We start from the raw sequence: 115,343 nt of genomic DNA, 5'->3' as shown, positions 1-115,343 counted from the left end.
CTGTTGATTCATCTTCATCCGCCGATTGAGGCTGACTTAAGCGATGTAATTCATCCAACAGAGATTGGTCGGCAGAAGTCAAAGGCTCACGGTCTTGTACTGCTTGGAACTGTTCATTAACAGTGTCTAACGCTGTCAACATGGTATCCATGAGACTTGCAGATACCTGGCGCTGTCCATTGCGCAAAATATCGAACACGTTCTCCGCACCGTGACAAGTATCTACCAATTCGGTTAATGAGAGGAAACCAGCCCCGCCTTTGACAGTGTGGAAACCACGAAAGATTGCATTTAAAAGGTCTTTGTCATCAGGGTTATTTTCCAACTCTACCAACTGCTCTGAAAGAAGCTCTAAGATTTCTCCGGCTTCGACCAAAAAGTCCTGTAGAATGTCTTCGTCTAGTTCATAGCTCATAAGTTACCTCTAAAACCCAAGACTCGAGAGTAAGTCGTCGACTTCGTCTTGTGATGAAACCGCATCTTCCCTTTCATGAGGGTTGAGAATCGGTCCCTCTGGGTCTATCGATGAATTGTTCTTATTGTTTGCAGCATCTTCTAGCTGGCTAGCACCAAATGCTGTCAGTATTTCTACCAAACGGCCTTCAACTTCATTAACTAAAGTAATCACTCTGCTAATAATTTGACCCGTCAAGTCTTGGAAATCCTGAGCCATTAGAATCTCGGTCAGTTGACCTCTAAGTTCAGAGCTATCGCCCTCAACCTCACCTAGTAAGGCGTCAATACGGTGGCAAAGCGCTTTAAATTCATTGAGTTCTATACGCCCATGCATGAGCTCATTCCACTGAGGTCGAACCTGAAGTAGGCCCTCATGGAGGTTATCGGCTATTGGCATGCAACGGTCGACAGCATCCATAGTTTTGTTCGCTGCTGTTTCTGTTTTGTCAATCACATACTGAAGCCTATCCCGAGCATCTGGGATTTCGTCATTGGCAATCTGACTCATACGTTCATCAAGGCTAAATTGCTTGATAGACTCATGGAGATCACGAGTCAGCTCGCCTATTTCTTGCAGCATAGGGTTTGCTGAACCTTCATGTATATTTTTAACAAGTTTGTCAGCTTCTTCCTGCTGGTCGTTCTCTAACAACTCTACGAGGTGCTTTGCCTGTTCTAATGAAATCATTCTGAATTGGCCTTTCGCGTTATCGTCAATTCCTTGACTTATAAACGCTCAAAGATTTTATCTAATTTTTCTTTTAATGTTGCTGCAGTAAATGGCTTAACAATGTAACCATTAACACCTGCTTGCGCAGCTTCGATGATCTGTTCACGCTTCGCTTCTGCCGTGATCATCAGAACAGGTAGGTGTTTAAGTTCATCGTCGGCACGAATATGCTTCAAAAGGTCAATGCCTTGCATTCCTGGCATATTCCAGTCTGTCACAACAAAGTCGAACTCACCCTTCTTTAGCATTGGTAACGCCGTTAAGCCGTCATCCGCTTCTTGAGTATTATTGAAACCTAAGTCACGAAGTAAGTTCTTAACGATACGGCGCATTGTTGAAAAATCGTCAACAATAAGGATCTTCATGTTTTTATTCAAAATTGCCTCCACTGAGTTCGATATCAGTGATTTCTAGTCATTATTTGTCCAAACACTCAATTTAGTGCGTAGACGCTGCATTGATTGGCTTAGTATCTGGCTAACGCGCGACTCGCTAACACCAATAACTTCGCCGATTTCCTTCAAGTTTAACTCTTCATCATAATAAAGCGAAAGTACTAGAGCTTCTCTTTCAGGAAGTGATTTAATGGATTCTATAAGTGCCGTACGAAAATATTCATCTGCGACACCCTGAAACGGGATATTTTCTCCGTCTGCATCTTCATGCGAAATCGCATCTTCTGACACACCTAAATCGTCAATACCGATCAATCGAGAGCAGTTAATGTCAGTTAATGCACTGTGGTACTGCGTCAGGCTTATATCAAGGTGCTTAGCCACTTCAGCATCAGTAGGGTCTCGATTCAGTTCCCCTTCCAATTGAGCTATGGCCTGACTGATCTCTCGACTGTTTTTATGAACAGAGCGAGGGACCCAATCCCCGCGGCGTATATCATCAAGCATAGCACCACGGATGCGAATACCAGCATAGGTTTCAAAGCTGGCTCCTTTACTGCCATCGTAGTTTTTTTGGGCTTCTAAAAGGCCGATCATCCCAGCCTGAATAAGGTCTTCGACCTGTACACTCGGCGGCAATCGTCCGAGTAAATGGTGAGCAATCCGCTTCACCAGCACCGAGTATTTCTCTAAAAATGCTCGCTGACTGTTTTGATTTGCGTATTGGTCATAGGTCAATGCCTTATTCACCAAATGGTTCCTCTAACATCTCTGTTCTATGAAGTAAGCGTTCTACAAAAAACTCCAGATGTCCACTCGGTGTCTTAGGAATTGGCCAAGTTAGAGCTTTATTTGCTAACGAACCCAAGGCTAATGACGCTGGCGAGCGAGGAAATGCATCCACGACAATCTTTTGTTTTTTCACAGCTTGTCGAACTTTATCATCCAATGGAATACATGCTACGAGCTCAATGCTAACATTCAAGAATCGCTCTGTGACCAAGGTCAACTTTGCAAACAATTCTCTCCCTTCACGATAGCTTCTGACCATATTAGCAACAATTTTAAATCGTTGAACTTGGTGTTCTTTACTCAAAAGTTTGATCAGAGCATATGCATCAGTGATAGAAGTTGGTTCATCACAGACCACAACTACCACATCCTGAGCCGCACGTGAAAAGCTCACTACCATATCTGAGATCCCAGCAGCAGTATCAATGAGTAGCACGTCCATCTCATCTTCTAAGCTGCCAAAAGCGCGAATTAAACCGACATGTTGTGCGTGGGACAGCTCCGTCATGGACTGCGTCCCTGACGTCGCAGGAATAATTCTAATTCCGTACGGTCCTTCAACAATAGCATCTTGTAGGTCACATTCGCCTGCTAATACATGGCCAAGGTTTTTCTTCGCCCGTATACCCAGCATTACATCAACATTTGCCAAACCAAGGTCAGCATCAAGTACCATGACCTTTTTGCCCTGACGAGCCATACAAATCGCGAGACCTAAAGTCACATTTGATTTGCCCACGCCCCCCTTACCGCCAGTCACTGCAATGACTTTGGTGAGTGAGGGTTGTGTTAAGCGGCGTAGTCCGCTTGCTTGGTCTTGTATCATATTCTTAGTCATAATCGTCCGCCGCCTAGAACCCGTCTGATTCACTATTCCAATAGTGAGGTTCGTCATCTGTCGACTTCTCTAACAATTCATTTGCCTTGGCAACTATATATTTCGGTTGCGCTATCACTATATCTTCCGGGACTCGCTGTCCGTTTGCGATATAAGCCACAGGTAACGAGTTTTGTACTACGACGCTCACAAACTCGCCCAGACTTAGCGATTCATCCAATTTAGTGAGGATACAACCCGACAGTGGGATCCTCTTGAAATGATCGATGGTCTCCTGCAGTACTTTTCGCTGTGCAGTCGCAGGTAGAACGAGATAGCTGTGTATCACTTCACCACTTTCGTGCATAAGCGTATCCAGTTGCTCTGACAGACGTACATCTCTCTGCCCCATACCTGCTGTATCAACCAGAATTAGGCGACGATTTCTCAATTGATATATTACATCGGCTAACTCTTTGGAATCTTTAGCAACTTTTACAGCGCATCCCATAATGCGTCCATAAATCGCTAATTGCTCATGGGCACCAATACGGTAAGTATCGGTTGTCACTAGAGCAACGTTATCTGGACCAAACTCCATGGCCGCTCTTGCGGCAAGCTTAGCCACCGTTGTGGTTTTGCCAACGCCAGTTGGTCCAAGAAGAGCAACCACGCCACCACGCTTAAGAATGTCTTGTTTAGAAATAGGAATCTGATCGGATACCAAACCTAGTAAGGCTTTCCATGCTTTTGTTGGAGGAGTATCTTCTGGAATATAGCAAGCTAGCTGATCAGCAAGCTCAGCCGACACTCCCATGCGCTCAAGACGCTTAATCAACATGGCTCGCAGCGGCTCTCGGCGCTCGACTTCTTGCCACATTAACCCTGAAACTTGATGTTCAAGCAAGCGACGAATTGACGTCATCTCCTCGCGCATATCTTCGAGATCTTCATTACGTACATTTTGCTCTTCTGCACGGCTACGCTCGTAACGAGAGGGATCGAGGCGTGGCGCTGGTCGCTCTGCATTTCGGTCTTCAGCGATCAGGCGAGCGAGTGGAGAGTCTTCTTTTAACTGAACTCCATTTTGCTCATGGCGCGCTGCTGATTGGCGTTTGAGCAATGCGGAGAGCGAGTCAGCACTTTCGGACTCTCTGCCATCAGCTTCACCTACACCATTGCTGTATTGTTTGAGCATATTGGCAAAACGCTTCGTCATTGAACGACCTGAATCTGCTTTAGTCTGCAGGCTTACGCGGTCTTCATCTAGTTGACGCTGCCTAGGTGTCGGTGCACTCTGCGTGTTTGCCGATGCTTGAGAATTGTTGTAGCGAGGTTGGGAGTTGTAGTTAGCGCTAGAGCGCGCTGCCGCCGTCTCATTGTCGACCGCAGCAACAATTTCTACACCACCTGCGACTTTTTTATTAGACATGATTACTGCATCATCGCCCAACTCCCCTTTTACTTGGAGTAGCGCGGTACGCATGTCTTTGGCAAAAAATCGTTTAATCTTCAAAGTAGATATCCGTCTATTAACGCATTAATGCTAGTTACCAACAGCTTGAACAATACGTATTTGTTTCTCGTCTGGGATTTCCTGATAAGAGAGTACGCGTAACGATGGAATTGTGTTCTTCACAAACTTAGCTAGTGTTGAACGCAATACGCCAGAGGTCAGAAGGACGGCGGGCTCCCCTTTTAGCTCTTGCTCTTGAGTCGCTTGAGTTAAAGAAGATTGTAGCCGCTCAGCCAAACCTGGTTCGATACCTGCAGATTCTCCCCCAGATGCTTGCATTGTCTGATGCAATATTTGTTCCAGCTCAGGAATCAATGTAATGACAGGCAACTCTGGCTCTATTCCATTGATTTCCTGAACAATTAGTCGTTTCAACGAGATTCGAACTGCTGCTGTTAGTATGTCAGGTTCTTGACTCTTACTTGAATATTCAGCCAAGGTTTGGACGATAGTTCGGATGTCTCGGATAGGTACCGCTTCATTAAGCAAGTTCTGTAATACTTTCACGACGATACCAAGTTGAAGCTGATCCGGCACAAAGTTCTCGACCAGTTTAGGCGCACTACGCCCAAGCATTTCCAACAAGTTCTGTACTTCTTCATGGCCAATTAAGTTTGAAGCATTATTGGTCAGTAATTGGCTAAGGTGAGTCGCAAGCACTGTTGAAGAATCGACCACGGTATAACCTAGCGCCTGCGCATGTTCACGCTGCTCATCTTTGATCCACACCGCCTCAAGGCCAAAGGCAGGATCAATCGTCGGTTCACCTTCCACCATGCCATACACCTGCCCTGGGTTAATGGCGAGCTCCATATCCGGACGAATTTCTGCCTCACCTACAGCCACCCCCATCAAAGTAATTCGGTAACTGTTTGGGGTCAGCTCAAGGTTGTCACGGATATGGACTGCGGGAATGAGAAAACCGAAGTCTTGAGAGAGCTTTTTACGCACCCCCTTCACTCGCTCTAGCAGTTCTCCCCCTTGATCTTTGTCGACGAGCGGGATCAAACGGTAACCGACTTCCAAGCCAATAACATCAACAGGTTGTACATCATCCCACGATAGCTCTTTTGGCGTGGGAGCATCCTGTTCGGTTGTTGCTGGTAATTTAGCCTTTTCAGCGTCTTTCTTCTGTTTACGATGAATCCAATACGCCCCGCCACCAGCCAGTATCGCCAGTAACAAGAAAGCAAAATGAGGCATGCCCGGCACAACCCCCATTACTCCTAATATACCAGCCGTGATCATCAGAGCTTTAGGGTTGTCAAACATTTGGAAGACAACTTGCTGGCCCATATCTTCGTCAGTGTTCTGACGAGTGACCATGATCGCCGCGCCAATCGAGAGTAATAGAGATGGAATTTGAGCAACTAGGCCATCACCGATGGTCAGCAAAGTATAGATTTGGATAGCCTCGCCAAACGCTAGTCCATACTGAGCCATACCAATCGACAAACCACCGATAATATTGATAAATAGAATCAAAATACCAGCAATAGCATCACCTTTAACAAATTTTGACGCACCGTCCATCGAACCATAAAAATCGGCTTCTTTAGTGACTTCTTGACGACGTGTTCTTGCCTGATCCTGATCGATTAGTCCCGCATTTAAGTCGGCATCGATCGCCATCTGCTTACCGGGTAAGGCATCTAAGGTAAAGCGAGCACTCACCTCAGAGATACGACCTGCACCTTTCGTCACAACCATAAAGTTGATGATCATCAAGATAAGAAATACGACTAAACCAACGGCATAGTTGCCACCAATCACGACACTACCAAAAGCTTCAATCACACTACCCGCTGCGCCCGTTCCCTCATGACCATAGAGCAGTACAACACGGGTCGATGCAACGTTTAATGCCAAACGTAACAAAGTTGCAATAAGCAGTACCGTCGGAAAAGCCGCAAAGTCTAAAGGCCTACGAGTATAGACCGTCACGAGAAGGACAACCATCGCCAATGCGATATTGAACGTAAAGAATAAGTCGAGCAGGAATGGAGGTATCGGTAATACCACCATCGCCAGCGTCGCCAATACCATAATAGGCGCACCTACCGCTGGCATTGCTCTCTGAGGAATGGGAGGTAACTTATCCGCGAACGGCAACGTAAACTTCATAGAGGTGAAATCTATAATTTAACCAAAAAATTAAAGGACTTAGGCCGATATGCAAGTTTCAGTCCATAAGTCCTGTCAATTTTATGGCTACATTAAGATATGGTTATAGAAGCACTAACTCATTGAATTGGCGAGCTTCCCAATTAATCGTGAGAACGCACTAAGGTTGGATATTGAAAAGCAGTTCACCACGTCGTTTTGCTAAGTCATAGTCCACGCACACGATACCTGAGGTAGGAAACATCGGAGGCACCATATCCGGAACCAACTCTGCAGTGAGATACCCAACAAGCGGTAAATGTGACACCAACAATATTGATGCTAGCTCCTCTACCTCGGCTGTCGCTACTACATAGTCCGCCACTTGGTTGGACTCACCGTACGGTGTAATGTCTTCGCATGTTTGGATCTGTTTCGCACTAAAACTGCGTGAGATCTCTTGCCAAGTTTGCTGAGCACGTAAGTAAGGGCTAACTAATACTTTATCGAATTGTGCATAACCTTGCTCTGCGCATGCTCGGGCTACTGCCGTAGAGGCACTGCGCCCTCTCTCTGTCAGCGCACGCTCTGCGTCAGTTGCTGCATAATGCTCAGCTTCCCCATGACGCATAATGAATATTTTCATGGCTTCTTCCTAAATCTGTGATCTTGTAATTATCATCATTGTTATTTTTATACGCTGATTTTTAGCACTTGTTTAAAAATAATTATATCAAGTACCTTGCTAAAGACTTCGACTTTCTTAACAATCTTAATGGACGGATTCATATTTTGTGTATGCTTATATTTCTCAAAGAGATAGTTGGCACTCATCCACATCGCGTACATACTAATACCTAAGCACCTTCAGCGGAGAAATACTTGTGCACATAAGCCCCAATGACACCAACCAATATCGCTACCTCACGTTGGAAAACGGGCTTAGAGTGTTAGCTATTCAAGATAAAGACGCGCAAAAATCAGCCGCAGCGTTAGCCGTCAATGTTGGGCACTTTGATGATCCAATGGATCGTCAAGGCCTTGCTCATTACTTGGAACATATGCTGTTTTTAGGGACAGAAAAATACCCTAAAGTTGGTGAATTTCAAAGTTACATTAACCAACATGGTGGCAGTAATAACGCATGGACTGGTACCGAACATACTTGCTTCTTTTTTGACGTCACACCTTCGGCTTTTGCCGATAGCCTCGACAGGTTTAGTCAATTTTTTACCGCCCCACTCTTTAATCCTGAGGCGCTCGACAAAGAACGCCAAGCGGTTGAATCTGAATACAAACTCAAACTAAACGACGACTCTCGAAGGCTGTATCAGGTCCACAAGGAGCTCGTCAATCCGAAGCATCCATTTGCCAAGTTCTCTGTGGGCAACCTAGAGACATTAGGTGACCGCGGCGGTCAATCTATTCGAGATGAAATCGTTGATTTCCATTATCAGCAATATTCCGCTGACTTAATGACATTGACTGTAATGGGCCCACAGCCGTTAGACGAATTAGAAAGTTGGGTCACCAAAAAGTTTTCAGCCATACCGACTCACAATCTCGCGGGTAAATCAATCGACGTCCCTTATACCGATGAAAACTCCACCCGTATCTTGGTCAATGTCGAACCGATTAAAGACATTCGCAAACTGATTTTGACTTTTCCCATGCCATGTATGGATGAACATTACCGTCAAAAGCCTCTGTCTTACTTTGCTCATCTTCTCGGCTACGAAGGTGACGGAAGCCTGATGCTCGAACTCAAAGAAGCCGGATGGATTACTTCCCTTTCAGCTGGTGGCGGAACCAGCGGAAGTAACTATCGAGAATTTACGGTTAGCTGCGCGTTAACCCCTGAGGGCATAGAGCATGTTGACGATATTGTTCAAGCTATATTCAGTTATTTATCGCTACTAAGCCGTGAAGGTTTTGACGAGTGGCGCTACCTCGAGAAGCAAGCCGTATTGGAATCTGCATTCCGCTTTCAAGAACCCACCAGGCCACTCGATCTTGTCAGCCATTTAGTAGTTAATATGCAGCATTATGCGCCAGAAGACACCGTCTATGGCGATTTTATGATGACTGAATATAATGAAACACTGCTCAGAGGCCTTCTGCAATACCTAACGCCGGAGAATTTGCGTGTCACGCTGATTGCTCAAGGCTTATACTATGATAAACAAGCTCAGTGGTACGCATCTCCTTATTCAGTGTTACCGTTTTCATCGGAACAGTTAGCCAAATATAAAACGCCAAGCGACTTGAACTTCGCGCTTCCACCTAAAAACCCTTTTATCTGTTATGACTTAGATCCTCAACCTGTTGAAGCCCTTTCTGACATACCAGAAGTGATAGAAGAGCTACCAGGGTTTAAGCTATGGCATTTACAAGATCATGAATTCAAGGTACCTAAAGGGGTTATATACGTCGCGATAGACAGTCCTCACGCCGTCGCTAACCCCAGAAATATTGTGAAAACTCGTTTGTGCGTGGAAATGTTCCTCGATTCTTTAGCCAAAGAAACTTATCAAGCTGAGATCGCAGGTATGGGTTACAACATGTATGCCCACCAAGGTGGAGTAACCCTAACACTTTCAGGCTTCAGTAAGAAACAACCAGAGTTAATGAAAATGATCTTGGAGCGCTTTGCCAAACGTGACTTCAGTTCAAAACGCTTTGATACCATTAAGAATCAATTGTTGAGGAATTGGCGGAACGCGGCACAGGATAAACCTATCTCGCAACTTTTCAACGCTATGACGGGCCTGTTACAACCAAACAACCCTCCTTACGCTGATTTGCTCGAAGCCTTGGAAACCATCCATGTGGAAGAATTGGCTGAATTTGTGCAGGCAATACTCGCTGAGTTACATGTCGAAATGTTTGTCTACGGAGACTGGACTCGCTCTGATGCTATCCATCTTGGGACAACACTGAAAGACGCACTTAGAGTACACAACCAACAGTACGAAGAAGCACTGCGCCCTCTAGTGATGCTTGGCAAAAATGGGACTTTCCAGCGTTCAGTGGAGTGTAACCAAGAAGATTCAGCAATTGTCGTTTATTACCAATGCGATGATATAGAGCCACGCAATATTGCTTTGTATTCGCTGGCTAACCACTTGATGTCCGCAACTTTTTTTCATGAAATAAGAACCAAGCAGCAGTTGGGCTATATGGTCGGTACTGGCAACTTACCACTCAATCGTCATCCAGGTATTGTGCTCTATGTACAATCACCCAATGCCGCACCTATCGATCTAATCAGTTCCATTGATGAATTCCTCAATGCTTTCTATATGGTGCTGCTTGAGCTGAATGAGTACCAATGGCACAGCAGTAAACGAGGGCTATGGAATCAGATCGCGACACCTGACACGACACTAAGAAGCCGAGCTCAACGCCTTTGGGTTGCGATAGGTAACAAAGACGATAACTTCAACCAGAAAGAAGTGGTATTAGAGGAACTGAAAACCTTAACTCGTGCAGATATGATCCGCTTTGTTGTCAATGAGCTCAAGCCACGGACAGCAAACCGACTCATCATGCACACCCAAGGAAATGCACATCACGAGTCAGCACCACTGGACTTAGGCCTAGAAATAGGCTCAATAGAAGAGTTTCAACTTAGACCGAAGGATATTGACTTAGGCTGATTGTTCAGACTCGACAATTGTTTTTAATGAATGGGGGTGAAGCTTAATACACACACCCTCATACTTAAACGCCACTGTGGGGTTATTGAGCCGCTCACCCTCACCTTTCGGGCTAGATAACTTGATCTTCACTCCCTGCTCACTTAACTGTTCCCATTGCTTCGCCATTTCTGGCTGTAGGCCCTTAATCTCCTGTAGATATTCATCTGCGGTTTGTGCCTGTGACGGGACAACAAACTCAACATGTTCCCAACTCTGTTGTGGGTAGCGTTTTCCCTCGGCTGGGTAAGGTAGCTCTAAGCATTCTATTGACCAATTTAACGCCTTCAATGGCTCAGTGAATTCAATCACGATGATCGGACGACCATTTATCACCGCATTTGATATTTCACAGCCTTCTTTTAACCACTCTTGATGAGCCAGTTTTGCCAATTCCAAGTCATTGATACGTAATGCAATATGATCCGCCTGAAAAGGACGTAAATTAATATGCAGTTTCTCGCTTAAAGCTTGAATTTTATGCATAAAATCTTCAATCTTGCCTTTCATTTGTGAAGGCATCAATTCAGCATCCAATAGTCTTTGAGACATTTTCATTTATCCAAAACGTTGATTTTTCCGCAATACTAGCAAGAACCTAAGGAAAAGTAGAAAATTTCCCAGTTCACTCCCTATAAGAGAGGCAATAAAGTTGGTATTATGTGCGCCAATTTATGAACTCTACAGAGATATGCATTTATTCCACTAGAGTGGATATTATTCAGCCATAGCCATTGACTAAACTGAATATTTATATGCATATCCAACCAATTCCCAGAATTGAAGGAAGCGCGTGTGAATATCCAAGCACTTATTAACGACAAAGTATCTCAGGCTCTAGAAGCCGCTGGCGCACCGGCAGGTAGCCCTGCTGCAGTTCGCCAATCAGCAAAGCCTCAGTTTGGTGATTACCAAGCAAACGGCGTCATGGGTGTTGCTAAGAAACTCGGTACCAACCCACGCGAATTTGCTCAAAAAGTACTGGATGTTCTGGACCTTGATGGCATCGCTAGCAAAACAGAAATTGCTGGCCCAGGTTTTATCAACATCTTCTTGAGCGAAGAATTCCTTGCTAAACAAGCTGAGTCCGCACTATCTGACTCTCGTCTTGGTGTCGCGCCTGAAACTCAAAAGACTATTGTCGCTGACTACTCTGCGCCAAACGTTGCTAAAGAAATGCACGTTGGCCACCTGCGTTCAACTATTATCGGTGACGCCGTTGTGCGCACACTTGAATTTTTAGGCCATAAAGTCATTCGTGCTAACCACATCGGTGATTGGGGTACTCAGTTTGGTATGCTGATTGCGAACCTTGAGCGAGTGCAAAAAGAGTCTGGCGAAATATCAATGGAACTCGCTGATCTAGAAGCTTTCTATCGTGAATCGAAAAAGCTGTACGATGAAGACGAAGAATTTGCGCTAAAAGCTCGTAATTACGTGGTGAAACTACAAAGTGGTGATGAATACTGCGCTGAGATGTGGAAGAAGCTGGTTGATATCACCATGATCCAAAACCAGCGCAACTACGATCGTCTTAATGTCTCTCTAACTCGTGAGAACGTAATGGGTGAGAGCATGTACAACGACATGCTTCCTGGCATTGTGGCAGACCTGAAAGAACAAGGTCTTGCACAAGAAGATGACGGTGCACAAGTTGTGTTCCTTGAAGAGTACAAAAACAAAGACGGCGAGCCTATGGGTGTGATCATCCAGAAGCGTGACGGCGGCTTCTTGTACACCACTACCGATATCGCTTGTGCTAAATACCGCTACGAAACGCTAGGTGCAGACCGCGTATTGTACTTTATTGACTCACGTCAGCATCAACATTTGATGCAAGCTTGGACTATAGTTCGTAAAGCGGGCTATGTGCCAGAAGAGGTAACTCTTGAGCACCACGCTTTCGGTATGATGCTAGGTAAGGATGGCCGTCCATTTAAGACGCGTGCAGGTGGCACAGTTCGTCTGGCGGATCTACTAGACGAAGCAGAAGAGCGTGCAATCAAACTTATCGAGTCTAAGAACCCAGACTTAGAAACAGCTGAAAAGCAAAACATCGCGAATACGGTAGCGATGGCTGCTGTTAAGTACGCAGACCTGTCTAAGCACCGTACGACTGACTACGTGTTTGACTGGGATAACATGCTGGCCTTTGAAGGCAACACTGCCCCATACATGCAGTATGCTTACACGCGCGTTGCATCTATTTTTGCTAAAGCGGGCATCTCAATGGATGAGTTAGAGGGCGACATTAAGATCACCGAAGAGAAAGAGAAATCTCTTATCGCCAAGCTACTTCAATTTGAAGAAGCCGTGCAGTCAGTTGCTCGTGAAGGTCAACCACACATCATGTGTAGTTACCTATTCGAACTTGCTGGCCAATTCTCCAGCTTCTATGAAGCATGCCCAATTCTGAACACAGAAGATGAGTCTGTTAAACAGAGTCGTCTGAAGCTGGCAGCACTGACGGCGAAGACCATCAAACAAGGTCTTTCTCTGCTAGGTATTGATACACTAGAACGTATGTAATCTAGGGCTTTAGCGATAGAAAATAAAGGTTGATGTGAAAGCATCAACCTTTTGTTTTTTCTGGCGTATACTGGCAAAAAATACTAATAGGAATGAATCATGAGTTTTGAACTCCATCCACAACTGACAAAGGATACTAGCGTCATCGGTCACTTTCCTTTGACTATTGCTCTGCTCCACAAGGACAACGCTGTTCCTTGGGTGATTCTTGTCCCTAAACGGGAAAGTCTTAAGGAGCTGCACCACCTGCCAATGCAAGATCAACAACAGTTCTTACTCGAATCACAAGCAGTAAGCCAAGCATTAGAAGCAACGTTTCGCCCAGATAAACTCAACTTAGGTGCGCTTGGAAATATGGTCCCACAGCTGCATATTCATCATATCGCTCGCTTCAAAGACGACATCGCTTGGCCCGGTCCCATTTGGGGTAACACCAACGGCGTGTTTCGTTCTGAGGAAGAACAACAAACCATGCTTTCTCGCATTCAAAACGTACTATCACTAAGTAGTCTGTTTCGAAAGGCATAAACAATGCCGCTGTTATCCAGCGGCATTGTTTACATTGTAACCGTGAGAGCAATCCCATCCGAACAATTCGCGGAGTAACGCACTCTCATCACCCTGTGAGCTTTATTCGTATCAACCAGTCTAGAGATCTGACCTTTCCTGACCCATACCGCCAGCATAGCATCGACACCATCCTCACTCAGCGCAAATTTCTTAGCAAGCTCTCTCTGACTTACACAGCCCTGCTGTTCGATATACTGTTTCAGCTCTCTCAGGATCATGCTGTTTGTGTCTCCACATAGAGTGTTTGTTTCTCACCTGCAGCTTTAAGAGCGCGGTACGTTACCAAGGAGGCAAGTAGGATGCCTGCAATCCACGCTGAGCTATAAACTGGATGATCAGCAAAATGCATGATTTGGTAATATAAGGCAGCACCACCATAAGCTAAGCCCATTGTCCACGCAGCAATGAAACGCGCATACTTTTGACCAAACTCTCGTACATAAGCTCCCATAGCTGCCACACAAGGGGTGTAAAGCAGGATGAAGATCAAATAAGCAAAAGCCGCATGACTCGATGCAAAGTGCTGATTCAAGTTGCCAAAAATCGAGGCATCCACTTCCTGTTCCTCAGCAACCGTAGAGCTATCCGTTAAGTCACCGACTTCGATACCCAGTGGATCTGAATAGCTTAACCCTGCTAGATTATCAGGAATCGACATCACTGCCTCTTCTAAACTCGCCATCAAGTTAAACTCGGCTTCTTCACCTTCACTAGGCGCATAGAGATTATTCAGCGTACCTACAACCGCCTCTTTTGCGAAAATACCAGTAATGATACCTACCGTTGCTGGCCAGTTATCTTCTTTGACACCAATAGGAGCAAATACAGGTGTCACAACCTGAGAAACTTTAGACAATACGGATGTTTCACTGTCTTCATTACCAAATGAACCATCTGTACCAACAGAATTAAGAAAGCTGAGAATGGTGACCACAACGACAATGGTTTTGCCAGCCCCTAAAACAAATCGCTTAAGTTTCTGCCATGTTTTGATCAGAACATTTTGTACTGTAGGTAGCTCGTAATCTGGCATTTCCATCACTAAGCTATCGCTTGAACCCGGGTAAAGTGTGTGCTTCAACACGAGCCCTGTAAAAACAGCGGCTACTATACCCAGCAAATACAATGCAAACACAATATTTTGACCACTTTCTGGGAAAAATGCGGCAGCAAACAAAGCATATACCGGCAGGCGAGCACCACAGGACATAAATGGTGCCATTGATGCCGCTAACTTACGTTCGCGCTCTTGATCTAGGGTACGTGTCGCCATGATTGCCGGTACATTACACCCAAAGCCAAGTACTAGTGGAACAAATGCTTTGCCCGGTAAACCAATTTTTTGCATCACTTTATCAAGTACAAACGCTGCACGTGACATGTAGCCCGAGCTCTCAAGAACGGCAAGGAAAAGATAGAGGCAGGCAATCACTGGAATAAAGGTTGCCACCGTCTGAATCCCCCCACCAACGCCATCAGCAACTAAGGTGACAAGCCAAACAGGAAGGTGTTCGTCGAGTAAATAGTGCCCTCCATCAACCAATAAGGCACCAACACCAATATCAAAGAAATCAATGAACGCACTTCCGATGTTAATTGAGAACATAAACATCAGATACATAACCACAAAGAAAAACGGCACTCCAACCCACTTATTCAGGATGACGTTGTCCACCTTTTCGGTAAAACTATGACTGAGCTTTCCTTCTGTTCGGCGCACTCTTTTACACTGTTCATGTAAGAAGGTGTACTTAGTGTCGGCAACTAATAAATCAATATCCAGCTCTATCGATTGCTGAACATTGGCAATCATACTTCTCTCCTCTGAAGAGAGGCTATTGAGGACAAGCAAGTCTTGCTCTAATGCGCGAATTGAAAGCGCTCTTGCAGATACTTCAGAGTGGTTTTCAAAAATAGGTTGGATCTGCTCGATTGCATATTCAAAATCTGATTGGTAATGGATATTCAGCTCATCCAGCGCTACACCTTGGACAACAGCTTTGTGTAAACGCTCTTTAAAGCGTTGAACCTGCCCATTATTATTCGCTGATAGCGCAAACACCGGACAACCCAACACTTTTTCTAGCGCTTTAATATCGATCGTCTGGCGTTCTCGTTTTAAGGCATCCATTTTATTTAGCACGACCATCATAGGTCTGCCTAATTCACGTAGTTGAAGCGTCATATACAAGCTGCGCTCTAAACAAGTCGCATCAACAACATTAATAATCAGGTCCGCTGGATGAGTTAATACGGCACGAGAAGCAATGGACTCATCGATACTGTTACCATCATTGCCACTATCAAGCGCATAAATACCGGGTAAGTCAGTCAGCATGAATTCATCACCTGAATGGCGATATCGACCTGTTTTCTTTTCGACCGTAACTCCAGCCCAGTTACCGACTTGCTGCTTTGCCCCAGTCAGACCGTTAAACAGCGTGGTTTTGCCACTGTTTGGATTACCAACGGTTAAAATGTGGTACTTCATTAGCTAGCCTCCACAAGAATAGCGTTCGCAATATTGGTTCTCACCGCTAAAGAAACGCCACGCACTTCAACTTGAAGCGGATCGCCCATTGGCGCTTTGCGGATAAGCGTAACTGGTGTTTGCGGCAATAACCCCATAACCATGAGTTTTTTTCGGACATCGCTTGAAAGCTCAGAGAAACCAGTAATGGTTGCTTTTTGTCCTTGTGTTAGATCTGACAGTTTCATAGACAGGCCAATTAAAGATAAAAATGAGAAATATTATTATTAAGAATTTAGATATTAGCCCGTGTGAAATTTTTAAATCTTGTCTGAAATCAAACATTACATTTATGGAACGTCACTTTCGTTAATTAAAGCCTCGTTAAATCCGTTAAAAGCCATAATTAATGTCACTTAATCAGCTAGTTTTATTGAGTTCCTTTCATTCAAAAACAAAATAAAAACAATAAATATCAAAAACTTAAACCAAGTGTCGTTTTTGTCATGTAACCTTGGCGTTAATTTTATAAGTAAAATAAGTCGATAGTTTTATAGTTAACCACGTCGACGAGGAAAGCTTCTTGAAGACATTGAATTCCAGAGGTGGTGCTACCGCACCACTCCGGCAGCAAGCGAAGGTGTCATTGACACCCGTGGTATAGTCCCCCCGGCTATACCACGATATTTTTTTCATCACGCATCACGCATCACGCATCACGCATCACGCATCACGCATCACGCAGAGTGTTCATTCAAACAACCTCAACACAACACTTTTTACTTAATGCAGAGAATCGCCTTAGATTACTGTTCTTGTTCTTCAATGAACTGAGAAGGGGAAACACCAAAACGATGTTTAAATCGCTGGCTGAAATAGGAAGGGTCATTAAACCCGCACTCGAATGCGACATCAGAGATCTTCTCTCCTGCAAGTAAACGTCGGCATGCATAGTCCAAACGCACTTCCGTGACATAGTCCATAAACGTACGTTGTGTGGCGGTCTTAAATCGACGTTGCAAACTGCGTTCTGATACAAACATCTGCTTAGCGGCCAGAGCCGTGCCAAATTCTGGGTCAGAATAGTGTTTTATAACCAGCGCTTCGAGTTTTTCAACCCATGGATCTTTCTCTTTAGATTGCTCTTCGAATAATCCTGTATCAGTCAGATGAACAATCGAATTTTCTTCAAACTCACTACCCACAGGCCACACGCACTCAAGCAAATTTCTCTCATTTGAACTATATCGATGGAAACAACCTCCACTTTCTTTGACGAGAGACTCGATCTCATTCCATAGTTCTTCAGCTGATACTGAATCTTCATCAAGCTTTTTACCTTGTTCAGTGATAGAAAAATGGACTTTTCTATCCTCGACGCGGCAAGCCATCAAAACGACTTGTCCGCGATACATACGTTTGATCAGGTTATCAATCAGAAGATTAAACACACTATCTAAGTTAAACACGTCGAGCGTGACGTAAATGTCTTTATCTTGATCCGAACTTATCTCAACAGATAGACCGGCTTTATTCAGTTCTTCTCGCCAACCATCCAACGCTGAGCGCAATACCAGAGACAAGTTGTACACTGGTAAGGCATCACCATTTGCCGCACGTACATTGAGGAGCAAATCTAATTCATGAATCAAAAAGCTCATGAGTTGTTGCTTCCCCTGCTCCGATTCTGAAATGACTTGAGCTGCACAGCTTTGCAATCTTTCACGCAACGATTGCACCGACTGGCGGTAAAGAATACGCCTTATTTGGAGCTGCTTTCTTAATTGATCGTTGTTAGTGAGTAAAATTCGGCTTTGATGACGCAACTGGTTCGTCTTCAATGCAATCTGTGATTTTAACTCTTTATTCGTTCTCGCCATTATTCGTGAACGCCAATAAATTACTATCGCTAACAAAACTAAAGTAAGGGCAATATATGACAAGATCGCATACCCGCGTAAATACCAAGGCTCTTCAACCGAGAACACGAACGGATCGATCGCGCTTTGAGCCATGCCATTACTGACCACTCGTGCTTCAAGTGCATAATGTCCTGGAAGAATATGCTCAATGGTTAGCTTCATTCCCTCAAGATCTTGCCACTCTTCCTGAGATCCGAGCCGGTATTGAAGCGCGACATGACTCACCTGAGGCAGCACTCCAAACTGAAAAGCAATTGGCTGCCCATACTTTACATGTGGGGCATTGAATAGGCTTCCACCAAGAGAAAATAGCTCTTGATTAGCAGTGACTTGGCTAATAATGGCCTGTACTTTCGGCGGATGACTCATACTCAGGCTTTGGGTATCAACCTTGACCAAGTTTCGCCTAGAACCAAGTAAGAGGTTTTGCTGACTTTCTGAGCCTAGACTGCATAAGCCTGATAGGAATTCGTTGTTTACTAAACCCAATGGCTCACCAAAATGTGCTGCAATTTCCCCATTGCTTGTATAACGAGTGAGCCCTGCAGAAGAAGTCATCCAAATACCTTTCCCATTGCTAAGCAGACACTTAGGGGTAATATGATTCTCTACCATACCTAGAGGTTCGAGTTGGAAACTGGCTAGATCTAACCGGTACAAACCGTAAGTACTCGCTACCCAAATTTCCCCTGTCTTACCTTCCTCTATGCTCACAACTCGCCCAAAGTGTTCCGAATCATCAATATAATGAATCTGACCATCAATCAGAACATAAGCGCCATGATCAGTACCAAGTACCAAACTGCCATCATCAGTAACGGACATCTGAGTAAGTTGTGCAGGTAAGTACTGATTCAGCATCCAATCTGAGCCATATTGCACCAGCTCACGATTGTTTGTATCGAAACGCCATAACTTATGGTCGCTGGCCCCCCAAACTCGACCTTGCTTATCCAGTTCTAGCAATTCAACCGATGAGGTCTTTAAAAAATTGGGCAAACTGTCTTTGAGCAATGCACCAGATACACTATCAATACAAATGATGCCATTGTCAGTGGCTAGCCACAGCGTACCGTTATGCTCAATGACATTATTCACTCTGCCTTTATATACCAGTTTTCTGGAAGGTCTGTTATTGAGTTTAAGGGTATACACGCCCACACTGGTCACCATCCAAAATCCGCCTCGACTGTGCATATTCTTTAGCTGAATCAGCTTTTCCGACGTAGAGCCATGGTTGATCATCAAATTTGGAAAGCGTTGAAAATGATGAGAAAACAAGGAAAAGTAATGAATTCCCCTCTCTGTAGCGATCCATATGCCGCCACGACGATCATTCAGCAATGAATAGACCTTTTCACCAGGCAAAGCATTGCTATACGTCAAGGTTCTCAAGGCATAGCGGCTCTCACTCGATCCGAAAGAATAAACCTGTAAGCCTGATTCGGTGCCCAGCCAGTATCCATCTTCTGTCTCAGCAATACTGAGAACATGACCTCCTGGTATGCGTTTGAGCGGTCCGTTAGGATGACTAATACTGAAAAGGATGGCTCCGCTTCGAGTCCCAACAACCAACTCTTGTCGCCTCTCAGAAAAATAGAGCGTTTCGATGTGATTCTTTCCAGAGCGAGGAGCATGCTCAAAATGATCCCCATCTGACAAGTACACACCTGAATTTGTTGCTAAAACCCATTTTGATTTAATGAGTTTGGCATCCGTTATACTGATTTCTGCCGACTGATTATACTGATACAACTCCATTAAGGAGTATGAAGAAAAATCTCCGCTTTCAATATGATAGGTGTAAAAATTGGCAGTATCGGATACCCAAACATAACGTCCGGAAACCCCTATCCGTAAAATTTCCGTACCAGGTGTAAGACTAAACATGAGTTCTCGTGACTTACCCGGAGTAGTACGATAAATCTCATTACCAGCAAAAGACCAAAATGCGTTATCGAGAAACGCAATATGTACTGGCTTAAACTCAAGTGCGGAGCCTGATTTAGGCAAGATGTTTTGACCGTCAAAAAATAGCACTTGATTCCTGACATCCTGAAACCAAATACCACCATTTTCGGCAAGAAAAAGCTCTTTTGCCGCAAATGCCTTCCCCTTAGCCTGTGTCGGTAAGGGATAAAAGACCGATAAAGGAAGATCCATAGCAACAGCTAAACGAGCTATAAAATATAGTGCCAGAAAGCAAACGGCTCTTTTCACTCACAATTCCCTGCATCCCCAGCCACAATACTCCAATAAGAGTGACAACATGGCTGCTTGATTGACAATATCCAGTTCTATGTAGACAACGTCATTAAATTATTTTGTGCCAATAATTATCTTGTATTTAGACGGATAAACAAGATGTTGCTTCAAAGAATCCAGCTTTTCTTCTTCAATTAAATCGAAAAAGGGAAGCATTGCGCTTCCCTAGGTTATTCATTAACCGATGTTTACTCGCCCAAACACTCCGTAAAGCTGTCGGTAATGGACTGAATGAAAGTAAAGTAGCTACCAGGCCCAACTGGAATCTCCGATCCGATAGGATCAAGAATACCTTGCTTTGCTTGGCTTCCTCGCGTCACCGAATTCACAACTGCTGGAGTAAATTGAGGCTCAGCAAAGACACATTTAGCATCTCCTTTCGCTAATGCTTTTTTTATTTTTATCAGAGTTTTAGCTCCCGGTTTTCTTTCGGGACTTACCGTGAATTCACCTAAATGATTCAACCCATAATGCTGTTCAAAGTAGCCATAGGCGTCATGGAAAACGTAGTAACCAACATCCTTAATAGGCTCAAGTGCCGCACGCCACTTCTTGTCATACTCATTTGAGTTGTTTAAGAACGCTTGATAGTTGGCCTGATATGTTTCTTTGTTTTTAGGATCTAACTCACCTAGCTTTTCACTTATCGCTTCTGCCACTTGTATACTTTGCTCATAACCAAGCCAAAAATGTGGGTCATGCGAACCATGGTTGTGCCCATCATGATCATGATGACTGCCATCAAATTCACGCAACGCTAAGCCCTCAATTTCACTGACCATCAGCACATTTTTCCGTCCTTCTAAAACCTTAGATAGAAATGGCTCTAAATCATGACCAAACCAAATGACTAAATCTGCTTTTCTGATCCTTTTCACATCGGAAGGTTTCAACGCATAGTCATGGGGAGAGGTATTTGAATCAAGCAATAATTCTGGCTCAGAAACACCTTGAGTGATCTCATAGGTAATCATTTGAATCGGCTTGATACTAGTCAGTATCTCGCTAGCATAAGCACTACCTATCGCAAAAATGGATAACAAAGGAATTAGATGTTTCATAAATCAATACCACTACTCTCTGGCGTTAAAGTTTGACAAATGTTACATTATAACAATAGTTATTTGCAAATGAGTTCCATTCATGTCGGCATTAGTCGAACTTCAACAAGTTTGCGTTCAGTTTGGTGAGCGTAAAGTTCTCGATAATATCAGCCTCAACATCAAACGAGGCGAGATAACCACTTTAATTGGCCCCAATGGCGCAGGAAAATCGACACTTGTAAAAGTGCTTTTAGGCCTTCAAAAAAAGTTCACAGGCTCCGTAAAACGATCCAAGGGCTTGAAAATTGGTTATGTCCCACAGAAGCTCAGGCTTAATGACTCACTCCCTCTAAACGTTAAACGCTTTATGAAGCTGGCAGGTAAATACAGCGAACAAGAATTACAAGATGCGCTAAAGCTTGTCGGCGCAGAGCACCTGATAAAGTCTAATATGCACTCGCTATCGGGAGGAGAGAATCAACGCATTCTACTGGCGAGGGCTTTGTTACAACGGCCTGATCTATTAGTACTGGACGAGCCAGCTCAAGGGGTCGATGTTCAAGGACAGATTGATTTGTACGATTTGATTGACACCATTCGCCATCGCTTTAGCTGTGCTGTATTCATGGTCTCGCACGACTTGCATCTAGTGATGGCAAAAACGGATGATGTGATCTGTTTGCATCATCATATTTGTTGTTCAGGAGCCCCTGCCGATATCACCAAACACCCAAGCTACATTGCTTTATTCGGTGAAGTGCGTAGTGAATCTCTCGCCTTCTACCATCACCAGCATCAACACCATCATCATGATCTCGCGGGTGATCCCGTTTCAGGTGAAGCGTCTACTTGTTCCCATCATTCACACGGTCATCACCATGATTGAGTTTTTGTTACCTTCTATTCTAGCCGGCCTTGGCATCGCAGCTATCGCTGGCCCGCTTGGTTCGTTTGTCGTCTGGCGCAAGATGGCCTACTTTGGCGATACCTTAGCACACGCATCACTGATGGGGCTTGCTCTTGGCTTCTTACTCGACGTCAATCTTTATTTTGCTTTGATCGTCTGCTGTCTTGCACTCGCTTTCATTTTGGTAGCGCTGCAAAGACAGCAATTAGTCGCCACTGACACCTTGTTAGGCATTTTAGCTCACAGTGCACTCTCTTTAGGCTTAGTGGCGGTTAGCTTCCTAGACAATGTTCGTATTGATTTAATGAGCTACCTATTCGGTGATTTACTCGCAGTGACTCCCACCGATCTTGTTTATATCTATGCGGGAGCCGCGCTTGTGTCCGTCATATTGTTTTGTTTTTGGCGTTCACTGTTGGCCACAACGGTCAACGAAGATTTAGCTGCCGTTGAAGGGCATAATGTTGACTTAATGAGACTTATTCTGATGATTATGGTTGGTTTAGTCATCGCAATTGGTATGAAGTTTGTGGGGGCGCTCATCATGACATCGCTTTTAATCATTCCCGCAGCCACAGCGCGACGTTTCTCCAAGACACCTGAACAAATGGCGTTCATGGCCTCTTGTATTGGCGCAATAGACGTTCTACTTGGATTAAGTTTGTCATGGCACTATGACACCCCAGCGGGCCCTTCCGTTGTCATCAGCGCAGCGGCCATGTTTATGTTGACCCAGTTATATCGTATCAGATACTAAAGATTGGAGATAAAAAGAAGGGCTGATGCATTGCATCAGCCCTTCTTTTTTATGTGTCGCTTGCATAACGAAGCTCCTTCTAAGCCCCTTCGTTATGCAACTCAAGATTAGCCAAGTCCTGTTGAATCTCTCGCTGGATCTTAGCATCGTCACTACGCAAAGACTGTAGGAAGTCCAGATACTGCTGGTCAATATCACCCGTTACGTATTCACCATTAAAAACCGACGTTTCAAATTTGGTGATGTCTGTATTGCCCATTCCAACAGCTTTCACTAGGTCATCCAGAGTTTGGAAAATCAACTCATCCGCACCAATTTGCTTACATATTGCATCGTTGTCACGCCCATGAGCGATGAGTTCATTCGCACTAGGCATATCAATGCCATACACATTAGGGAAGCGAATTTCAGGTGCGGCTGAAACCATAAAGACTTTCTTCGCGCCTGAATCACGTGCCATTTCAATGATTTGTTCTGATGTGGTGCCACGAACAATTGAATCATCAACAAGTAAAACATTTTTATCTTTAAATTCTGAACGAATTGCATTCAGCTTTCGACGTACCGACTTTTTACGTTGCTGTTGTCCCGGCATGATGAAGGTACGGCCAACGTAGCGGTTTTTCACAAACCCTTGACGGTAAGGTTTATCGATAGCTTGTGCGATCTGTAGTGCAATATCACATGAGGTCTCTGGAATCGGGATAACCACATCGATATCGAGATGACTGAAATCATCACGAATACGCTCACCTAACTTTTTACCCATCTCAACACGAGCACTGTAAACTGAAATCTTATCGATAAATGAGTCTGGACGTGAGAAATAGACAAACTCAAAAATACATGGATTCAAAGCTGGGTTATCAGCACACTGCTTGGTATGTAACTGGCCGTCAAAAGTCGCATAAATGGCTTCGCCCGGTGCTACGTCACGAATGAAATCAAAGCCAACAGCATCCAGTGCCACAGACTCCGATGCCACCATATATTCAGTCGTATCTCCAACTACACGCTTACCAAGGCAAAGAGGACGGATTCCATTTGGGTCACGGAAAGCTATCATGCCGTGACCAATGATCATCGCTGATACTGCATAAGCACCGCGAATCGTGCGATGTACGTTCGTCACTGCGCGAAAAACATCTTCTGCTGTGACATTTCCCTTTACAGTATCAATCTCGTGAGCAAGCACATTGAGTAAAACTTCAGAGTCAGAGGTCGTATTCACATGACGGCGATCTTTCTCAAACAGTTTCTCACGCACTTCCGCCGAGTTAGTTAAATTACCATTGTGAGCGAGCGTAATACCAAAAGGAGAGTTTACATAGAAAGGTTGAGCCTCTGAAGCACTTGAGCTACCTGCTGTTGGGTAGCGAACATGGCCAATTCCGACCGTTCCCTGAAGGCGTTGCATATGTTTAGCTTCAAACACATCCTTAACTAAACCATTCGCCTTCCTCAGACGAAAACGATTGCTTTCTATGGTACAAATACCCGCGGCATCTTGGCCACGATGCTGCAACACAGTCAGTGCGTCATAGATAGACTGGTTTACAGGCGTTGTACCCACGATTCCAACAATACCACACATGTCCTAATCCTCGATTTGCGACAATGGCTGGCGCGCTATAGCGCGCCAGATAAGAAACTCGATGTTGCTTGCAAGTGCTCGAAGAAAGGCGCAATGATACGGCTAAACTCTGGTACCAATTGCGAGCTTCTCCACCACTCTGAGTCTGGAAACGACGTAAACGCATCCATAAAAAATAATGCAGCAGAAACAATCAGGACACCACGTAAGCCGCCAAAGACGACACCAAGTACTCTGTCTGTTCCCGACAAACCTGTTTTCTGTACCAACTGAGCAATGACATAGTTGACTATAGCCCCTACTATCAAAGTTGAAACAAACAAGGCTGCAATCGCTGCTCCGTTACGAAACATGTCGTCTTGGATATTGGAAAAGTACACCGCCAATTTTGCGTAGTACTGACTGGCGATAAAAAACGCCCCAAACCAGATAACCAAAGACAATGCTTCTTTTGCAAAGCCACGAATTAAACTGATCAATGCCGACAGGCCGATCACACTTAAAATGATAATATCTAACGAATTCATCTGTTCTTACATCTTAAGTTGGCGCGCATTTTAACAGAAAAAACGCTGACGCAAACGTTTTCTTATGGATTTAATGGTTTAAATTTGAGCAATCGACCTTTTGAACCAGTAATTTTCTCCAGTTCCACAACTTGTCTCTCTAACTTACTCTTTGAGATGTCAGGGCCGATAATGACACGAGTGAAGCCATTTTCGAGTTTGGTGTGTGCTTGATAACCACGCTTTTGAAGATCCTTGACTACGTTCTTCGCATTTTCAGCATTCTTCAGTGCCATCAGCTGAATTATCCAAGCACTGTCCTGATATTCGTTGCGTTCAGGAACCTCTTTAACTGCGACTGGGAGTGGTTCGTCATTCACTTTTTCAGCGGAAGCTGGAGCCTCAACTTCTTGTGCAATAACTTCAACCGGCGTTTCAGGCAGGCTTGCTGAATCATCTATCGGTTCTAAAACTTCAAAGCTTTCTACATCGCTATCAAGCTCTGGTTTAATAGGAATGCTAGCAATCTCTTCTTTGTAATGTGTTTTCTTACCATCGAGGACATCCGGTAATACGATGACGCCGATTGCGACCAGAATAATGGTGCCAACCAAGCGGTTTTGAAATTTACTCGCCATTTACTCTCCTTGGCTCTGCCAGTACTCAAGGACTTCACCCACAGTATGGAATGAACCCAATACTAAGATGACATCTTTACTCTGTGAGTTTGTCATCGCGGCTTTAAAGGCGTCAACAGGGCTATCATAACGCTGATTATTTTCAGGTAAGAAGACACAAAGTTCATCGGCACTCGCCGCTCTTGGACCTTGTAATGAGGCAGGGTACCACTGGCTAGCAATAGGCGATAAAACTTCCAGAGTGGCTTTAATATCCTTGTCATGCAACATAGCGACAACAGCGTGGACCTTCTTGCCGGAGTATTGTTCCTGAATTTGACCGAATAAATACTCTGCCGAGTGAGGGTTATGCGCAACGTCAAGAATAATGGTTGGCTCTGTACTGACAATCTGCATTCTTCCAGGTAGCTGGGCTTCTCTTAACCCTTTGACTATATTGATATCGGAGATATCCAGATTTGCTGAAGCTAGCGCCATCAATGCGGTGGCTGCGTTCTGCAGTGGCAAGCTAGGGATAGGAAGTGCGTCAAGTTCATAGGGGCCATGACTCCAACGCCAAGTATTCTCATCCTCAATGTGGTAGTTGTATTGGATTCCAACCTGAAACAACTCCGCACCAATATCATCAGCATGCGCTGCCACAGTAGATGGCGCTTTAGGCTGACCACAGATTGCAGGCTTACCACTTCGGTAAATACCTGCTTTCTCATAGCCAATCACATTAATGTCATCACCGAGCCAGTCAACATGGTCTACTGCTAAGCTGGTAATCACGGAGACGTCGTGCTCAACAACATTCGTTGCGTCCAGTCTCCCGCCTAAACCAACTTCAAGTAAGACAATATCAACGTTTTCAGTTTGAAAGAGACGCAATGCTGCAAGTGTCCCATATTCGAAAAAGCTTAGGCTAATATCACCGCGCTGATTTTCTATAAAGGCGAAAGCCTCAGTGTGCTTTTCATCCTCTAGATCTTGACCATTAATACGAACACGCTCGTTATAACGAATAAGGTGTGGCGAGCTATAGACACCAACAGAATATCCAGCATCAAGCAAAATAGCTTCCATCAGTGCACAGGTCGAACCTTTGCCATTGGTACCGGCAACAGTAATAACTTTTGGGGCAGGCTTAACTAGTTTGGCTTTTTCAGCGACAGTTTGGACACGCTCTAAGCCAAGGTCGATTGCAGAAGTGTGTATGGTGGTTAAATAATCAAGCCACATCGCAAGAGAGGATGTGGCTTGAGGAATTTGGGTTTGACTCATCTAACTCTAAACCAAGTAATTGTGGTTGTTTGTTAGTATGTTACTTTACCCTTTTTCGTCCGCTTCTGGTACAGAATAAGCAGCTTCATTTTGTGAATCGTTCACAGAAACTACCAGAGGCGAGGGTTGATTGGTCATTTTAGCGATCAAGCTCCCCACACGCTGGCGCATTTCACGGCGATCGACAATCATGTCGATCGCGCCATGCTCAAGCAAGAATTCGCTACGCTGGAAACCTTCTGGTAGATCTTCACGTACTGTCTGCTCAATAACACGGCGACCAGCAAAACCAATCAATGCTTTTGGTTCACCAATATTTACATCACCGAGCATAGCTAGACTTGCCGACACACCACCCATGGTTGGGTCTGTCATTACTGAGATAAACGGTAAACCATTCTGAGAAAGACGCTCCAAAGCCGCACTCGTCTTCGCCATTTGCATCAGAGACATAAGTGCCTCTTGCATACGTGCACCGCCGCTTGCAGAAAAACAAACTAAACCACAGTTGTTCTCTATCGCTGCCTCGACCGCACGAACAAAACGAGCACCAACGACGGAGCCCATCGAACCACCCATGAACGAAAACTCAAATGCACAAGCGACGATAGGCAGACCTAACAGTTCACCTTTCATTACAACAAGCGCATCTTTCTCACCGCTACTCTTTTGTGCAGCAGAGATACGATCTTTGTATTTTTTCGAATCTTTGAACTTCAGCTTGTCTTGTGGCTCAAGTTCATCCGCTAATTCTACGCGGTTGTCTTCGTCCAGAAATGTTTCAAGGCGACGACGAGCCTTCATACGCATGTGATGATCACATTTTGGACATACTTCTAGGTTACGCTCTAGTTCAGCGTGATAAAGCACTTGTTCACAAGACGTACACTTAGTCCAAACACCTTCTGGGATGGACGCTTTACGTGAACTAACAATGTTGCTTTTTTCTAAAATCTTTTCAAGCCAACTCATGGAAGACCTTTTTCTCTACATCGCCTCCGCACGGTGCGAAGGACAAAAATTCTGAATTTACGCGAGAGGATTAAAGCATATAAAATGCCAAGTGTAGACAAAAAACTGGTTGTACCTATTTCTTACACTAATGTCTCACGCCCTAAAGAACTGATTAGTTGGACAATTTAACACGGTTTAGTTCAAATTGTCTGGCAAAAATAGTGGCCCAATAGGCACTCTCGGCAATCCAAACTCTTCAGGGTAATCCACATCTACCAAGTAGAGCCCCTCAGCCTTAGCGGTTGCACCTGCCAGTTTGCGATCTTTTACTTCCAACAGCCAGTTTAACCATTCAGGAGGTTGCTCGCCACGTCCAACACATATCAAACTGCCGGTAATATTGCGAACCATGTGGTGAACAAACGCATTGGCTTTGATATCGATGACAACGTACTGACCATGGCGAGTCACATTCAGATGCATCATATTTCGCCATGGACTTCTTGACTGACAATGCACGGCACGAAATGACGTAAAGTCATTTTCACCCAACAAGTACTGGCCCGCTTCGTGCATTTTTTCTGCATCGAGCTCACCATGATAATGACTCACTCCAGATGACAAAATACCAGGTCGCAGAGCACTATTGAATATGATATAGCGGTAACGACGAGCAGTCGCAGAAAACCGAGCATGGAACTCTTCAGGAACTTCTTTCGCCCATCGAACTGCAATATCGCTGGGTAGATTTGCGTTAGCTCCCATTGTCCAAGCCACTGTTTTTCTGCTAGCAGTGGTATCGAAATGAACAACTTGCCCGGTGCCATGCACTCCCGCATCTGTACGACCTGCACACTGAACTTCTACTGGGTGGTTTGCTACGATACTCAGTGCACGTTCCAGCTTTTCCTGAACACTTGTCACTTCTTTCTGACGCTGCCAGCCGAAGTACTGAGTGCCATTGTACTCAATACCTAATGCAATTCTCATCGGGGTGCTCTCTTAAAAAATTGGGCGGGAAGTATAAACATTTTTGCTCAAAAAGATAAAGGGGCTAACGCCCCCTTATTCGTGGAAAAGTTTACCTTCCGTTAATCGCATCAATCAGGTTTTTAGCCTCTCGACGAATTTCGTCACTACCATCAACAATTGCCTCTTCAAGCAGCTTGATTGCCCCTTGTGAATCGTTCATTTCAATGTAGATCTTCGCCAAATCAAGCTTACCTGCTGCTTCTGAGTTGTTATCGACATCAACATTACCTGTATCACCAATAACATCTGGGAAATCACTCAGCCCAACATCTAATTTCAGCTCTTCTTCCTGAAAGTCTTGCTGCTCTTCTTTCTCTACCTCAGCCATCAGCTCATCAATGGTTCGGAATTCTCCTTCCTGAGGATTGAAGTCCCCCAGCTCTTCTTGATCTTCCCAGTTTTCATCAAGAATCTGAGCTTGTTCTGGGCGGTTATTTTCATCCCATACGCCCTGCTCGTCTTCCGGGATATCATCGTTGATCTGAGCTTGCTGCTCAGGAGAAAGGCTGAAACCATTCCAATCTTCTCCTCCTACCTCCAACATAGCTTCGATATCCATACCAGCGCTATCAGAAGTCAGAGTATCAGGAGACTCAAAATCGAAGTTAGCCGCTTGATTTGGCTCTTCTTCTGCAAGGAGCTCATCGAAAGCATCTTCATTATATTCGTGATTAGCTAACTCTTGTACAGCCTCAGATGGAATCTCCCCCAAAGACGGAAGTTCCAAATCATCGAGTTTAAAATCGACTTCTTCTGAGCCAGAGTCGTCCGCTTCAGCCAACGCATCTTGCTCATCAAATTCTGGAAGGTCCTGATCGTCGATCTTCGAATCATGTCCTTCTCCTTCAGAAGCACTATCAGGAGCCGCAACATCCCCAAATTTAGGAATATCCAGATCATCCAAGCCCAAAGTCTCACCGGATACACTCGAAGCACTGGATTGGACTTCAAGGTCCGATTCTTCACCAACATCGGCGAGTACATCCTCTTCGCTGTACTCAGGAAGGTCTAAATCATCCAGCTCTAGCGATTCTTCGGCTTCCACTGGCGCTTCAGGYTCGGGCTCTTCCGCCACRTCCGCCAGTGCGTCCTCTTCGCTGTACTCAGGAAGGTCTAAATCATCCAGCTCTAGCGAYGCTTCGGCTTCCACTGGCGCTTCAGGCTCAGGCTCTTCCGCCACGTCCGCCACGTCCGCCAGTGCATCTTCTTCRCTGTACTCAGGAAGGTCTAAATCATCCAGCTCTAGCGACGCTTCGGCTTCCACTGGCGCTTCAGGCTCAGGCTCTTCCGCCACGTCCGCCAGTGCATCTTCTTCACTGTACTCAGGAAGGTCTAAATCATCCAGCTCTAGCGATTCTTCGGCTTCCACTGGCGCTTCAGGCTCGGACTCTTCCGCMACRTCCGCCAGTGCGTCCTCTTCGCTGTACTCAGGAAGGTCTAAATCATCCAGCTCTAGCGATGCTTCGGATTCCACTGGCGCTTCAGGTTCGGGCTCTTCCGCCACATCCGCCAGTGCATCTTCTTCGCTGTACTCAGGAAGGTCTAAATCATCCAGCTCTAGCGACGCTTCGGCTTCCACTGGCGCTTCAGGCTCAGACTCTTCCGCCACATCCGCCAGTGCATCTTCTTCGCTGTTCTCAAGAAGATCTGCATCATCACCAACTAACCAATCATCATCTTCCGGGATACCAAACTCATTTGGAATCGCTTCTGGCATTGAAGAGACAGGTTCATGTTCTGGCTGTTCAGAGATATCTGGAGTCTCTGGAGTGGAGTCTCTGGAGTCTCTGGAGTCTCTGGAGTCTCTGGAGTCTCTGGAGTCTCTGGAGTCTCTGGAGTCTCTGGAGTCTCTGGAGTCTCTGGAGTCTCTGGAGTCTCTGGAGTCTCTGGAGTCTCTGGAGTCTTTTCAGATGGTGTATTTACTTGCTCCTGCTGAGCAAGCAAATCTTCTTCTACAATTTCATTCTCTTCAGTCGTCGTGTTTGCGTTTTCTGTCAAGTCTGAGGAAGAAGTGATTGGAACATCGTCTTGATCACTCGGTGCAATATTTGGATTTTCTACCTCTTCAATTGCAGACGTTAACCAGTCATCTTCTTCATCTTGATTACCTGCAAGATCTGCCTCCTCTCGCTGAGGTGGCTGCTCCTGCTTCTCTTCAACATCAGATTCTGGCGCAACATCCAACGACTCTCCGGACTGAAGGTTTTCAACTTCATCGATCGCTGACGTTAGCCAATCGTCTTCTTCTGGCCCTGGCTCTGGCTCTGGCTCTGGCTCTGGCTCTGGCTCTGGCTCTGGCTCTGGCTCTGGCTCTGGCTCTGGCTCTGGCTCTGGCTCTGGCTCTGGCTCTGCAAGAGTTTTGTCGGTTTCTGGGGTTTGTTCAACACTCTCTAGTTTATTTTCTTCTGTTACTGGTTCATCAAGATCAAACTCATCCAGCAATGGGTCTCCTTCAGGAGCAACACTCAACATGTCGTCAATAAATTCTTCACTAGAAAATTTACTGTCACTTGCTAGCGCTTCTGGTTCGATCTCTTCCTCAGTAATAAGATCTTGGTTCGCCTCTACTGTTGAAGCTTCTTCAAGTGCTTCACTTTGCTTTTCAATTTCCAGCAACTCTTCGAATAAGTCAGTACCTTCATCTCCAAGCTCTTCGGAGGCCTGCGCCTCTATATCAGATTGAGGCTCAACCAACTCATCAAGCAGATCTGTACTCTCTTCCAGCGAGGGAACGTCGTCAATGTGATCATCTGACAGGAACTCATCCAGTGTTTCTGTAGAGTCATCATCCAAGTCACTGTTATCTTCAGTAATGAGCTCATCAAAAGTATTTTCATTGTCAGTACTTAAGTCGAGATCATCACTTAAAAAGTCATCTAGCGTTTCATCTGTGCCAAGCTCATCAGCCTCGCCCATCAATTCATCAAGTAGCTCTGTGCTATCTTCGCTGACCGCTGTTGTAGGCTCTTCCACCATTTCATCCAACAACGCAGTTTCATCAAGCGCTTCTGCTTCTAGCTTTTCAAGATCTGCCTGCGCTTCAACTTGGGCAAACAGATCATCAATTTCACTGTCTGAGGCAAGATTAGGCTCATTTGACTCAGCTGTATTTGCACCGCTATCGTCATCACTAAGATCGAAGCCATCACCGGCTTCATCCAATAGCGAATCGAAGTCCAATTCATCATCAGCCTCGTCAGAATCAGTCTCATTAAACAAATCGTCTAACAAAGATTGATCTAACTCGTCCATCTCTAAGTCTTCAGATTCACCATCTGAGGCCAGAAGCGAGTCCAAATCCCCTTGAGAAATATCCTCATCATCGTCTGATAGATCAAACTCTCCTTCAGGTGAATCATCCTCCTCAATAACAACTTCATCTAGAGCGCGCTCCATCTCTTCTAGACCGAGTGCTTTATCTTCACTGTTAACACTGATGCCGTTAGCGCTCATATCCATATCGGCAAGCGCTTCATCTAACTCGCCATCGTCACCGATACCTGCGAATGGGTCTTCTCCATCTTCTCCCTCAAGATTGAAATCGAGGTCGTTGTCTTCCAAGTCAGCAAAGATATCGTCTTCGTCTTTACCTTCCTCAGCTAAGCTCTCATCGGAAAATAACTCTTCTTCGTCAGTAGAGTCACCAAACAAATCATCATCAAGAAGAAGATCATCATCCACTTCTTCATTGAGAGAGTCTGGGGCAATAGGGGCAACGGGCGCGACTTGCTGTTCATTCACTTCTTGTGTGGGGGTCTCTTCTCTCTTACGGCGCCCCAGAAGCATCATGATCAGTAGGCCTATGAATAGACCTGGAATAATCGCGGCGGCAGCAACTAACCACGTGTTGGACAGCAGTTCATCCAAGGGTGACGGTTTCATCTTTTGCTCTTCAGCTAAACGTAAACGCTCAGCTTCTAGTAGCTTTTCGACCTCGTTACGAATTCGAGATTCATCACCCAATTCATCTTTAAGTACATCGACTTCAGACTGAACATCAGCCAGCATCAAGCGCAATTTATGGTTCTTTTCTTCAAGAGCCATTAGCTCGCTTTCTGAGCTTTCGAGTTGACGCTCAAGTGTCGATACCTGAGCTTTTTGTTCTTGCTTAGCAATTTTCGCGAGATCAGAAGTGGCCTCAACTGCTGGCTTAGTATCATCCGCTACCGGCTTCTCCATGTCAGTCGTCGCGGGCGTTTCATTAACAGGCGGCTTAGGTTGAGCAGGTTGTGGCGTGGCAGGAATATTTGTTAACCGAGCCTGATGCGCGGCCATTACATTAACCGCTTCTTGGGTTGTTACACTTTGTACTTGAGCTAGTGATGGAATACGCAACGTACTCCCAGGAATGAGCTCATGGATATTTTGATTGTCAAATGCTTGAGGGTTGAGCTGGTATACAGCAAGTAATGTTTGCTGAACACTCACATTGGTTGACGGGCGTAAACGGCTTGCAATAGCCCAAAGTGTTTCCTGAGAAGTGGTTGGCCCATAAAAGCGAGAGGGTTCGTTATTGTTACGCAGATCTTGGGGAACAAAATCAGAATACCGCGGCGATGAATGAATTTCGCCATCGGGTCCCTTAAGGCGAATACTTTCTGCACTAACAATCGATGTTTGAGTCACGGCTACTAATGCAACTGGCAGCAGCAGACGCTTAAAAATTCGAAGCATAGAAGGCTCAGCTATGTACTCAATAAGTTTTAATGTAATGATCTGTTAAATATATCGGATAAACACGCTAAAACTATAGGCGTATAGCTAAAAAATGTGTGGCTGCCGCCATATTCGCACTAATCTCACACTAAATTTCGCAATCTGATTAAAAAAGCCTCACACGATGGTGAGGCTTTGCTATAGGTGATAATAATAGACTCAGTAGTAGTCGCGAATCAGTACTTCTGCTATCTGAACCGCATTGGTAGCGGCCCCTTTACGAACGTTATCTGCTACAACCCACAAGTTGATACCACTATGGTGGCTAATATCGTTGCGAATACGACCAACCATCACATGGTCTTTACCACCTGCATCACGAACCTGTGTCGGGAAATCTTCACCATGGAACACTTCAACACCCTCGGTCTGCTCTAATAAGTTAGCCACTTCCTGAGCATCAATAGGTGCACGAGTTTCGATATGAAGTGCTTCCGCATGACCATAGAAAACAGGCACTCGCACACAAGTCGGGTTGACCGTGATTGACGAGTCATTAAATATTTTCTGCGTTTCCCACACCATTTTCATCTCTTCTTTGGTGTAGCCATTTTCCATAAACTGGTCAATTTGCGGCAGACAGTTAAATGCAATCTGCTGTGAGAACTGCTCATTTTCAGCTGGCATACCATTAAGCAGCTTTGCAGTTTGACCCGCCAACTCATCGATACCAGATTTACCAGCACCAGAAACGGATTGGTAAGTCGAAACATTAATACGATCGATGCCCACGGCATCATGAATCGGCTTAAGTGCTACCAACATTTGAATCGTCGAACAATTCGGATTAGCAATGATGTTGCGGTTACGGAACTCGGCAATCGCTTCAGGGTTAACCTCAGGCACAACCAAAGGAATGTCATACTCATAACGGAAGTTAGAGGTATTATCGATGACAATTACCCCTTCATCGGCAGCGATTGGCGCCCACTTAGCCGATAATTCTCCCCCTGCGGAAAACAGGCCAATGTGTACCTGAGACCAATCAAAGTTCTCTACGTTTTCGACTTTGATGCTTTTGCCGTTAAAACGGTAAGTCTTGCCTTCACTGCGTTCACTCGCTAGTAGAAAAAGGTCACCAACAGGAAACTTACGCTCCTGAAGTACTTCGAGAATTGTTTCACCGACTGCGCCGGTCGCACCTAAAATGGCAACGTTATATTGCTGGCTCATTGACTTACCTCAATTTGAAAACCTAATTTCGCTAGTGGTTGCAGGTTAGCCTCTGCACTTCCTCTCAGCGTGACTGCACTGTATTCACGGCGATCCCAGTAGTGTTTACGCATCAAATCAAACGCACCAGGTTGACTGATTTCACGACGGAACAATGCATCGTCTTTACGCACATCATAGACAAGTTGCGTCAAGTTGTGCAGCGTAGCTTCATCCCAAGCTCTGTCCAATACTAACTCCGGCACTGGTGCTGTAGGCAGAAGCTCACTGGCATGTGCACGTAAATCGTTATTGAGAAACTCGCAGAAACTATTAAAAATCATCGTGGTTCCACGAGCTTTCCCCTCTAAACCATAACCGGCGACATGAGGGGTTGCGAATGCTAGCAGAGGCAGAAGCTCCATATCAACCTCTGGTTCGAATTCGAACACATCCAATGCAGCAATAAAGCCATCTTGTTTTCTCAGGCGAGCTTTCAACGCAGTATTATCAACAACTGGCCCGCGTGCGGCATTAATCAAAATTTGGTCGCCACGTAACCTATTCAACACGGTTTCATTGATTAGATGATGAGTCGGAAAATCACCATCACGGGTGATTGGAGTATGAATCGTAATGATATCCGCTTGCTCAAGCAATACATCTAACGGGGTGAAATTACGCTCATCTCCCGCCGCTTGCTTAGGTGGATCATTGATGAGCACCTTAATACCGAGACCTTCCAAACACTGCTGAAGGTAGCTCCCCACCTGACCTGCGCCAATGATTCCAACGGTTTTATCAAATACTGAAAAACCTTGTTGCTGCGCAAGTACCATCATGACGCTAAACGCGTACTCTGCTACACCGACTTTGTTGCATCCGGGTGCCGCAGTGAAAAAGATGCCCTTCTCTTTGAGTAACGCTTGATCAACATGATCCATACCTGCCGTGGCCGTTCCGACAAACTTAAGCTTGTTCGCTTTGGCGATAAGATCAGCATTCACTTTTGTCACTGAACGAATCATCAGCGCATCTACATCAATTAAGTCTTCGGCGGTCAGCGTGCGCCCAGATTTTAAAACAACCTCGCCCAGCTGGCTAAAAAGCTGCTCAGCATAAGGCATATTTTCATCAATTAGGATTTTCATGGCTTAAGAGATCTGATTTGGGAATAGCAGAGATTGTGCAGAAAAGCGCAGTCGCTGTCGAGCACTAGCGATAGAAAGAAAAATGCCCGGCATTAGCCGGGCAAAGTTCCAGAACAAAAGGATCCCGACCCGCTCTCCATGGGTCAGAGTCTGCGTCTGTTCGACTACCCTTTTTTCAAAAGGTAGCCAAGCTCTGGAAATTGGTATGCTGGGGAAACCCCAGCGCTTTCGTTAGCCTTGGTATTTCTTGATAACCAATGTTGCGTTTGTACCACCAAAACCAAAGCTGTTTGACATGACTGTCGTCAGTTTCGCATCGCGCGTTTCTGTTACGATATCTAAACCCTGAGCCGCTTCGTCAAGGTTTTCAACATTCACACTCGGCGCGATAAAGTCGTTGTTTAGCATCAGTGTTGAGTAGATTGCTTCGTGAACACCAGCCGCGCCAAGAGCATGACCTGTCATCGCTTTTGTCGCAGAAATTGCTGGGCTGTTGTCACCAAACAATTCTTGAATAGCACCTAACTCTTTTACGTCACCCACTGGTGTTGATGTTCCGTGTGTGTTCACGTAGTCGATTGTCTCTACGCCTTGCATCGCCATCTTCATACAGCGCACTGCGCCTTCACCTGATGGCGCAACCATGTCATAACCATCAGATGTTGCGCCATAGCCAACGATCTCGCCATAGATTTTCGCACCGCGAGCTAGAGCGTGTTCAAGCTCTTCAATCACCAGCATGCCGCCACCACCAGAAATAACGAAACCGTCACGGTCTGCGTCGTATGTACGAGAAGCTTTATCTGGCGTTTCGTTGTACTTAGTAGATAGTGCGCCCATAGCGTCAAACATCATAGTTTGAGACCAATCCAGCTCTTCACCACCACCAGCAAACACGATGTCTTGCTTGCCAAGCTGGATAAGCTCCATTGCGTGGCCAACACAGTGTGCAGAAGTTGCACACGCTGAACTCATTGAGTAGTTAACGCCACGAATTTTAAATGGCGTCGCAAGACATGCAGAAACCGTAGAAGACATGGTACGAGGAACCATATAAGGGCCCACACGTTTCACGCCTTTCGCACGCATAGTATCTACCGCTAATGCTTGGTTCAGTGCCGAAGCACCCCCAGAACCCGCTACGATACCTGTTCGGTCATTAGAAACCTGTTCTTCAGTCAGGCCAGCATCTTCGATTGCCTGCTGCATTGATAGGTATGCATACGCAGCCGCATCACCCATAAAGCGCATCTGTTTACGGTCAATATGCTCTGATGGATTGATTTTAAGATCACCCCAAACCTGTGAACGTAGACCTTGTTCTTTAAACTGCTCAGAGGCAGTAATGCCAGATTTACCTGCTTTAAGAGACACTAAAACTTCTTCGACGTTGTTACCGATACTTGAAACAATACCCATACCGGTGATTACGACTCGTTTCATTATGACATTCCTATAATTCAAAAATCTGCTAGATGATAACTAAGTTACCCGTGAAAAGTGGTCAGCTTTCCCAGAAAACCGTACAATCGCCACAACTTTATCGTCTTCATCACAATAATTCAGACATTATGACCTCAATTACCAATGCTCAGCTGGGCTGGAACGATGTTGGAACACCTGTATCAGACCAGTTCGACGATGTTTACTTTTCTAACGTAAACGGACTTGAAGAAACCCGCTACGTCTTCCTCCATCAAAATCATCTGCCACAAAGATGGCAGGATTATGACCAGCGCCGCTTCGTCATTGGAGAAACCGGCTTTGGCACAGGTCTGAACTTCCTTGCTGTTTGGCAATGGTTTGAAGAATTTAGGCGTCAAAACCCAGATGCGCCACTCAGAGAACTGCATTTTGTGAGTTTTGAAAAGTATCCACTGAGTAAAGATGACCTAATTAAAGCGCACCAAGCATGGCCAGAACTTGCTGAATACGCAAGCAAATTACAACAACACTATCCAATAGCCGTTCCTGAATGTCATAGAATTATTCTGGAAGACGGGGCTATTACTCTCGATTTGTGGTTTGGCGACATTAAAGACTGCATGCCAAAGGTTCCCGTTGATGAGCGAGGCCTTATCGATGCTTGGTTTTTGGATGGCTTCGCTCCTAGCAAAAATCCCGATATGTGGAACCAAGAACTGTTCAATGGCATGGCGAGACTTGCCAAACAGGACTGTACCTGTGCGACGTTTACGGCAGCCGGTTTCGTTCGCCGCGGCCTAATCGAAGCCGGTTTCGATATGAAGAAAGTCAAAGGCTTCGGCACCAAACGGGACATGATCGCAGGTCATATGGCCAATCGCCAAACACACACAAACCATAAACCTTGGTTTGCCCGTAAAAATGCAGAACAAGCTCAGTCCATCGCGATTATTGGCGGTGGCATTGCCAGCGCAACATTAGCAAAAACACTCATCCGCCGAGGAAAACAAGTCACACTATACTGTCAAGACTCAGAAGCCGCACAAGGTGCATCTGGTAATCGTCAAGGTGCTGTTTACCCTCTACTTAATGGCACCCATACAGGCGTGTCTCGCGTATTTGCTCCAGCTTTCCTTTTTGCCAGACAATTTATCGAGCAAGCAGCAGAGCAGATCAAATTCGACCATGACTGGTGCGGCGTGACTCAACTCATGTGGGATGAGAAATCACAAGCCAAACTTAAGCGTATGCTGGGCGGCCACTTTGATAAAGCATTGATCCACCACCTTGATGCTGAGCAAACAAGCCAAACCATAGGTCTCCCTATCGATATGGAGAGCGTCCATTATCCACTTGGTGGATGGTTATGCCCCGCCCAGCTGACTCAAGGACTCATCGACCACTTATCAGAAAGCCCGCTTTTCAGAGTATGTTTCGATACTAAGATTGATGATATGCGCTGGAATGAAGAGCAGAAAAACTGGACGTTAAATAGTGGCCAAACTCAATTCAGCCATGACACCGTTGTAGTCGCGAATGGTCATCAGTTTGCCGATTTGCCACCGACCCAAGACATCCCTTTGGGACAGGTTAAAGGTCAAGTCAGCCACATTCCAACCACGAGTAAACTGAGCCAGCTTAAGACCGTCCTTTGTTACGATGGCTATATGACACCCGTAAACCCTAACAATAGGCATCACTGTATCGGAGCCAGTTACGATAGAGATAATTTGGACCAAGAGTTTGATCCGCACGCACAACAGAGCAATGGTGACAAACTGCGTCAGTGCGTGCCAAATCAAAATTGGCCTCTTGAAGTCGACACCTCGGGTAATCAATCGCGTCAGGGGATTCGCTGTGTGAGTCGCGATCATCTGCCATTTGTTGGCAACGTGGGCGATCTCGAAACAACGAAACAGGTTTACCGTAACCTGCAAACCACCCAATTAGAAGACGCAGAAAAAGCACCGCACTTCCCTAACCTATTTTGTATGCTTGGGTTAGGCTCTCGTGGTTTAAGTTCAGCACCACTCTTGGCTGAGACCTTAGCGTCACAAATTTGTGGTGACCCTTTACCGCTACCAGTGGATGTGCTGGAGGAACTCCATCCAAGCCGCATGTGGGTGAGAAAATTGAGAAAAGGCAAAGCCATCACGGTATTATAAAATGCATAAGGGCTTGCTCGAAAAACTCGATCAAGCCCTTAAGCAATATGCTATCTGTGAGGTTAAGCTTGGTTGACTAACTCTAACCATAGATCGTTAACAATGGTGCGGTCGGCAGGACTCAGCTCTGCACGTGCCTCATCCAAACTACTCTGAATACGTACTTTCAGCTCTTCTATATCATTGACGCCTTCTTCTTCACACGAAGCAGCAGATAGAGAAATATGTCCACGTAAGTAACCACCAGCAAATAACTCATCATCAGATGCGGTTTCAATACGCGCATCAATCATTTCTAGCAGCTTCTCTTCAAATTCAATAATCATAATGCTCTATTGCCTGGGTCAGTTTGATTCTCAAAAAGAGTGCAGAGCTTCTCACATTGAGAAAATTAACGCAAACCCTAGTTATATCAAGGCCTGACAGCATGGCACGCGCTGTGCACTTCCTCAACTATTCACAACGTTCAGCGAGGAAGAACTCATGAAAACACAACACAAGGCTTTGAAAAAGTCAGTCGTGGCGGGTGTTTTATTTCAAGCATCACTCGCCTTTGCTGAGACACCATTCACTTCGTGTCCAACTCAAGCATTTTTAATTCAGAATCCCTCAGGTACGCCCGTCGTCTATGGCGTCAGCATCGACGTAGGTAGCTATGTCACACTGGATTCCAATTTAGATACCGCGAAGCTAAATGGTGTCGGCTACAGCAAACATGACGACTTCATTTACGGCTGGGACTATGGCACAGCCTCACTATCTCGTATTGATTCCACCTTTACAAAAACCTTGCTTAATATCAGCAAGCCATCTGGCGCACCCGCGTCTATCTACGTTGGTGATGTCTCTCTTGATGAAAATGCCTGGTATGGCTACAGACCCAACTACGGACTCTACCGCATTGACCTTGATACACTGGTGATGGAGCTTTCATCACCGCCTAGCCAATTCGGCAATCCTGCAATATACGATTTGGCTTTTCACCCTGATAACAGCCTTGCTTATTCCATCGACTCCAACGGTTACTTGTGGGAGATAGATGTCTACGCGGGCACAGCGAACCGACTAAACCAACTGCTAGATAAAAATGCTCTCGGGTATCGCTTAACTTTTGGTGCGGTCTATTTCGATGTCGATGGCAACTTTTACACCAGCAACAACAGTAATGGGTATGTCTTCAAAGTAACTATCAATGGAAACAGCTCCAGCGCAGAATTTTTTGCTTATGGCCCTTCAAGCAACTCCAATGATGGTGCTCGCTGTGCTCTGGCACCGGTCGAACCCAGTGAATACACCGATTTCGGAGACGCCCCAGATAGTTACAAAACCACATTTGCATCCTCTGGTGCCCGTCATGGCTTGTCGGAACTCAAGCTAGGTTCTGTCATTGATGGAGAGACCGACGGTAGCCCGTATCCGCTCAGTGATGATACTTCAGATGGTTCGGACGATGATGACGGTATCCAGTTCCCCGTTCCAATTCAGGTGGGACAAACCAGCAAAATCATCGCAACGGCTGCAGGCACATCTGACAGTTCAGTGCTCAATGCTTGGGTTGATTTCGACCGAGATGGTGAGTTTGAGTCTAACGAAATCATCATCAGCGACCAATCGATGAGCGATAGCACTGGCGACATTTTCTTCACTGTTCCAACTTGGGCTGTCACCGGGGAGACTTGGGCTCGATTCAGAATTTCCAACACATCAGGCATAGGTCCAAGCGGCGGCGTTCCTGCTGGTGAAGTAGAAGACTATTTGGTCGACATTACAGAAAGCGGTGTCGTGACCGAACTATACCCCAGCGGCGGTGGCTACACATCTTTCGCCTATGAAGATCAGTATCCGAAAAGCGGCGACTATGACATGAACGATGTATTAATGAATGTTAAATACACTGAGTATCAGCTCAACGATCAAGTCATTCGTATGAAAATCGAGGGTAAAGTAGCCGCACTTGGCGGTGACTACCATTCAGGCTTTGCTATTCGATTGCCAGGTGTAGTGAAAGAGGACATCAAATCTGACTCTGTTCAACTTTACGTGAATAACGAGCTGCAAACCGCAACTGTACTTGAAACCGACACCATTGACGCTGTCTTCATTATCCACGAAGACTTATGGGAGATGACAGAACCGGGTGAAGCCGAAGCGTGCACTCTATTTCGCACTCAAGAAAGTTGCGGTACCGCTTATCGCCCTAGCTGGAGGCTGACCTTTTCGTTAGAAAATGCAGTCGATACTTCAACCATGCCACCATTCCCGTACGACCCCTTTATCTTTGCAGCTCCCGGCCACTATTACGGAGATATTGGTTATCAACTAACAGGTGGATTCCCAGGCCGAAGCTTAGAGATTCATCTTAAAAACCAGTCCCCTACCAGTAAGTTTGACTTACGTTACAAGTCTTATGGTGTCGATGCGTCAAGTGGCAATACTCACTATCACGATGACAAAGGTCTACCTTGGGGTATAGAGATCCCTACTACTTGGCAACATCCCTATGAACAAGTCAATATTTTAGAGGCCTACACCAAATTTGATGATTATGCCCAAGACGCCACTGGCCAGACTGAACCTACCTGGTACGAAGCATCTGTAGACGGCAAGATTTATATCGACTAAAGGAGAAATAATTATGTGGAATATCAAACTTATACACTTATGTACAATGATGATACTGGTTTCACTCTCCGGCTGTGGTGGTGGCGGAGGTGGTGAAGGAGGCTCTTCAGGTTCATCAACAGGTTCTTCAGCCACAGCAGTATCAACCGATGAAGATTCCAACAGTTTGGCAAATGTGCGTATCGATTACGACAACGACCTCACTTCAATTTATCAGGTCGATATCGATGTCAGTTTGCCGCACCTTTCCGCTTCTCAGGTTTACATCTCTGTCTGCGATAACACAGGGGGGAGCATCGACGTGGTTGACTACGACAAATGCCTCTTAAAAGCGGCATTACAAGCCGGAACAGGCAGTTACCAGCTACGGGTACCGAATCATTGCGAATCGCTAATCGCGATAGTTTCTGTCATGGAACCCAACACTGCACCATTGGTGTATACGCTCAATCACAACAATCAAGCCGAAACGACTTGGCTGATTCAGTGAATATAAATCCAGCCGTATATTGCGGCTGGCTTTATTCTACTTTAAACATAGAATAATCCAGAGCAGGCTGCTGATAAAAAGACCGTAATGCATCTGAAAGCATACGAACACGCAGTGGCAAACCTTGCTCAAATATCCTACCAACTTCCTTATGGACCTTATGCATAAAGGCTAATCGATCGGGTTCAAACTCACCATTTAAATTGTCACAGCTCACCGTAAACGGGAAACCTGCGCTAAGAGAAAGAATCCATTCATACGCTTGAGGTCGAATTTCTACTTTCTCAAACTCAGCCTGAACCGCTTCAGTGCGTCCATCCGGTTCGTACCAATAACCAAAGTCTTCTAATAGACGGCGCTTTGGCCCTGCGACACACCAATGCGCTACCTCATGCAGCGCCGACGCGTAAAAACCACGAGCAAAAATAATCCGGTGGTTAGGCTGATTATCGCCTGCTGGAAGGTAAATAGGTTCATCCCCTCCTAGCTCCAAACGTGTATTGTACTCGTCAAGAAAAGTGGCGTTAAAAATGTCGATCAAGTCCTGATAGTGGTGGCTCATGAGATAAAGTCGTGGTTTAAATAACAGCGCTCGGCATTCTCGCATTTTTGATCCCAATTGCAAATCTCTATACCAACTACTGACATTAGAAATAATTATGCGAAAGCCCCCTTCACATTCATAAAATCTCATTCGTCACAGATCACATTTCCCACTAAACTGCCTTTTATTGGTTACAGAATGGCAAATTTCCAATCCGCTAGTCACGTAGGGCAAAACAATGTTATTGAGCATTTTATATATCATTGGCATCACGGCTGAAGCCATGACCGGCGCACTCAGTGCAGGTCGAAGAAAAATGGATTGGTTTGGGGTTATGCTCGTTGCGAGTGCAACAGCGATTGGCGGTGGAACAGTGCGCGATATCCTCCTCGGCCACTACCCGCTCGGCTGGGTAGAGAATCCACAATTTCTCGCGATCACCTGTATTGCGGGCGTGCTAACCACGGGATTAGCCAAATGGATCATCAAGTTTAAAGGGTTGTTCATTCGCCTCGATGCGCTGGGCCTGATTGTGTTTAGCATAATCGGTACTAAAGTGGCGTTAGCAATGGGCCATCATGCAATGATCTGTATGGTAGCGGCACTGGTAACAGGCGTTTTTGGTGGGCTATTACGTGACTTAATCTGTCGTCAAACACCGCTTGTATTGCACGAAGAGTTATACGCGTCTGTCGCCCTGATTGCTTCAGGCCTTTACCTAGCGTTACTGGAGTTTGGTATCAATGATGTCACCGCGACCATCTCAACTCTAGTCGTTGGCTACATGCTGCGCATGGCTGCGGTTCGCTTTAAATGGCGTCTGCCTTCATTCCACCTAGAAACTGAAGGTTCTCTTCACTAATTCAAACGCCCCGGCCTCGGGGGCGTTTTATTCTCTAACGGCCACTTAGCTATGAATAATATTCGCTCGAATATTTACCGCTAGGGATCATTTGTGATCCAGTTTAGATTTACCACTCAAACCTACCATCGAAGCTCGCTTGTGCGATGAAAGTGCATTCAAGTATTCTGCAAATCTTTTCATTGGGTTAATCCCCCCCCCCTTAAGAGCGACGTACTTGCTCACCAATCGCTAACATATTGATGCCACTTTCAATCAAGCGTGCGCAGCGGGTTAATTATCCGTTAATTTGTCCTGTGACCTTTTGCACAAATACCATTGCCGACTTATTTTACTCTGGTCACCCACAAGGAAGAGTTCGGCTTCACTTTGATTAAGCTCTCCCAATTTTTCCTTGCTGTTAACCAAAACAGCTGAAAGGTCTGAAGATGAGAAACCAACACCGTATTACCCTATCGGCTATAACGCTAGCTATCATTTTGGCTGGTTGTAGCTCCGCGCCAAAAACCAACGAAGCTTCCGCCCAACTGACGGCACTACTCGACAGCTACCAACATGAATCGCAATCCCTAGATAACACTCACTTTGGTATCATCAATGATCAAATGGCTGCCGCTCGTCAGTCTTTGGATCGTATCTATCTCAACAAACTGCTTGAAATAGAAAGAAGCGCTTTAACCGATGAAGAAAAAGTCTATTTCGACACTTTCCGCTTTGACCGCATCATTGCGATTCGCGGCGCTAGTTTTGCTAACGCGCGATTTGGCAACTTCGATGTACCTATCACCCACTTTTACAACAACATCCAGTGGAATGCCGAAGAAGCAGGTGCTGCTATTGATACCGATTCCGACAGTGAACAAACGTACCAAGATCAACTAACCATACTCAAAGAGTACACCTCTTGGGTCAGGGGCTTACACAGCCAATACCAGCAAGCTACGCAGCAGGGTATTCAACTACCCTCCATTCTTGCTGAGCGCCTATATCAAAACAGCGTGGACACGATTAGCTACAATAATTTTTCCATGCTCAAGGTAGGATTAAACGACTTAAAAACTCAGTCAGGGTATACGCCAACTTTTATCAATCAATACACGCAGGAAGTTGAGAAAGCACAGCGGGCAACCCAAGAGCTGTTAGCGTATCTGCACAATCAGTACGTTAAAAACGCTCGCGGTGAAGGCCAACTCACCGACAAGAATATTGGCTGGGGTGATTTACCTAATGGACAGAGCTGGTATCAGTGGCACCTAGACCGTAACAGCACCACAGGTCAATCCGCAGCTGAACTGCATCAAATGGGTGAACGACTGGTCGAAGAAGCCAAAGCTGAGATGATTCGTGTGGCAAAAGTGGTGGTTGCCAAGCGCGGTTCTATCGTGGAAGCGGCGTATCGAGACCCATCAACAGGTGACGTTTCAACTCGAACATTTGAACTCGCCACGGACTCAGGTCAGATCAATCTCGGCGAGTTTTTTAAATACCTCAACAGCGAGCAGTTCTTTTATGGTCGAGATGGTCAGCAAACAACAACCAAGCAATACGCAGCGGTCTGCAGTAGCGCGTCCTCTCCTTCCGCCTGCGAAAACGCGCTGACGGACTACTATGTGTTTAAAAACAATGCCAACGATGTCGTTGCCAGCTATTTTAAACCTATCAAAACCGACTACACCATAGAGCCAACCCCTGCTGAAAGCGAGATGTATGATGGTGTGGCCTCCTACGACGACAATGTGTTCACTCTCAACACCAACCCAGATTACAGCCTGCAAAAATGGAATGTCTCCACCTTGCTGTTACATGAAGCGGCGCCTGGTCATCACTTCCAAAACGCATACGCGCAGGAATACCCACCTGCTAATCTGCCCGATTATATGCAGGATATCTGGTACACCGCCTATGGTGAAGGTTGGGCGCTCTATACCGAGTGGCTTGGTATCGAAATGGGCATTTATGGAGAGCTAAATGCGCAAAACCAACCGACCTTTGTTAACGGCAAGGGCATGTGTACGCCTGATACCGACTATAGCCAGTTCCAAGGCGGAATCTATACGGATGAGCAAGAGTGTAACGCCCTACAGTACTTTGGCAGTCTAAACGAAGCACAGTTGAGGAATATGCGATTGGCGGTCGATACTGGCATTCACGCTAACGGCTGGAGTATTCAGCAAGCACGCGATTATATGCACGCCAATTCCGCGCTCGGCGAAGGTGACATAGAATCAGAAAGTTTCCGTTACGCCGCCTATGTCGGTCAGGCGGTTTCTTATAAGTCCGGTTATCTGGTTATCCGAGAATTGCTTGAAAAGGCTCAACAAGAGCTAGGAGATAAATTTGAATACGCTGAATTCCACGACCAACTGCTACGCTACGGACAGCAACCTATGGAAGTGATGAAAAGCAACATCAACAACTGGATTTCTACAAAACAACAGGCCTAAATAAAAAACGGCTTCCTTGTGGAAGCCGTTTCTATTCACTAAATCTTCGGCGTTTCTGTCGTCACACCGTGATTCTGACCTCGGTGGCGAAGTAAGTGATCCATCACGACAATTGCCAGCATGGCTTCTGCAATAGGCACTGCGCGAATACCAACACATGGGTCATGACGACCTTTGGTGATCAGCTGAGTAGGTTCGCCTTCTCTGGTGATGGTTTCACCCGGAACAGTGATACTAGACGTCGGCTTCAGTGCAATGTTCGCAACAATATCCTGCCCCGTCGAGATACCACCTAAAATGCCACCAGCATGGTTACTACCGAAACCGTCTGGAGACAAAGTATCACGGTGCTCGCTGCCCTTTTGGCTAACCACATCAAATCCATCGCCGATTTCAACACCTTTGACCGCATTGATGCTCATCAGCGCGTGGGCAATATCAGCATCCAGACGGTCAAACACAGGTTCACCTAAACCGACAGGTACGTTGGTTGCGACAACCTGTAGCTTGGCACCAATCGAGTCGCCTTGCTTTTTAAGATCGCGAATTAACTGATCTAAGGCATCGACTTTGTCGACATCTGGGCAGAAAAACGCGTTATTTTCAATCTCATCCCAATCCACTTTCTCAATCGATACATCACCCATTTGAGACAGGTAGGCACGGATTTCGATACCAAACTCTTGCTTCAGGTATTTCTTAGCGATAGCACCCGCAGCCACACGCATAGCGGTTTCACGTGCGGAAGAGCGGCCTCCGCCTCGGTAATCACGCACACCGTATTTCTGGTGGTAGGTATAGTCAGCGTGACCTGGACGGAACTTATCTTTAATTTCCGAATAATCTTTTGAGCGTTGGTCCGTGTTTTCAATCAACAAACCAATCGAAGTACCCGTGGTTTTACCTTCGAATACGCCAGACAGAATCTTCACCTCATCTGGTTCGCGACGTTGAGTGGTATAACGAGAAGTACCCGGACGACGACGATCAAGATCCGTCTGAATATCCGCTTCAGTTACTTCCAGCCCTGGAGGGCACCCGTCGACGATACATCCTAGTGCGATACCGTGACTTTCTCCGAATGTCGTCACTCGGAAATGCTGTCCGATACTGTTTCCTGCCATTACTTCCTCAAATTTCTTCAGCTCTGTAAACAAAGCTGTACATTACAATTATTGGTAAATTCATAGTGGCGTTATTGCGATTTGATGTAAAGCCCTAAAGCCGATCTATTTTGCTTTCTTTGCCAATAAAAAACGCCGGACATGACTGTCCGGCGTTTTATCACATCAGGCGAACTGAATAATACTCAGTCTTTATAGATTGAGAACTCTTCTGCATGTTGTAGCATCTGTTCACGCGTTAACATGAATACACCATGGCCGCCATTTTCAAACTCAAGCCAAGTGAACGGGATATGCGGATATTGCTCCATCATATGAACCATAGAGTTACCCACCTCACAGATAAGAATACCGTTATCCGTTAGATAATCAGGAGCATTAGCCAGAATACGACGCACCAGTTTTAGACCATCCGTACCCGCAGCGAGGCCAAGCTCAGGTTCATGGGTAAACTCGTCAGGCAGACTGTTCATGTCTTCTTGATCCACATACGGCGGGTTAGACACAATCAAGTTGTACTTCTCTTTTGGCAGATCACGGAACAGATCCGAGCGAATCGGGAATACCTGCTGCTCCATACCATGGTCTTGAATATTCTGCTCTGCCACTTGAAGTGCATCGGTAGAAATATCAATCGCATCAACTTCTGCATCTGGGAAAGCATGTGCACAGGCGATCGCGATGCAGCCACTCCCGGTACACAAGTCCATGATGCGTGTTGGCTCTTCGACTAACCAAGGTTGGAACTCAGCCTGAATCAGCTCACCAATTGGAGAACGAGGCACCAGAACACGTTCATCGACAAAAAACTCTAAGCCACAGAACCAAGCACGGTTGGTCAGGTATGCGGTTGGAGTACGCTCATTGATTCGTTTCACAACACGTTCGACAATGCGCAGACGCTCACTGCTAGTCAAACGAGAATTTAATACATGTGGAGGCACATCAATGGGTAAGTACAACGTTGGCAGGATAAGCTGAACCGCTTCATCCCATGCGTTATCCGTACCGTGGCCATAGAACAGGTTTGCGGCATTGAAACGGCTCACAGTCCAACGAATCATATCCTGAAGCGTGTGTAACTCTGACACGGCTTCTTCTACAAAAATCTTATCCAAAATTGCCTCCGAAAAGCGCTACAATACTGCCAATAGCATTTTATTTATGTATCTATGACCCAATGAGCAAAAAAGACACCGAAATTGATGATGATTTCGCCCTTTTTAGGGATGCAGTACAAGGCGTAAAAAAGTTGCGACAGGATACCATAGTCCAGCAACCAAAAAAAAACACTAAGCAAAAAGAAATCAAGCGTAGCGCCCGTGAAGCCAGCGATACAGAGTTCTATTTTTCTGACGAGTTTGTTCCTCTTCTCAATGAGGATGGTCCTACTCGTTACGCGCGTGATGACGTCTCTCACTACGAGGTGAAACGCCTTCGCCGTGGGGTGTACATCCCAGATGTGTTTTTAGATATGCACGGCATGACACAAAATGAAGCCAAGCGCGAACTCGGCTCGATGATCGCATACTGCATCAAAAATGAGATTTCATGTGCGTGTGTCCAACACGGCATTGGTAAGCATATCCTCAAGCAAAAAACACCGCTTTGGTTGGCGCAACATCCTGATGTGATGGCATTTCATCAAGCGCCATTAGAATTTGGTGGTGACGGCGCTTTGCTGGTTCTGTTATCGATACCAGAGAAATAGGAAAACGGTGCTTTACTGCCTCAAGTCAGGGGGAATGGGAAGATCTGAGGCTTTAAAGTTTGGCCTCTGCCCTCCACGCTTGCGGAACTGCTTTAACTGGAAAACATATGCCAGAACCTGGGCTACTGCGGTAAACAGACCATCTGGGATTTCTTGTTCAAGCTCGGTGGAGTGATACAATGCACGTGCAAGCGGCGGCGCAGGAATAACATAAATGTCGTGCTCACGCGCGATTTCTCGTATTTTGAGCGCCATATGGTCAATCCCTTTGGCAACCACAATCGGCGCTTTATCGGTATCTTGTTTATAGCGCAGAGCCACAGAGAAATGCTCCGGGTTGGTGACAATTACATCAGCCTGTGGCACTTCTGACATCATACGGCGCTGAGCGGCCTCCCGCTGCAACATACGGATCCGCCCTTTAACTTCCGGCTTACCTTCCGTCTCCTTATACTCGTCTTTGACTTCCTGTTTGGTCATCTTCAACTGATCAGCGTGCTGCCAGATCTGGAAAGGAATATCGATCGCAACAACTATCAGCAGTGAACAACTGATCAACAACACGAAGTTCAGTAAGATATCTAACGCGTGGAAAATATTCTGCGGATAAACATCCATACTCAGTTGAAACAGATCTTCCTGAGCCGCATCGATCAGATAAAAGGCGACTCCAGAGACAAGTGCAACTTTCAGAATCGACTTGATCAACTCAACCCAACTTTGCAAGCCAACCATTCGCTTCAAGCCACTGAGTGGGTTCATCTTCGACCATTTCGGCATAGCGGCTTCCACTGAGAAGCTGACCCCGCCAATACCTGCAGCCCCCGCAAACGCAGCAATAAACAGCACCACAAGAATAAGCAATAGCGGTCCAAGCAAATTCCCCATCGACCCCAGCGCAATATCAAACAGCTTAGGGAGATCAAAAATTTCATCACGAGAGAGGTCAAATAGACGCCCCATGAGAGTGTATAAGGCGCGCGCAAGCGATTCGCCAAACCACATCAGGGCAATGGCTCCGATTATAAGAACAGAAACTGACGCTAATTCTTTTGACCTTGCAACCTGCCCCTTCTCTCGAGCCTGTTGCAAGCGTCTGGGCGTGGCGTCTTCGGTGCGTTCTTGACCATCTGATTCTGCCAATTCAGCCCCCTAACAATTCAAACGAATAAAGCTGCAAATTTGTTGCTCCCCTTGCAACCAGAATAGTTCATAGTGGCTAAACAAGCCGGCAATGATATACCAACAAATCAGCAAACCAACAATCAGGGCAAAGGCAAAACCCAACGAGAATATATTCAGCTGAGGGGCGGCACGAGTCATCACACCAAACGACAAGTTAATCGTTAACAACGCAATGATGCCAGATAAGGACATACTCAACGCGACTTTAAACATGATCCCTAACCAAAGTGCGAGCTCCCTAAAATCAACGGTATTCAGCGAGCCACTACCAATCGGCAATGACTTAAAGCTCATCACAACCAGCATGATCATTTTCAAATGACCATCGGTCGCGAGAAAAAACATCGTTGCGAGAAACATAAACAGCTGACCAAGTAGCGGCGTGTTCTGACCATTGGCAGGATCGACCATAGAAGCGAAACCCAAACTCGCCTGCATACCCAGAATCTGACCAAGAATAACGAAGGTCTGGATCATGAACTGGGTGATGGTTCCCATCGCAACACCTATGATGATCTGCTCTAAGAGGGTCATGAAGCCTTGGAAAGAGAGCAACTCTATGGTGTCAGGAACAGCAGGAATGACGGGCATCACAGCAAACGTAATTGCCAAGCCAAGGTAGAGCCTTACACGGGTAGAAACAAAGCGAGCCCCCGTCACCGACATCACCATCAGCATCGCAGCAATACGGGTGTAAGGCCAGAAGTAGTTGGCTATCCAGTCGAGTATAACGCTCGTTGGGAACTCCACATCACCCCCTTAATAGAGAACCTGAGGCAGACGTTCAACGATCGAGAAGAAGTATTCCATCATCATTTGCGTCATCCAGTGAGCAAACAACATCAACGCCAGTAAAGTCACCACCAGACGAGGTAAGAAACTTAACGTCTGTTCGTTAATCGACGTGGCGGCCTGAAAAATCGCGACAATCAAACCAATAAGTAGGCTGGGAATGATAATGGCACATACCATCAGCAATACCATCCACAATGCGCCTCTAAATAGCTCGACAAAGACTTCAGGCGTCATGCTTTCCTCCCGCTATAAAGCAAAGCTGCCAGCCAAGGTTGACAGGATTAAGTTCCAACCATCGACTAGAACAAAGAGCATCAGTTTAAAAGGCAAGGATACAATCATAGGTGATAGCATCATCATACCCATTGCCATCAGAACAGAAGCAACCACTAAGTCAATAATTAGGAATGGTAAGAAGAGCATAAAGCCTATCTGGAAGGCCGTCTTGAGTTCGGATGTAATGAATGCAGGGATCAACACGGCCATAGAGACATCTTCAGGCGCCGTGGCACTCGAACCAGAAATATTGACGAAGGTTTCAAGATCCTTTACTCGTGTTTGCTTGAGCATGAAGTCCTTCATGGGGACTTGTGCTAAATCAAAGGCTTCGCGTGCCGTTATCTGCTCATTGATGTATGGCTGAATTGCTTCGTCATTAATTTTACTCAGTACCGGAGACATAATAAAAAATGTCAGGAAAATCGCGATACCTATGATGACTTGATTCGATGGTGTCTGTTGCAGTCCCATCGCCTGACGGAGGATCGACATCACCACAACAATACGCGTGAATGACGTCATCAAAATGACCATGGCAGGAAGGAAGCCCAACATCGTCATCAGAGCAAGGATCTGCAGATTTATTGAGTAATCTTCACTGCCATCTGTGTTGGTCGTCATAGTAAAAGCGGGGATACCTCCACCGCCGCCAGTAAAACTACCCGTTGAAATTGTCCTCGCCGCACCCTGCTCTTTTTCCATTGCAGATACAGTGACTGATTCTGAGGGAGCAGCATTGGCAGGCACTGACGTGGCGAGCTGCTCTTCAGCATAGGAAAACGCCGAGAAGAGAGTTAAGCATAGTGTCAGTATCAGCGGGGCAATTCGGCTAGTGTTTATCATTCTTTTTCAACAGCTGAGTCAGTTGAGTGGCAAAAGGGCTTGCCGCTAAAGCAGACTTATTCAGCTCCTCCTGGGTCAAGGGGGTATCCAGTTTTGAAATCAGTTGTATTGATTGGGCGGTCACCCCAACCAGAAACTGTTCTTCGCCAGCCTGCACAATCATGATTCGCTCACGAGTACCGACTGGGATTTGACGAACAACACTCAAGCCACTCTGGTTAATCATTGCAGGTACACGCATGCGTTTCAGCAACCAAGCCAGAAACAGAATAAACGCAACAACGAACAAGAGCGACCCAAACGTGGTCGCCCAATCTAACTGATTACTGGTTACGGTTTCAGCCCAAGCATAAGGAGAGAGTAGAGTAAGGATACACAGAAAAACGCCTTTTAACTGTTCTCTCATAACCTACCTTAGCTTCTTAATTCGTTCAGTTTGGCTAATAACGTCGGTCAGACGAATACCAAACTTGTCGTTGACCACCACCACCTCACCATGGGCAATCAAGGTGCCATTAACCAAGACATCCAATGATTCACCTGCAAGGCGTTCCAGTTCAACTACCGAACCTTGGTTTAGCTGGAGTAAGTTACGAATGCTGATTTGTGAACGCCCCACCTCCATGGAAATGGTCACCGGAATATCGAGAATAGTATCGAGTTTACGGCGTTCATCTTCAGAAATAGGCGAGCCAGTGTCTTGCAATTCGTCGAGTTGAGCGGCCATAACCTCATCTACATCTACCTCTGGCGCATCAGGGTCTTCACCTAATGCCGCAGCCCATTCGTCCGCCAGTTTTTGATCGTCGCTCGGTTCCATACCTGTTACCTATTTACTCTATTAATCTTCAATTTCACCGTCATCTTCTTCTAATTCAGAAATGACGTCTTTGCCTAGAAATGCAATATCGGTTTTCACTACATCTGGGCGTTTAATTTTCTCTGATACCTGAACTGCAAGTTGTTCACCCGAACGGCCCATCTTCACTCGGAACGTAGGCAGCTCTTCAACAAACATTGTGGCATGCTCGGGCATAGAAATAGGGATGATGTCTCCGGGTTGAAGCTCCATCAAATCTCTTAGTGAAATATCTTGTTCTAGTAAATTCACGCGAAAGTTGACTGGAACATCCATAATTTCTTCACGAAGTGCGGTACTCCAACGAACGTCCGTTTCCATTTTATCGGACTGAACACCAGCATCGAGAAGTTCGCGAATCGGTTCCACCATTGAGTATGGCATGACCACATGGAAATCACCGCCACCGCCATCCACTTCAATATGGAAAGAACTGACAACAATCACTTCCGTTGGGCTAACAATGTTCGCCATACTTGGGTTTACTTCAGAATCAAGATATTCAAACTCGACCCCCATCACCGGAGACCAAGCTTCCTTGTAGTCTTCGAAGACAATTTTAAGTAGCAACTGAACGATGCGACGTTCCGTTGGCGTAAATTCACGACCTTCGATACGCGCATGGAAGCGACCATCCCCACCAAAGAAGTTCTCAACCAAAATGAAAACTAAGCGCGCTTCCATAGTGATCAGTGCGGTCCCTTTTAACGGTCTGAAACGCACCATATTCAAACTGGTCGGGACGTACAAGGTGTTTTGGTATTCACCAAACTTCATCATTTGTACGCCATTTATCGACACTTCGGCGGTTTTTCGCAGCATATTAAATAAGCTGATCCGCAAATGACGCGCAAAACGCTCATTGATCAACTCCAGCGTTGGCATTCGACCACGGACGATGCGGTCTTGAGAGGAGAAGTCGAATTCTACAGCACTAGCATCGCTCTCGGCGCCACCACCTTCATCTTCTGCCTCATCAACATCGTCAACACCATGGAGTAGCGCATCAATCTCGTCTTGGCTTAATAGATCGGTCACTCTTCACCTACTGTATTACAAAGTCAGTAAATAACACACGTTCAATCACTGGTTGCCCTACTGCACGATTTAAACTCGCTTTGATGTCTTCTGTAGCTCTGTCTCGCAGCTCCACACGTCCGTTAGCGCTGCGAAGTTGATCGACGGTCGCTGAGGCAAAAGTTCCGAGTAACGAACTTTCAATCAGAGGTGAGTGGTAACGTGCCAAGTTCTCATTATCAATACCGCGCACCATTAACTGTACTTTGATTTGCACAAGACGATCCTTTTTATCGCCAGTGACATTAAACAGGAATGGTTGCGCAATATTAACGTAAGAGACAGGTTCAGCAGCGACCGCCACGGCTTGCTGGGTCGTTTGCTCTACTTCTTCAGGTTCACTCGAGCCCATGAGAAAGAAAGCCGCACCTCCGCCACCAACCAGTAAAACAACAACAGCGATGATGATAATTAACAGCTTGCTTTTTCCCTTGGGTGCTTCTGCTTCTATTCCTTCGTCTGCCATATCCGATGTTTCTCTATTTTTCTTACTTTTCTACAGTTTAAGCGTAATAACTAATTCCATCACGCTTTGTTGCGACATTCAAATCAAGATTGACGTCTGGTTCAAGGTTTTCTTCACCGGTAAAGGCTTGATTGCTGCTACCTTGACCATTTCCAGCTCCACTTCCAGCCGCATAACGATTTTGTTGTTGACCCGCGGATTGCTGCTGAACTGACGAGTCACCCAATTGAACGCCTTGTTGAGCTAACATTTCACGTAAACGGGGCATAGATTGTTCAATGACATCCCGAGCCTGCTGATTCGCCACCGTAAAGTGAACTGTCGCTCCCTCTCCCGTCATATTCATACGGATCTGTAATCGACCTAGCTCTGGCGGATCCAAGCGAATATCGATGTTTTTTAGATTCTTCGACATCATCATTTGGACTCTTTCCGCTACCTGATCACCGGCCATTTCTCGATTAAGCTGCAATGGAGCTTGAGCAGCAGCTTGCTCAGTACGAATTGGGTTCTGTGCCGTCAAACCTTGTTGGCTTGCGGCCTGTGATAGTTGCTGAGCAAACCCTGTATCACCACTTTGACTCGCCCCCTGCTTCCCGTCTGTTGCAGCTAATTTGCCTACAGCACCCGCTGCTTTCGCTCCCATTACCGCTTTTAGCATAGCTTGTTCACTGGCTATCGGTGTAGAAGCGACTTGCTGAAGTTGACTCGCAGCCAGCTCATTGGGCAAAGGCACTGCCGCAGCCTGTTGCGTAGCTTGAAGATGGCTCTGAGCCGCCGTGACTTGAGCACTTGATGATGTATGTAATGCTTGCTGAACCGATTGTGCCACCGCAGCTTGCTGTGCTTTAGGTTTTGCATCCGGTTGAATCTGTAACTCATCAACTCCCACATCCGCCGCTGAGACCGCCCATGGGATTGCCGAAGAACCAGAAACTGCTGTGGCTGCAACCGTTGGTTCAATAGCACTTTCTGTTACAACTTCACTGCCAGCCAATTGTGATGGCGAAGCATTCGACTGTAGTTTTTTTTCAGCACTAGGCTTTGCTGGCTCTGTCCGATTGGTTTCATTACCTTGAACCATGGTAATTTGTGCCTGTGCTTCGGTTTTTGCCGCTTCAACAATCTGTTCGATCTCTTTATCAGACAAGCCTTGGGTTTTCAGTTCATGTTTTATCTGTTCAATTTCAGGACTGGTTAACTGAGCTTTATCGCTATTCCCCTCAGTCACTCCAGCCATAAGAGCCACCGCGCCTTCTGCAGTCACGGTCAGCTCACCATCACTAGGTTTATCGGAAGCTATCACAGCTTCCTGACCATCTTCAGATTCAATAAATCGCTTCGCACTTTCAGGAACCATCACTTGCTGCTCCACAGGTTGCTCAGCCATCAAGTGTTCTTGTGCTTTGATGCTTTTCTTATTCTCAGTGTCAGTAACATCCACATCCGTTTGTGTTTCACCTTGAGTCTGCCTTTGCACAGCAGAAGCGGCTGTGTTTAACGTTTCCGCCTGCTCTTCTTCGCTAACGTTGTGAGCCTTCTGTTGCTGTGAAGAGCTTACTTCTTGTGTCGCCAACTCAGGTTGTTGTGGCAACTCATTGCCGTCCTTAGGTTGAAGGGCCTTACTGGCTTTGTTTAAACGACCAAGCAATTCCCCATTTTCAGACACAATCTTCTCAGCATCACCTTCTGTTGAGTCATTAGACTGGCTTTTCGTTGATGCCTCAGTTTCTACTTTAACTTTAGAGGCTGGTTTATTCTGCTCTTGATCTATCGCTAACAATTCATCAGTTGAAGAGCCCTTGGTCCCCTTAGTGATCACTTCCCCAGACTCTAACACCTCGTCTTCATCGGCACTGACGCTCTTACCATCACCCGCCTCTTGTTCAGGCTCAATTGAAGCCGCCTCTTCCTCTCCGACTGCAGACTCAACTGTCATTGATTCTGCGTCTGAAACCTTTTCTCCACCGGATTCACCTTTAATAAAAGCGGCCAACTTAGAAAAAAAACCTTCAGACGGTTTCGCCTCTTCACCCGAACCAACGGACTGGGAGGATGTGGTCGACGTTTTCGGGGTGTCAGAAGCCGGAGTTAGGTTTATATTCATAAATAGATACTCGCGCGTAATTGAGGGAGCAGTCGCGGCCTGTTACTTAGAATGGTTTGAAGCGGCAACTCATCATTTAACGAAACAGAACTGCAAGAAGTACGCCAATCAAATAGATAATAAGAATAATTATGTGAAGTTAGTTCGAAGTCCGGCGGGAGTATTGCAGAGTAGAAAACTCGTCCATTTGTTTTTGCTCACGAACATTTTGTAAACGCTCTTTTTCTGCCTGTTTTTTATCTATCAGCCACTCATAAGAACGCCTTTGTTTACGACATTCCAACCAGTTTTGCTCACAACTTTCCACTTGGGACTTAAAGTGCTCTTCTGCTTGTTTCTGCTTGGCCAGAGTTTCATCTAAGGTCGTCAAAAAACGATTAAGATGAGAGTATTGACTAGCCGTTAACCCTTGTTTGCCTCGTTCTACCAATTGATTGCAGTAGTCCAATCGGTATTTTTCTATCTGCTCTAACTGCTGATAATAGCCATCCAGTTCAACCCGCGCCTGACCAAGCGCGAGTACCGCTTGGTTTTCTCGTTCCTGAGCCTGACTCAATAAAAAATCCAGCGCATTGTCCATGGATTACGAGTCTCCTTGTAGCAGGTTACGCAGCATGTTGACACACATATCGTACGGTACCGTCTCTTTCATCGCTTGCTGTAAGTAACCATCCAGTCGAGGTTTTAATGTGAATGCACTATCAATGGCTGGGTCAGATCCCGGCTTATAAGCACCAATCGATACCAAATCTTGATTTTTTCGACAAACTGACAGAACTTGACGCACCGCTTTGGACATCAGTATCTGCTCTTCTGAGGTAATTTGTGGCATGACACGACTGACTGACTTCTCAACATCAATAGCAGGATAATGACCAGCATCAGCCATTTCACGCGATAGCACGATATGACCATCTAGAATGGCTCGTGATGCATCGGCGATTGGGTCTTGAAGATCATCACCCTCCGTCAGAACGGTAAAGAATGCCGTGATGGAACCTTGCTCTTGACCACCATTACCCGCACGCTCAACCAAAGCAGGCAATTTTGCAAACACAGACGGTGGATAACCTTTAGTCGCAGGCGGCTCACCTACAGAGAGAGCAATTTCACGCTGAGCTTGAGCAAATCGAGTCAATGAGTCCATGAGGAGAAGCACATCTAAGCCTTGATCGCGAAAATACTCTGCAATCGTCAGGGCTGTCTGACAGCCTTTTAATCGCATCAGTGGCGACGAATCCGCTGGTGCCGCCACGACAACCGAACGCTGACGACCATCTACTCCAAGGATTTCTTCGATAAACTCTTTTACCTCACGACCACGCTCACCAATTAAGCCTACCACGACCACTTGAGCAGTGGTGCCTCGAGTCATCATCCCCAAAGTAACCGACTTACCCACACCTGAGCCGGCAAATAAACCGATACGCTGACCTTTACCAACCGTTAGCAAACCATTAATTGCCTTGATACCCACATCAAGTGGTTCTGAAATCGGCTTTCTCGCTAGAGGGTTAATGGGCTCCGCGTTAAATGCAGCCCGTTTCTCCGTATAAATAGGCCCAAGGCCATCAAGTGGATTCCCCACCCCGTCAATCACACGACCAAGCAGTTCCATCCCCACAGGTAAACCCACTTCGCTAGTTAAAGGGGTGACTTTCGCGCCCGGTAGGACACCTGTGATCTGTTCACTGGGCATTAGGTAGAGGTTATCTCCCGAAAAACCCACCACCTCAGCCTCCATCTCACCATGCATCGTTTCCACTTTGCACAGGCTACCGATAGGCGCTCGGCATCCAGTCGCTTCCAATGTTAGCCCAACGACTCGAACCAATTTTCCAGAGGCAACAGGCCGACAAGTTAGCCCTTGTGTTTGATATTGAGAAAGGCGTTCTGCCAGCGCCAACATTACTCACCACCTTGATGACGATTCACGCCACAAAAGCTCTGTAGCACACTGCGAATTCTGTCTTCAAGTCGATAATTGACGCTAGACTCACCTGCTTCAATCTGCACATCACCCCGATTGAGCGCAGGTTCAGCCATGAGTGTCCAATTACGAAATTCCAGCTCAGCTTCACCATATGAAGAGCGAATAATCTCCACATCTTCAGGATGAAGCTTCAAAGTGATCGAATGCCCTGAGATGGGTAGGGATTCAACCGACTGCTTGATGGTATCCAATACAACTTGAGGATTAGTCTGTACTTCAACATGCACAACTTCTTTAACCAGAGTCAGTACCATGTCGACCAGCTGTTTCTCAACCTGCGCATTCATCAGTTCCAAAGGCTGAGCAAACTGATTAGCTAGGTCAACGAAAGTTTGTACCTGTTGCTGAATCAGATCCTGACCCGCTTCAATGCCTTCCGCTTTTCCTGCTTCCAAGCCTTGCTGATGACCTTCTTCGTGACCTTGCTCTTTTCCTTTGTCATAACCTTGTTTGAAGCCTGCTTCTTGACCTTGGTGTAAACCGTCCTGATAAGCCTGCTGTTTGATCTGTTCAATGTCTTCTTCGGTCAGCTCTTTAGGTGCTTCATCCTCAGGTTCAGAAAAGGTAGGCATCCAGCTAGGGTCATAGTTCATTGCCGTTTCTTTCGCCTGTTTATGAGTTTCCGGCGTATAATCCGGCATTCCCCATTTCTCAGGCTTTTGGACTTGCTCGTCATTATCTAAGCGCAAAAAGCCGCGCTTTCTTTCCCCTGACATAGACCTATTACCTACTTCAAATTACAAGAATTCGTCTGCGCCGCCGCCCAGCATAATCTCACCAGAGTCTGCCATACGACGGGCCACAGCCAATACTTCTTTCTGTGCCGCTTCTACATCAGAGACTTTAATTGGTGGCATAGCTTCAAGATCATCACGCATCATCTCAGCGGCACGTTTAGACATGTTCTTAAAGATCTTCTCACGCAGAGCATCATCGGCACCTTTAAGTGCGCGCTGCAACGCATCTTGTGGAACATCACGCAGTAGTTTCTGAATACCTTGATCGTCGACTTCGATGAGGTTCTCGAATACGAACATAAGGTCTTGGATCTGCGTGGCCATGTCTTCATCTTGATCGCGAATTTGCTCCATCAGGATGCCTTCTACATTGTTGTCCATGTAGTTCATGATTTCCGCAGCAGCCTTCAGGCCACCAATCTTGGCAGCTTGAGCACCTGCTTGACCCGCAAACTGTTTCTCCATGATTTCATTCAATTCCGCCAAAGCCGAGGGTTGAACTTCTTCTAGATTGGCAATTCTCATCATCAGATCAAGACGGTCACGCTCAGCAAACTGAGACAAAATTTCCGCAGACTGATCCGGCTCTAGATAAGACAGTACGATAGTTTGAATCTGAGGGTGTTCGTTGATAATGATGCTGGCAACCTGACGCGGGTCCATCCACTTAAGTGAATCCAAGCCCTTCGAGCCTGTTCCAAGCAGTATTTGGTCAACAAGATTATTGGCTTTATCTTCACCAAGGGCAGCAACCAAGGCATTACGCATAAAGTCTTCACTGCCCATACCAATATTGGTGTATTTTTGAATGTCTTCCAAGAAAGCACGGTGTACCGCACCGACCTTATCTTGGCTTAGGTCAGCAGCGCGAGCCATAGCACTACCAACGCGTTGTACTTGTTTCGGTTCCAAGTGACGAATGATACCGGCAGCGTCTTCCTCATTTAAACTCAATAAGAGGATCGCCGCGCGCTCTTCGCCCGGTATACTTTCTATATCCACGGTGTTGTCTACAACTTCGCCACCGCCTTCTCCCTGTGGTACGACTTCGTTAGGCATCTTCCATCCAGTTCTTCACTACTTGTGCCGCCAGTTCTGGCTCGTTAGCAACCAGCGCACGAACTGCTTTCAACACATCTTCATCTTTATGGAGGTTAGGCAAGTCAATGCTAGAGCCGAACTCAAACAGCTCGCCACCATCCATATCTCCACCAATCAGGCTGGTTTCTCCATCAGCACCAATTGGCAACCCATCTGGTCCGTATAGTTGGTCATCATCGTCATCCGAAGCAGGGTTGAGCAATTTCTTCATGGCTGGGCGAACTAGAACCAACACAACGACTATGATAACCAACGCACTTGCAAACCAACGCACCCAATCGTTGAAGTTAGGGTGCTCCCAGAGAGGGACATCCGTTAGCACTTCAATTTCAGGTTCAGCAAACTGCATACTCAACACATTAAGTAAATCACCACGACTTTCATCAAAACCAACCGCACCAATCAGCACTTGGCGAATTGACTGTAACTCAGCATCCGACAGAGGTTGATAAGTCGTCTCACCACTCTCTGGATTAACAGATGCACGGTTTTTTATCGCGACAGCGACCGTTTGGCGATTAACAATCCCCGACTGACGACGTTCGTGACTGATTGTTGTATCCAGTTCAAAGTTACGTGTGGCTTCTTTATGCACAGAACCCTGGCCCATTAAAGAGCCATCTTTCATTTGAGCTACGTCTTGCGGAATGGACGCATCCGCCGGAGGTTGGTTACTCAGCGCACCCGGTACACCCGCCACCACGTTACCATTATTATAGTCTTCCAGTGTGTATTCACTTCGAGTCGAAGGGGTGTTCGGGTCGAAGCTCTTACGCGTTTGCTCTATCGCACTGAAATCCAGCTGAATATCTACTTGTGCGGTGTAGTTTCCAAACCCAAGAATCGGGATAAGGACAGAATCAATTTTATCGCGCAGTGCTTGTTCTTGCTTACGCTCGAGCTCATGCTCTTTACGGCGTGCAGCCGAAGCTGGGTCTTGCGAACCAGAGCTGAGCAATCGACCATGTTGGTCAGTGACGGTAATTCGAGTGGGTTTCATACCTGGAACAGCACTAGCCACCATATCAACCACAGAGTCGACCTCTTCCTGTTTAAGCGAGGTTCCAGTACGCAAGGTTAAAAATACCGACGCCGAAGCTTCTTGGTTGTGACGAACAAAGACACTTTGTTTTGGTAATGCCAGTAACACTCGTGCTTTGCGTACTTGTGTCATCTCTTCAATGGCTTTGGCTAACTGGCGCTCACGGCTTAACTTGAGCCGTTCTTGCTCTAGACGTTGGGAAACACCAAATCCCATATCTTGCATCAGTATTTCGTCGCCAGCTTGCTTTTCATTGTTTAAGCCGGCACGAACCATATTTAACTTGAGGGAGTTGTATTCACTGGATGGAACAGAGATGGTATTACCGTCCAGTTTATAGTTGACCTTCTGCTGGTCTAGATAATCGAGAACGGGAATCAGCTCTTCCGTCTCATAAGCACCAAGCGGACGCATTTCCGGCTCTCTTACCCAGAAAAACAACATCACAATCAAGGCAACACAGATTGAAATAGAAAGAACTAGGACAACCTGTCGAAGGAGATCGAGGTCCCCCACTGCCATATCAAATTTGGATGTACTTTGCTCGTCCAAATCTGGGTTCTGAACATCAGTATCCATCTCTGATGTTGCAACCATCGCGGTATCAGGACCACCATCCGATACTGCAAGATCCGTTGATTGATTTTGCTCTGCCACAGACTATACCTATCACTTAAACTGGCATGTTCATCAATTCTTTGTACGCTTCAACAAGCTTGTTACGTACCTGAATCGTTGCCTCAAAGGCCACACTGGATTTATTGCGGGCAATCATCACATCAGAAAGAGACACATCCTGATCACCACGATCAAATCGCATTTGTAAATTGCCTGACGTTTTTGACAATCCATTCACGTTATTGATGGCATTGTTGAGCAAGTCACCAAAATCCGCTCCCACTGTATGACCAGTTGCGGCAGGTTTAGTGTTCGCTGCTTCGAACATCATTGCTTGCATTTCGCCTTGAAAACCATCAACTCTCATTGAACACCTCGGACGTCAACTCTTTGACTACAATTATTGCTATAACTATGACGCTGCAATCTACATGCCATATCAATGTGAGCGCCGAAAATAACACGTTAGTTTGGAATATCAATCCCCGCATCACGCATTTTGGCTAACTTGTAGCGCAATGTACGTGGGCTAATACCTAGCTTTTCAGCCATTTCTTTTCGACGACCGTTACACTCAGCCAAAGTCTCGAGAATAATGGCATATTCTTGTTCTCGCAGTTCACCACCAAGGCCTGCACTAGAGGCAAACGCATTGTCAGGCTCAGCGATTGGCTTAATATTGGGCGCTGTGATTTCACCTGTTTCAACAACATGCTGTAAGCTACCCGCATCTTGCCAATCTAAGCCTTCAAGTAAAATATGGTCACTCCCTACGTTACCATTTTCACTAAGAATCAATGCACGCTGAACGACATTATCAAGCTCACGGACATTTCCTGGCCAAGAGTAAGCCAGTAACTTATTCATTGCACTCGCTGAAAGGGTTGGGACAGGTAGACCAAGCTTCTTGCAATGACGCTCTATAAGGTGATTAGCTAGAGGCTCAATATCACCTTTGCGTTCACAAAGCGCTGGCCACGCTAACGGGAACACATTCAGGCGATAGTATAAATCTTCTCGGAAGTTCCCTTCCTGAACATACAACTTTAGGTCTCGGTTACTGGTGGCCAAAACTCGAACATCAAGCTTGATACTCTTTCGGCTTCCTAAACGCTCAACTTCACGTTCTTGCAAAACACGCAATAACTTAGCTTGAAGGTTTAAATCCATCTCGCTGATTTCATCCAGCAAAATAGTGCCCCCCTGTGCTTGTTCAAACTTACCTGGGCACGCCTGAACAGCGCCTGTAAAAGCGCCTTTTTCATAACCGAAAAGAGTCGCTTCCAGCATATTGTCTGGAATGGCAGCGCAGTTAATCGCTACAAATGGGCCATCTTTACGGTTTGATGCGTTATGAATGTAGCGCGACATCACTTCTTTACCAGAGCCACTCGGCCCCAAGACCATTACACTAGCGTCTGTTTTCGCCACTTTGTCTGCCATTGCTAACAGCTTTAAACTTTTTTCATCGGCAACAACGGCATCGCCATTATCATCAGATTTGATCGGCGCATAACGACTTACCATGTTCAGTAACACTTCCGGCGCAAATGGCTTAGCCATATAGTCTATCGCGCCATCTTTCATAGCTGAGACCGCATCTTCAATGTTGGCGTACGCCGTCATCAGTAATACAGGTAAGTTTGGCCAATGCTGCTTGATATTGCGCAGCAGTGCCAGACCACCCATGCCCGCCATTTGCACATCAGAGACGACAATATCTACCTCATGCGCCTTAAGCTTGACTAAGGCATCTTCAGCGCTATCCGCTTCCAACCACTCATATCCAGCCAGTGCTAGGGTATCGACCAAGGCTTCGCGTAGACCTTCATCATCTTCTACGATTAGTACTTTGCTTTGTGCCATTATCCTTCTCCTGTCATTACATCGTGATCAGCTTGCGGAGTACGCTCTAAAGGAATACAGATGGTAAAACATGCACCATCACCTTCCTCAGAAATCAGTTCTAACCTTCCATCGTGAGCACGACATACCATTTGCACAACTGCCAAACCCAATCCTGTGCCTTGGGAGCGTGTGGTAAAGAAAGGCTCCATTATTTGATTATGTAGTTCCTTCGGTACACCTGGGCCACTGTCCTGTACCGAGATCTTCAATTCGTTGTTTACCGGACGGAAAAAAACATCAACTTGTGATTGTTTACCCGCAATTTGAATTGCGTTCATCACCAAGTTGCTCAGTGCAGATGCCACCGCATTCGCATTGCCAAACAATTGTGTCTCTTCTTTTTCCACTTCAAGATGATAATCAATCTGGCTATTTTTCAGTGCCGTTTCCACCATAGGAGAGAACTCTGAAACCAACTCTGAAATGGTAAAAGGCTTGACCACTTTGTTGTCGCCTCCTTTCGCAAACAACAACATATCGTTGACCTGTTTTTCAAGATCATGCAGACGATCCATCAGCTTACTTTGAAAACGATCTTTGGTTGCGAGAGGTAGATTTGGCGCCCCCAAATTTGAGGCGTACAACATCGCACTGGAAAGAGGTGTTCTGACCTGGTGCGCTAATGAAGCCACCATACGACCTAAGGAAGACAAACGCTGCAAATCACTGATTCGAGATTGTAATAGACGAGTTTCCGTCAAATCTGTAATCAGGATCAATTGCCCAGTAGTGGAAGCTGAGATCGCCAGCCTCACTTTACGACCGTTGCGAAGCGAGATCTCATGGCCATCATCTTCACGTGGTGCAAACGCTTGTTGGATAACTTCAAACCATTTCTGTCCAATTAGCGGCATTTCCAATAAACGCTGCGCTTCTGGGTTTGCCTCGTGAACAACACCTTGAGTATCAAGCAAAATCACACCAGCCGGCATCACATCTAATACCTGCTTATAACGTTCAACTTGTTCTTCAAGAGTTCCGAGCGGTTGCTGATTCATGATCGCTTGGGCTGAGTCCATGTCGTATTTCTGCCTTAAAAACTACAATAGCCTGAAATGCAAGAAGCACGCCAGGCTATTTTATATAATTTTCAGACACTTAATGTACAGTCGATATTTTGACAGCGCCGATATTATGCAACTTACCGCTGCACATTATACTTTCTCATCTTCTCCACTAGCGTGGTTCGACGCATACCAAGCATGTCAGCAGCACGAGCAACAACACCACCTTGAGCTTCCAAAGCTTGGTTGATCATATTGATCTCTAACTCTGCCAACATCTCTTTAAGGTTGACCCCTTCAGGAGGCAATTCCTGCGGCGTATTGGAGTTTTCGTGTAAACCATCAGCTTCATCAAGGCTGAAATCTTCAGAGAAAATGTCCTGCAATACATCACGTTCTTGCTCCTCAACTGAAGCAAACACGTTATATTCAGGCTGAAACTCAGGAATATCACTATAGCGATACTTGGTTGGCAAATGGTTAACATCAACCAAGCTATTTGGATAGAGAATAATCATTCTCTCAACAAGGTTGGCTAACTCTCGTACATTTCCCGGCCAGTCATGTTCCATTAATGAATTGATCGCTCGCGGTGTAAAGCAGATTGGCTGAGCGCCCTCGGCTTCCATACGCGTCATCAGCTCTTGTAACAACAATGGAGTATCTTCAATACGATCGCGTAGCGCAGGCATCTCGATTGGGAACACATTTAAGCGATAATAGAGATCCTCACGGAACGACTCATCATCAATCATGGTTTCTAAGTTGCGATGAGTGGCCGCGATGACACGCACATTGACTTTAATCGTAGTATTACCACCAACTCGCTCAAAACATCTTTCTTGAAGTACACGGAGCAACTTAACCTGCATCGGCATTGGCATATCGCCGATTTCATCAAGAAATAGTGTCCCACCTTCCGCAAGTTCGAAGCGCCCTTTACGAGACGTTATCGCTCCAGTAAAAGCACCTTTCTCATGGCCAAACAACTCACTTTCAAGAAGATCCGGTGGGATAGCTCCACAGTTAATTGGTACAAATGGCCCATTTCGACGAGCAGAGTGATAATGAATATTACGAGCAACGACTTCTTTGCCGGTACCGGAATCGCCTAAAATGAGCACATTTGCTTCAGTAGCGGAGACCTGTTCAATCAGGTGGCGAACTTCTTTAATGCCAATACTTTGTCCCACTAGACTGCGAAACAGAGTGTTCTTGCGCGAAGAAGAGACATTGACACCTTTACGGCCTAGAAAGTCCTTGCAATGTCGCAGCGCTTCACTTAGCTGGGGATAATTAAGAGGATATTCCAGTTCACCAACATAATTCGTCATTTCTTCAACTGGATAAGAATGCGTTCCCGCGATAAGTAAAGGAATATGATTTGCCTGAGAGAGCTGAGAACTCAATTGAGTTGAAAAGTGATTATTTTGCAGCGAACCGACAATACATCCAGCCCACACATCTGACCAGTCAACGTCGTTCAGCTGCGCGGAACTTATCGCCTCACATTGCTCTCCGACAAATTCTAATATATTACTCAGATTGATGCGCGCTTGAGCATCATCTTCAATTACGAGCAGCTTTGCTAAACCTTGCATAGGTGAGAATTATTGCCTTTATCTTGAAACGTTGTGGCTGTTATTTCTGTCTCTAACACTAATTTAACTATAGAACAGGATTAGTGATAAACAATTCATAAAATTCAGCAACAAAATAAGCCACTAGGCTACTAAGTGGCTTCTATTCTATTTGATAAAAAAATAAAGGCAACCAAGCAATTAGGTGATGTGACGTTTGCCCAAAAGCTTTTTATGCAAGATATTTCAATACAACCTTATAAGTTTAACTTATCGCTTAAATTCCAACATCGGTTGCGGTCAGGTTATGGTATTCAGGCGGAATCTGTTCCCAAGCGGATTTAATCTCGCGAATGATCTCAATCACATCATCTAGAGGTTGAGGGTCGTTCTTGTGATTCGCCTCAGTTATTTGGGTGATCATGAACTCGTATAACTGATCAAGGTTCTGAGCAATATCACCCCCATCATCCATAGATAGGCAGCTACGTAGACTAATGATGATGTCTAGGGCTTTACCCAGCCTCTCACCTTTGACAGGTATATTACCCTGCTCCATTGCCGCTTTGCCCTGAATTAATCGCTCGATAGCCCCTGCCATCAGCATCTGAACAATTTTATGCGGGGAGGCAGCACTGAGCTGGCTATCTACCGATACCTTCTTGTAAGCCTGTAATGAACCACGCATAACAATCCTCTTTTATATAAATTTCTTGTACTGCTGCACCGATTTATTGCCGTAGCGGTACTTCTTCAAATTACTGCCAAGTTGAGTCGTTTTCTTTTGCATCATCTCGACAGTCAACTGAGTGCGTTTAATAGCACTCTGCCATTCTGGCAACTGAGCTAACTCTTGGTGTTCACTAATAGTACTGATCAAGGTTAGCAATATCTGTTCCCTTTTATCGACCAGTTCAACGATTTCTTCAGTATTAATGTCTGCTGATGAAAGACCACTTACAATATCGTGATCAATATCACATAAAAATGCGACTTGTGCCAAAAAATCATCCACCCAGTGCATTCATCATACCTGCTAATTGGGACTGCATTTTACTCGTTGCATCCTGCATCGCCGTAAATTTGGCGTGTGTACGTTTCTCTAGACTTTCCATACGGCGATCCAAAGACGCCTGATCATCTTCAAGGCGGTAATTTTGTTCCACCATGCTGCGCTCTCGAGTACGAATTGAACCGGTGACACCGGTGATACCTTGAATCGCATCTTCGACTTTTTTCGCAAAACCTTGGTTCCCACCAAAAAAGTCTTCCAACTTATTAAAGTTATTATTTAACTGACGATCCAACATCTCATAGTTAATCTCCAGCGTTCCCTGACGCGTCGTGGTAATACCGAACTCAGTCAAGGTTTTTAAATCATCAGGAGCTGGCTCCACATCGGATGAAAAAACAGATTTTAAGCGAGAATCCGCACTGCGCACGACGCTGTCACCCGCTAATGGACCAGCAGCTCCAGTTCTAGGGTCGACTCCAGATAACTCTTGGGAGACCTGATAAAATTGGTTATACGCGGCAACGAATTGCTCAATATCATCACGAACGCCTTGACGATCATATTCAATATCAATTTCCGAAGGTGTTTTTCCTCGCTCTGAGCGGCCTTTAAGGGTCAGATCAACGCCTTCAATCGCATCTTCTATGATGTTGTTATCACTCGATAATTGTGCCACACCATCCAACAACACCTTAGAATCCTGCGCTGCTTGAACTTGAGTCATACCGCGGTAAGCATCAAAAGACTCTTGAGCAGATTTAAGATCCGCTTGTGCTTGATCAATACGCTCTAAATACTCCCTTTCTTCTTTAGGCAGTTTGGCACGTTCAAGCTCTTTCGCTTGTTCTGGAGTCAGTTCGCCCGCTAGTACTTTCGCTTCGAGGGCTGCTTTTTCCTGGGCCAGCTTATTTTCAATCTCTGCTTGTCGAGCATCCAATGCCGCCTGCGCTTCTTTTGGCGTGACATAAGAGTCTGTCAATGTACCTGAAGCCGTGATACTCCAACCAGGGATATCTGGTGCTTTTTCCAGCGCTTTGGCATCAAGTTGAGGTTCTGGCTCCCAGTAAGAATCGAGCAGAGTACCTGAAGCAGTTGCAGTCCATCCAGGAATGCGTTCTTCGGGTTTGAGGTATTTATTGGCTTCCGCACCAGCGGCGGCGGCCGCTGCAGCTGCTGCATCTGAAAGTTCGTTACCAGCACTGGCATCTTTAGCCGCATTCGGATCGGCGGCAATTGCCGCTTGTTTAGAGCTGTCGGCAATCTCTTGATCGACAACCTTTGCCGCTTTGACATTGTTCTCAGCAATGCGGTCGGCAATCTCTTGCTCTTCTGGTGTAAGAGGTTTGAGCAAATCCTGCGCAGCAGCACGGGCTTGCTCAAGATCTTTAACTCGTTGCTCTAGAGTCTTGTATTCAAGCCTTTTCAGAAGGTTGTCTGGCGCTGATTCAACACTCAGTTTGAGAGCGTTTTGCTCACCAGAATTGCTTGACGCAACGATGAGTCGAGGGCCTTCGACATCGTTGATAACCGATGCCCGAACGCCGGGATTGGTTTTGCTACCATTGATACCGCGAACAATATCAATCAGTTTTGAGTTTTCCTGCACCTCTATAGTGAACTTTTTATCACCAAGAGAAATCTGCAGCTTACCCGGGCCAAACTTTGCATCTTCCGGTAATACATCAGACGCAATCTTATGGCTTTGGGCAAGCTGCAACACATCGATAGCATATCTACCAGCGATAGCTTCAGTGGTTGCCGTCGCAGAAACAACGGTATCATCCGTAGACTCTACCTTTCTTGCGGCGAAAGCTTTCTCCTGACGAAAGCTCGCCATCAAGTTTTTCATCGTATCCAACGACTCTCTGAGCCGCCCGTAGGCACTGATACTGGAATCAATTTTGTCACGCTCATTGTCGATACGTTGCTGCTTAGGCACACGCTCCGAATCGACAATTTTGCTGACCATGGCATTGATATCCATGCCAGAATTCATCCCTACTGGGCCAAAGCTCATTCAATCACCTCAAAATACGATCAAACCGTCTGGTTCAACAGCCCCGATGAATAACGGGCTGTCTGATCCCTCAGGCGTCGCAGTATTTCTAACATTTCCTCATCGGGTATCTGACGAATGATATCGCCAGTATCCGCTTCATAAATAGTCACTACATCCCTTCCCGACTCTTCATCGACTCGAAAAGATAGGCCAGTATTAATGGATGAAATAAACTCATTCATTTGCTGAACCATCCGCTGCCGCTCTTCCCTATTAAGCTTTTCACGTTGTTGAGACGCTTCTATCGCTTGATTAACAGCTTCTGCGGCTTGCTCCCTGACTTCGGACGTAGATACCTGTTCTTTTCGTGAGGAAACTTGCTGTGCACCATCATATTTTGAAGCAAATTTAGTGCCACTTTCTGAGCCGTAAGGCTGGACGTTCGATGTGTAGGATGGTATTTCCATAACAATCTCCCTTCCACCTTATAGGTTGGTAATCCTGTTACCGACCAATAAGCTCGCTCGAACCTATCGATTAACCTAACAAGCTAAGAGCTGCTGATGGTGATTGTTTTGCCTGCGCCAGTACCGAGGTACTTGCTTGTTGCAAAATCTGCGACTTAGTCATCTGAGTCGTTTCTTTTGCATAGTCGGTATCCCGGATACGGCTACGAGACGCATTAACGTTCTCGTTGATGTTATCCAAGTTGCTGATCGCATGGCTAAAACGGTTCTGGAACGCACCCAACTCCGCACGCTGACTATCTACTGTTTTCAAAGCACCATCAATAACGGAAACCGCCATTTGTGAGCCCGCCACCGTAGAGACATCAACATCGGCTACCGTTTTATTCTCAGCGGCACCAAACCCAATGTCACCGCCTAATGCACCACCAATGGTAACGTCAGTTGCTACTTTGTTATTCGCTGCGAACAACTGTAGTTTACCTTCTTCACCGACCGACGCTTTCACGTCTTCACTCTGACCATTAATATAAGTCGCAAGCTGCTCGATGTCGTCACCCACCTTAGCATTTATGGTTAACTGTTTCGCTTCCCCATGTACATCAGTATAGTCCAGAGTCAGATCGGTTGAACCCTGAGAGACGGTCCAATCATTATCTTTACCCTGTTGCGCAATATAAGCTTTACCACCCATTCCTGAAGTATCTGAGCGCATATTGCCCATAGTGAGCATCACTGCTTCACCTGAACTCGCACCGATCTGGAATGACTGACTACCAAATGTACCATTAAGCAATTTGTTACCACCAAACGAGGTAGTTTCTGCGATACGGTTTAATTCGTCGTTAAGCGCTGTCACCTCTTCCTGAATTGCAATTCGCTCCGAACGTGAGTTCGAACCATTTGACGATTGCAGCGACAAGTCACGCATACGTTGAAGGATGTTGGTTGTCTCATTCATTGCACCTTCAGCAGTTTGTGCAATGGAGATACCGTCGTTTGCGTTTTTCACCGCCATGTCTAGGCCACGACTTTGCGATGTTAAACGGTTGGAAATTTGCAGGCCTGCAGCGTCATCACGAGCACTGTTTATTTTGTAACCCGATGATAGACGCTCCATCGATCTCTGCATGCCGTCAGCAGCACCATTAAGGTATCGCTGAGCAGTCATCGCAGACACATTGGTGTTTACGTTAATTGCCATATTGATCTCCTTAGGCATTAAGGGTGATGCACTTCAGCGACTCTCACCTCACTTTGGTGCATCTCATTTCTCTCAGTCTTTTAACGGCGGAGAAAATATATCCTTTAGAGATATTTTAAAAAAAATGTCTGTAACAGGCATAATAAAACAACAAAAATGTTTAAAATCAATGGATTATACATACAAAAAAATCCAGCCGAAGCTGGATTTTTTTCAAGGTTTTCAGACTTAGCCAAGAAGGTTTAAAGCTGCATTTGGCGTTTGTTTCGCCTGAGCAAGAATCGAACTTGATGCCTGAGAAAGAATTTGAGACTTAGTCAATGCTGTTGTTTCTTTCGCAAAGTCTGTGTCTTTGATTCGACTCTTAGATGCATTCACATTCTCGTTAATGTTATCTAAGTTGCTGATTGCATGGCTAAAGCGGTTTTGGAACGCACCCAGTTGAGCACGGTGACTATCTACATATTTAAGTGCAGAATCAATAATTGCCACAGACTCTTGAGCGCCACCCACTGATGTTACGTCAATGCTATCCACAGTCACTGCTTGACCTTGGCCCATGCTTAGCTCACCAGCCAGACCGCCTCCAAAACTAACTTCACCTTCGACTTTGTCTGTGCCAGCGAAGATTTGCAATTGCCCTTCTTCGTCCACTGATGCTTTAACCATATCAGTTTGACCATTGATGTATGTCGCTAGCTCCTCAATATCATCACCTTCTTTCGCATTGATATTAATAGTTTGCTGTTGACCATCTATATCCGTCAATGTGATAGCGAGGTCGTTTGCACCAGCCTGTACGGTCCAATCTTTATCTTTACCATTTGCTGCTTGGTAGCTTGTACCACCCATGCCAACGTTGTCTGAACGCATGTTGTTCAACGTCAACATAACCGCTTCACCGTTATCGGCACCAATTTGGAAAGATCTCGTCGCATAAGTGCCGTTTAGTAGTTTATTACCACCAAAAGAGGTTGTCTCTGCGATACGATTAAGTTCGTCATTTAATGCTGTCACTTCTTCCTGAATCGCAACACGCTCTGATTTAGAGTTAGATCCGTTCGCAGATTGTAGCGAAAGATCACGCATACGTTGCAGGATGTTTGTGGTTTCATTCATCGCACCTTCAGCAGTTTGCGCGATAGAAATACCGTCATTCGCGTTACGTACTGCAACATCTAGACCGCGGCTTTGCGCATTCAAACGATTAGAGATCTGTAGACCTGCGGCGTCATCTTTAGCGCTATTAATTTTAAAGCCAGAAGATAGACGTTCCATTGACGTTTGTTGTGCATTGTTCGCGCTATTTAGGTAACGCTGTGCTGTCATTGCTGCGACGTTAGTGTTTACATTCACTGCCATGGTGATTTCTCCGTTTGATTTTCCGATGTAACCGGTTTCCGACGTCTCGGAAAACCAAAGTAGTTCTCTCAAAGTTACTTTTATTAACGGCTCAATCTCGAAAACCTTGAGCTCTTTCTTTCATTTTTTTTGAAAAAAGTGTGTTAAGAGAGGAAAAATTGACCAAATCAAAGAAACACAAAGAAAACCGTTTATTTTTGCTAAAGCTTTATCTGACTCAGTCGATAGTATTTTCTTTTTTTTGATAATTAACCCAATAAGGTAAGGGCAAGGTTGGGCTGCTGTTTAGCCTGTGCCAAAACTGATGTGCTAACTTGCTGTAAAATCTGTTGCTTAATCATTTGGGTGGTTTCCTTGGCATAATCGGTGTCCTTTATACGGCTATTCGATGCAGCCAAGTTTTCATTGATATTCCCAAGGTTATTAATTGCATGATTAAAGCGATTTTGCATTGCTCCCAATTCAGCGCGGTGACCATCGACATACTTAAGTGCAGTATCTATCACAGAGACAGCCCGCTGGGCACCACCCACTTTGGAAATATCTAAGTTATCAACCGCTTCATACCCAACAAGACCAATTTGAAGCTCAGTAGCAAGGCTGCCAGAAAAAGAAAGAGTGCCTGAAGTGTCTTTGCCTGCCATAAAGAGCTGCAACTGCCCCTCTTCATTTACAGACGCCGAGACTTTATCGGTTTGGCCGTTGATATAGGTAGCCAGTTCTTCAATGTCATCACCCACTTTGGCTTCAACTTGAATTAACTCCTGCTGACCTTGGGCGTTAGTGTACTCCATTACCAGCGTCTGACTGCCTTGAGAAACCTGCCAATTACTGCCTGTTTTTCCCGCGGCTATATAACTAAAACCTCCCATATCCAAGCTATCCGACCGCATGTTTTTCAGTGAGACTTGAACCGCTTCACCGGAGCTAGCACCAATCTGGAAAGATGAACTAGTGAATGAGCCATTGAGCAACTTTCGGCCACCAAAAGAGGTCGTTTCGGCAATTCTGTTCAATTCATCATTCAAAGCGGCCATTTCTTCCTGTAATGCGTCTCTTTCTGCTCGGCTATTTGAACCATTCGCTGATTGTAGTGAAAGATCACGCATACGTTGAAGAAGGTTGGTCGTCTCATTCATGGCGCCTTCAGCGGTCTGCATAATTGAGATGCCGTCGTTGGCATTACGCATCGCCACATCCAAACCACGCATCTGAGACTCAAGTCGATTGGAGATCTGCAACCCTGCAGCATCGTCTTTGGCACTATTAATTCGATTCCCTGAAGATAGCCTCTCCAGAGATTGATTCAACATGTCTGTCGCATTGGTTAAATAACGCTGAGCGGTCATTGCTGATACGTTGGTATTAACAGTGATGGCCATAACAGTAGATAGTCACTTCTTAATAGGGTTACTTGTTATATCGGCCTAAGCCCATTTTCTTTAGCCTTTCACAGCCAAAAAAAACGAGCATTTTCTCTTAATTAAACGGATGCCGTTGCTGTCATAGCATTCAAATAAGGTTCATTTATTGAGTGAATTATCGGGTTGCAAGTAGATCGCCATAACGCTCAAGTTTACTCAGCCTCAAATTAGCATTGGCGATAAAGGTCGTTTTATCTTTTCCAGTCAGAGACTTAGATTGCGGTAATTTAACGGTTCTTGGATTTTTGTGCACGCCGTTGACCAAAAACTCGTAATGCAGGTGTGGGCCTGTCACTCGCCCTGTACCACCTAAAGTACCAATTGTTTGACCTTGTTTCACTCTTTGGCCTGTTTTCACCTTACGTTTAGTTAAGTGCAAATACTTGGTGATATAGGTATTGCTGTGTTTGATAAACACATAGTTACCGTTGAATTGGTTGTAACTGGATTTTTGTACGATACCATCGCCTGCCGCCCAAATAGGGGTTCCAACTGGAGCTGCGTAGTCCGTGCCTCTATGTGCGCGCACCTTACCAGTGACAGGATGGCGACGACGCGGATTAAAGTTTGACGACACACGGCGGAAATCGAGGGGCGAGCGCAAAAATGCTTTCTTCATTGCACGGCCATTCTCGTCGTAGTAGTTGCCATTTTTATCGTTGAGAATTGCTTTGAAAGTATCGCCTTGGTTAGTAAAAATCGCTGCAATAATCTTGCCGCGTCCAACAACTTCCCCTTCAACCACACGCTCTTGATAAAGAATTTCAAAATGATCTCCTTTGCGGATATCAAGAGCGAAATCAATGTCCCAACCAAAAATACCTGCCAGTTCCATGATCTGGTTGGCCGTCAAACCAGCACCCACACCTGCATTCCAGAAGTTAGACGTAATGTCGGCCTCTGCATAGTTGTATTGGTAATGCACTTCCTTCTTGTCTAGCGATGAAGTAAAGCCTTTATCTGAACGGGTAATCAAAAAGGTTTCGTAGGCACTGAGCTGACGTTGAATTTGAACCAACTGATTATTGGTATCAAAGCCAAATTGAAATGAATCACCAGGTCGGACACGAGTCAGCTGTCGTTTAATTTCATCACTGGTAGTCGTTAGATCATAGAGAAGCCGAGATGACAAACCCGCACGTTGGAAGAGCAATGCCATGCTGTCACCAGAACCTATAGTATGTTTCTCCCAGCGTAACGCTGCTGTCGTATTTTCAGAACGCGAAGAAACCAATGTATCCGCATTGATAGAAATAGGATAGTGCTCTCCGACCTTATATCGTTTTTCGTCCGGTCTGAGATCTTGAGGTGATGGTAGAAACAGCGCGATGACAATCAATGCACTAAATAAGGCGATACAGGCTCGGTGCATCCATGGAAGTCGAGCGAAAATAGACAACATTTATGTTCGTTCTACAAAATTCAGTAAAAATAGTCAGCTGTTTAGTCTAACTGGTTTCAAAAAGCATCGCTATTCAAGTAAGATGGGAAATTACCAAATTTTTGCCAAATCTGTGGGAGTGAACAAGAATGGCGAGCATTGAAGCTGCACTGGCCGAGATTAAACGCGGCGTTGAAGAGCTAATTCCAGAAGAAGAGCTGATTGAAAAGCTAAAAGAAAATCGTCCTCTACGTATCAAATTGGGTGCCGATCCAACTGCTCCGGACATTCACCTAGGCCACACGGTTATTTTCAATAAGCTACGCTTGTTCCAAGAGCTAGGTCATGAAGTTACCTTCCTTATTGGTGACTTTACAGCAATGGTTGGTGATCCAACGGGTAAGAACACCACTCGCCCACCACTAAGCCGTGAAGATGTACTGCGTAATGCTGAAACATACAAAGAGCAGGTATTTAAAATTCTAGACCCTGCGAAAACCAAAATTCAATTTAACTCTGAATGGTTGTCTGAATTAGGTGCCGAAGGCATGATTCGCCTTGCTGCTAACCAGACCGTTGCACGTATGCTGGAACGTGATGATTTCAAAAAGCGTTACGCCGGTGGTCAGCCGATTGCTATTCATGAGTTTATGTATCCATTACTCCAAGGCTGGGACTCCGTTGCAATGGAAACCGACGTTGAACTAGGCGGTACCGACCAGAAATTTAACCTGTTAATGGGTCGCGAACTGCAAAAAGCTAATGGGCAGAAACCGCAAACAGTTCTTATGATGCCATTACTTGTTGGCCTAGACGGTGAAAAGAAAATGTCTAAGTCTGCCAACAACTACATTGGTATCAGCGAAGCGCCAAGTGAAATGTTCGGTAAGATCATGTCAATCTCCGATGATTTGATGTGGAGTTACTACGAGCTTCTGTCTTTCCGTCCTCTTGAAGAGATTCAAGCGCTCAAGGCGGGGGTAGAATCAGGTAAGAATCCACGTGATGTTAAAGTTGCTCTAGCGAAAGAGATTATTGCTCGCTTCCACAGCGAAGCTGATGCAGATGCGGCAGAACAAGAGTTCGTCAATCGTTTTGCTAAGAACCAAATTCCTGATGAAATGCCAGAATTTGCTTTTGATGCCGGTCTTCCTGTGAGTAATATTCTGAAAGAAGCAGGGCTGTGCGCTTCAACTTCAGAGGCGATGCGCATGGTTAAACAAGGGGCTGCAAAGATTGATGGTGAGAAAGTTGCCGATTCTAAGTTTTCCCCAGAAGCTGGGACTTATGTATTCCAAGTTGGTAAGCGTAAATTTGCTCGTATTACCGTGCAATAAACTCTGATTAAAACGATGAAAAGCGCCACATTGGCGCTTTTTTTATACGATAAGTTTGACTGATAACCCGTGTTTTTTCATTAAATTGACTGTAAAAAATTTTGGGGTTTGTTATCATGCCCGCGCTGCCAAACTGGCAGTTTATTCGGAGATTTTTATGAACAATATCGACCATCCTCCTAGTATGAAGGGAGAAAAATAACCCCACTTCGGTATTGGCGTTCTTCGTCTCTGCCTAAGTGGCAGAGTGACTCTTTTCTAAAGCTATCTCTAATTTTTCTCCTTCCTTTCTAGAACTCAGTTACAGGCTCATACTCAGTATGCGTTTGGCGTGTTGTACGTTCTGTAACTTGATGGTCGTTACCTACTGCCAATCGGGAGATTCGCCATGACGGTAATGAGCAATACATACATTGAAAACACCCCGCACTTCTCATCAGAAGAAATCGGGGCAGCTCGTAATGCATTTCTGCAATACGAACAAAGCCAGCAAGTTCACTTGTTGACGGTAATGTCGATTGAAGAGGCGGTGGCTATCTTGCACCACTGTTCAATTGGTTATGTCCAACAATTAATGTCAGTGCTGGAAAACGAGGGCCATGACAAGCTGGCACGGCATTATGCGCATCGGTTAGGCTTAATTCACTCTGAAGTGGAAACATCCAACAGCTATTTACGGACTTCTGTTTTGGGGCACGTAAAACAGCGTATCGGCTGGATTATTGCTTTAGCGCTACTGGGCATAGTTTCTGGGCTAATCATTGCTCAATATGAAGATACATTAAGTCAACTGGTACTATTAGCAGTTTACATGCCTGTTATTGCAGCGGCAGGAGGCAATACTGGGACTCAAGCAGCGACTTTGGTGATACGGGCTTTAGCAACAGGAGAGTTGAAAAAGCGCCAATGGTTAGCAGTATTCTGGAAAGAAAGCCGCGTGGCGCTCTGTTTGGCTTTAGCAATCGCTTTGGTCATTGTCGGCAGAGTGATGCTCTTTAGTGATGGGGCATCAACGGGAGGTTTTGCACTTACTAGTATCGCATTAGCGATTGCTATCGCGCTGTTTATTCAGGTCACAATGTCGACAACTTTAGGCGGCTTGTTACCCATCCTAGCGAGGGCATTTAAGCTGGACCCTGCTGTGTTGGTGAGCCCAGTGTTAGCATCGATTGTCGATATATCAGGAATGTGGGTTTACTTTACGGTTGTGAATCACTTCTTAGGTATTGCCTGACTGAACTTAACAATGTCTTTATAAAACAGAGTTTCAAATTGAGTGATAGCAGCGATGGTAGGTTTGCCATCGCTCTTTTTCTTTGGTGGCAGGTAGTCGGCTACATATTGTACAAATAACGTCGATGGTTTTCCTGAATGGTCTAAACCGAATCCCGCCATGTTATAACTTCCGTAAAGTGAGCCACTTTTTGCAATAAACGCCCCTTTCACTGGAGCTTTGCGCATACTTCGACGATATTTGAGCGTGCCAGATTCACCAGACTTTGGCATTAATTCGATCAGCTTTAGCTTATCGTTGTTGAGCCAGATATAGCGCAAAATTTTCGCCATGGCATGGCTGGTGAAGCGATTATTGCGTGACAAGCCAGATCCATCAGCCAAAGGAGTAGACTCAAGATCTACCCCTGTATTGGAGAAGATAATTTGCTTAATGGCTTGAGTCCCATTACTGAAGCTGCCCGGCTGAATATAAAATCTCGCCCCGAGTGTTTTTGTCAGATTATCAGCAATCAAGTTGTCTGATTTTTTCAGCATGGTTTCAAGTAGCTTGGAGAGCGGTAACGAACTGTGGGTAGCAAGTAGAACATCACTTTCAGTATGTTTTGGCATGCCAACACGAACAGAACCTTTAAAAGAGAGATCGAGCTGATTTAACACATTATTTAACATGCGTTGAGTGTAAAGCTCTGGGTTTTGTACTGCGAATTTTAACGGTAGAGGTTTGATCCGTTTAGTTAAACAACCTTGCAGCTGATAGTGATTATCTGGGGAGGAAATAAGTTCTAGGTCACACTGAGTACTTTCTTGTTGGTCTTTACTCACACTCAACGCCTGAGTGGTTACGTAGATGGGGAAATGTTCAGGCACATAAACGCGAGTATCGCCATCATCTTGAGTATATATGGAGGCTTGAACACAGTTACCATCAAGAGAAATTGCAGTTGCAGGTGCACTGTAGCAAACACCTAAAATATCCCATGGCCAGCCGACAGCGCGATCGTATCCGGTAAAGGCACTGTTATCCAACCATATATCACCTTCAATATGGCGAAGCCCATTTCTTTTCGCGACGACAAACAATTGCTTTAAATCCTCAGTCGTCAGAGTGGGGTCTCCTGAAAAGTGGATAACGATGTCTTTACCCACCCGCTTGAGCTGTGTTTCAAAGCGAAATTGATCCCCTAACTCCAACTTTGCAGCTAAGGCGGTAACAAGCTTCAATGTGCTCGCAGGGGGGAAAAAAAGCTCGCGATTATGCGTATCAATTAACGTGTCTTGTTCAACAAGTGATTCGACAAGCAGAGCCGCTCTGCTGCCCTCAGGTAACTGGGCTACAGGTGTATACGCGAAAGAGGGCAATGAGAACAAAGAGATAAGAACGAACAGAGACCGTTTGAAAAGCTGCATAGCAAGGCGCCGTGAGATAGAAAAGACAGAAAGCAGTATAACCAGTAAAAAAAGCGCCCGCTATAAGCTAGCCTATTACCACCCCAAAGACACTGGGCTGAAAACCTAACAATCGTTTGATAAGCAGCTTTAAACGGGCTTTATTACCTTTATCTAGCTACTTAAGCTTGAGGGCCTGCAACAACTCCATTGATGGTGCAAAAAAGTACGCCCCTGTCACTGCTTTTGTAAAGCGCAGCAGCTGATCAGTTTTACCATCGGTCTCGCCATACATACTGTCTAGCATGACTTTAAAGTTGTGAAGCGTATTACAATAAGCAATGAAGAGCAGACCATGCTCACCTGACACGCTGCCAAAAGGTAAACTATGGCGCACAATCTTCAAGCCTTTACCTTCTTCTTTAATATCTACACGTCCAACATGGGAAGCGGCTGGTACATCGTCAAGTTCAATCGAGTCTGGCTTAGTTCGCCCAATGACCTTCTCTTGTGCAGATACATTGAGTCGGCTCCAAGAAGGTAAATCATGAACAAAGCGCTGCACCATCACATAACTGCCACCTGCTAACGCACCATCAGGGATGATTGCCACTTGCTCACGCTGGGCCTCTTTCGGGTTTTCTGTGCCATCGACAAAATCTGTCAGATCGCGGGAATCTAGGTAGCGGTAGCCATAGGTTTCATCAACGATAGCGACATTGTCCGATGCTTGAGCCAAAAACTGGCGCAACAAATAAAAATGCAAATCATGGCGATTCGAATGGCAGTGAATCAACACATCCACCTCAGAGCTTGGAGCAACCGTCTTACCTGTTCCAAGTTGAGGAAACTCGATCAGCTCACTTGGCATTGCTACATCACACCGTGACCAAAAAGATTGAGTGAAAGCGATAGACAATGTTAACCCCGCCCCCGGCTGTTGTTGGTTAAGTTCGTCAGCCAGCAGTGGTAGCGCTTGGATCTGTTCTAAAACAGCCGCATGGTTTTGGATAACTTTAAACAAAGTATATTGAGCGAAAGGTCCCGACTCAGGAAGAATAGCAGTTTGAGGGGTGGTCATTTTGATGTCCTCACATTGACGTAGTTGCGCTGTGTATAGTGTTTTCTTTTAGGTGCATTGATAACGTTCATCGTCAGATCAATTCGATGGTGGGAGGGAAAAGCAGTCACGTACGCTACGGCTTTTATAGACATACATCGCAAACCACAATAAGAGTAATAAGGTAGCAGCATTAGCCCAATGAAAAGCACCATGTTCAAGATAAACATGATACAGGGTCTGGACAAACTGGCCGCCAATCGCCAATAAGGTGATCCCCTTTCCCCATCCCACCAAATGACTGACCCATTGCCGCTCAGGGCTACGCAAACTGATCATCCACATTAATAAAATGCTGGGCAGCCCCATCGCTAAGCCTAAGTACAGCATCGAATGATCGGGGTAAACAATATTGAGTATTTTGGCGCCGTTTTCTCGGCTCGCACCCGCAACGATAAATACTATCCAAGCTTTAGCCAAGAACATCCAGCCCAGCCAGAGCCATTTAGGTGCGTTGAGGAAACCATGTTTATCATATTGCTCTAAAGCGTATCGCACAAACGAACCACTATGGTTAGAAAAATTACTCTCCACTTTATACCAATTAACGCATTTTTCTATTAGAGATTAACTTTGTGATGTAATGGCAAAAAGTACACACCCTTTAAGCGTTCTTTTGTATCCGCCTTATTGAACTGACCACAAACAGTAAAAGCAGCAATACAGGAGCCAACCAAAGCAGTGCATTAGCAGCATTAAACTCAGGTTTGTACAAAACGAATTTACCGTATCGTTCTGTCATGAACGCTTTGACCGCTTGCTCACTCTCACCTTGGTTAATCTTTTTGAATACGATCAGGCGTAAATCCTTGGCAATAGGAGAGTTAGATTCAACTAAGTTTTGGTTTTGACACTGAGGGCAGCGCAGAGACTTGGCCAAACGTAATGCCTTATCCTGAAGCTCCGGTGAATGAAACTCAAACAGTTCCACCTGAGACACTTGCTCGTCTGGCACCCCAATAAAGATGTCTTGGCCCAAGGCTGGTACGTTCAGAGAAATCAGAATCAAAAGCAGCCCAAACAACATTCTCATTGCTGTGTCTCCGATTCAAAAAAATGCGCAAACTTTCTCTGCCAGCTACTCGTACTCAACAGCCCAGAATGCTTATACACGATCTCACCGGCTCGATTGACCAAATATGTTTCCGGGGTTCCTACAACGCCCAAATCAATAGAGAGCCCCCCTTTAGGATCATAAATCACACTTCGATAGGGGTTACCTAACTGATGTAAGTACTGCTCTGCTGCATTTTTCTGATCTCGATAGTTAAGCCCAATAATGGTAATACCCTGTTGGCTCAGTTGATTTAGAAATGCATGTTCTGAGCGACAAATGCTACACCACGAAGCCCAAACATTAACCAGCTGATACTCGGACTGAAACAAGGCTTTTGTTTCTGCTGGTTCACCACCCATCAACCTCTCCACCTTTTGCTCAGGGAACCCTCGAACCACAGCGTAGCTTTCTCGGTTGGAATCTTCGCTTAATGCCGAACCCAATAACGCCATAAAGCCCACCAGCAAGGTGAACAGAAGTAAGTATTTATGTTTTTTGGATAACATCGTACCGATTTTTACTCACTATCTTATTACCACATATCGAGAACAAAGGGAGCAGTGCCGCAAATATCGCGAGTATGCCACCACCCCATATCCACCAGATATAAGCGTTATACTGAACTTTGACTGCGTAGTTTTCCTTATCCACTTTAGCGGCCAATGTTACATAATAGTCCCCTAGCAAGGTCGATTTAACCGAAGGCTCATTCATGTTCATCACCCGGACAGGATAGTAGCGACGTTCAGGCTTGAACTCATACACCTCTCCCTGCGAGTCAGTAAAACGTAACACGGCTTGTTCTGCGGTATAGTTTTTGTCTACGCGCCAGTTCGTTTCTATATACTCTATCTTCCCGCCATGAAATTCAGCAAGCGTTCCTGGCCCTAGCTTGTGAGTCAGTTGAGAAGAATGCTCGGCATTCATCACACACCCTATCGCACTGATGGCTAACCCGATATGGGCAAGCACCATGAAAGCCTGCTTGCGCGAACGAACCAATAACCAGATATGACCAGAAATAACCCAGAACGCCAACCCCCACACCAGCAAGGCTGGCACAGACAGCCGATCTACTTGGATGAAATACAGACAAGCGCCAAACAACAGAGAAACAACCACGAATGTAATAATACGCTGCCGTGAACTGGCTAATCCACACTGCCATTTTAAAAATGGCACCCAACCCACCGCTGCTAGCGCTAATACTGTGAGCGGCAAGAACAGAGTATTAAAATAGGGAGCTCCAACCGATATTGAACCTCGTTGTATGAATTCATAAATCATCGGGTAGAAAGTACCTAGGAAAACGGTAAAAGTTGCAATCACCAGCAGGCCAATGGCTATCAATACCAGATAAGATCGACTGAAAATAGCTATCAACTTTTCGCTCTGAATGGCATCGCTACGCTCAATCAGCAGAGACAAAGAGGCAAGTAATGTCACTGCCAACATCGCCAAAAGCGCGATTCCTTTTCCCGGGTCGACAGCAAAAGCATGGACGGACGTCAATACTCCTGAACGCACCACAAAGGTCCCTAAAATGCTAAGGCTAAAGGTCACTAAAGCCAGCGACAGTGTCCAAATAACTAACTGTTGATGACGTCTAGACGCAAGCATACTGTGCAGCAAAGCCGTGCCCGTTAACCATGGAAGCAATGACGCATTTTCAACCGGGTCCCAGAACCACCATCCTCCCCATCCTAACTCATTGTAAGCCCACCATGAGCCAAGCAATATCCCTAGAGTAAGAAAGATCCAAGCAGAAATCGCCCAAGGTTTACATAGTATGACCCATTGGTTGTCATACGGTTTTTGCATCAACGCTGCCAAGGCAAATGCCAGCACAGTGGAGTAACCAATGTAACCGAGGTACAACAATGGTGGATGAAAAATTAATCCGACATCTTGAAGCATTGGATTAAGATCCCTGCCCTGCTCCAATAAGGTATGCGCATAAGTAAAAGGGTTAGAAGTCAGTAACGTAAACCAAGAAAAAGCGGCAACGAATAGAGTCATCACCCACAGCACATGCTCGAAATATTTAACATGAGAATGTCGAATTAATGAAATTAAGCTGGCCCATAGATTAAGTGTAAACACCCAAAATAGCATTGAGCCTTGATGCCCTCCCCAAACAGCGGCCAACTTGAAAAAGGTGGGTAAATCCGTGTTGGAGTGAGTGGCAACATACTCGAACTCGAATCGATCCGAGACAAATAATATCGCGAGGATCACGAGGCTTAACGAGGCCAATACCCCGTTAAGCCTGACCATTCCGATGAGAGAGAATGGCCGCTCTTGCCCTGAATAGCGACGCCAAGCCCAGCTTGACGCACAAATGGAGCTGGAAACCGCAATCCAGACCAGAGCAAAATGTCCAACCTCACCCAGCATAACTATACAACCGTCATCTGGCCGGCATAGAGAATGAAAGTCCGCAGCATCAGTACCCCAACCAAGCTCAGAGTGGTCACAATAAAGATGTAGCCACCATTATGGCGCACTTCTGTTGGGGTAACCGCATTCAGTGTCAGCGGTAATAGCATTCCTATCAACACCACACCAAACCAGAACCAGTTGGACCAAAAGCCTCCTCCTATCGCATTCCAAGCCGCCACTTCATTCTGACCGCCGCTGAATATCAGCCCCGTGAAAAAGGTCACCAAAACAAACAGTTCGAATAACACAACCGGACGTTCAAATCCATGCACCCAACTGACACTCGGACTGTGCGGCGATTCTTTAAATACTAGAATGCCAAACAGTAAGCAAGCCGCAGCACCTGAAGAAAGGCTAGAGAAGAGAAAGAGGATTGGCAAAACCGGATTGTTTAGCATCGGGTATGTTTTAAGGGCTGAGAGTAAAAAACCGGTATAGGCCGCGAGTAATAAAGCAAGCACACCGAGGAACAACTCAACAGGGTTATTCATCTTACCGATTTTGATCAACACGCCATCAACCCAGTCCAATAGCCCACCCGGAAGCTTACCTTCACAGAACTGTATGATCTGGTGGCGGAAAATCACACCAATCCAAACGAATAAGACCGCCATATAAACTTGGAAGAGAATCACCCCCATCGACATGACTGAAGATGGATTGAAGTAGATCATAATCTTCCAGAACGCCAAAGGTTTGGTGAGATGGAAAATCAATATGGTCAAGCCAACAATAATGCCAAAGGGAGCCAACCAAGCGACGGCTTTAAGGATGCCATTATTGGCGGGGTCGCCTTCTATTACGCGGCGTTTGAGATACAGGCCAATCATCACAGCCCCAGCAGACATACCCGCAAGAAACAAGTAAATGGCGATAATCCAGTCCCAGACCAATGAATCAAAATGGAAAGCTGTTTCAATACCGTTCATCATGAAACCTCCCCTTTGTTGTGTGGTATTTTGTACAACTTAGGTTTGGTGCCTAAGTGTGATTTATCTCGATAGACCACATGGTTGCTTAATACTTGATTGATTTTGCTTTCTGGATCGTTGAGGTCGCCAAACACTAAAGCTTTGGTCGGACAGGATTCAACACAGGCAGGTAACTTGCCCTCGGCAAGATTGGTATCTCGACAGAAATTGCACTTGTCAGCCGAATGATCTTCGGGGTTAAAGAAGCGCACTTGGTATGGACAAGCCGCAAGGCAGTAACCACAACCAACACACTTTTCTTTATGCACATCAACAATGCCAGTTTGCTCATCTTTATATGCGGCCCCCGTAGGGCAAACGTACACACAAGGTGGGTTTTCACAATGCTGGCAGGACTTACGAGTGAAGCGATAATTTACATCAGGAAACTCTCCCTGCGGTTCACTACGAATGATTTCCAGTCTAGAGACCCCTTCTGGAACCTTGTTAACTTCCCGGCAAGCTTCTGTACACGCGGTACAACCTATACATGCAGTCTCGTCGTGCACCATGCCATAGAGTTTGTTATCTACCTGCTCGACATTTGCCAGTGTTTTTCGACTACCAATCATTGCAGTCCCAGCGACGCCAGTGGTCATAATCAGAGCACCAGCACCAGTTAAAAAGCTTCGTCTAGAACAACTCATTATTCTTGCTCCTCTTTCAACTGGTTAAAGTCTGAGTGACAATCAACGCACAACTTGATTGTCTGCTTGCGATCCAAGCTAAGCACTTTCGCCTTGTTGGCATGAACATCATGACAGTTAGAACAAGTCAGATTTTTTGCATGCACATCATGCGTCCAGCTATCCTCTCGTAAGTACTTCGGCTTATGACAGTCAGTACACTGACTGTTTGCCTTCAAAATAGCATCAGGATCGAGATACACCTTCTCTGTACCCGGTTGAGATTGGGCTGATGAGAATTTAATCACTTGCGGTGCACCTTCGCGGTGATCAGGACCGATGTTACTGTGACAGTTCGTACAATTCACTTCACGACCGAGAATCTCATGGGCATTTTCACCATGGGATTGCAGAAGTGATTCCTTGGAATCCTTATGACATTGAATACATTTGTAATCTTTATCACGGATAAGCGTAACTTCATGACGAGTTGAAGCTTCTTCAGCACTGGGGGCAGAAGAATCAGCAGCAATAGCATGAAGAGAATAACCATAGAGGTAGAATGCAAGAAGAGTTTTCAGCATTATGACTATGGCCAACTTTATATTGCCCATTTTATCCTTTCCTTATTCCAGAACAGATTTTAAGCCACACTTAAAATACACAGTCTGGTCAAAACTAATGCCCTTCAGTGGTATTTTTAAAAACCACTAAATGAGATCAATTCTTATTTTGGATAAGCCACAACGCTATCAGTAATAGTCTACTCTCCCTACTCTTTAGTAGTAGCTTTTTTACACTAAAACTCGATCCTTATCACCCTATTCTAAGTGTGGTTAAGTGGCATAACCCATTGATGATAATTAATTTCATTACCTAAAATGCAGCACCAAACTACCCCTTTAGGGTTATTAAAAATCAACTTTGACTCAGATCACTGCTCTAAATTGATCTAAGGCAATAAAAAGCGATTCGTGCGTTTTAGAAATATTTCCTTTTATTACAATTTATTTCAGTTCTCCGATTCTTAATTTGGAATTAGCCTGTTCACAACGCTGCTAATAAACAGAATTATGGAGATAACACTGTGAAGAAATTGCACTGGATACCAAAATCTGCTGCAGCAATAATGATATTGGCAGGAACCTTAGCCAGTACTCATGGTTTTGCTGCATCTGATGAAAAAGAACTGATCGATCCACGAAATCAGGCCTATGAACAACATCACCCTGATCAGTACCAATCTTGGAAAGAAACCTCTGAAAGCGATCATATTGAAGATGCTCTCGCAGAAGATCCTAATATGGTCATCATGTGGGCAGGCTACGGCTTCGCTAAAGACTACAATAAAGCTCGTGGTCACTTTTATGCCGTGGATGACGTCCGCCAAACTCTAAGAACGGGTGCGCCCAGTGATGAAAAATCGGGCCCAATGCCTATGGCTTGTTGGAGTTGTAAGAGCCCAGATGTCGGGCGAGTTATCGACGAGCGGGGGGAAGACGGCTATTTTGAAGGCAAGTGGGCACGACTTGGCGACCAAATTGTTAACCCCATTGGCTGTGCCGACTGTCATGATACTCGTAGTGACGCCTTCAAAAATGGTCAACCTGCTTTGAAATTAACTAAGCCCTATGTCGAGCGCGCTTTCCAAGCTATAGACAAGCCCTTTGAAGATCAATCTCGCCTCGACCAGCAAGCGTCGGTCTGCGCACAATGTCACGTCGAGTATTACTTCACTGGGCCGAAAAAATCGGTCAAATTCCCGTGGGATAAAGGCACTAGCGTCACCGCGATGGAAGAATACTATGATGCATTAGGCTTTAAGGACTGGACACATAAAGTGTCGAAAGCTCCGATGCTGAAAGCGCAGCACCCTGGCTACGAAACTTGGCGAGCAGGTATTCATGGTAAGAACAAAGTCGCTTGTGTCGACTGCCACATGCCTAAGGTCACCAAGGAAGACGGTACTGTTTACACAGATCATAAAGTCGGCAATCCATTTGATCGTTTTGAAGACACCTGTGCCAATTGTCATACACAAAGCAAAGATCAATTGAAAAACATCGTCTCTTCACGCAAAGCGCAAGTCCTCAATATGAAACTGACGGCTGAAAAACAAATCGTTGCCGCCCATTTTGAAGCTGGTGAAGCATGGAAGGCAGGTGCAACCGAAGAAGAGATGAAGGACATACTGCAAGATATTCGCCATGCGCAATGGCGCTGGGACTACGCGATTGCCTCCCATGGTGTTCACATGCATGCACCAGAAGTTGCACTGGAAGTACTAGGTACAGCCGTTGTTCGCGCAGCTGATGCACGAACTAAACTGGCTCGTTTACTCGCCACCAAAGGCATCACTGAGCCTGTCGAGTTACCCGACATTTCCACCAAAGCCAAAGCTCAGCAAGCACTTGGTATGGACATGGACAAAATGAACAGCGACAAACAGCACTTCCTAAAAACAGTCGTCCCTGAATGGGAAGAATCCGCACAAAAACGTGAAGAGGCGACCTACTAAGATAGAAAAAACGAACAAAAAACCTCCCGAGTTGGGAGGTTTTTTTAATTGAAAGCCTGCCGAAGCAGCTACAACATCGATTTTGCTTGGTTCAACGAATGAATAATCGCCACTCGATCTAAATCTTGACGCTGTGAATCGAGTAACTGTGTCCATGTGTCAATTGCCTCTTGATAGCGAAAGCTAATAAAATGATCATTAGCGATCAAGGTCAAAGCCGTCACATTACGGGCATCCAACTCCAGCGCCTTTGCCAGTAAATGCTTCACCTCTTCAGTCATACGCTGGGAGCGTTCAAAGTAAAGCGCGGTCGCCTTTGCGGCAAATTGATTAGCACTACGTTCCGGGCTTAGGCGAATCGCATAATCGAAACAAGTGAGTGCCGAGGAAAAGTCCTGCTCATTCAGATAACCGTGTCCTAGTTGAAACCATAAGTCAGCCTGATTGGGATCCTGCTTAAGCTGATTCTGGATATCTTGCATCCACGCATCATAAGTTTGAGTTGAAAGCACAGGTTGTTGAGCTATTGGCACTTCGCCCCGTAGCCATAAAAATACTGGGAGTGATAGAGCTAAGCTGCTCACCAAGATACGTTTCATTTATCCGCTCCCCTACAAAGGAATATCTTCGATGATAGACAGAATTATATCGTGTTAAGATAAGACTATCTTTGATCTCGCGGTAATAACCTTCATGAAAAACAAAGTCGTTCCTTCTCAGGAAACACAACAAGAAGCGATGAAAATCGCCAAAGCGACACAAAAGCCAGGCCAAACTAAAGAACAGACTAAATTGATTGCTCAGGGAATCGAAAAAGGCATCGCTCTGTACAAAAAGCAGCACAAAGATAAAGCTCGCCAAGCGGATAAAGCCAAGAAAAAAGCACAAAAAGCCAAGCAAGCTCAACACTCTGCAATCGTCCAGCCAGAAGCCGAAACAGTGACAACGGTAGAAGCGCAACCAAAAACCAATATGCTACCATGGGCATTATTAGCCCTCAGTTGGATTGGTTTTATTATTTATGTCACTCAAATTTAGCCAGCTGTGCTTCATCGCTCTGTCGATTACTTTACTCGCAGGCTGCACAACCCCAATCTCTCAACTCAATAAGGATGCCAGCAACGTCCAGATCAGAATGGACAGCAGTTTCAATCCCGCGAACTGTCAGTGGCAGGGCGATCTAACTGGCAGTGAAGGACACTGGTACACCTACCTGTTCTACCCTAACGATGTCATGGTTCAGGGAGCGGCTAATCAGATAAAAAATCGCGCCAGACAGTTGGGCGCGAATACCGTTTATGTCGTGTCACCACAGGACTTCACGACATCATTTACTTTACTGGGCAGCGCGTATGACTGCGCTGGCGAAGATTAAGCACTGAACCCTAGGCTGGCAGCAATATCAGCCTCTCTGTCTAATACCCATTGGCTGTCAAAAGGCCCCCAGTCCGATAATTGATAATAACCATCGTTGTGCCGACGACCATCTTGGATGAACATCAGTTCAATACCAATACCAGGCAATGCTTTGATGACATCTTGAATCGTCCGGCGAGGCCAGCCCGTTTTCTCGATCAGTTTGGGCACATTTGGTCGTTCGAGGTTTTGAACCAGTAATGCCAAATATAAGCGTCTTGCAAAAACAGGACTCAATTCCATTGATACCTCCTATAAATTTCTAGAGTCATTATTTCTGTTTTGCTATGTGGTGTGTTGCGTTTGATCAATAACTCATCGATCCTCAACTTTTGAAACACATTTTTTTTGTTAGATGAAATATATCTGAGACACTTTTGTCTCTGATTACAGTTCCTGCTAGGATGCCAAAAAGCTTCTAATAACTTTATATAAGTCACTCTCAAAGGTTTAACTATGACAATCACCATGTACGGAATTCCGAACTGCGATACCATCAAAAAGGCTAAAAAATGGCTGAAAGCAGAAGGCGTGGAGTTCCAATTCCATGATTACCGTAAACAGGGCGTTGATAAGCAAATGGTTGAAACATTTTGCCAGCAACTAGGCTGGGAAAATGTGCTTAACAAACGCGGCACGACTTTTCGTCAGCTAACTCAGGAACAGAAAGACAGTCTGAACGAAACCAATGCCATTGATCTGCTGGTAGAACAACCGGCAATGATCAAACGCCCAATTTTAGTCTCTGGTGATGACTACCATCTTGGTTTTAAAGCCGAACAATACTCAGCCATTTTCTCTTAAGCAAAAGGAATTCAAGGATGACAGACAGCCCTACTTTGGCGCTTGCAAAAGACTTAATTAGCCGCCAATCGGTAACACCTGTGGATGCAGGTTGTCAGGATGTGATGATTGAACGCCTGAAAGCTTTAGGATTTGAAATTGAAGTGATGGTGTTTGAAGACACCACAAACTTCTGGGCACGTCGTGGCACAGAAGCACCGCTGTTTGCGTTTGCCGGCCACACTGATGTCGTGCCAGCGGGTAATGTCGAGCTATGGGATACGCCTCCATTCGAACCAACTATGGTTGACGGCTACCTACACGGTCGCGGAGCCGCCGACATGAAAGGCTCTCTCGCTAGCATGATTGTTGCTGTTGAGCAGTTCATTGCCGAAAACCCTGACCACAAAGGTTCAATTGGCTTTCTGATTACTTCAGACGAAGAAGGCCCGTTCATCAATGGCACAGTCCGTGTTGTCGAAACCCTAATGGCGCGCGGCGAAAACATCGACATGTGTATCGTCGGTGAGCCCTCCAGTACAGAAATAGTGGGCGATGTGGTCAAAAATGGTCGCCGTGGTTCCATCACCGGAGACTTAACCGTTAAAGGCATCCAAGGACACGTCGCTTACCCGCACTTGGCGAAAAACCCAGTGCATCAATCGCTCCTCGCCATTCATGAACTGGCTTCCACTGAATGGGATAAGGGCAATGACTACTTCCCACCAACCAGTTTCCAGATCCCGAATGTGCATGCAGGAACCGGTGCATCTAACGTGATCCCGGGTGAGTTCAATGTTCAGTTTAACCTGCGTTTCAGCACCGAGCTTAACAACGACATGATCGTTAAGCGCGTCACTGACACTCTCGATAAGCACGACTTAGACTACGAGCTAAAATGGACCTTCAACGGCGACCCATTCCTAACCGATACTGGCGCACTTCTCGACGCTGTGGTTGACGCCGTTGATAGCGTCAATCAAACCAAACCGGCTCTACTCACCACTGGAGGTACCTCCGATGGCCGCTTTATCGCCCGTATGGGTGGTCAGGTAGTGGAGTTAGGCCCAGTTAACGCAACTATCCATAAAGTGAACGAGTGCGTGAAAGTGGACGACCTTGAAAAGCTGACCAAGATGTATCAGAAAACACTGGAGAATCTTCTGGCGTGAACATAACCCCTGAGCAGCTGACTGGCAAAGTTTCGACTCACCTGACTGACACTATGTTTGGTCATAAGGTTTTCGCCGTTCACCCTAATGTCGAAAGCGATTTACAGGCTTTGCGACAGGCAGCGGTTCAGGCAGGTTTCAATCTCAATATTGCCAGCGGGTTCCGCGATTTTGAGCGCCAGAAAACCATCTGGAACAGAAAGATGGCTGGTCAAACAGCCATTCTTGATCAAAACAGCCAACCTCTAGATAGCCAAAGACTTTCTGATTCAGAAAAGATTATGGCTATCTTACGTTGGTCTGCACTACCGGGTGCCAGTCGCCATCATTGGGGATGTGACTTCGATGTATTTGATCGCAGCAGTCTACCTCAAGATATCCAGTTGCAGCTTGAGCCTTGGGAATACTTAACGGGCCATCAGGCAGAGTTTTACCGTTGGCTCAAAGAGTCGCTGACTGAATTTGGATTCTTCTTTCCATATGCAAGATATCAGGGCGGTGTCGCAGCAGAGCCATGGCACATTAGTCATGGCGCAACCGCATCGTCTTGTTTATCTCAGCTTAGTCTGGAGACACTTCAAAAAGAGCTGATAAACAGCGGTATACTGGGTGAGGAAGTGGTGTTGTCGAATCTCGAAACGATCTACAATCAATTTATCACCAATATCTCCAATGAGGTGGATTAATGGAACTACTCACCAACCCTTGGGTGATCATCTTTATCGTCTTGAGTGTCATCATAGGTAATATTGCCGCGCTGAAATACACAGCCAAAATGAAGTTTGGACAAACGGACAAAAAAACTCGCTCGCAGGACAAAGAGCCCGCTGAGCAAGAAGAAAAAAAAGACCCGCAATAATACGGGTCTTGTTTATTTAAGATGCGCTATTTGATGTGATCCCAAGAAATATTGGAGACAATTCGGCATTCATCGCACTTAAAGTGGAAAATGTCATGCAGTGGCTCATCCAATAACCACTCTCCGCCGCACTTAGGGCATTTACGCTGTTTTTCATCTTTCAGACTTTTGCCACCGACTCGGTACTGATAGTAATAGGTCGGAATTTCTGTCACATATTCGATCCGACCACGTAAATCCCAGCCACGCTTGAAAAGGACACTGTCGGCATCACAAATTTCATGTAGTGCCGCATGCTCCGCTCGGCAAGCACCAGCCATCTGGATTTCATCGCATGCCTGCCACTCAGTCTGCCATTTGATGACCGCTTTATGGTCGCCATTGAGTGTCGGGCCATTACGATAAAGAGGGATTGGCAGTAAACTTTCACCACTGCGCAAAGGAGAACAGGTATGCACATAAGTGGTATAGAGCACCTGCCATTCAGGAGTTGTTTCTTCTGCCGCTTGCTCTGAATTCAAATCTCGTCCAAGTAAACGAGCCTTAGGTGCCAGTAAGCACGCTTCTGCCAAACGTTCGATGCAAACATTAACAAAATCCGAATGGTATTTAGGGTGCAAACTTTCCTGCTCAGGGCACACTACTCGAACAAAAAACTCCCCTTCCCCCATCACGATAGGGAACTCACGCCCAAGTACCTGACCGTTATAACGCAACGCATCCATCAGGCCATTAATCGCTTTATCGACAGCAGAAATTGTGGTGTTATCAAAACACTCAAACTGTAATTCAACAACGTACATGGTTATACCGCAGGCTCTAGGTTAGCCAAAAACTCCGCTACATTCTCGGCAAGCACATCACGCTTATCGGTACCCAAACGTTCGAGAATAACGTTGCCTGTCAGATTACAAATGGAAATCACGTCCAATTCCGCATCAGTTGCTGCGATGAAAACCGTTGGCTTCAGTTTCAGACGACGCTGAGTGACAAGGTGGCCAAGAATGTTTTCCTGCAAACGAACAAAATCTTCATCACTCCATACCTGAAGTAGTGTCAGCTCATTCCCGTTCCAAGTCGCCTCCATATCCGCACTGTACTGCGAACCATAGAAGGTTTTAATGTCTTGATGGAGTGTCAGTTCGATACCGTTTTCAACATTAGTGAAATCCGCTGGATGCTCACGCTCATCTGCCTGCCATTCAACATAGTCAGTCTGCTTTGCTTCAACGCAAGGTGACACGAGATCCACCAGCTCTTCGCTTCTTGGCAAATGTCCATGGGTGTCAAGACAGCTCTGACGGTACTTTTCACTGAACGAACGCAGCGCTTGCAAGGCAGTTTCAGCCATTAGATTCTCCAATTGAGTCTTCGAATGTTCGCTTTTAACGACAGGATTGCGTAAAATTCTCGCCATTCTAATCCAAATCTATGCAAAGTATGAGCAAATATTCTGACGCAAAGGAACTGGCGGGATTAACGCTCGGTCAAAAAACCGAATACGCCAACCAATACGACGCTTCATTACTTCAACCTGTACCTCGTAGCTTAAATCGCGATGATCTTAATCTAGGTAATGCTCTACCATTTCAAGGCTGCGATATCTGGACTCTGTATGAGCTGTCTTGGCTTAATGAAAAAGGCTTACCACAAGTCGCAATTGGCGAAGTATCGATCCCAGCGACCAGTACCAACTTGATTGAATCCAAGTCTTTTAAATTGTATCTCAACAGCTTTAACCAAACCCGCTTTAGTTCATGGGATCAGGTTGAACAAGCATTAGCAAAGGATCTCTCCCGCTGTGCTGGTGAAGAGGTTTCAGTCACTATTCGTTCTGTCGTCGACTATACCGACAGCGTGATCGTGACAATGAACGGCGACTGCATTGATGATCAGGATATTGAGATTGAGAGCTACGAGTTTGATACCAGCTTGCTAGAAGGTGCCACAGAGCAAGAACATGTATCAGAGAGCCTGCATAGCCATCTTCTCAAATCCAACTGTCTGATCACCAACCAACCAGATTGGGGAAGCGTTGAGATTCAGTATCAGGGTCAAAAAATCAATCGAGAAGCTCTGTTACGCTACCTAGTGTCATTCCGTGAACACAACGAGTTCCATGAACAGTGCGTTGAGCGTATCTTCACTGACATAATGAAATACTGTCAGCCAGAAAAGCTAACCGTCTACGCTCGTTACACACGACGTGGTGGTCTGGATATCAACCCTTACCGCTCAACGGAACAAGCGCAGCCAACTCATAACCAACGTATGGCTCGCCAATAAGGATTACATTTAAGGATGCAGATTTTGCGCTGGGAACGTTTGTTTGGATTATTGATTTTATTACTGTCATCTCAGGTGATGGCTTCTACTGTCTATTCATCAGCCATGCTTAATGAAGCCAGCACTCTGGTGGATATCGTACCTAAGCAATCCAAGCAACTCGCAACTAATTATCTCGCCCAGCGCAAGCTGACTAACCAAACCGAGCAGAGCCCGTCCGCCATTTCTCGGGATGATTCCGACAGTCGGGTCAGAACACCTGGTGGTACTATTGACGCACTGAAAATTCTTGCCCGTGCAGAATTCAACTTAGGTAACCCTGATGCTGCACTGAAATACCTCAACGAAGCTCAAGCGCTAACCACCACTTACCTACTCCCTTATTTAAGCCTTGATTTACAATTACTCGAAATCCGCTTGCGCTGGAAGATAGACGGAGATACGGAAACTGCGAGAAAAAATATCACTGAGGTTGAACGAGCATTTGATGCTATCCAAAATCCAGAACAACTGGCCAAGGGACTCCATTACCAGCTCATTATGCTGAAAGCTGATATTGCATCAGCGGAAGGGGAGATAGAACTTGCGAATCGGTTATACAAGGAGGTGATCCCTTATATTGAGCAGTCCAATAACAAGCATACGGTGATCGCTTATCACATTGCTCTGGGTAAACACTTCCTTACCCACAAACTGTACAACAAAGCCCTTTCTGAATTACTAACCAGTTATTGGAGCGCAATTGAAGATACCTCAGGCATACAACTCGCAGAAGTTAACCGCCTTTTAGGGCAATTGTTCTATGAAAGACGCGTATTAGATAAAGCCACCGATCATTTTTCACAGGCTGCAGACTTCTACGACAATTATGAAAATTCGCCTATTTTGCCTCCAATTCTCAAACGTATGGGTGACATTTACTATCATCAAGGCAAATATAACCTCGCTTTAGTACACTACTTCAACGCTATCGATCATGAACGTATCCAGAACAACATAGAGAACGTCATCGACATCCGCTTAGCGCTTGCCGCCACCTATTTACAATTAGTGAATTTTCCCCTTGCAGAGCAATACCTTGAGCGTGCCGAGGAGCTGCTGACCTATGTCGATATTCCCAAACTTAAAGCACAAGCTCTATTGTTAGAAGCGGGACTGGCTTCCCACCAAAGGCACCCGAAAGAAGTGGTAACAAAAGCCACGAAAGCTTTGAACATTGCGATTGAAATCGAAGACCTTTCGATTCAGAAGCATGCCTATCAGATGCTTAATATTGGTAACGAACTACTTGGCAACTACAAAGCGGCATTAAAATACCTCCAGCAATACAACGCGTTGTCCAACATTGAACAACAGGAACTGGCGTTGATCAACGAGGATGATTTTAGACAACAGAAAGATGTGGTTGAACAGACACTTCACCTCGTGGAGCAGAAAGAAAAACTGGAACAAACTGAAAACGAATATCGTAAGTTCCAAAAAATTTCCTTTACGCTATTTGTCACCTGCGCGCTGTTATTTATCTTTTTACTGCGCCGCGGTCACATCATGAGTGTGCAAAAAGAGGAGATAGATGAACTCAACGACGATCTCTACACACACTCCCGTTCAGGGCTGAAAAACCTTCGCATGCTCAATGCTAAGCTGCCTGCCTCATTGGAGGCCAGTAGCCATAAGTTTGAGAAATGGCATGTCGGAGAACTGATCCATGAACCCCTAAATGATCGACTGCGCTTTGTCATGGTAGACATCCCTTTTCTGCGCAATATGTATTTGCAACATGGCTATGCCGATGGGCTCAAGCTTGAGAAAGCCCTCGGTCAGTTCCTCCAAGAAAAGGTCCAACGCCCGGCAAGGATATATCATTTCTCCGATGCAAACTTACTTTACATCGAGCCCAATAGTGACAATACTGCCCAGCCAGAACAAGTATTTGAAAAGGTGCAGAACTGGGTGGATGAATTTGCTCAAAAGTATGCCCTCAATAATATTATTCGTATGGGTATGGCTGATTACCCATTTTTGCCACGTGCTTATACCGCCATCAATGATAAAGAACTACTGGACATTTTACTGATGTCGACCAGTGCCGCCCGCACTTTAAGTATGAAAGAACACTCTAGCCAGTGGGTGTATTTGAAAGCGATAGAGAACGCGCCTGCAGCCAGCCTGGCAACCGGAAATATACGTAAAGCATGTAAGCATTCCATCAGCCAGGGATTGATAAAAGTGCACTCTTCTTACAAGAATGAGGAGAGCATCAAAAAATTATTAAAAGATGAGTAAAAGCTACTCAAACAGCTCGGATTGAGCGTGACGCGGTAATTTTATTTGTTATTATCGTTTGATTAATTAATAAGATTTTTTTGATCTTATCTTCATAAGCATAGATTTTCATGGGCGTCCTCGAGCAAGATATTCAGTCACAGCTGCACAATCTGAAATCTCAATTAGAGCAAGTTCGATTGACACAAAGAGATACCTCGTTCAAATTTAAAAGAGAGCAAAAGGTATTGAAGCGCATCATTGCATCACTCAGTGACGCATGTCGTAGTGAAGATCCAAGACTCAAATCAGGGCTAACAGAACTAAGACAAGCCATAGAGCAACAAAAAGATGTCAGTGCCCTTATCCCGAAGTTGGCAGTGCTTGAGCGTTTACTCAAGCAACAGAGTGTGGCGATGGAAAAACAAACCGAGCATCTGGACTCCCAGATCAAACACAGTGGCGAAACCCTGCTACGAGTGACAGGCCTACCGGCAAAAGTGAAGCGTGACCTACGCGATTTGCTCAGCTATTCAAATGGCGTCGAGCGACCAAAAGCCGACTCAGCGATGAAGTTACTCGCGATTTACGAACGCTCCCTAAAAATCATCACATCCAACCCTGATACAGCCATCAATCAGATTACGAATAGTGCTGACAAAGAACTGCTATTGCGCCTTTCTGAAGAACTGCAACACGTCATTACCGAGTTAGATTTCGAAGGTGAATCTGGCGACTTGCTCTCGGATATCCGCGCTAAATTACTGCTTGGAGTCAATACTCATGTGTTGATTGAATTAACTTTGCAGGTTCTTAAGTTGGTCATTGACGGAACCAAGTATGAGCGCAAAACCTCAGAGCAATTTTTAGAACAAGTGAATGCATCTCTCTCATCAACACTGAAAAGCTCCTCTCAGAATGTCGATCAAAGCCAAACCTATTTTGAACACCGTCAGGAAATGAATAGTGAGCTAGATGATCTCGTTTCAGAAACCAAAGCAAAAGTGGATGACGCCAGCTCTCTAGATTCGCTGCAAACGCAGCTCAACCCATTGCTTGCTAAACTCAGCTCTCTTTCTGAGCGTCTTCATCACGCTGAACAACGAGAGCAAGCGCTGATTGACCGTATGAGTTATGGAAAAAATCAACTGGAAGCCTTGTTCGAAGTCACACAAGACTACCGTCGTCGCCTTGAAGATCAAGCCCAACGAATCCTGCTCGACCCTCTTACCAAAGTATACAACCGTACCGCTTTCAATGATCGCCTAGAACTGGAATATCGACGCTGGATACGGTCACAAAACAACTTACGTATTATCTTGCTCGATATTGATGGTTTTAAGGCGATCAATGATAGCTTTGGCTACACGGCTGGCGACAAAGCACTGAAGATTATTGCTCGCACGATAAAGAAAGAGCTATCTGATACTGATACTGTCGCGCGCTTTTCAGGTGAAGAGTTTATTGTACTAATGCCAGACGGCTCTGATAATGACTGCTTTAGTACCATCCAGAATATTCAAAACAAAGTTGCCAAGCTGCCGTTCAAATTCCGAGAGCAGAACCTCGTCATCACCATGTCCGCTTCGAGCACAGGCTTTAAAGAATCAGACACTCCTGAAGAAGTGTTAGAACGCCTAAACCGTGTTCTCAACGAAGCCAAGACGATTGGCCCAAGTCAGCTTGTCTGGAAATAACCCTACTCTTCCTTCTTTCAGAAGCCATTCATGTCGTGATTGATGTAGATATATCAATCAGTTAGCCTTTTATATCTGTCAAAGCGTGCTAAGCTTGTTAGTACCTCTCGCTTTTATATTCCCAATTACCCCTAAGGTATATGCAGAGGCACAACAACTATAAGAAAGGTTTTGCAGAGAAGCTTTCTCTCATCAAGGAGGTCACTATGATCACTCATATCAGTCCGGCTGGCAGTATGGATCTGCTTTCTCAACTCGAAGTTGAGCGTCTTAAGAAAACGGCCGCCAGTGATCTGTATCAGCTCTACCGAAATTGTACGCTTGCGGTACTAAATTCTGGTAGCCACACAGATAACTCCAAAGAACTGCTCGATAAATACAAGTCATTTGACGTCAATGTTGTCCGCCGAGAGCGAGGCATTAAACTCGAATTAAGCCATGCCCCAAAACATGCATTTGTTGATGGGCATATTATTAAGAGTATTCAAGAACATCTATTTTCTGTCTTGCGTGACATTGTTTATGTCAACATGCACCTTGCAGACAATCAGCGTTTGAACCTCACCAACCCTAGCCACATTACGAATTTGGTGTTCGGCATTCTGCGTAATGCAGGTGCGCTTACCCCCGGTATAGAGCCTAACCTAGTTGTTTGCTGGGGCGGACACTCAATCAATGCCACTGAGTATCAGTACACCCGAGAAGTGGGTCATGAACTCGGCCTACGTGAACTTAATATCTGCACAGGTTGTGGCCCAGGTGCAATGGAAGGTCCAATGAAGGGGGCGGCGATCGGTCATGCGAAACAACGCTATTACGAGCAACGTTATCTGGGCTTAACAGAGCCTTCGATCATTGCCGCTGAGCCACCAAACCCTATCGTCAATGAATTGGTGATCATGCCCGATATTGAGAAGCGCCTTGAAGCTTTTGTCCGTATGGCGCATGGCATTGTTATCTTTCCGGGTGGGGCAGGAACCGCTGAAGAGCTGCTGTACATTCTCGGCATAATGATGCACCCAGACAACGCTCACCAACCTCTGCCTATCGTTCTCACAGGGCCGAAAGAGAGCGAAGAATATTTCCGCTCCATTGATCGTTTCATCGGGGAAACCTTAGGTGAAGATGCACAGCATCACTATGAGATTGTGGTTGATGACCCAGAAAAAGTGGCTCAAATCATGAAGCGCGGCATGTCAGATGTTCGCCAACACAGAAAAGACACTGGGGACGCTTACAGCTTCAACTGGTCGCTAAAGATTGAACCCGAGTTTCAACTGCCTTTCGACCCAACACACGACAACATGGCAAGCCTTGACCTGCATCTCAATCAACGACCCGAAAACTTGGCAGCTGCTCTTAGACAGGCCTTCTCTGGCATCGTAGCAGGTAATGTAAAAGCAGAAGGTATTCGTGAAATTGAACGTCATGGCCCATTTGTACTCGATGGCGATGCCACTCTGATGAAGAAGATGGACAAATTGCTACGTGACTTTGTTGAGCAGGATCGCATGAAGCTCCCAGGCGGCAGTGCCTACGAACCATGCTATCAGATTAAGACTGCCTGATCGCCGCTGGCAATCTATTTTTCATGCTTTACAATAAGGGCTCTTAGCCCTTATTTTTTTGATTTTTATGTCTATTCATCTTGTTATTATCGATGCATTGAACCTCATTCGGCGCGTCCACTCAGCACAGCCCGATCCTAACGATATAACAAGAACTATCACCACAACCACGCGTACGCTGAACCGTATTATCAGCGAATCACAGCCAACACATATCATCGCGGTTTTTGATCATCACCTACAGGAGAGAGGTTGGCGCGCAGAGGTATTACCTGAATACAAACAAAACCGAAAACCTATGCCAGAGCCTTTACTCAATGGATTGGATGCTATTCAGGAAGCTTGGTGGGAACTAGGGATCGATTCATTGTTGTCAGAAGGTGATGAAGCGGATGATCTTGTAGCCACACTCGCAATGAAAGTGGCAAAGCATAACCAAAAAGTGACCATCATTTCGACAGATAAAGGCTACTGCCAGCTACTATCGCCTACCTTACAGATCCGTGATTACTTCCAACATCGCTGGCTTGACGAGCCTTTTATTGAAAAAGAGTTTGGTGTGTCTCCCTCTCAATTGGCCGACTTCTGGGGCTTAACAGGAGTCAGCTCTAGCCAAGTTCCCGGCGTCTCTGGTATTGGACCAAAAGCGGCTAAAGAGATCCTCAATCAATTTGATGACATAGAACAAGCTTATACCTCTGAGCAACTAGCGACCAAATATCGTAAAAAACTAGAGACACATATCGACTCAGCACGCCGATGTAAACAAGTTGCCGCGTTAAAAACGGATATTGAATTGGGTTTTAATCTGCAGGATATTCGCTTCACAGGTCCTACTAACCATGCCCCTAGGGGGTAAACTCAACTTATTGATTACAGAGAATATGTTAATGAAATCTGTTGTGAAATGCTTTTCTTTCACATAGTGAATATTCACATATTCAATACCACACTCAATATTGATTACCTTTCAACCAACATCACAGCACTACTGACAAATTGCTTTATTTTTCATAGCTCCAATAACGAGGAGCATAATAATGAAAAATACTATTTTACTCAGTCTTGCTGTTGTCTTTTCGCTACCAGTTACAGCACAAACCTGCGGACAACACTTAGACGTGGGTTTACCTTCCTATCATTCAGATCAAGTTCTTTGCCGCAGCGGCTACGCTGTAGGTTACAACTATCAGAAAAAAAACGCCGATTGGGTTGCTTATCACATCACAGCAGAGAGTGTGAATGCGAGCTATAAACGCAGTAACAGCTTTAAAGAAGATACTGAGCTACCAGACTATGCACGCTCAACTCTCAACGATTACAGCGCTTCAGGCTATGACAGGGGCCATCTTGCTCCCTCGGCCACCATGGACTTTAGCCAAGAATCCATGACGCAAAGCTTTTTAATGAGTAATATGTCACCTCAACTACCGGGTTTTAATCGTGTTGGCTGGCGAATACTGGAAGAGCATGTACGAGATTTAGCCAATGAGTATAATGAGCTTTATGTGATAACAGGCCCAATTTATCGGGGAAATGAAGCGAGTATTGGTGATAATGTCGTTATTCCAAGTGCTTTTTATAAAGTCATTCTCGACCCATACTTTAATGATGCCATTGCTTTTGTCGTTCCACATCGTGATGTTTCCAGCAGCGAATTAGTCAACTTTGTCACAACTGTTGATGATGTTGAGCAGCAGACTGGCTTGGATTTCTTCTCCTTGATTAGCGATAGTGTTGAGGAAACGATGGAGTCCCAACTCTGGGAAATGTGGCCAACACCAGAATAAACAGTAAAGCAAACGCCCTTGCTTTAAAGCAAGGGCGTTATGCTGACTGACGAGATTCTAGATCGGTTTTCTCTTTAGGTTTGAGTGGTTAACTCAACCATCATCTGAATATGAAGCTCATCATCGTTTAAACATGGAATGAAGTTAAAAACTTCTCCTCCTTCCTCAAAAAATATCTCCTGACACTGCTCTGAGATCTCTTCTAAGGTTTCTAAGCAATCGGCGGAAAAAGCAGGCGTCATAATATCGAGCTTCTTAATCCCTTTTTCAGGCAATTTTTCTAGCGTTTTATCCGTATATGGCTGCAACCATTCCTCTCGGCCAAATCGAGATTGATACGTCATCCCAATCTGGTCTTTACTCAAACCTAGCTCTAGTCGTAGCAACTCAGTGGTTGTTTCACAATGCTTTGGATATATATCCCCGTTATCAGCGTAACGTTGCGGGATACCATGATATGAGCACAGTAAATAGTCACCGCGTCCTTTATCTGCCCAAGAGCGTTTCACACTATCAGCCAACGCTTTAATGTAGGTAGGGTGGTTATGATAATCGCGAATAACTTTATAACCAGGCATCACGGGGAGCTGTTTAAAGGCTTTGGTGAGACCATCCGATACGGCAGCCGTGGTTGTGCTTGAATACTGAGGGTACAAAGGGAGGACTATTACCTCTTCTACCCCTTTTTCTATCAGTGATTCAAGCCCAGACTGAAGGCTAGGATTTCCATAAGTCATCCCCAATTCAACAGGAATATCGATAGATCTCGCGAGTTTTTCTGCTTGGCGCTTGGAGTAAACAAGAAGAGGAGATCCCTCTTCCATCCAAACCGTCTCGTACAGTTTGGCAACTTTCGGTGAACGTATTGGTAAAATAACGCCATGGAGAATCGGGCACCACACCCAACGAGTCATATCCACAACCCTTTGGTCATGCAAGAACTGACTGAGAAAACGTTTTACTGCCGGAGCTGTAGGTGCATCTGGTGTACCCAAGTTAACCAATAATACACCTTGTTTTTTATTATTTTGCATAGAACCCTATCGACACTTTAAAAGAGGCTTTACGTTTGAAACTTCTTTATCGATCAATGTGTAGCGATAAAAAAAGCGACCCAGATAGGTCGCTTTCACTATAACAAACTTTTAAATTCTGCCGTTAGCAAAATTAAGCCAGTGCTTTCTCAATATCAGCACTAACTTCAGCAACTTGCTTAGTACCATCGAACTTAAGGTACTTAGTGTTACCAGCGTCAGCTTCTTTACCGTAGTAAGAGATTAGAGGTGCCGTTTGCTCATGGTACACGCCTAGACGCGCACGTACTGTCTCTTCTTTATCGTCATCACGTACAACCAGATCTTCACCGGTAACATCGTCTTTACCTTCAACTTTAGGCGGGTTGTAAACAACGTGGTAAGTACGACCAGAAGGTAGGTGAGCACGACGACCAGCCATGCGCTCGACAATAACGTCATCAGCTACGTCAAACTCAATCACGTAGTCTACATCAACGCCCATCTCTTTAAGGCCATCAGCCTGAGGAATTGTGCGTGGGAAACCATCAAGTAGGAAGCCTTTTTCGCAGTCATCTTGAGCAATACGCTCTTTAATTAGGCCAAGGATGATTTCATCAGAAACTAGCTGACCAGCGTCGATTACAGCTTTCGCTTGTTTACCAAGCTCTGTACCCGCTTTGATAGCAGCACGTAGCATGTCACCAGTAGAGATTTGTGGAATACCGTATTTCTCCATGATGAATTGAGCCTGTGTGCCTTTACCCGCACCTGGAGCACCTAGAAGAATGATGCGCATGTTGAATCCTCTTAAGATAATGATGATTTATACCGAAGCTCACTATGGTGTTCATAACAAACAACAGCCTTAGCTCACGGTAAGTTTCGGTATAACTGTTCTTTCAATTGACAATAAAACAGGCGTGCACATTACACGCCTGCTCACTTTGTTTCAAGATTGCATTCTATCACACAATCTGTTCGCGTCGCTCAGCTTACGACTAAAGAATGCTTAAACACTCACATTAAGCTGCAAACTTACGTTGTTTTATTCACGATTAGCGCAAATAAATCAAAAAGCCCGCATGATGCGAGCTTTTTGTTACCGTTTGACTATTAGCCCTTAGTCAAAAGAGAGTTGATGGCACCTACAAATTGAGATGGATCTTCCATCGAGCCGCGCTCTGCCAGCATCGCTTGCCCAAGAAGCACCTCCACCCAACGACCAAATGCTTCTTCATCAGCTTCATCTGCCATTCGCTTGACCAGCTCATGGTCTGGGTTAATTTCAAAGATGTACTTCACTTCAGGTGCAGCCTGACCAGCGGCTTCAAGCAGCTTAGCCATTTGTGTGCCCATTTCGAAATCATCCGTCACCACAACAGCAGGGGTACTCGCCAGTTTAAAGGTCGTGCGAACTTCTTTAACGCGCTCACCTAGGTATTCTTTGGTGCGCTCAACGACAGACTTAAACTCTTCTTCAGTTTCTTTCTGCTTTTCTTTTTCAGCTTCGTCTTCAAACTTGCTCAGATCAAGACCCGCTTTAGTGATTGACTGGAACTGCTTACCATCAAACTCAGTTAGGTAGTTCATCAACCACTCGTCAATACGATCAAACATCAAGATAACTTCGATACCTTTTGCTTTGAATTGCTCAAGGTGTGGGCTGTTCTTCGCGGCGGCATAACTATCTGCGGTCAAGTAATAAATCTTATCCTGACCTTCTTTCATGCGCTCCACGTATGATGCAAGACCGACGGTTTGTTCTGAAGAGTCCACTTCTGTAGAAGCAAAACGTAGCAGACCAGCAATTTTTTCTTTATTGCTCATGTCTTCTGCTGGGCCTTCTTTCAACACAAGGCCAAACTCTTTCCAGAACGACTGGTATTTTTCTTCGTCATTTTTTGCCATGCGCTCAAGCATAGTAAGCACACGCTTAGTACATGCGTTTCGCAGAGATTGCGTTACTTTATTATCCTGCAGTATTTCACGCGACACGTTTAGTGGCAGATCATTTGAATCTATTAGCCCTCGAACAAAACGTAAGTATGAAGGCATGAACTGCTCAGCATCATCCATGATAAATACGCGCTGCACATACAGTTTGAGGCCTGATTTATGGTCGCGGTTCATCATATCCCATGGCGCTTTCGATGGGATATACAGCAAGCTGGTGTAGTCGTTCTTACCTTCAACACGGTTATGGCTCCACACAAGTGGGTCAGCGAAGTCGTGTGAAACATGTTTGTAGAACTCTTGGTACTCTTCTTCAGAGATATCAGATTTGTTACGTGTCCAAAGAGCTTGAGCTTTGTTGATTTGCTCCCACTTCTTCTCGCCCGTTTCTTTGCCCTCTTCGTCGCGCTCTGCAGTTTGAATCGCAACAGGGATACCAATATGATCCGAGTACTTGCCGATCACTTCACGTAGACGCCACTCGTTAAGGAACTCTTTGCCTTCATCGCGCATGTGCAGAATGATATCCGTACCACGAGACTCTTTTGAAATTGTCTCAATGGTGTACTCACCTTCGCCTGCCGAATGCCACTGAACCGCTTCCTCCGCAGGTAGATTTGCTGCGCGAGTACGAACGGTTACTGCGTCTGCAACAATAAACGCAGAATAGAAACCGACACCAAACTGGCCAATCAATTGAGAATCTTTAGACTGCTCTTCAGACAGTTTTGAGAAAAACTCAGCGGTACCTGACTTTGCAATCGTACCCAGATGTTCGATGACATCATCACGACTCATCCCAATACCATTATCAGAAATAGTCAGCGTATTTGCTGTTTCATCAAATGACAGCTTTACACCTAATTCAGCATCGCCTTGATATAAATCAGGATTAGATAGTGCCTGAAAACGCAACTTATCTGACGCGTCTGATGCGTTTGAAATCAGTTCACGCAAAAAGATCTCTTTATTAGAATAAAGAGAATGAATCATTAAATGAAGTAGCTGTTTTACTTCAGATTGAAAGCCACGAGTTTCTTTGTTTTGTGTTGCTGTATCGCTCATGCTAACTCCATAACATCTATATTTATCGACCGTCCACATTGTCAACGAGGTCGATACTGATATAACCTGCAAGCTAACATGAGGGTGACAATTGTAAATTCAAGGTCAAAAATCATAAAAACAGTGTTTTTTAGGTATAATCTTGACTATTCTTGCACCTCAAAAAAATCAAAAAAACTAAACGTTACCTCCCTGCAACAGGGGATTTGCGCATCTGATGAAACTTATACAACAATAATGGCCATATCTAATGAGTAACATAGGCACTAAGTTCAATCTTGCTAACAGATTCACTTTTGACCCCAATACGAATTCTTTGGTGGACAAATTAAACGACAATGAAATCATTCGTCTGGGAAGTAATGAAAGCCGAATTCTGCTTTTACTATCAGAAAAGCCTAATGAAATCGTATCCCGTAATGAGCTGCATGACTTTGTTTGGCGCGAACAAGGCTTCGAAGTGGATGACTCAAGCTTAACTCAAGCCATATCAACTTTGCGTAAACAGCTTCAGGACTCAACTAAATCCCCCCAGTATGTAAAAACGGTGCCAAAGCGCGGCTATCAACTTATCTGTCCTGTTGAGCGTACTACTCCGTTTATGAATAGTGATGCCTCTTCAGTAGAAGAAAGAATAGAAGAGCCTGAAGAACTGGTGACTGAGTTGACGGCAGAGCCACAGGTAGTTGACATAAATCCCCTCCCGATTGCAGCTCAAACACCACAGACTGCTACCCAAAATAAAGCAAGACCAAAATGGGCAATACGTATCATGCTGCTTGTGGCGATATTATTGCCTCTCTGTGTGATTTTGTTTACCAATCCCGCTGAATCTAAATTCCGTCAGGTTGCGGTCTACGACAATATTCCAGTCAAAACCCCAATCAGTCATCCTGATCTGAGTCAATGGTACCCATCCATTAAGCAGTGCGTAAAACGCTACAATTCTGCTCATGCGACAGTTGCTCCGGTTGAAGTGATTGCAACGGGTGGTCAAAATAATCAACTAGTGTTGAATTACATTCATTCACTAGACAGCTCAGGTGAAAATATCACGGTTCGTATTTTTGCTGACCAACAAGATCTCAGTAAAGTTTGCCAATAGGAATAATGATATGAATCAGAAAATTGCAGCTGGATTACTTGCTCTATCAGCGCTATTAAGTGGCTGGCTTTACTGGGGAAGTGATCTGAAAGTTGAGCAAGTACTCACAGCGAAAGAATGGCAATCGAAAATGGTGACTGTGATAACAGACAGCCTCCAAGAAGAGTCCGTAGGCCCACTTCGTAAAGTGGATGTGACGTCTAATGTGAAATACCTACCTAATGGTAGTTATATGCGTGTTGCTACTGTTCGCTTATATGCCAACAACACAGAAAGTGAAAACATCATCAACATTTCTGAAACTGGCGAGTGGGATATTAGTGATAACTACTTGCTGGTATCGCCCATCGAGTTCAAAGATGTTTCTTCAGCCCAAAGCAAAGATTTCACTGCAGACCAACTCAAGCTCATCACACAGATCTTTAAAATGGATGCGCAACAGAGTCGTCGTATCGATATTGTCAATGAGAAAACGTTGCTTCTAACTAGCTTAAGTCATGGTTCTACTGTACTTTTCTCTAACTAACTTCGACCAAAGGGGAGCATGACGCTCCCCTAATTTCCTCTAAATCATATGGATTGGATTCACTCAATTGGGCTGTTGATTGGCTCATTTATCTCAAACACGCTTGCTGCTCTGTCTGGCGGTGGGGCCGGACTCCTGCAATTCCCATTGCTCATTTTCTTTGGTTTGCCTTTTTCGGTCGCCCTAGCCACTCATAAAGTTGCAAGTGTTGCTCTGGGTATCGGCGCAGCGTTTACTCATATCAAGCAAAGAACCATAGATATCAAAGTCGCTTTCTTTTTGGTTATTGTCGGTAGCGTAGGGGTTATCATCGGTGCGAATATCGTGCTAATGATTCCAGAACCACTTGCCGAAACTATGCTGGGCCTGATGATTTTAGCGATAGGCATTTACTCTCGCTTCAAAAAGCAACTAGGTCAGCAAGAACTTCCAATCAATCGTCATGCTCAAGGTTGGATATTGGGCGGGTTAGGGCTCATTTTTATTGGGATAATTAATGGCTCCCTCACTGCCGGTTCGGGGCTGTTAGTTACCATATTCTTAGTTCGTTGGTTTGGATACAGCTACAAACAGGCTGTGGCTTTAACCATGATATGCGTCGGCTTGTTTTGGAATGGAATAGGCGGTGCTGCAGTGACCCAAGCTGGTGCCCCTATTTATTGGCCATGGTTGCCTATCTTATTACTCGGTTCTTTCCTTGGTGGCGGACTAGGAGCTTACCTAACCACTCGTTATAGTAATCAAGTAATTAAGGTTTGTTTTGAATTGCTGACCTTCGCGGTTGGCATTAAGTTATTAATGTGAGTGATTATGAACAAAGCCAAAATTGATATTTATTACTGTCGCCAATGTAACTGGATGTTGAGATCCACTTGGTTATCTCAGGAATTGCTGCATACCTTCAGTGAAGAAATCGAAACTGTCTCTCTGCACCCTGATACGGGCGGCCACTTTGAAATTCACTGTAATGAGCAGCTTATCTGGGAAAGAAAGCGAGATGGGGGCTTCCCAGAAGCGAAAACACTCAAACAAAGAGTCCGAGATATTATTGATCCTGAAAGAGACCTAGGACACTCTGACAGTAAGTAACAAGTGCCCGCTTTCACGGGCAGACTTTATAGTTTTACCGAGGCTAGCAACTGCTCATCGAAGGTGATGACTTTTAACTCCCCTTCTTCATAGAGACCAAAACTAGGCTCAAAGCCGTTACGCGGGAAGGTCACTGAGCCTGGGTTAAAGATTATTTGCTCTCCTTGCCATTCAGAGACAGGAACATGCGTATGGCCATGAACGATTGTATCACCGTGCTGCAGAGTGGGTCTTTTATCCGCATTAAACAAATGGCCATGCGTCAGAAACAAACGCTGACCCGTTTCTAATAAAACCCACGCATAATCCATCATCATTGGAAAAGACAGTAGCATCTGATCGACTTCACTGTCGCAATTGCCTCTAACAGCGATGATTTGCGCAGAATAATGGTTAAGTCGTTGAGCTACTGCCGGAGGGTTATAACCCTCTGGAATGGGGTTCCTCGGTCCATGGTTAAGAAGGTCACCCAATAAAACTAGATGTTGTGCTCCGGAATTTTCGAATTCAGTGAGCACTTTTTCTGTTGCCGGCAAACTTCCGTGCAGGTCTGAGGCAAAAAACAACTTCACGACATTATCTCCTCAATAAAACTGAGGCTATTGTACGGACTCAATATGAGTTAGTCATCTCTCGCCATACCATTAATCACAATATTGTTGTAGCTTACCATTCCTATCAACTGACCATTTTCAATCACTGGCGCTCGACTTATTCCAAAGCGCTCAAATAAGCGAGCACAATATTTGACGTTCATTTCGGGATCCACAGACAGTGCGGGTTTAGTCATGATTTCGTAGATATTGATCCGATCTGGTGAACGATTTTTCGCCAGCACTTTTTTCGCAATGTCATTCATTAGTACTAAGCCATATTCATCATCATCGTGACGTTTATTCACCACCAGAGCCTTAACCTCATGACTACGCGCTAACTGAATGCCTTCTCTAACAGTTGTTAGACCATCAATCATGACATAAGTACTGGCCATAACATCCCGTACTCGGATTATTTCCTGAGCTCTCATAGTTCGTCCTCTACTACCTTGGTTAGCTTCTCTACTTGGTGCGCAACACCAACAGCATCCTCAATATCGATCTGCACAGCGATACCTTGTCCGGATTCCAAATCAAATTCACCAACATCACTGATCGTTTCTAGGATATGACGCGACAGGTGTTCCTCTACGACAAACAGCAACACATCTTTTTGAACTTCCAACGTCAGGCCAAAAAAGGTGCGTTTTTTATTCAAACCTTCACCTCTAGCGTTGTTGATCACCGTCGCTCCTGTTGCACCGGCATTTCGGGCCGCATCCAGAACCTTCTCCGTTTTACTGTCTTCAACAAAAGCCAGTATCAATTTAAAGCGCATTTTCACTATCCTCCTGCGCTGAATCTCTATTGAGCCAGCGAGTGATTTGGGCATAGCCCATAACAGAAATCATCGGGAATAAACTGGCAAAGGCAATCAAACCAAAGCCGTCGATCATGGGGTTTCGACCGGGAACAGTAGAAGCAAGCCCTAAACCTAGAGCTGCGACCAAAGGCACAGTGACAGTGGATGTCGTGACACCACCAGAATCATAAGCAAGCGGGACAATTAACTTAGGGGCATAGAAAGTTTGAATAACAACGATAATGTACCCAGCGATAATATAGTAATGGATAGGATCCCCCACTACGATTCTATAGCTACCTAAAGAAATACCAATTGCCACGCCTAAAGCCACAGCGATGCGTAAACCATTCACGCTTATTGAGCCTCCCGATACTTGGTTGGCTTTAATCGCAACGGCAATCAAAGATGGTTCCGCAATCGTGGTACTAAAGCCGATACAGAAAGCAAATAAATATACCCAATAGTAATCCTGCCAACCAATCGATCCCGATATGCTGGTTCTGAACTCTTGCAAAAACGACGGAGCAGTTAACTGTGTAGCCATGGTTTCCCCAAGAGGAAACAGTGCAAGCTCCAATCCAATAAGAAATAGAGATAGCCCCAAAATAACATAACCAAAGCCAAGCAAAACTTTAGGTAGATTGGTCACCGGACGGCGTAATACGACAAACTGAAAACCGAAAATGATCGATGCAATTGGAATAACATCACTGATAGTGCCTAAGAAAGTATCAAAGAAATGTGACCACTCAATCATGCCACCACCATCCCATAAACCATGACAAACATCATGGGCAGTAATGAAGCAAAAGCAATTAAGCCAAAACCATCGATCATTGGATTGCGCCCTTTAATCGCCGATGCCAAACCGACCCCCAAAGCGGTTACCAGAGGCACGGTTATGGTTGACGTTGTCACTCCACCAGAATCGTAAGCCACGCCAATAATGCTTTCAGGAGCAAACATAGTCAGCACCACAACTCCAACATAGCCACCAATAATCATGTATTGGATCGACCAGCCTTTTAGGATGCGTAACACGCCGAGCATAATGGCAATCCCAACGGATAAAGCAACGGTATAGCGTAGGCCATTTGCGTAATCATCCATTGCTACGGCTTCAGATGCTATCATTCCACCTTCTGCGGCTACTTCTGCAGCCTCGCCCGCCACCGCGGTTAAAGCGGGTTCAGCAACCGTCGTTCCAAAACCTAAACAGAAAGCAAAGATCATCAACCAAAAGACGCTCCCCTTTCGAGCAAACGCTTGAGCCATCGACTCTCCAATCGGAAACAACCCCATCTCGAGCCCAAAGATAAAAAAGGTTAATCCCATCACGACCAACATTAGGCCAAACAATATCGAGAGCATGTTGGGTAGCGGCTCTTGCAGCACAACTAACTGGAAAAAAGCAATTACAGCAACAATGGGCAGTAAGTCTCGTAAACTGCCAAGAAACGCTTTTAACAGCGCGGCAATTGCTTGCATAGACACCTCTTATCCGTGAAGTTCTTGGATATGATGGCAAATGGATCGCGCACTTGATGTGACTCGCATAGCGAGATGACTAAGAAAAGTCACAAAATGTTAATTATGTGATAATCATTAGTTTTGCATAATCAGTGATCCGAATTACAGCTAACTCGCTATAATTATTAGAATTACCGTTTTTGTCTGTTGAGTTATATGGCATTTATGGAGGTTGAAAGGAGATCGGAATGAAAGTACTACTCACTGGTGGCACTGGCTTTATTGGCAAGGAATTACTGAAACACTTCACAACCTACGAAGTGGTTTTACTGACTCGCTCCCCTGCTAAAGCAAAGTCTTTAGTTACTCATGCGGATCTGGGCAATGTCACTTATATTTCCAGCCTAGAACAGTACCGCGATCTCAATGAATTTGATGCTGTTGTCAACCTTGCAGGAGAACCCATTGCAGACAAGCGTTGGAGCAAGCAACAGAAAGAGAAAATCTGTCATAGCCGTTGGAGTATCACCGAAAAGCTCGTTGATTTGATTCACGCCAGCACCTCCCCACCAGCAGTGCTCATCAGCGGTTCTGCGGTGGGTTATTATGGTGATCAACAAGATCATCCATTCGATGAAGCTTTGCATGTTCATCATGAAGGTTTCCCTCATTATGTCTGCGCAAAATGGGAACAAATAGCCAATCGCGCTCGCTCAGAGTCAACCCGAGTCTGTATTTTAAGAACTGGTATTGTACTTGGGCAAGATGGTGGCGCATTAGGCAAAATGTTATTGCCCTACAAGTTGGGCTTAGGGGGGCCGATAGGCAGTGGTCAACAATACATGCCGTGGATACACATGCTGGATATGGTTCGAGGCATCGTTTATTTACTCGAAACCGAACATGCCCACGGCGAGTTTAATCTATGCGCGCCTCACCCAGTGACCAATAAGCAATTTAGCCAAACATTGGCAAAGTCCCTCAATCGACCTCATTTTCTGTTTACCCCTAAATGGGCTCTTCGTTTCGTTATGGGTGAAAGCTCTTCCCTCCTATTTGACAGTATTCGCGCCAAGCCCAAAAAGCTTACCGAACTGGGATTTCGCTTTAGCTACTCCCGAGTAGAGCCCGCGCTAAAAAATCTATTACAACATCACGAGTAATCTTTTACTCTAGCTTATCTCTACGAGCTAAAAGAAAGGAATTCATGTCTCAATCTATTCTCATCACTGGCTGTTCCACGGGGATCGGCCACGTTTGTGCTCATGCACTGCATCAAAAAGGCTATCAAGTCATCGCATCCTGTCGACACGCCGATGACGTTGAGCGATTACGTAATGAAGGGTTAACCTGCATTCAACTTGACCTTACCGACAGTAACAGCATCTCCAAAGGAGTGAAACAAACGTTAGAGCTAACGAATGGACAGTTGGATGCCTTGTTCAATAATGGCGCATACGGGCAACCTGGAGCCTTAGAAGATCTGCCAACACAAGCTTTACGTGAGCAATTCGAAACCAACTTCTTTGGCTGGCACCAACTGGTTCAAGAGGTCCTGCCTAGTATGCGCCAAAATGGCAAAGGGAGAATTGTCCAGAACAGCTCAGTTTTAGGCTTTGCCGCAATGAAATATCGCGGAGCCTATAATGCATCTAAGTTTGCATTAGAAGGCTGGACTGATACGTTGCGCTTGGAGCTAAAAGGCAGCGGCATAGAGATTTGTTTGATCGAGCCCGGCCCGATAGAAACCCAGTTTAGAAAAAATGCCCTGCGAGCTTTTACCAAATGGATTGATATCAACTCAAGCGTGCATCAAAAGCAATATCAAGAGCAGTTAGAGAGGCTAACAAAAGAATCATCGAACAACTCATTTGTCCTACCAGCCAAGTCATGCATCGCCCCTCTCCTACATGCTCTAGAATCAGATAAACCGAAAATTCGCTACCGCGTTACCACTCCAACAAAAGTCTTTGCTGTACTGAAACGGCTACTTCCGAGTCGGCTACTCGATGACATTTTGCGACGAGCTGCTTAAAAATAAATCACCGAGTGTAATTTTTTCGTAATAATAAGACGATAACTTACACCGTGAAGTTGCTCACTTCATGACCTCCTATAAGCGTTACATTCGGTAAAAAAACATGACATTGAACCAGCTAAACTGGCTAAGTGTGGGTGTTGCGCTAACTTTGTTTATCGTTTTATAAACACCTTCGCTTGCATTAGTCAGCAAAAACACCGCCTTAAACAGCGGTGTTTTTGTATCTGCTACTCCCTTGATATCTATAGTAACTGCCCATATGTTTGATGTATCAAACTCTTTGCAAGGAATCACCAAATGCAATCTCCTTTTATTGTGGAATTGAACGAGCAAAACTTCCGTCAAGTGCTGGAAGGCTCAATGCAAACGCCAGTCCTGATTCATTTTTGGGCGCCAATGAGCCAAGAAAGCGCGCAAGTTATTCCAGAGCTACAAACCCTAGCGCAACAATACAACGGAGCTTTTACACTAGCGCTCTTGAACTGTGAACAAGAACAGATGATCGCTAGCCAGTTTGGTGTCCAGGCACTACCAACCATTGCACTGTTCGTTAATGGTCAACCCGTTGATGGTTTAGGAGGCCCGCAGGACCTTGCTGCAATCCAAGCGATGTTAGCTAAACATTTACCCAGTCAAGACGAACTAAATCTCAAGCAGGCAATGGATTTTGTACAATCGGGTGAACATGTTAAAGCGTTACCTCTACTTCAAGACTTGCCGGAAGAACTAAAGCAAAAAGGTGATGTAAAACTTGCCCTTGCCGACTGTTTGCTAGAGATGCAGAAATTTGACCAAGCCAAGGCACTGCTTAATACCATCCCCCTAGAGTATCAAGATAATTATTACAAAGGATTGATAGCAAAATTAGAATTGCACGACCAAGCAGCGAATAGCCCTGAAATCCAATCACTTGAGCAAGCGCTACAAGATAACCCTAATGATGCCCAAACAGCAGCCGAACTGGCTCTAAGTTACCATCAAGTTAACCGAGATGAAGAAGCATTAGAGCTACTTTGGAACCTGCTAAGATATGATCTCAATGCACTTGATGGCGATATAAAGAAACACTTTATGGATATTCTCGCTGCTTTAGGGCAAGGAAACCCAATTGCTGGCAAGTATCGACGCCAGCTATACTCTATCCTCTACTAGACACTTCAAATTCATCAATAAAAGCCGGCTTATCCGCAATGTAGATCAGATAAGGATCGGTTGACCGATCCTTCTGATGAGAGACAATCGGAAATCTGTTTATAGGTTTCCGATTTTTTATGTCTATTCAACACTTCTTTGCCGACTTCCTTGAAGAAAACCCTGTTGATGTTGCCCAGCTCAC

Annotated in this window: 109 protein-coding genes (1 of these 109 running past the window's edge); 33 read left to right on the top strand and 76 right to left on the bottom strand. The window is 45.4% G+C overall.

Annotation, left to right across the window (positions count from 1 at the left end; genetic code table 11):
* The 8 genes from L1D15_RS15675 to sixA all read right to left on the bottom strand — a co-directional run.
* A protein-coding gene (locus L1D15_RS15675; protein WP_239876379.1) for a chemotaxis protein CheA crosses the window boundary here: on the bottom strand, positions 1-415 show its 5' end (the start). The gene continues 1,853 nt to the left of window position 1, outside the view; only the first 415 of its 2,268 coding nucleotides appear in the window; it begins with the start codon at positions 413-415; the stop codon falls past the left edge of the window.
* 9 nt (positions 416-424) lie between these two features.
* A complete protein-coding gene (locus L1D15_RS15670; protein WP_239836871.1) occupies positions 425-1,144 on the bottom strand; it encodes a protein phosphatase CheZ in 720 nt (239 codons plus the stop codon).
* A gap of 38 nt (positions 1,145-1,182) precedes the next feature.
* The gene (gene cheY, locus L1D15_RS15665) at positions 1,183-1,551 is read right to left on the bottom strand and encodes a chemotaxis response regulator CheY (protein ID WP_006879571.1); all 369 of its coding nucleotides are present in this window, start codon (positions 1,549-1,551) and stop codon (positions 1,183-1,185) included.
* Positions 1,552-1,596: 45 nt separating this feature from the next.
* Positions 1,597-2,331 carry an RNA polymerase sigma factor FliA gene (locus L1D15_RS15660; protein WP_239836872.1) on the bottom strand — a complete coding sequence of 245 codons (735 nt, stop codon included), beginning with the start codon at positions 2,329-2,331 and terminating at the stop codon, positions 1,597-1,599.
* Entirely contained in the window at positions 2,324-3,211 is an 888-nt protein-coding gene (locus L1D15_RS15655) for a MinD/ParA family protein (RefSeq protein WP_239867661.1), read from the bottom strand. The genes L1D15_RS15660 and L1D15_RS15655 overlap by 8 nt, the downstream gene beginning before the upstream one ends.
* Positions 3,212-3,224: 13 nt before the next feature.
* A complete protein-coding gene (flhF, locus tag L1D15_RS15650) occupies positions 3,225-4,706 on the bottom strand; it encodes a flagellar biosynthesis protein FlhF (RefSeq protein ID WP_239876378.1) in 1,482 nt (493 codons plus the stop codon).
* Positions 4,707-4,736: 30 nt separating this feature from the next.
* On the bottom strand, positions 4,737-6,830 hold the full coding sequence (flhA, locus tag L1D15_RS15645) for a flagellar biosynthesis protein FlhA (protein ID WP_239876377.1): 2,094 nt from the start codon (positions 6,828-6,830) through the stop codon (positions 4,737-4,739).
* A 160-nt stretch (positions 6,831-6,990) separates the two neighbouring features.
* Positions 6,991-7,455, bottom strand: a complete 465-nt coding sequence (sixA, locus tag L1D15_RS15640) for a phosphohistidine phosphatase SixA (RefSeq protein ID WP_239876376.1) — start codon at positions 7,453-7,455, stop codon at positions 6,991-6,993.
* A 238-nt stretch (positions 7,456-7,693) separates the two neighbouring features.
* On the opposite strand from sixA, the gene L1D15_RS15635 reads away from it, so the two are divergent.
* Complete coding sequence (locus L1D15_RS15635) at positions 7,694-10,468, top strand: insulinase family protein (protein WP_239876375.1); 2,775 nt, start codon at positions 7,694-7,696, stop codon at positions 10,466-10,468.
* On the opposite strand, the gene L1D15_RS15630 is transcribed toward L1D15_RS15635, so the two are convergent.
* Positions 10,460-11,059 carry a VOC family protein gene (locus L1D15_RS15630; protein WP_239876374.1) on the bottom strand — a complete coding sequence of 200 codons (600 nt, stop codon included), beginning with the start codon at positions 11,057-11,059 and terminating at the stop codon, positions 10,460-10,462. The genes L1D15_RS15635 and L1D15_RS15630 overlap by 9 nt on opposite strands.
* 243 nt (positions 11,060-11,302) lie before the next feature.
* Between L1D15_RS15630 and argS the strand changes: the two genes are divergently transcribed.
* Together argS and L1D15_RS15620 are read left to right on the top strand one after the other, a co-directional pair.
* Positions 11,303-13,036, top strand: a complete 1,734-nt coding sequence (gene argS / locus L1D15_RS15625) for an arginine--tRNA ligase (RefSeq protein ID WP_239876373.1) — start codon at positions 11,303-11,305, stop codon at positions 13,034-13,036.
* 99 nt (positions 13,037-13,135) lie between these two features.
* Positions 13,136-13,564 (top strand): HIT domain-containing protein, encoded by a 429-nt coding sequence (locus L1D15_RS15620; RefSeq protein WP_239876372.1) that lies wholly within the window; start codon positions 13,136-13,138, stop codon positions 13,562-13,564.
* 29 nt (positions 13,565-13,593) lie between these two features.
* On the opposite strand, the gene L1D15_RS15615 is transcribed toward L1D15_RS15620, so the two are convergent.
* The 5 genes from L1D15_RS15615 to znuA form a co-directional block, all read right to left on the bottom strand.
* The gene (locus tag L1D15_RS15615) at positions 13,594-13,824 is read right to left on the bottom strand and encodes a FeoC-like transcriptional regulator (protein WP_239867639.1); all 231 of its coding nucleotides are present in this window, start codon (positions 13,822-13,824) and stop codon (positions 13,594-13,596) included.
* On the bottom strand, positions 13,821-16,097 hold the full coding sequence (gene feoB, locus L1D15_RS15610; protein ID WP_239876371.1) for a Fe(2+) transporter permease subunit FeoB: 2,277 nt from the start codon (positions 16,095-16,097) through the stop codon (positions 13,821-13,823). Before feoB ends, L1D15_RS15615 begins: the two co-directional genes overlap by 4 nt.
* Entirely contained in the window at positions 16,097-16,324 is a 228-nt protein-coding gene (locus L1D15_RS15605) for a FeoA family protein (RefSeq protein WP_239836883.1), read from the bottom strand. Before L1D15_RS15605 ends, feoB begins: the two co-directional genes overlap by 1 nt.
* Before the next feature lie 558 nt (positions 16,325-16,882).
* The gene (locus tag L1D15_RS15600) at positions 16,883-20,218 is read right to left on the bottom strand and encodes a helix-turn-helix domain-containing protein (RefSeq protein ID WP_239876370.1); all 3,336 of its coding nucleotides are present in this window, start codon (positions 20,216-20,218) and stop codon (positions 16,883-16,885) included.
* A 233-nt stretch (positions 20,219-20,451) separates the two neighbouring features.
* Positions 20,452-21,324 carry a zinc ABC transporter substrate-binding protein ZnuA gene (gene znuA / locus L1D15_RS15595; RefSeq protein WP_239876369.1) on the bottom strand — a complete coding sequence of 291 codons (873 nt, stop codon included), beginning with the start codon at positions 21,322-21,324 and terminating at the stop codon, positions 20,452-20,454.
* Between the two features lie 82 nt (positions 21,325-21,406).
* On the opposite strand from znuA, the gene znuC reads away from it, so the two are divergent.
* Both znuC and znuB read left to right on the top strand, forming a co-directional pair.
* Positions 21,407-22,192, top strand: a complete 786-nt coding sequence (gene znuC / locus L1D15_RS15590) for a zinc ABC transporter ATP-binding protein ZnuC (RefSeq protein WP_239867626.1) — start codon at positions 21,407-21,409, stop codon at positions 22,190-22,192.
* Complete coding sequence (gene znuB, locus L1D15_RS15585; RefSeq protein WP_239876368.1) at positions 22,185-22,970, top strand: zinc ABC transporter permease subunit ZnuB; 786 nt, start codon at positions 22,185-22,187, stop codon at positions 22,968-22,970. The genes znuC and znuB overlap by 8 nt, the downstream gene beginning before the upstream one ends.
* A 79-nt stretch (positions 22,971-23,049) precedes the next feature.
* Here znuB and purF read toward each other — a convergent pair whose 3' ends face one another.
* The 11 genes from purF to fabB all read right to left on the bottom strand — a co-directional run bounded on the left by purF (position 23,050) and on the right by fabB (position 37,422).
* Positions 23,050-24,564 carry an amidophosphoribosyltransferase gene (purF, locus tag L1D15_RS15580; RefSeq protein WP_239836888.1) on the bottom strand — a complete coding sequence of 505 codons (1,515 nt, stop codon included), beginning with the start codon at positions 24,562-24,564 and terminating at the stop codon, positions 23,050-23,052.
* A gap of 35 nt (positions 24,565-24,599) precedes the next feature.
* Complete coding sequence (locus tag L1D15_RS15575) at positions 24,600-25,091, bottom strand: CvpA family protein (protein ID WP_239876367.1); 492 nt, start codon at positions 25,089-25,091, stop codon at positions 24,600-24,602.
* Positions 25,092-25,153: 62 nt separating this feature from the next.
* Complete coding sequence (locus L1D15_RS15570; protein WP_239836889.1) at positions 25,154-25,708, bottom strand: SPOR domain-containing protein; 555 nt, start codon at positions 25,706-25,708, stop codon at positions 25,154-25,156.
* Entirely contained in the window at positions 25,709-26,974 is a 1,266-nt protein-coding gene (gene folC / locus L1D15_RS15565) for a bifunctional tetrahydrofolate synthase/dihydrofolate synthase (RefSeq protein ID WP_239876366.1), read from the bottom strand.
* Between the two features lie 45 nt (positions 26,975-27,019).
* A complete protein-coding gene (gene accD / locus L1D15_RS15560) occupies positions 27,020-27,946 on the bottom strand; it encodes an acetyl-CoA carboxylase, carboxyltransferase subunit beta (protein WP_239836891.1) in 927 nt (308 codons plus the stop codon).
* 177 nt (positions 27,947-28,123) lie between these two features.
* Complete coding sequence (gene truA / locus L1D15_RS15555; protein WP_239836892.1) at positions 28,124-28,918, bottom strand: tRNA pseudouridine(38-40) synthase TruA; 795 nt, start codon at positions 28,916-28,918, stop codon at positions 28,124-28,126.
* Between the two features lie 91 nt (positions 28,919-29,009).
* A complete protein-coding gene (locus tag L1D15_RS15550) occupies positions 29,010-30,677 on the bottom strand; it encodes a FimV/HubP family polar landmark protein (protein ID WP_239876365.1) in 1,668 nt (555 codons plus the stop codon).
* Positions 30,623-33,634 (bottom strand): FimV/HubP family polar landmark protein, encoded by a 3,012-nt coding sequence (locus tag L1D15_RS15545; protein ID WP_239876364.1) that lies wholly within the window; start codon positions 33,632-33,634, stop codon positions 30,623-30,625. Before L1D15_RS15545 ends, L1D15_RS15550 begins: the two co-directional genes overlap by 55 nt.
* 201 nt (positions 33,635-33,835) lie before the next feature.
* A complete protein-coding gene (locus tag L1D15_RS15540) occupies positions 33,836-34,849 on the bottom strand; it encodes an aspartate-semialdehyde dehydrogenase (RefSeq protein WP_239876363.1) in 1,014 nt (337 codons plus the stop codon).
* Positions 34,846-35,979: a 4-phosphoerythronate dehydrogenase gene (locus tag L1D15_RS15535; protein ID WP_239876362.1), complete on the bottom strand. Its 1,134-nt coding sequence runs from the start codon at positions 35,977-35,979 to the stop codon at positions 34,846-34,848. The genes L1D15_RS15540 and L1D15_RS15535 overlap by 4 nt, the downstream gene beginning before the upstream one ends.
* A gap of 231 nt (positions 35,980-36,210) precedes the next feature.
* Entirely contained in the window at positions 36,211-37,422 is a 1,212-nt protein-coding gene (fabB, locus tag L1D15_RS15530) for a beta-ketoacyl-ACP synthase I (RefSeq protein WP_239867609.1), read from the bottom strand.
* 128 nt (positions 37,423-37,550) lie between these two features.
* Here fabB and mnmC point away from each other — a divergent pair, with 128 nt between their 5' ends.
* Positions 37,551-39,569, top strand: a complete 2,019-nt coding sequence (gene mnmC / locus L1D15_RS15525; RefSeq protein ID WP_239876399.1) for a bifunctional tRNA (5-methylaminomethyl-2-thiouridine)(34)-methyltransferase MnmD/FAD-dependent 5-carboxymethylaminomethyl-2-thiouridine(34) oxidoreductase MnmC — start codon at positions 37,551-37,553, stop codon at positions 39,567-39,569.
* 62 nt (positions 39,570-39,631) lie between these two features.
* Here the strand turns inward: mnmC and L1D15_RS15520 are convergent, their stop codons facing one another.
* Positions 39,632-39,895, bottom strand: a complete 264-nt coding sequence (locus L1D15_RS15520) for a YfcL family protein (RefSeq protein WP_239837637.1) — start codon at positions 39,893-39,895, stop codon at positions 39,632-39,634.
* Between the two features lie 157 nt (positions 39,896-40,052).
* Here L1D15_RS15520 and L1D15_RS15515 point away from each other — a divergent pair, with 157 nt between their 5' ends.
* Both L1D15_RS15515 and L1D15_RS15510 read left to right on the top strand, forming a co-directional pair.
* On the top strand, positions 40,053-42,191 hold the full coding sequence (locus L1D15_RS15515) for an LruC domain-containing protein (protein ID WP_239876361.1): 2,139 nt from the start codon (positions 40,053-40,055) through the stop codon (positions 42,189-42,191).
* A gap of 13 nt (positions 42,192-42,204) precedes the next feature.
* Complete coding sequence (locus L1D15_RS15510; RefSeq protein WP_239867603.1) at positions 42,205-42,681, top strand: hypothetical protein; 477 nt, start codon at positions 42,205-42,207, stop codon at positions 42,679-42,681.
* A 31-nt stretch (positions 42,682-42,712) separates the two neighbouring features.
* Here the strand turns inward: L1D15_RS15510 and L1D15_RS15505 are convergent, their stop codons facing one another.
* A complete protein-coding gene (locus L1D15_RS15505) occupies positions 42,713-43,243 on the bottom strand; it encodes an elongation factor P hydroxylase (protein WP_239876360.1) in 531 nt (176 codons plus the stop codon).
* A gap of 220 nt (positions 43,244-43,463) precedes the next feature.
* On the opposite strand from L1D15_RS15505, the gene L1D15_RS15500 reads away from it, so the two are divergent.
* Positions 43,464-44,087 (top strand): trimeric intracellular cation channel family protein, encoded by a 624-nt coding sequence (locus L1D15_RS15500; protein ID WP_006959475.1) that lies wholly within the window; start codon positions 43,464-43,466, stop codon positions 44,085-44,087.
* Positions 44,088-44,515: 428 nt separating this feature from the next.
* Positions 44,516-46,531 carry a DUF885 domain-containing protein gene (locus L1D15_RS15495; protein WP_239876359.1) on the top strand — a complete coding sequence of 672 codons (2,016 nt, stop codon included), beginning with the start codon at positions 44,516-44,518 and terminating at the stop codon, positions 46,529-46,531.
* A gap of 38 nt (positions 46,532-46,569) precedes the next feature.
* On the opposite strand, the gene aroC is transcribed toward L1D15_RS15495, so the two are convergent.
* Together aroC and prmB are read right to left on the bottom strand one after the other, a co-directional pair.
* The gene (aroC, locus tag L1D15_RS15490; RefSeq protein WP_095572945.1) at positions 46,570-47,655 is read right to left on the bottom strand and encodes a chorismate synthase; all 1,086 of its coding nucleotides are present in this window, start codon (positions 47,653-47,655) and stop codon (positions 46,570-46,572) included.
* A 185-nt stretch (positions 47,656-47,840) separates the two neighbouring features.
* Positions 47,841-48,773 carry a 50S ribosomal protein L3 N(5)-glutamine methyltransferase gene (gene prmB, locus L1D15_RS15485; RefSeq protein ID WP_239837631.1) on the bottom strand — a complete coding sequence of 311 codons (933 nt, stop codon included), beginning with the start codon at positions 48,771-48,773 and terminating at the stop codon, positions 47,841-47,843.
* Between the two features lie 62 nt (positions 48,774-48,835).
* Here prmB and smrB point away from each other — a divergent pair, with 62 nt between their 5' ends.
* Complete coding sequence (gene smrB / locus L1D15_RS15480; protein ID WP_239876358.1) at positions 48,836-49,366, top strand: endonuclease SmrB; 531 nt, start codon at positions 48,836-48,838, stop codon at positions 49,364-49,366.
* A gap of 12 nt (positions 49,367-49,378) precedes the next feature.
* Here smrB and flhB read toward each other — a convergent pair whose 3' ends face one another.
* The 26 genes from flhB to L1D15_RS15350 all read right to left on the bottom strand — a co-directional run bounded on the left by flhB (position 49,379) and on the right by L1D15_RS15350 (position 75,833).
* Positions 49,379-50,509 (bottom strand): flagellar biosynthesis protein FlhB, encoded by a 1,131-nt coding sequence (gene flhB / locus L1D15_RS15475; protein ID WP_239867588.1) that lies wholly within the window; start codon positions 50,507-50,509, stop codon positions 49,379-49,381.
* 9 nt (positions 50,510-50,518) lie between these two features.
* Positions 50,519-51,301: a flagellar biosynthetic protein FliR gene (fliR, locus tag L1D15_RS15470; protein WP_239837628.1), complete on the bottom strand. Its 783-nt coding sequence runs from the start codon at positions 51,299-51,301 to the stop codon at positions 50,519-50,521.
* Between the two features lie 9 nt (positions 51,302-51,310).
* Complete coding sequence (fliQ, locus tag L1D15_RS15465) at positions 51,311-51,580, bottom strand: flagellar biosynthesis protein FliQ (RefSeq protein ID WP_019274559.1); 270 nt, start codon at positions 51,578-51,580, stop codon at positions 51,311-51,313.
* 12 nt (positions 51,581-51,592) lie between these two features.
* Positions 51,593-52,468, bottom strand: a complete 876-nt coding sequence (gene fliP, locus L1D15_RS15460) for a flagellar type III secretion system pore protein FliP (protein ID WP_239876357.1) — start codon at positions 52,466-52,468, stop codon at positions 51,593-51,595.
* Complete coding sequence (gene fliO / locus L1D15_RS15455; protein ID WP_239867582.1) at positions 52,455-52,874, bottom strand: flagellar biosynthetic protein FliO; 420 nt, start codon at positions 52,872-52,874, stop codon at positions 52,455-52,457. Before fliO ends, fliP begins: the two co-directional genes overlap by 14 nt.
* 3 nt (positions 52,875-52,877) lie before the next feature.
* The gene (gene fliN, locus L1D15_RS15450) at positions 52,878-53,288 is read right to left on the bottom strand and encodes a flagellar motor switch protein FliN (protein ID WP_006959499.1); all 411 of its coding nucleotides are present in this window, start codon (positions 53,286-53,288) and stop codon (positions 52,878-52,880) included.
* A gap of 21 nt (positions 53,289-53,309) precedes the next feature.
* Complete coding sequence (fliM, locus tag L1D15_RS15445) at positions 53,310-54,365, bottom strand: flagellar motor switch protein FliM (protein ID WP_239867579.1); 1,056 nt, start codon at positions 54,363-54,365, stop codon at positions 53,310-53,312.
* A gap of 7 nt (positions 54,366-54,372) precedes the next feature.
* The gene (gene fliL, locus L1D15_RS15440) at positions 54,373-54,870 is read right to left on the bottom strand and encodes a flagellar basal body-associated protein FliL (RefSeq protein ID WP_239837624.1); all 498 of its coding nucleotides are present in this window, start codon (positions 54,868-54,870) and stop codon (positions 54,373-54,375) included.
* Between the two features lie 37 nt (positions 54,871-54,907).
* Complete coding sequence (locus tag L1D15_RS15435) at positions 54,908-56,977, bottom strand: flagellar hook-length control protein FliK (RefSeq protein WP_239876356.1); 2,070 nt, start codon at positions 56,975-56,977, stop codon at positions 54,908-54,910.
* A gap of 139 nt (positions 56,978-57,116) precedes the next feature.
* Positions 57,117-57,557, bottom strand: a complete 441-nt coding sequence (gene fliJ / locus L1D15_RS15430; RefSeq protein ID WP_239876355.1) for a flagellar export protein FliJ — start codon at positions 57,555-57,557, stop codon at positions 57,117-57,119.
* Positions 57,558-57,560: 3 nt separating this feature from the next.
* A complete protein-coding gene (fliI, locus tag L1D15_RS15425; RefSeq protein WP_239867571.1) occupies positions 57,561-58,886 on the bottom strand; it encodes a flagellar protein export ATPase FliI in 1,326 nt (441 codons plus the stop codon).
* Complete coding sequence (gene fliH, locus L1D15_RS15420; RefSeq protein ID WP_239876354.1) at positions 58,886-59,686, bottom strand: flagellar assembly protein FliH; 801 nt, start codon at positions 59,684-59,686, stop codon at positions 58,886-58,888. The genes fliI and fliH overlap by 1 nt, the downstream gene beginning before the upstream one ends.
* A gap of 21 nt (positions 59,687-59,707) precedes the next feature.
* A complete protein-coding gene (gene fliG / locus L1D15_RS15415; RefSeq protein WP_239837619.1) occupies positions 59,708-60,766 on the bottom strand; it encodes a flagellar motor switch protein FliG in 1,059 nt (352 codons plus the stop codon).
* Entirely contained in the window at positions 60,759-62,507 is a 1,749-nt protein-coding gene (fliF, locus tag L1D15_RS15410) for a flagellar basal-body MS-ring/collar protein FliF (protein WP_239867564.1), read from the bottom strand. The genes fliG and fliF overlap by 8 nt, the downstream gene beginning before the upstream one ends.
* Positions 62,508-62,523: 16 nt before the next feature.
* Positions 62,524-62,835 carry a flagellar hook-basal body complex protein FliE gene (gene fliE, locus L1D15_RS15405; RefSeq protein WP_239837617.1) on the bottom strand — a complete coding sequence of 104 codons (312 nt, stop codon included), beginning with the start codon at positions 62,833-62,835 and terminating at the stop codon, positions 62,524-62,526.
* A gap of 98 nt (positions 62,836-62,933) precedes the next feature.
* Positions 62,934-64,334, bottom strand: coding sequence for a sigma-54 dependent transcriptional regulator (locus L1D15_RS15400; RefSeq protein ID WP_239837616.1), 1,401 nt, complete (start codon positions 64,332-64,334; stop codon positions 62,934-62,936).
* Positions 64,334-65,395: an ATP-binding protein gene (locus L1D15_RS15395; protein WP_239867562.1), complete on the bottom strand. Its 1,062-nt coding sequence runs from the start codon at positions 65,393-65,395 to the stop codon at positions 64,334-64,336. The genes L1D15_RS15400 and L1D15_RS15395 overlap by 1 nt, the downstream gene beginning before the upstream one ends.
* Before the next feature lie 122 nt (positions 65,396-65,517).
* Entirely contained in the window at positions 65,518-66,981 is a 1,464-nt protein-coding gene (locus L1D15_RS15390) for a sigma-54 dependent transcriptional regulator (RefSeq protein ID WP_239876353.1), read from the bottom strand.
* Positions 66,982-67,237: 256 nt separating this feature from the next.
* Positions 67,238-67,648: a flagellar export chaperone FliS gene (gene fliS / locus L1D15_RS15385; protein WP_239837613.1), complete on the bottom strand. Its 411-nt coding sequence runs from the start codon at positions 67,646-67,648 to the stop codon at positions 67,238-67,240.
* 12 nt (positions 67,649-67,660) lie between these two features.
* On the bottom strand, positions 67,661-67,984 hold the full coding sequence (locus tag L1D15_RS15380) for a flagellar protein FliT (protein ID WP_239876352.1): 324 nt from the start codon (positions 67,982-67,984) through the stop codon (positions 67,661-67,663).
* Positions 67,968-69,992 (bottom strand): flagellar filament capping protein FliD, encoded by a 2,025-nt coding sequence (gene fliD, locus L1D15_RS15375; RefSeq protein WP_239837611.1) that lies wholly within the window; start codon positions 69,990-69,992, stop codon positions 67,968-67,970. Before fliD ends, L1D15_RS15380 begins: the two co-directional genes overlap by 17 nt.
* Before the next feature lie 20 nt (positions 69,993-70,012).
* Complete coding sequence (flaG, locus tag L1D15_RS15370) at positions 70,013-70,441, bottom strand: flagellar protein FlaG (protein ID WP_239837610.1); 429 nt, start codon at positions 70,439-70,441, stop codon at positions 70,013-70,015.
* 70 nt (positions 70,442-70,511) lie between these two features.
* A complete protein-coding gene (locus L1D15_RS15365) occupies positions 70,512-71,645 on the bottom strand; it encodes a flagellin (protein ID WP_239837609.1) in 1,134 nt (377 codons plus the stop codon).
* A 228-nt stretch (positions 71,646-71,873) separates the two neighbouring features.
* Entirely contained in the window at positions 71,874-73,007 is a 1,134-nt protein-coding gene (locus tag L1D15_RS15360; protein WP_239867556.1) for a flagellin, read from the bottom strand.
* A 248-nt stretch (positions 73,008-73,255) separates the two neighbouring features.
* Entirely contained in the window at positions 73,256-74,389 is a 1,134-nt protein-coding gene (locus L1D15_RS15355) for a flagellin (protein WP_239876351.1), read from the bottom strand.
* Between the two features lie 157 nt (positions 74,390-74,546).
* On the bottom strand, positions 74,547-75,833 hold the full coding sequence (locus tag L1D15_RS15350; RefSeq protein WP_239837606.1) for a peptidoglycan DD-metalloendopeptidase family protein: 1,287 nt from the start codon (positions 75,831-75,833) through the stop codon (positions 74,547-74,549).
* A gap of 128 nt (positions 75,834-75,961) precedes the next feature.
* Here L1D15_RS15350 and tyrS point away from each other — a divergent pair, with 128 nt between their 5' ends.
* Both tyrS and L1D15_RS15340 read left to right on the top strand, forming a co-directional pair.
* Positions 75,962-77,149, top strand: a complete 1,188-nt coding sequence (gene tyrS, locus L1D15_RS15345; protein WP_239837605.1) for a tyrosine--tRNA ligase — start codon at positions 75,962-75,964, stop codon at positions 77,147-77,149.
* Positions 77,150-77,537: 388 nt separating this feature from the next.
* Positions 77,538-78,383 carry a magnesium transporter gene (locus L1D15_RS15340; RefSeq protein ID WP_239837604.1) on the top strand — a complete coding sequence of 282 codons (846 nt, stop codon included), beginning with the start codon at positions 77,538-77,540 and terminating at the stop codon, positions 78,381-78,383.
* Here L1D15_RS15340 and dacB read toward each other — a convergent pair.
* From dacB to nrfB, 9 genes are all read right to left on the bottom strand, one after another.
* Positions 78,362-79,792, bottom strand: coding sequence for a serine-type D-Ala-D-Ala carboxypeptidase (gene dacB / locus L1D15_RS15335; protein WP_239876350.1), 1,431 nt, complete (start codon positions 79,790-79,792; stop codon positions 78,362-78,364). The two genes, L1D15_RS15340 and dacB, sit on opposite strands and share 22 nt — an antisense overlap.
* A gap of 157 nt (positions 79,793-79,949) precedes the next feature.
* A complete protein-coding gene (locus L1D15_RS15330) occupies positions 79,950-80,852 on the bottom strand; it encodes a Dyp-type peroxidase (RefSeq protein ID WP_239876349.1) in 903 nt (300 codons plus the stop codon).
* 78 nt (positions 80,853-80,930) lie between these two features.
* Positions 80,931-81,389, bottom strand: a complete 459-nt coding sequence (locus L1D15_RS15325) for a DUF2919 domain-containing protein (protein ID WP_239876348.1) — start codon at positions 81,387-81,389, stop codon at positions 80,931-80,933.
* A gap of 106 nt (positions 81,390-81,495) precedes the next feature.
* Complete coding sequence (locus L1D15_RS15320) at positions 81,496-81,924, bottom strand: cytochrome c-type biogenesis protein CcmH (RefSeq protein WP_239876347.1); 429 nt, start codon at positions 81,922-81,924, stop codon at positions 81,496-81,498.
* A complete protein-coding gene (locus L1D15_RS15315; protein WP_239876346.1) occupies positions 81,921-82,400 on the bottom strand; it encodes a DsbE family thiol:disulfide interchange protein in 480 nt (159 codons plus the stop codon). Before L1D15_RS15315 ends, L1D15_RS15320 begins: the two co-directional genes overlap by 4 nt.
* Before the next feature lie 34 nt (positions 82,401-82,434).
* On the bottom strand, positions 82,435-84,345 hold the full coding sequence (locus tag L1D15_RS15310) for a heme lyase CcmF/NrfE family subunit (protein ID WP_239876345.1): 1,911 nt from the start codon (positions 84,343-84,345) through the stop codon (positions 82,435-82,437).
* Positions 84,346-84,347: 2 nt separating this feature from the next.
* Positions 84,348-85,319, bottom strand: coding sequence for a cytochrome c nitrite reductase subunit NrfD (gene nrfD, locus L1D15_RS15305; RefSeq protein ID WP_239868541.1), 972 nt, complete (start codon positions 85,317-85,319; stop codon positions 84,348-84,350).
* On the bottom strand, positions 85,319-86,008 hold the full coding sequence (gene nrfC / locus L1D15_RS15300; RefSeq protein ID WP_239876344.1) for a cytochrome c nitrite reductase Fe-S protein: 690 nt from the start codon (positions 86,006-86,008) through the stop codon (positions 85,319-85,321). The genes nrfD and nrfC overlap by 1 nt, the downstream gene beginning before the upstream one ends.
* Complete coding sequence (gene nrfB / locus L1D15_RS15295) at positions 86,008-86,601, bottom strand: cytochrome c nitrite reductase pentaheme subunit (RefSeq protein ID WP_239876343.1); 594 nt, start codon at positions 86,599-86,601, stop codon at positions 86,008-86,010. The genes nrfC and nrfB overlap by 1 nt, the downstream gene beginning before the upstream one ends.
* Before the next feature lie 515 nt (positions 86,602-87,116).
* On the opposite strand from nrfB, the gene nrfA reads away from it, so the two are divergent.
* A complete protein-coding gene (gene nrfA, locus L1D15_RS15290; RefSeq protein ID WP_239876398.1) occupies positions 87,117-88,505 on the top strand; it encodes an ammonia-forming nitrite reductase cytochrome c552 subunit in 1,389 nt (462 codons plus the stop codon).
* A gap of 68 nt (positions 88,506-88,573) precedes the next feature.
* Here the strand turns inward: nrfA and L1D15_RS15285 are convergent, their stop codons facing one another.
* Positions 88,574-89,104, bottom strand: coding sequence for a tetratricopeptide repeat protein (locus tag L1D15_RS15285; protein ID WP_239876342.1), 531 nt, complete (start codon positions 89,102-89,104; stop codon positions 88,574-88,576).
* Positions 89,105-89,198: 94 nt separating this feature from the next.
* On the opposite strand from L1D15_RS15285, the gene L1D15_RS15280 reads away from it, so the two are divergent.
* Entirely contained in the window at positions 89,199-89,543 is a 345-nt protein-coding gene (locus L1D15_RS15280) for a DUF2956 domain-containing protein (RefSeq protein ID WP_239876341.1), read from the top strand.
* Entirely contained in the window at positions 89,527-89,880 is a 354-nt protein-coding gene (locus L1D15_RS15275; protein WP_239876340.1) for a DUF4156 domain-containing protein, read from the top strand. Before L1D15_RS15280 ends, L1D15_RS15275 begins: the two co-directional genes overlap by 17 nt.
* Here L1D15_RS15275 and L1D15_RS15270 read toward each other — a convergent pair.
* A complete protein-coding gene (locus L1D15_RS15270; RefSeq protein WP_239837592.1) occupies positions 89,877-90,164 on the bottom strand; it encodes a helix-turn-helix domain-containing protein in 288 nt (95 codons plus the stop codon). The genes L1D15_RS15275 and L1D15_RS15270 overlap by 4 nt on opposite strands.
* A gap of 213 nt (positions 90,165-90,377) precedes the next feature.
* Here L1D15_RS15270 and L1D15_RS15265 point away from each other — a divergent pair, with 213 nt between their 5' ends.
* Genes L1D15_RS15265 through L1D15_RS15250 form a run of 4 tightly spaced genes read left to right on the top strand, consistent with a single transcriptional unit; the run spans position 90,378 to position 92,735 of the window.
* Positions 90,378-90,725, top strand: a complete 348-nt coding sequence (locus tag L1D15_RS15265) for an ArsC family reductase (RefSeq protein ID WP_239876339.1) — start codon at positions 90,378-90,380, stop codon at positions 90,723-90,725.
* Between the two features lie 17 nt (positions 90,726-90,742).
* Complete coding sequence (gene dapE / locus L1D15_RS15260; RefSeq protein ID WP_239876338.1) at positions 90,743-91,876, top strand: succinyl-diaminopimelate desuccinylase; 1,134 nt, start codon at positions 90,743-90,745, stop codon at positions 91,874-91,876.
* 2 nt (positions 91,877-91,878) lie between these two features.
* The gene (locus tag L1D15_RS15255; protein WP_239868535.1) at positions 91,879-92,562 is read left to right on the top strand and encodes a M15 family metallopeptidase; all 684 of its coding nucleotides are present in this window, start codon (positions 91,879-91,881) and stop codon (positions 92,560-92,562) included.
* On the top strand, positions 92,562-92,735 hold the full coding sequence (locus L1D15_RS15250; RefSeq protein WP_239876337.1) for a DUF2897 family protein: 174 nt from the start codon (positions 92,562-92,564) through the stop codon (positions 92,733-92,735). Before L1D15_RS15255 ends, L1D15_RS15250 begins: the two co-directional genes overlap by 1 nt.
* 26 nt (positions 92,736-92,761) lie before the next feature.
* Here the strand turns inward: L1D15_RS15250 and L1D15_RS15245 are convergent, their stop codons facing one another.
* Both L1D15_RS15245 and syd read right to left on the bottom strand, forming a co-directional pair.
* A complete protein-coding gene (locus tag L1D15_RS15245) occupies positions 92,762-93,538 on the bottom strand; it encodes a Zn-ribbon-containing protein (RefSeq protein ID WP_239867503.1) in 777 nt (258 codons plus the stop codon).
* Between the two features lie 2 nt (positions 93,539-93,540).
* Positions 93,541-94,086 (bottom strand): SecY-interacting protein, encoded by a 546-nt coding sequence (gene syd / locus L1D15_RS15240; RefSeq protein ID WP_172854593.1) that lies wholly within the window; start codon positions 94,084-94,086, stop codon positions 93,541-93,543.
* Between the two features lie 89 nt (positions 94,087-94,175).
* Here syd and queF point away from each other — a divergent pair, with 89 nt between their 5' ends.
* The 6 genes from queF to L1D15_RS15210 all read left to right on the top strand — a co-directional run bounded on the left by queF (position 94,176) and on the right by L1D15_RS15210 (position 102,341).
* Positions 94,176-95,021 (top strand): NADPH-dependent 7-cyano-7-deazaguanine reductase QueF, encoded by an 846-nt coding sequence (gene queF, locus L1D15_RS15235; protein ID WP_239876336.1) that lies wholly within the window; start codon positions 94,176-94,178, stop codon positions 95,019-95,021.
* A 15-nt stretch (positions 95,022-95,036) separates the two neighbouring features.
* On the top strand, positions 95,037-97,307 hold the full coding sequence (locus tag L1D15_RS15230; RefSeq protein WP_239876335.1) for a tetratricopeptide repeat protein: 2,271 nt from the start codon (positions 95,037-95,039) through the stop codon (positions 97,305-97,307).
* Positions 97,308-97,417: 110 nt separating this feature from the next.
* Complete coding sequence (locus tag L1D15_RS15225; RefSeq protein ID WP_239876334.1) at positions 97,418-98,983, top strand: GGDEF domain-containing protein; 1,566 nt, start codon at positions 97,418-97,420, stop codon at positions 98,981-98,983.
* Positions 98,984-99,189: 206 nt separating this feature from the next.
* A complete protein-coding gene (gene ppnN, locus L1D15_RS15220; RefSeq protein ID WP_239867489.1) occupies positions 99,190-100,551 on the top strand; it encodes a nucleotide 5'-monophosphate nucleosidase PpnN in 1,362 nt (453 codons plus the stop codon).
* A gap of 67 nt (positions 100,552-100,618) precedes the next feature.
* Entirely contained in the window at positions 100,619-101,410 is a 792-nt protein-coding gene (xni, locus tag L1D15_RS15215) for a flap endonuclease Xni (protein ID WP_239876333.1), read from the top strand.
* A 181-nt stretch (positions 101,411-101,591) separates the two neighbouring features.
* A complete protein-coding gene (locus tag L1D15_RS15210) occupies positions 101,592-102,341 on the top strand; it encodes a DNA/RNA non-specific endonuclease (protein ID WP_239876332.1) in 750 nt (249 codons plus the stop codon).
* 74 nt (positions 102,342-102,415) lie between these two features.
* Here the strand turns inward: L1D15_RS15210 and hemH are convergent, their stop codons facing one another.
* The 3 genes from hemH to htpG form a co-directional block, all read right to left on the bottom strand.
* Positions 102,416-103,375 (bottom strand): ferrochelatase, encoded by a 960-nt coding sequence (gene hemH / locus L1D15_RS15205; protein ID WP_239867478.1) that lies wholly within the window; start codon positions 103,373-103,375, stop codon positions 102,416-102,418.
* Positions 103,376-103,508: 133 nt separating this feature from the next.
* Positions 103,509-104,153, bottom strand: a complete 645-nt coding sequence (gene adk, locus L1D15_RS15200) for an adenylate kinase (RefSeq protein WP_239867474.1) — start codon at positions 104,151-104,153, stop codon at positions 103,509-103,511.
* 317 nt (positions 104,154-104,470) lie between these two features.
* Positions 104,471-106,375: a molecular chaperone HtpG gene (gene htpG / locus L1D15_RS15195; protein ID WP_239867471.1), complete on the bottom strand. Its 1,905-nt coding sequence runs from the start codon at positions 106,373-106,375 to the stop codon at positions 104,471-104,473.
* Between the two features lie 250 nt (positions 106,376-106,625).
* Between htpG and L1D15_RS15190 the strand changes: the two genes are divergently transcribed.
* Genes L1D15_RS15190 through L1D15_RS15175 form a run of 4 tightly spaced genes read left to right on the top strand, consistent with a single transcriptional unit; the run spans position 106,626 to position 109,095 of the window.
* Positions 106,626-107,480 (top strand): transcriptional regulator, encoded by an 855-nt coding sequence (locus L1D15_RS15190; protein ID WP_239876331.1) that lies wholly within the window; start codon positions 106,626-106,628, stop codon positions 107,478-107,480.
* A gap of 10 nt (positions 107,481-107,490) precedes the next feature.
* On the top strand, positions 107,491-108,006 hold the full coding sequence (locus L1D15_RS15185; RefSeq protein WP_239837559.1) for a regulatory protein ToxS: 516 nt from the start codon (positions 107,491-107,493) through the stop codon (positions 108,004-108,006).
* Positions 108,007-108,054: 48 nt separating this feature from the next.
* The gene (locus L1D15_RS15180; RefSeq protein ID WP_239876330.1) at positions 108,055-108,810 is read left to right on the top strand and encodes a sulfite exporter TauE/SafE family protein; all 756 of its coding nucleotides are present in this window, start codon (positions 108,055-108,057) and stop codon (positions 108,808-108,810) included.
* Positions 108,811-108,816: 6 nt separating this feature from the next.
* A complete protein-coding gene (locus tag L1D15_RS15175; RefSeq protein ID WP_239876329.1) occupies positions 108,817-109,095 on the top strand; it encodes a SelT/SelW/SelH family protein in 279 nt (92 codons plus the stop codon).
* Positions 109,096-109,121: 26 nt separating this feature from the next.
* On the opposite strand, the gene yfcE is transcribed toward L1D15_RS15175, so the two are convergent.
* From yfcE to L1D15_RS15150, 5 genes are read right to left on the bottom strand one after another with little or no spacing between them, the layout of a single operon-like run.
* A complete protein-coding gene (gene yfcE / locus L1D15_RS15170; RefSeq protein ID WP_239867460.1) occupies positions 109,122-109,667 on the bottom strand; it encodes a phosphodiesterase in 546 nt (181 codons plus the stop codon).
* A 50-nt stretch (positions 109,668-109,717) separates the two neighbouring features.
* The gene (locus tag L1D15_RS15165; protein WP_239876328.1) at positions 109,718-110,122 is read right to left on the bottom strand and encodes a CBS domain-containing protein; all 405 of its coding nucleotides are present in this window, start codon (positions 110,120-110,122) and stop codon (positions 109,718-109,720) included.
* Positions 110,119-110,469: a P-II family nitrogen regulator gene (locus tag L1D15_RS15160; protein ID WP_239837554.1), complete on the bottom strand. Its 351-nt coding sequence runs from the start codon at positions 110,467-110,469 to the stop codon at positions 110,119-110,121. The genes L1D15_RS15165 and L1D15_RS15160 overlap by 4 nt, the downstream gene beginning before the upstream one ends.
* Positions 110,459-111,253, bottom strand: coding sequence for a DUF1538 domain-containing protein (locus L1D15_RS15155; RefSeq protein ID WP_239837553.1), 795 nt, complete (start codon positions 111,251-111,253; stop codon positions 110,459-110,461). Before L1D15_RS15155 ends, L1D15_RS15160 begins: the two co-directional genes overlap by 11 nt.
* Complete coding sequence (locus L1D15_RS15150; RefSeq protein ID WP_239837552.1) at positions 111,250-111,984, bottom strand: DUF1538 domain-containing protein; 735 nt, start codon at positions 111,982-111,984, stop codon at positions 111,250-111,252. Before L1D15_RS15150 ends, L1D15_RS15155 begins: the two co-directional genes overlap by 4 nt.
* A gap of 230 nt (positions 111,985-112,214) precedes the next feature.
* On the opposite strand from L1D15_RS15150, the gene L1D15_RS15145 reads away from it, so the two are divergent.
* The 3 genes from L1D15_RS15145 to L1D15_RS15135 all read left to right on the top strand — a co-directional run bounded on the left by L1D15_RS15145 (position 112,215) and on the right by L1D15_RS15135 (position 115,159).
* Positions 112,215-113,129, top strand: coding sequence for a TIGR01777 family oxidoreductase (locus tag L1D15_RS15145; protein WP_239867458.1), 915 nt, complete (start codon positions 112,215-112,217; stop codon positions 113,127-113,129).
* A 44-nt stretch (positions 113,130-113,173) separates the two neighbouring features.
* Positions 113,174-114,001, top strand: a complete 828-nt coding sequence (locus L1D15_RS15140; RefSeq protein ID WP_239876327.1) for an SDR family oxidoreductase — start codon at positions 113,174-113,176, stop codon at positions 113,999-114,001.
* 303 nt (positions 114,002-114,304) lie between these two features.
* On the top strand, positions 114,305-115,159 hold the full coding sequence (locus tag L1D15_RS15135; protein WP_239876326.1) for a co-chaperone YbbN: 855 nt from the start codon (positions 114,305-114,307) through the stop codon (positions 115,157-115,159).
* Positions 115,160-115,343 lie beyond the last annotated feature (184 nt).

Source organism: Vibrio sp. Isolate25, assembly GCF_022398025.1.
Lineage (GTDB): Bacteria > Pseudomonadota > Gammaproteobacteria > Enterobacterales > Vibrionaceae > Vibrio > Vibrio coralliilyticus_A.
Note: the sequence above shows the minus strand (reverse complement) of the source record. Positions and strands in the feature narration are given on the sequence as shown.

Excerpts from the sequence above, each read along its gene's own strand:
- L1D15_RS15670 (WP_239836871.1), bottom strand. The coding sequence starts at position 1,144 with ATGATTTCATTAGAACAGGCAAAGCACCTCGTAGAGTTGTTAGAGAAC.
- cheY (WP_006879571.1), bottom strand. The coding sequence starts at position 1,551 with ATGAAGATCCTTATTGTTGACGATTTTTCAACAATGCGCCGTATCGTT.
- L1D15_RS15655 (WP_239867661.1), bottom strand. The coding sequence starts at position 3,211 with ATGACTAAGAATATGATACAAGACCAAGCAAGCGGACTACGCCGCTTA.
- flhA (WP_239876377.1), bottom strand. The coding sequence starts at position 6,830 with ATGAAGTTTACGTTGCCGTTCGCGGATAAGTTACCTCCCATTCCTCAG.
- sixA (WP_239876376.1), bottom strand. The coding sequence starts at position 7,455 with ATGAAAATATTCATTATGCGTCATGGGGAAGCTGAGCATTATGCAGCA.
- L1D15_RS15630 (WP_239876374.1), bottom strand. The coding sequence starts at position 11,059 with ATGTCTCAAAGACTATTGGATGCTGAATTGATGCCTTCACAAATGAAA.
- L1D15_RS15620 (WP_239876372.1), top strand. The coding sequence starts at position 13,136 with ATGAGTTTTGAACTCCATCCACAACTGACAAAGGATACTAGCGTCATC.
- L1D15_RS15615 (WP_239867639.1), bottom strand. The coding sequence starts at position 13,824 with ATGATCCTGAGAGAGCTGAAACAGTATATCGAACAGCAGGGCTGTGTA.
- feoB (WP_239876371.1), bottom strand. The coding sequence starts at position 16,097 with ATGAAGTACCACATTTTAACCGTTGGTAATCCAAACAGTGGCAAAACC.
- L1D15_RS15605 (WP_239836883.1), bottom strand. The coding sequence starts at position 16,324 with ATGAAACTGTCAGATCTAACACAAGGACAAAAAGCAACCATTACTGGT.
- znuA (WP_239876369.1), bottom strand. The coding sequence starts at position 21,324 with ATGAAACATCTAATTCCTTTGTTATCCATTTTTGCGATAGGTAGTGCT.
- znuC (WP_239867626.1), top strand. The coding sequence starts at position 21,407 with ATGTCGGCATTAGTCGAACTTCAACAAGTTTGCGTTCAGTTTGGTGAG.
- znuB (WP_239876368.1), top strand. The coding sequence starts at position 22,185 with ATGATTGAGTTTTTGTTACCTTCTATTCTAGCCGGCCTTGGCATCGCA.
- purF (WP_239836888.1), bottom strand. The coding sequence starts at position 24,564 with ATGTGTGGTATTGTTGGAATCGTGGGTACAACGCCTGTAAACCAGTCT.
- L1D15_RS15575 (WP_239876367.1), bottom strand. The coding sequence starts at position 25,091 with ATGAATTCGTTAGATATTATCATTTTAAGTGTGATCGGCCTGTCGGCA.
- L1D15_RS15570 (WP_239836889.1), bottom strand. The coding sequence starts at position 25,708 with ATGGCGAGTAAATTTCAAAACCGCTTGGTTGGCACCATTATTCTGGTC.
- folC (WP_239876366.1), bottom strand. The coding sequence starts at position 26,974 with ATGAGTCAAACCCAAATTCCTCAAGCCACATCCTCTCTTGCGATGTGG.
- accD (WP_239836891.1), bottom strand. The coding sequence starts at position 27,946 with ATGAGTTGGCTTGAAAAGATTTTAGAAAAAAGCAACATTGTTAGTTCA.
- truA (WP_239836892.1), bottom strand. The coding sequence starts at position 28,918 with ATGAGAATTGCATTAGGTATTGAGTACAATGGCACTCAGTACTTCGGC.
- L1D15_RS15545 (WP_239876364.1), bottom strand. The coding sequence starts at position 33,634 with ATGCTTCGAATTTTTAAGCGTCTGCTGCTGCCAGTTGCATTAGTAGCC.
- L1D15_RS15540 (WP_239876363.1), bottom strand. The coding sequence starts at position 34,849 with ATGAGCCAGCAATATAACGTTGCCATTTTAGGTGCGACCGGCGCAGTC.
- L1D15_RS15535 (WP_239876362.1), bottom strand. The coding sequence starts at position 35,979 with ATGAAAATCCTAATTGATGAAAATATGCCTTATGCTGAGCAGCTTTTT.
- fabB (WP_239867609.1), bottom strand. The coding sequence starts at position 37,422 with ATGAAACGAGTCGTAATCACCGGTATGGGTATTGTTTCAAGTATCGGT.
- mnmC (WP_239876399.1), top strand. The coding sequence starts at position 37,551 with ATGACCTCAATTACCAATGCTCAGCTGGGCTGGAACGATGTTGGAACA.
- L1D15_RS15520 (WP_239837637.1), bottom strand. The coding sequence starts at position 39,895 with ATGATTATTGAATTTGAAGAGAAGCTGCTAGAAATGATTGATGCGCGT.
- L1D15_RS15515 (WP_239876361.1), top strand. The coding sequence starts at position 40,053 with ATGAAAACACAACACAAGGCTTTGAAAAAGTCAGTCGTGGCGGGTGTT.
- L1D15_RS15510 (WP_239867603.1), top strand. The coding sequence starts at position 42,205 with ATGTGGAATATCAAACTTATACACTTATGTACAATGATGATACTGGTT.
- L1D15_RS15505 (WP_239876360.1), bottom strand. The coding sequence starts at position 43,243 with ATGAGCCACCACTATCAGGACTTGATCGACATTTTTAACGCCACTTTT.
- L1D15_RS15500 (WP_006959475.1), top strand. The coding sequence starts at position 43,464 with ATGTTATTGAGCATTTTATATATCATTGGCATCACGGCTGAAGCCATG.
- L1D15_RS15495 (WP_239876359.1), top strand. The coding sequence starts at position 44,516 with ATGAGAAACCAACACCGTATTACCCTATCGGCTATAACGCTAGCTATC.
- aroC (WP_095572945.1), bottom strand. The coding sequence starts at position 47,655 with ATGGCAGGAAACAGTATCGGACAGCATTTCCGAGTGACGACATTCGGA.
- smrB (WP_239876358.1), top strand. The coding sequence starts at position 48,836 with ATGAGCAAAAAAGACACCGAAATTGATGATGATTTCGCCCTTTTTAGG.
- fliQ (WP_019274559.1), bottom strand. The coding sequence starts at position 51,580 with ATGACGCCTGAAGTCTTTGTCGAGCTATTTAGAGGCGCATTGTGGATG.
- fliP (WP_239876357.1), bottom strand. The coding sequence starts at position 52,468 with ATGATAAACACTAGCCGAATTGCCCCGCTGATACTGACACTATGCTTA.
- fliO (WP_239867582.1), bottom strand. The coding sequence starts at position 52,874 with ATGAGAGAACAGTTAAAAGGCGTTTTTCTGTGTATCCTTACTCTACTC.
- fliN (WP_006959499.1), bottom strand. The coding sequence starts at position 53,288 with ATGGAACCGAGCGACGATCAAAAACTGGCGGACGAATGGGCTGCGGCA.
- fliL (WP_239837624.1), bottom strand. The coding sequence starts at position 54,870 with ATGGCAGACGAAGGAATAGAAGCAGAAGCACCCAAGGGAAAAAGCAAG.
- L1D15_RS15435 (WP_239876356.1), bottom strand. The coding sequence starts at position 56,977 with ATGAATATAAACCTAACTCCGGCTTCTGACACCCCGAAAACGTCGACC.
- fliJ (WP_239876355.1), bottom strand. The coding sequence starts at position 57,557 with ATGGACAATGCGCTGGATTTTTTATTGAGTCAGGCTCAGGAACGAGAA.
- fliI (WP_239867571.1), bottom strand. The coding sequence starts at position 58,886 with ATGTTGGCGCTGGCAGAACGCCTTTCTCAATATCAAACACAAGGGCTA.
- fliH (WP_239876354.1), bottom strand. The coding sequence starts at position 59,686 with ATGTCAGGGGAAAGAAAGCGCGGCTTTTTGCGCTTAGATAATGACGAG.
- fliG (WP_239837619.1), bottom strand. The coding sequence starts at position 60,766 with ATGCCTAACGAAGTCGTACCACAGGGAGAAGGCGGTGGCGAAGTTGTA.
- fliE (WP_239837617.1), bottom strand. The coding sequence starts at position 62,835 with ATGAGAGTTGATGGTTTTCAAGGCGAAATGCAAGCAATGATGTTCGAA.
- L1D15_RS15400 (WP_239837616.1), bottom strand. The coding sequence starts at position 64,334 with ATGGCACAAAGCAAAGTACTAATCGTAGAAGATGATGAAGGTCTACGC.
- L1D15_RS15395 (WP_239867562.1), bottom strand. The coding sequence starts at position 65,395 with ATGGACTCAGCCCAAGCGATCATGAATCAGCAACCGCTCGGAACTCTT.
- L1D15_RS15390 (WP_239876353.1), bottom strand. The coding sequence starts at position 66,981 with ATGCAAGGTTTAGCAAAGCTGCTCGTAATTGAAGATGATGCTCAAGCG.
- fliS (WP_239837613.1), bottom strand. The coding sequence starts at position 67,648 with ATGCGTGGTTCATTACAGGCTTACAAGAAGGTATCGGTAGATAGCCAG.
- L1D15_RS15380 (WP_239876352.1), bottom strand. The coding sequence starts at position 67,984 with ATGCACTGGGTGGATGATTTTTTGGCACAAGTCGCATTTTTATGTGAT.
- fliD (WP_239837611.1), bottom strand. The coding sequence starts at position 69,992 with ATGAGCTTTGGCCCAGTAGGGATGAATTCTGGCATGGATATCAATGCC.
- flaG (WP_239837610.1), bottom strand. The coding sequence starts at position 70,441 with ATGGAAATACCATCCTACACATCGAACGTCCAGCCTTACGGCTCAGAA.
- L1D15_RS15365 (WP_239837609.1), bottom strand. The coding sequence starts at position 71,645 with ATGGCAATTAACGTAAACACCAATGTGTCTGCGATGACTGCTCAGCGA.
- L1D15_RS15360 (WP_239867556.1), bottom strand. The coding sequence starts at position 73,007 with ATGGCAGTGAATGTAAACACTAACGTCGCAGCAATGACAGCACAGCGT.
- L1D15_RS15355 (WP_239876351.1), bottom strand. The coding sequence starts at position 74,389 with ATGGCCATCACTGTTAATACCAACGTATCAGCAATGACCGCTCAGCGT.
- L1D15_RS15350 (WP_239837606.1), bottom strand. The coding sequence starts at position 75,833 with ATGTTGTCTATTTTCGCTCGACTTCCATGGATGCACCGAGCCTGTATC.
- tyrS (WP_239837605.1), top strand. The coding sequence starts at position 75,962 with ATGGCGAGCATTGAAGCTGCACTGGCCGAGATTAAACGCGGCGTTGAA.
- L1D15_RS15340 (WP_239837604.1), top strand. The coding sequence starts at position 77,538 with ATGACGGTAATGAGCAATACATACATTGAAAACACCCCGCACTTCTCA.
- dacB (WP_239876350.1), bottom strand. The coding sequence starts at position 79,792 with ATGCAGCTTTTCAAACGGTCTCTGTTCGTTCTTATCTCTTTGTTCTCA.
- L1D15_RS15330 (WP_239876349.1), bottom strand. The coding sequence starts at position 80,852 with ATGACCACCCCTCAAACTGCTATTCTTCCTGAGTCGGGACCTTTCGCT.
- L1D15_RS15320 (WP_239876347.1), bottom strand. The coding sequence starts at position 81,924 with ATGAGAATGTTGTTTGGGCTGCTTTTGATTCTGATTTCTCTGAACGTA.
- L1D15_RS15315 (WP_239876346.1), bottom strand. The coding sequence starts at position 82,400 with ATGGCGTTATTGGGTTCGGCATTAAGCGAAGATTCCAACCGAGAAAGC.
- L1D15_RS15310 (WP_239876345.1), bottom strand. The coding sequence starts at position 84,345 with ATGCTGGGTGAGGTTGGACATTTTGCTCTGGTCTGGATTGCGGTTTCC.
- nrfD (WP_239868541.1), bottom strand. The coding sequence starts at position 85,319 with ATGAACGGTATTGAAACAGCTTTCCATTTTGATTCATTGGTCTGGGAC.
- nrfC (WP_239876344.1), bottom strand. The coding sequence starts at position 86,008 with ATGAGTTGTTCTAGACGAAGCTTTTTAACTGGTGCTGGTGCTCTGATT.
- nrfB (WP_239876343.1), bottom strand. The coding sequence starts at position 86,601 with ATGGGCAATATAAAGTTGGCCATAGTCATAATGCTGAAAACTCTTCTT.
- nrfA (WP_239876398.1), top strand. The coding sequence starts at position 87,117 with ATGATATTGGCAGGAACCTTAGCCAGTACTCATGGTTTTGCTGCATCT.
- L1D15_RS15285 (WP_239876342.1), bottom strand. The coding sequence starts at position 89,104 with ATGAAACGTATCTTGGTGAGCAGCTTAGCTCTATCACTCCCAGTATTT.
- L1D15_RS15280 (WP_239876341.1), top strand. The coding sequence starts at position 89,199 with ATGAAAAACAAAGTCGTTCCTTCTCAGGAAACACAACAAGAAGCGATG.
- L1D15_RS15275 (WP_239876340.1), top strand. The coding sequence starts at position 89,527 with ATGTCACTCAAATTTAGCCAGCTGTGCTTCATCGCTCTGTCGATTACT.
- L1D15_RS15270 (WP_239837592.1), bottom strand. The coding sequence starts at position 90,164 with ATGGAATTGAGTCCTGTTTTTGCAAGACGCTTATATTTGGCATTACTG.
- L1D15_RS15265 (WP_239876339.1), top strand. The coding sequence starts at position 90,378 with ATGACAATCACCATGTACGGAATTCCGAACTGCGATACCATCAAAAAG.
- dapE (WP_239876338.1), top strand. The coding sequence starts at position 90,743 with ATGACAGACAGCCCTACTTTGGCGCTTGCAAAAGACTTAATTAGCCGC.
- L1D15_RS15250 (WP_239876337.1), top strand. The coding sequence starts at position 92,562 with ATGGAACTACTCACCAACCCTTGGGTGATCATCTTTATCGTCTTGAGT.
- L1D15_RS15245 (WP_239867503.1), bottom strand. The coding sequence starts at position 93,538 with ATGTACGTTGTTGAATTACAGTTTGAGTGTTTTGATAACACCACAATT.
- syd (WP_172854593.1), bottom strand. The coding sequence starts at position 94,086 with ATGGCTGAAACTGCCTTGCAAGCGCTGCGTTCGTTCAGTGAAAAGTAC.
- queF (WP_239876336.1), top strand. The coding sequence starts at position 94,176 with ATGAGCAAATATTCTGACGCAAAGGAACTGGCGGGATTAACGCTCGGT.
- L1D15_RS15230 (WP_239876335.1), top strand. The coding sequence starts at position 95,037 with ATGCAGATTTTGCGCTGGGAACGTTTGTTTGGATTATTGATTTTATTA.
- L1D15_RS15225 (WP_239876334.1), top strand. The coding sequence starts at position 97,418 with ATGGGCGTCCTCGAGCAAGATATTCAGTCACAGCTGCACAATCTGAAA.
- ppnN (WP_239867489.1), top strand. The coding sequence starts at position 99,190 with ATGATCACTCATATCAGTCCGGCTGGCAGTATGGATCTGCTTTCTCAA.
- xni (WP_239876333.1), top strand. The coding sequence starts at position 100,619 with ATGTCTATTCATCTTGTTATTATCGATGCATTGAACCTCATTCGGCGC.
- L1D15_RS15210 (WP_239876332.1), top strand. The coding sequence starts at position 101,592 with ATGAAAAATACTATTTTACTCAGTCTTGCTGTTGTCTTTTCGCTACCA.
- hemH (WP_239867478.1), bottom strand. The coding sequence starts at position 103,375 with ATGCAAAATAATAAAAAACAAGGTGTATTATTGGTTAACTTGGGTACA.
- adk (WP_239867474.1), bottom strand. The coding sequence starts at position 104,153 with ATGCGCATCATTCTTCTAGGTGCTCCAGGTGCGGGTAAAGGCACACAG.
- htpG (WP_239867471.1), bottom strand. The coding sequence starts at position 106,375 with ATGAGCGATACAGCAACACAAAACAAAGAAACTCGTGGCTTTCAATCT.
- L1D15_RS15190 (WP_239876331.1), top strand. The coding sequence starts at position 106,626 with ATGAGTAACATAGGCACTAAGTTCAATCTTGCTAACAGATTCACTTTT.
- L1D15_RS15185 (WP_239837559.1), top strand. The coding sequence starts at position 107,491 with ATGAATCAGAAAATTGCAGCTGGATTACTTGCTCTATCAGCGCTATTA.
- L1D15_RS15180 (WP_239876330.1), top strand. The coding sequence starts at position 108,055 with ATGGATTGGATTCACTCAATTGGGCTGTTGATTGGCTCATTTATCTCA.
- L1D15_RS15175 (WP_239876329.1), top strand. The coding sequence starts at position 108,817 with ATGAACAAAGCCAAAATTGATATTTATTACTGTCGCCAATGTAACTGG.
- L1D15_RS15165 (WP_239876328.1), bottom strand. The coding sequence starts at position 110,122 with ATGAGAGCTCAGGAAATAATCCGAGTACGGGATGTTATGGCCAGTACT.
- L1D15_RS15160 (WP_239837554.1), bottom strand. The coding sequence starts at position 110,469 with ATGCGCTTTAAATTGATACTGGCTTTTGTTGAAGACAGTAAAACGGAG.
- L1D15_RS15155 (WP_239837553.1), bottom strand. The coding sequence starts at position 111,253 with ATGATTGAGTGGTCACATTTCTTTGATACTTTCTTAGGCACTATCAGT.
- L1D15_RS15150 (WP_239837552.1), bottom strand. The coding sequence starts at position 111,984 with ATGCAAGCAATTGCCGCGCTGTTAAAAGCGTTTCTTGGCAGTTTACGA.
- L1D15_RS15145 (WP_239867458.1), top strand. The coding sequence starts at position 112,215 with ATGAAAGTACTACTCACTGGTGGCACTGGCTTTATTGGCAAGGAATTA.
- L1D15_RS15140 (WP_239876327.1), top strand. The coding sequence starts at position 113,174 with ATGTCTCAATCTATTCTCATCACTGGCTGTTCCACGGGGATCGGCCAC.
- L1D15_RS15135 (WP_239876326.1), top strand. The coding sequence starts at position 114,305 with ATGCAATCTCCTTTTATTGTGGAATTGAACGAGCAAAACTTCCGTCAA.